Annotated in this window: 112 protein-coding genes, 4 tRNA genes and 2 pseudogenes (2 of these 118 cut by a window edge); 85 read left to right on the top strand and 33 right to left on the bottom strand. The window is 56.9% G+C overall.

The annotated features are described in order from the left end of the window. The 3 genes in view from msrB to QZR18_RS00845 are tightly spaced (at most 7 nt apart) and all read left to right on the top strand, a layout consistent with a single transcriptional unit that may run on beyond the window. Positions 1-207 carry the 3' end of a peptide-methionine (R)-S-oxide reductase MsrB gene (gene msrB / locus QZR18_RS00855; RefSeq protein ID WP_178705922.1) on the top strand. Its footprint begins 261 nt before the window's first position, so 207 of the gene's 468 nt are visible here — the last part of the coding sequence; its start codon lies off the left edge, out of view; it ends in the stop codon at positions 205-207. Positions 208-214: 7 nt separating this feature from the next. Next, positions 215-1,132: a DMT family transporter gene (locus QZR18_RS00850; RefSeq protein ID WP_178705924.1), complete on the top strand. Its 918-nt coding sequence runs from the start codon at positions 215-217 to the stop codon at positions 1,130-1,132. Beyond that, on the top strand, positions 1,129-2,043 hold the full coding sequence (locus QZR18_RS00845; protein WP_178705927.1) for a DMT family transporter: 915 nt from the start codon (positions 1,129-1,131) through the stop codon (positions 2,041-2,043). The genes QZR18_RS00850 and QZR18_RS00845 overlap by 4 nt, the downstream gene beginning before the upstream one ends. A gap of 40 nt (positions 2,044-2,083) precedes the next feature. Here QZR18_RS00845 and QZR18_RS00840 read toward each other — a convergent pair. Next, a tRNA-Lys gene (locus QZR18_RS00840) sits at positions 2,084-2,155 on the bottom strand. A 66-nt stretch (positions 2,156-2,221) separates the two neighbouring features. On the opposite strand from QZR18_RS00840, the gene QZR18_RS00835 reads away from it, so the two are divergent. The 3 genes from QZR18_RS00835 (at position 2,222) to QZR18_RS00825 (ending at position 4,215) form a co-directional block, all read left to right on the top strand. Further along, positions 2,222-2,860 carry a hypothetical protein gene (locus QZR18_RS00835; RefSeq protein WP_178705930.1) on the top strand — a complete coding sequence of 213 codons (639 nt, stop codon included), beginning with the start codon at positions 2,222-2,224 and terminating at the stop codon, positions 2,858-2,860. 59 nt (positions 2,861-2,919) lie between these two features. Next, on the top strand, positions 2,920-3,090 hold the full coding sequence (locus tag QZR18_RS00830) for a hypothetical protein (protein ID WP_295910030.1): 171 nt from the start codon (positions 2,920-2,922) through the stop codon (positions 3,088-3,090). Between the two features lie 96 nt (positions 3,091-3,186). Continuing rightward, positions 3,187-4,215 carry an NUDIX hydrolase gene (locus QZR18_RS00825; protein WP_295910029.1) on the top strand — a complete coding sequence of 343 codons (1,029 nt, stop codon included), beginning with the start codon at positions 3,187-3,189 and terminating at the stop codon, positions 4,213-4,215. Positions 4,216-4,228: 13 nt separating this feature from the next. Here the strand turns inward: QZR18_RS00825 and QZR18_RS00820 are convergent, their stop codons facing one another. Genes QZR18_RS00820 through QZR18_RS00810 form a run of 3 tightly spaced genes read right to left on the bottom strand, consistent with a single transcriptional unit; the run spans position 4,229 to position 6,375 of the window. Further along, positions 4,229-4,666, bottom strand: a complete 438-nt coding sequence (locus QZR18_RS00820; RefSeq protein ID WP_291458884.1) for a septum formation family protein — start codon at positions 4,664-4,666, stop codon at positions 4,229-4,231. 11 nt (positions 4,667-4,677) lie between these two features. Further along, positions 4,678-5,739: an inorganic phosphate transporter gene (locus QZR18_RS00815; protein WP_178705933.1), complete on the bottom strand. Its 1,062-nt coding sequence runs from the start codon at positions 5,737-5,739 to the stop codon at positions 4,678-4,680. A 3-nt stretch (positions 5,740-5,742) separates the two neighbouring features. Beyond that, the gene (locus tag QZR18_RS00810; protein ID WP_178705936.1) at positions 5,743-6,375 is read right to left on the bottom strand and encodes a DUF47 domain-containing protein; all 633 of its coding nucleotides are present in this window, start codon (positions 6,373-6,375) and stop codon (positions 5,743-5,745) included. 302 nt (positions 6,376-6,677) lie between these two features. On the opposite strand from QZR18_RS00810, the gene QZR18_RS00805 reads away from it, so the two are divergent. The 6 genes from QZR18_RS00805 to QZR18_RS00780 all read left to right on the top strand — a co-directional run bounded on the left by QZR18_RS00805 (position 6,678) and on the right by QZR18_RS00780 (position 14,130). Then, positions 6,678-8,516, top strand: a complete 1,839-nt coding sequence (locus tag QZR18_RS00805) for a phosphoenolpyruvate carboxykinase (GTP) (protein WP_178705939.1) — start codon at positions 6,678-6,680, stop codon at positions 8,514-8,516. Positions 8,517-8,647: 131 nt separating this feature from the next. Beyond that, the gene (locus QZR18_RS00800; RefSeq protein WP_295910025.1) at positions 8,648-10,600 is read left to right on the top strand and encodes a hypothetical protein; all 1,953 of its coding nucleotides are present in this window, start codon (positions 8,648-8,650) and stop codon (positions 10,598-10,600) included. 93 nt (positions 10,601-10,693) lie between these two features. Continuing rightward, positions 10,694-11,683 (top strand): MoxR family ATPase, encoded by a 990-nt coding sequence (locus QZR18_RS00795; protein WP_178704878.1) that lies wholly within the window; start codon positions 10,694-10,696, stop codon positions 11,681-11,683. Then, on the top strand, positions 11,680-12,648 hold the full coding sequence (locus QZR18_RS00790) for a DUF58 domain-containing protein (RefSeq protein WP_178704875.1): 969 nt from the start codon (positions 11,680-11,682) through the stop codon (positions 12,646-12,648). The genes QZR18_RS00795 and QZR18_RS00790 overlap by 4 nt, the downstream gene beginning before the upstream one ends. Further along, a complete protein-coding gene (locus QZR18_RS00785) occupies positions 12,638-13,120 on the top strand; it encodes a hypothetical protein (protein ID WP_178704872.1) in 483 nt (160 codons plus the stop codon). Before QZR18_RS00790 ends, QZR18_RS00785 begins: the two co-directional genes overlap by 11 nt. Further along, entirely contained in the window at positions 13,117-14,130 is a 1,014-nt protein-coding gene (locus tag QZR18_RS00780; protein ID WP_178704869.1) for a VWA domain-containing protein, read from the top strand. The genes QZR18_RS00785 and QZR18_RS00780 overlap by 4 nt, the downstream gene beginning before the upstream one ends. Positions 14,131-14,279: 149 nt before the next feature. Here the strand turns inward: QZR18_RS00780 and QZR18_RS00775 are convergent, their stop codons facing one another. Then, positions 14,280-15,716: an LPXTG cell wall anchor domain-containing protein gene (locus QZR18_RS00775; protein WP_178704866.1), complete on the bottom strand. Its 1,437-nt coding sequence runs from the start codon at positions 15,714-15,716 to the stop codon at positions 14,280-14,282. 158 nt (positions 15,717-15,874) lie between these two features. On the opposite strand from QZR18_RS00775, the gene QZR18_RS00770 reads away from it, so the two are divergent. From QZR18_RS00770 to QZR18_RS00755, 4 genes are all read left to right on the top strand, one after another. Beyond that, the gene (locus QZR18_RS00770) at positions 15,875-16,909 is read left to right on the top strand and encodes a VWA domain-containing protein (RefSeq protein ID WP_295910021.1); all 1,035 of its coding nucleotides are present in this window, start codon (positions 15,875-15,877) and stop codon (positions 16,907-16,909) included. Then, positions 16,899-17,915, top strand: a complete 1,017-nt coding sequence (locus QZR18_RS00765; protein WP_178704863.1) for a hypothetical protein — start codon at positions 16,899-16,901, stop codon at positions 17,913-17,915. The genes QZR18_RS00770 and QZR18_RS00765 overlap by 11 nt, the downstream gene beginning before the upstream one ends. Before the next feature lie 103 nt (positions 17,916-18,018). Then, on the top strand, positions 18,019-18,567 hold the full coding sequence (locus tag QZR18_RS00760; protein ID WP_178704860.1) for an NADPH-dependent FMN reductase: 549 nt from the start codon (positions 18,019-18,021) through the stop codon (positions 18,565-18,567). Positions 18,568-19,049: 482 nt separating this feature from the next. Further along, complete coding sequence (locus QZR18_RS00755) at positions 19,050-20,525, top strand: LssY C-terminal domain-containing protein (protein ID WP_178704857.1); 1,476 nt, start codon at positions 19,050-19,052, stop codon at positions 20,523-20,525. On the opposite strand, the gene QZR18_RS00750 is transcribed toward QZR18_RS00755, so the two are convergent. Continuing rightward, on the bottom strand, positions 20,506-21,534 hold the full coding sequence (locus tag QZR18_RS00750; RefSeq protein WP_178704855.1) for a hypothetical protein: 1,029 nt from the start codon (positions 21,532-21,534) through the stop codon (positions 20,506-20,508). The genes QZR18_RS00755 and QZR18_RS00750 overlap by 20 nt on opposite strands. 104 nt (positions 21,535-21,638) lie before the next feature. Here QZR18_RS00750 and QZR18_RS00745 point away from each other — a divergent pair, with 104 nt between their 5' ends. Next, on the top strand, positions 21,639-21,932 hold the full coding sequence (locus QZR18_RS00745; RefSeq protein ID WP_009408708.1) for a DUF4235 domain-containing protein: 294 nt from the start codon (positions 21,639-21,641) through the stop codon (positions 21,930-21,932). Here the strand turns inward: QZR18_RS00745 and QZR18_RS00740 are convergent. Beyond that, entirely contained in the window at positions 21,919-22,290 is a 372-nt protein-coding gene (locus QZR18_RS00740) for a sterol carrier family protein (RefSeq protein WP_178704852.1), read from the bottom strand. The genes QZR18_RS00745 and QZR18_RS00740 overlap by 14 nt on opposite strands. 78 nt (positions 22,291-22,368) lie before the next feature. Between QZR18_RS00740 and QZR18_RS00735 the strand changes: the two genes are divergently transcribed. Then, positions 22,369-22,455 (top strand) — tRNA-Ser (locus QZR18_RS00735). A 792-nt stretch (positions 22,456-23,247) separates the two neighbouring features. After that, positions 23,248-23,511: a hypothetical protein gene (locus QZR18_RS00730; protein ID WP_178704850.1), complete on the top strand. Its 264-nt coding sequence runs from the start codon at positions 23,248-23,250 to the stop codon at positions 23,509-23,511. Positions 23,512-23,883: 372 nt separating this feature from the next. Here the strand turns inward: QZR18_RS00730 and QZR18_RS00725 are convergent, their stop codons facing one another. From QZR18_RS00725 to QZR18_RS00715, 3 genes are all read right to left on the bottom strand, one after another. Next, positions 23,884-25,200: a DUF4921 family protein gene (locus QZR18_RS00725; protein ID WP_178704847.1), complete on the bottom strand. Its 1,317-nt coding sequence runs from the start codon at positions 25,198-25,200 to the stop codon at positions 23,884-23,886. A 50-nt stretch (positions 25,201-25,250) separates the two neighbouring features. Then, positions 25,251-25,664 (bottom strand): ACT domain-containing protein, encoded by a 414-nt coding sequence (locus QZR18_RS00720; RefSeq protein ID WP_178704844.1) that lies wholly within the window; start codon positions 25,662-25,664, stop codon positions 25,251-25,253. Between the two features lie 86 nt (positions 25,665-25,750). Next, positions 25,751-26,596: an aldo/keto reductase gene (locus QZR18_RS00715; RefSeq protein ID WP_178704841.1), complete on the bottom strand. Its 846-nt coding sequence runs from the start codon at positions 26,594-26,596 to the stop codon at positions 25,751-25,753. A 198-nt stretch (positions 26,597-26,794) separates the two neighbouring features. Here QZR18_RS00715 and QZR18_RS00710 point away from each other — a divergent pair, with 198 nt between their 5' ends. Beyond that, the gene (locus QZR18_RS00710; protein ID WP_178704838.1) at positions 26,795-27,529 is read left to right on the top strand and encodes a TetR/AcrR family transcriptional regulator; all 735 of its coding nucleotides are present in this window, start codon (positions 26,795-26,797) and stop codon (positions 27,527-27,529) included. Positions 27,530-27,623: 94 nt separating this feature from the next. Here the strand turns inward: QZR18_RS00710 and QZR18_RS00705 are convergent, their stop codons facing one another. Beyond that, positions 27,624-28,418, bottom strand: a complete 795-nt coding sequence (locus QZR18_RS00705) for a hypothetical protein (protein WP_178704835.1) — start codon at positions 28,416-28,418, stop codon at positions 27,624-27,626. Beyond that, positions 28,415-29,050 (bottom strand): DUF2510 domain-containing protein, encoded by a 636-nt coding sequence (locus tag QZR18_RS00700; RefSeq protein WP_178704832.1) that lies wholly within the window; start codon positions 29,048-29,050, stop codon positions 28,415-28,417. Before QZR18_RS00700 ends, QZR18_RS00705 begins: the two co-directional genes overlap by 4 nt. A gap of 159 nt (positions 29,051-29,209) precedes the next feature. Here QZR18_RS00700 and QZR18_RS00695 point away from each other — a divergent pair, with 159 nt between their 5' ends. Both QZR18_RS00695 and QZR18_RS00690 read left to right on the top strand, forming a co-directional pair. Next, on the top strand, positions 29,210-30,778 hold the full coding sequence (locus tag QZR18_RS00695) for an aspartate:alanine exchanger family transporter (RefSeq protein ID WP_178704831.1): 1,569 nt from the start codon (positions 29,210-29,212) through the stop codon (positions 30,776-30,778). 15 nt (positions 30,779-30,793) lie between these two features. Beyond that, complete coding sequence (locus QZR18_RS00690) at positions 30,794-31,309, top strand: NUDIX domain-containing protein (protein ID WP_178704829.1); 516 nt, start codon at positions 30,794-30,796, stop codon at positions 31,307-31,309. Positions 31,310-31,427: 118 nt separating this feature from the next. Here QZR18_RS00690 and QZR18_RS00685 read toward each other — a convergent pair whose 3' ends face one another. Beyond that, positions 31,428-32,738 carry a M18 family aminopeptidase gene (locus QZR18_RS00685; protein ID WP_178704827.1) on the bottom strand — a complete coding sequence of 437 codons (1,311 nt, stop codon included), beginning with the start codon at positions 32,736-32,738 and terminating at the stop codon, positions 31,428-31,430. A gap of 261 nt (positions 32,739-32,999) precedes the next feature. Between QZR18_RS00685 and QZR18_RS00680 the strand changes: the two genes are divergently transcribed. Continuing rightward, positions 33,000-33,458: a MarR family winged helix-turn-helix transcriptional regulator gene (locus QZR18_RS00680; protein WP_009408723.1), complete on the top strand. Its 459-nt coding sequence runs from the start codon at positions 33,000-33,002 to the stop codon at positions 33,456-33,458. A gap of 57 nt (positions 33,459-33,515) precedes the next feature. Here QZR18_RS00680 and QZR18_RS00675 read toward each other — a convergent pair. The 5 genes and pseudogenes from QZR18_RS00675 to QZR18_RS00655 form a co-directional block, all read right to left on the bottom strand. After that, a pseudogene (locus QZR18_RS00675) lies at positions 33,516-33,963 on the bottom strand (GNAT family N-acetyltransferase). Positions 33,964-34,030: 67 nt separating this feature from the next. After that, entirely contained in the window at positions 34,031-35,188 is a 1,158-nt protein-coding gene (locus tag QZR18_RS00670) for a bifunctional glycosyltransferase family 2/GtrA family protein (RefSeq protein WP_178705906.1), read from the bottom strand. Between the two features lie 3 nt (positions 35,189-35,191). Further along, complete coding sequence (locus QZR18_RS00665; RefSeq protein ID WP_291459353.1) at positions 35,192-36,205, bottom strand: phosphodiester glycosidase family protein; 1,014 nt, start codon at positions 36,203-36,205, stop codon at positions 35,192-35,194. Positions 36,206-36,318: 113 nt separating this feature from the next. After that, positions 36,319-38,178 carry a cell wall protein gene (locus QZR18_RS00660; RefSeq protein WP_178705903.1) on the bottom strand — a complete coding sequence of 620 codons (1,860 nt, stop codon included), beginning with the start codon at positions 38,176-38,178 and terminating at the stop codon, positions 36,319-36,321. A gap of 149 nt (positions 38,179-38,327) precedes the next feature. Continuing rightward, a complete protein-coding gene (locus tag QZR18_RS00655; protein WP_178705901.1) occupies positions 38,328-39,434 on the bottom strand; it encodes a methyltransferase domain-containing protein in 1,107 nt (368 codons plus the stop codon). Between the two features lie 179 nt (positions 39,435-39,613). Between QZR18_RS00655 and QZR18_RS00650 the strand changes: the two genes are divergently transcribed. The 5 genes from QZR18_RS00650 (at position 39,614) to QZR18_RS00630 (ending at position 44,439) form a co-directional block, all read left to right on the top strand. Further along, complete coding sequence (locus tag QZR18_RS00650) at positions 39,614-40,069, top strand: RNA-binding S4 domain-containing protein (RefSeq protein ID WP_178705898.1); 456 nt, start codon at positions 39,614-39,616, stop codon at positions 40,067-40,069. Between the two features lie 250 nt (positions 40,070-40,319). Continuing rightward, positions 40,320-42,176 (top strand): molecular chaperone DnaK, encoded by a 1,857-nt coding sequence (gene dnaK, locus QZR18_RS00645; RefSeq protein WP_178705895.1) that lies wholly within the window; start codon positions 40,320-40,322, stop codon positions 42,174-42,176. Further along, positions 42,173-42,826 carry a nucleotide exchange factor GrpE gene (gene grpE / locus QZR18_RS00640; RefSeq protein WP_178705892.1) on the top strand — a complete coding sequence of 218 codons (654 nt, stop codon included), beginning with the start codon at positions 42,173-42,175 and terminating at the stop codon, positions 42,824-42,826. The genes dnaK and grpE overlap by 4 nt, the downstream gene beginning before the upstream one ends. A 45-nt stretch (positions 42,827-42,871) precedes the next feature. Then, positions 42,872-43,915 carry a DnaJ C-terminal domain-containing protein gene (locus QZR18_RS00635; protein ID WP_178705889.1) on the top strand — a complete coding sequence of 348 codons (1,044 nt, stop codon included), beginning with the start codon at positions 42,872-42,874 and terminating at the stop codon, positions 43,913-43,915. Continuing rightward, positions 43,915-44,439 carry a heat shock protein transcriptional repressor HspR gene (locus tag QZR18_RS00630; protein WP_178705912.1) on the top strand — a complete coding sequence of 175 codons (525 nt, stop codon included), beginning with the start codon at positions 43,915-43,917 and terminating at the stop codon, positions 44,437-44,439. The genes QZR18_RS00635 and QZR18_RS00630 overlap by 1 nt, the downstream gene beginning before the upstream one ends. An 80-nt stretch (positions 44,440-44,519) precedes the next feature. On the opposite strand, the gene QZR18_RS00625 is transcribed toward QZR18_RS00630, so the two are convergent. Next, positions 44,520-45,098, bottom strand: coding sequence for a GtrA family protein (locus QZR18_RS00625; protein WP_178705885.1), 579 nt, complete (start codon positions 45,096-45,098; stop codon positions 44,520-44,522). 86 nt (positions 45,099-45,184) lie between these two features. Here QZR18_RS00625 and QZR18_RS00620 point away from each other — a divergent pair, with 86 nt between their 5' ends. The 6 genes from QZR18_RS00620 to QZR18_RS00595 all read left to right on the top strand — a co-directional run bounded on the left by QZR18_RS00620 (position 45,185) and on the right by QZR18_RS00595 (position 52,606). Further along, positions 45,185-46,498 (top strand): MurT ligase domain-containing protein, encoded by a 1,314-nt coding sequence (locus QZR18_RS00620; RefSeq protein ID WP_178705883.1) that lies wholly within the window; start codon positions 45,185-45,187, stop codon positions 46,496-46,498. Next, a complete protein-coding gene (locus tag QZR18_RS00615) occupies positions 46,495-47,301 on the top strand; it encodes a type 1 glutamine amidotransferase (protein WP_178705880.1) in 807 nt (268 codons plus the stop codon). Before QZR18_RS00620 ends, QZR18_RS00615 begins: the two co-directional genes overlap by 4 nt. Further along, on the top strand, positions 47,291-48,091 hold the full coding sequence (locus QZR18_RS00610; protein ID WP_178705877.1) for a hypothetical protein: 801 nt from the start codon (positions 47,291-47,293) through the stop codon (positions 48,089-48,091). Before QZR18_RS00615 ends, QZR18_RS00610 begins: the two co-directional genes overlap by 11 nt. A 195-nt stretch (positions 48,092-48,286) precedes the next feature. Then, positions 48,287-50,902 carry an ATP-dependent chaperone ClpB gene (gene clpB / locus QZR18_RS00605; RefSeq protein WP_295910012.1) on the top strand — a complete coding sequence of 872 codons (2,616 nt, stop codon included), beginning with the start codon at positions 48,287-48,289 and terminating at the stop codon, positions 50,900-50,902. Positions 50,903-51,015: 113 nt separating this feature from the next. Further along, a complete protein-coding gene (locus QZR18_RS00600) occupies positions 51,016-51,789 on the top strand; it encodes a TetR/AcrR family transcriptional regulator (protein ID WP_295910010.1) in 774 nt (257 codons plus the stop codon). Positions 51,790-51,799: 10 nt separating this feature from the next. After that, complete coding sequence (locus QZR18_RS00595; RefSeq protein WP_178706814.1) at positions 51,800-52,606, top strand: serine hydrolase; 807 nt, start codon at positions 51,800-51,802, stop codon at positions 52,604-52,606. On the opposite strand, the gene QZR18_RS00590 is transcribed toward QZR18_RS00595, so the two are convergent. Next, complete coding sequence (locus tag QZR18_RS00590) at positions 52,590-53,375, bottom strand: exodeoxyribonuclease III (protein ID WP_178706812.1); 786 nt, start codon at positions 53,373-53,375, stop codon at positions 52,590-52,592. The genes QZR18_RS00595 and QZR18_RS00590 overlap by 17 nt on opposite strands. Before the next feature lie 38 nt (positions 53,376-53,413). Here QZR18_RS00590 and QZR18_RS00585 point away from each other — a divergent pair, with 38 nt between their 5' ends. Together QZR18_RS00585 and QZR18_RS00580 are read left to right on the top strand one after the other, a co-directional pair. Beyond that, on the top strand, positions 53,414-54,175 hold the full coding sequence (locus QZR18_RS00585; RefSeq protein WP_178706809.1) for an SDR family oxidoreductase: 762 nt from the start codon (positions 53,414-53,416) through the stop codon (positions 54,173-54,175). 51 nt (positions 54,176-54,226) lie between these two features. After that, positions 54,227-57,010 carry a choice-of-anchor M domain-containing protein gene (locus QZR18_RS00580; protein ID WP_295910034.1) on the top strand — a complete coding sequence of 928 codons (2,784 nt, stop codon included), beginning with the start codon at positions 54,227-54,229 and terminating at the stop codon, positions 57,008-57,010. A 58-nt stretch (positions 57,011-57,068) separates the two neighbouring features. Here QZR18_RS00580 and QZR18_RS00575 read toward each other — a convergent pair whose 3' ends face one another. The 5 genes from QZR18_RS00575 to QZR18_RS00555 form a co-directional block, all read right to left on the bottom strand. Beyond that, positions 57,069-57,539: a response regulator gene (locus tag QZR18_RS00575; protein ID WP_178706806.1), complete on the bottom strand. Its 471-nt coding sequence runs from the start codon at positions 57,537-57,539 to the stop codon at positions 57,069-57,071. Continuing rightward, positions 57,536-59,638: a sensor histidine kinase gene (locus tag QZR18_RS00570; RefSeq protein ID WP_178706803.1), complete on the bottom strand. Its 2,103-nt coding sequence runs from the start codon at positions 59,636-59,638 to the stop codon at positions 57,536-57,538. The genes QZR18_RS00575 and QZR18_RS00570 overlap by 4 nt, the downstream gene beginning before the upstream one ends. Then, a complete protein-coding gene (locus QZR18_RS00565; protein ID WP_178706823.1) occupies positions 59,639-61,051 on the bottom strand; it encodes a DASS family sodium-coupled anion symporter in 1,413 nt (470 codons plus the stop codon). 139 nt (positions 61,052-61,190) lie between these two features. Further along, positions 61,191-61,697: a hypothetical protein gene (locus QZR18_RS00560; protein WP_295910005.1), complete on the bottom strand. Its 507-nt coding sequence runs from the start codon at positions 61,695-61,697 to the stop codon at positions 61,191-61,193. Between the two features lie 9 nt (positions 61,698-61,706). Continuing rightward, complete coding sequence (locus tag QZR18_RS00555) at positions 61,707-62,525, bottom strand: HAD-IIA family hydrolase (RefSeq protein WP_178706797.1); 819 nt, start codon at positions 62,523-62,525, stop codon at positions 61,707-61,709. A gap of 46 nt (positions 62,526-62,571) precedes the next feature. On the opposite strand from QZR18_RS00555, the gene QZR18_RS00550 reads away from it, so the two are divergent. Continuing rightward, on the top strand, positions 62,572-63,195 hold the full coding sequence (locus QZR18_RS00550) for an RNA methyltransferase (RefSeq protein WP_178706794.1): 624 nt from the start codon (positions 62,572-62,574) through the stop codon (positions 63,193-63,195). Here QZR18_RS00550 and QZR18_RS00545 read toward each other — a convergent pair. The 3 genes from QZR18_RS00545 to ugpC form a co-directional block, all read right to left on the bottom strand. Next, positions 63,192-63,941, bottom strand: a complete 750-nt coding sequence (locus tag QZR18_RS00545; protein ID WP_178706791.1) for a glycerophosphodiester phosphodiesterase family protein — start codon at positions 63,939-63,941, stop codon at positions 63,192-63,194. The two genes, QZR18_RS00550 and QZR18_RS00545, sit on opposite strands and share 4 nt — an antisense overlap. A 52-nt stretch (positions 63,942-63,993) precedes the next feature. Then, positions 63,994-65,412, bottom strand: a complete 1,419-nt coding sequence (locus tag QZR18_RS00540) for a DUF4032 domain-containing protein (RefSeq protein WP_178706788.1) — start codon at positions 65,410-65,412, stop codon at positions 63,994-63,996. A gap of 97 nt (positions 65,413-65,509) precedes the next feature. After that, positions 65,510-66,640 (bottom strand): ABC transporter ATP-binding protein, encoded by a 1,131-nt coding sequence (gene ugpC, locus QZR18_RS00535; RefSeq protein WP_048713871.1) that lies wholly within the window; start codon positions 66,638-66,640, stop codon positions 65,510-65,512. Positions 66,641-66,849: 209 nt separating this feature from the next. On the opposite strand from ugpC, the gene QZR18_RS00530 reads away from it, so the two are divergent. The 4 genes from QZR18_RS00530 to QZR18_RS00515 all read left to right on the top strand — a co-directional run bounded on the left by QZR18_RS00530 (position 66,850) and on the right by QZR18_RS00515 (position 72,061). Then, a complete protein-coding gene (locus QZR18_RS00530) occupies positions 66,850-68,730 on the top strand; it encodes a serine/threonine-protein kinase (RefSeq protein WP_178706785.1) in 1,881 nt (626 codons plus the stop codon). A gap of 141 nt (positions 68,731-68,871) precedes the next feature. Beyond that, positions 68,872-69,723, top strand: coding sequence for a thioredoxin domain-containing protein (locus tag QZR18_RS00525; protein WP_295910001.1), 852 nt, complete (start codon positions 68,872-68,874; stop codon positions 69,721-69,723). A gap of 227 nt (positions 69,724-69,950) precedes the next feature. Further along, positions 69,951-70,026, top strand: a tRNA-Thr gene (locus QZR18_RS00520). A 1,798-nt stretch (positions 70,027-71,824) separates the two neighbouring features. Beyond that, positions 71,825-72,061, top strand: coding sequence for a hypothetical protein (locus QZR18_RS00515; RefSeq protein WP_178706779.1), 237 nt, complete (start codon positions 71,825-71,827; stop codon positions 72,059-72,061). 113 nt (positions 72,062-72,174) lie between these two features. On the opposite strand, the gene QZR18_RS00510 is transcribed toward QZR18_RS00515, so the two are convergent. Together QZR18_RS00510 and QZR18_RS00505 are read right to left on the bottom strand one after the other, a co-directional pair. Beyond that, positions 72,175-72,870: a DUF3800 domain-containing protein gene (locus QZR18_RS00510; RefSeq protein ID WP_178706776.1), complete on the bottom strand. Its 696-nt coding sequence runs from the start codon at positions 72,868-72,870 to the stop codon at positions 72,175-72,177. A 160-nt stretch (positions 72,871-73,030) separates the two neighbouring features. Further along, positions 73,031-73,234 carry a hypothetical protein gene (locus tag QZR18_RS00505; protein ID WP_178706773.1) on the bottom strand — a complete coding sequence of 68 codons (204 nt, stop codon included), beginning with the start codon at positions 73,232-73,234 and terminating at the stop codon, positions 73,031-73,033. Positions 73,235-73,664: 430 nt separating this feature from the next. On the opposite strand from QZR18_RS00505, the gene QZR18_RS00500 reads away from it, so the two are divergent. Beyond that, a complete protein-coding gene (locus tag QZR18_RS00500) occupies positions 73,665-77,024 on the top strand; it encodes an RICIN domain-containing protein (RefSeq protein ID WP_295909997.1) in 3,360 nt (1,119 codons plus the stop codon). An 88-nt stretch (positions 77,025-77,112) separates the two neighbouring features. On the opposite strand, the gene QZR18_RS00495 is transcribed toward QZR18_RS00500, so the two are convergent. After that, positions 77,113-77,799, bottom strand: coding sequence for a uracil-DNA glycosylase (locus tag QZR18_RS00495; RefSeq protein ID WP_295909996.1), 687 nt, complete (start codon positions 77,797-77,799; stop codon positions 77,113-77,115). 121 nt (positions 77,800-77,920) lie between these two features. On the opposite strand from QZR18_RS00495, the gene QZR18_RS00490 reads away from it, so the two are divergent. The 4 genes from QZR18_RS00490 (at position 77,921) to rpoC (ending at position 86,290) form a co-directional block, all read left to right on the top strand. After that, positions 77,921-78,499, top strand: a complete 579-nt coding sequence (locus tag QZR18_RS00490; protein WP_178706765.1) for a LytR C-terminal domain-containing protein — start codon at positions 77,921-77,923, stop codon at positions 78,497-78,499. Positions 78,500-78,565: 66 nt separating this feature from the next. Continuing rightward, positions 78,566-78,639: transfer RNA gene (locus tag QZR18_RS00485), tRNA-Ile, on the top strand. Positions 78,640-78,889: 250 nt separating this feature from the next. Then, on the top strand, positions 78,890-82,375 hold the full coding sequence (gene rpoB / locus QZR18_RS00480) for a DNA-directed RNA polymerase subunit beta (protein WP_178706763.1): 3,486 nt from the start codon (positions 78,890-78,892) through the stop codon (positions 82,373-82,375). Positions 82,376-82,390: 15 nt separating this feature from the next. Then, entirely contained in the window at positions 82,391-86,290 is a 3,900-nt protein-coding gene (rpoC, locus tag QZR18_RS00475; RefSeq protein WP_178706820.1) for a DNA-directed RNA polymerase subunit beta', read from the top strand. Between the two features lie 257 nt (positions 86,291-86,547). Here rpoC and QZR18_RS00470 read toward each other — a convergent pair whose 3' ends face one another. Then, entirely contained in the window at positions 86,548-87,711 is a 1,164-nt protein-coding gene (locus tag QZR18_RS00470) for a hypothetical protein (protein WP_178706760.1), read from the bottom strand. 603 nt (positions 87,712-88,314) lie between these two features. Here QZR18_RS00470 and rpsL point away from each other — a divergent pair. The 39 genes and pseudogenes from rpsL (at position 88,315) to glmM (ending at position 113,903) form a co-directional block, all read left to right on the top strand. Further along, positions 88,315-88,689, top strand: coding sequence for a 30S ribosomal protein S12 (rpsL, locus tag QZR18_RS00465; RefSeq protein WP_009408771.1), 375 nt, complete (start codon positions 88,315-88,317; stop codon positions 88,687-88,689). Then, positions 88,689-89,159, top strand: a complete 471-nt coding sequence (gene rpsG, locus QZR18_RS00460; protein WP_009408772.1) for a 30S ribosomal protein S7 — start codon at positions 88,689-88,691, stop codon at positions 89,157-89,159. Before rpsL ends, rpsG begins: the two co-directional genes overlap by 1 nt. Positions 89,160-89,241: 82 nt before the next feature. Next, on the top strand, positions 89,242-91,365 hold the full coding sequence (fusA, locus tag QZR18_RS00455; RefSeq protein WP_178706757.1) for an elongation factor G: 2,124 nt from the start codon (positions 89,242-89,244) through the stop codon (positions 91,363-91,365). A 162-nt stretch (positions 91,366-91,527) separates the two neighbouring features. Beyond that, a complete protein-coding gene (gene tuf / locus QZR18_RS00450; protein ID WP_178706754.1) occupies positions 91,528-92,718 on the top strand; it encodes an elongation factor Tu in 1,191 nt (396 codons plus the stop codon). 447 nt (positions 92,719-93,165) lie between these two features. Next, positions 93,166-93,474: a 30S ribosomal protein S10 gene (rpsJ, locus tag QZR18_RS00445; RefSeq protein ID WP_009408775.1), complete on the top strand. Its 309-nt coding sequence runs from the start codon at positions 93,166-93,168 to the stop codon at positions 93,472-93,474. 11 nt (positions 93,475-93,485) lie between these two features. Then, on the top strand, positions 93,486-94,151 hold the full coding sequence (gene rplC / locus QZR18_RS00440; protein ID WP_178706751.1) for a 50S ribosomal protein L3: 666 nt from the start codon (positions 93,486-93,488) through the stop codon (positions 94,149-94,151). 2 nt (positions 94,152-94,153) lie between these two features. Then, positions 94,154-94,798, top strand: a complete 645-nt coding sequence (gene rplD, locus QZR18_RS00435) for a 50S ribosomal protein L4 (protein ID WP_026066606.1) — start codon at positions 94,154-94,156, stop codon at positions 94,796-94,798. Further along, positions 94,795-95,100, top strand: coding sequence for a 50S ribosomal protein L23 (rplW, locus tag QZR18_RS00430; protein WP_009408778.1), 306 nt, complete (start codon positions 94,795-94,797; stop codon positions 95,098-95,100). The genes rplD and rplW overlap by 4 nt, the downstream gene beginning before the upstream one ends. A 24-nt stretch (positions 95,101-95,124) precedes the next feature. Continuing rightward, on the top strand, positions 95,125-95,961 hold the full coding sequence (gene rplB, locus QZR18_RS00425) for a 50S ribosomal protein L2 (RefSeq protein WP_009408779.1): 837 nt from the start codon (positions 95,125-95,127) through the stop codon (positions 95,959-95,961). Between the two features lie 13 nt (positions 95,962-95,974). Beyond that, positions 95,975-96,256, top strand: a complete 282-nt coding sequence (gene rpsS / locus QZR18_RS00420) for a 30S ribosomal protein S19 (protein ID WP_009408780.1) — start codon at positions 95,975-95,977, stop codon at positions 96,254-96,256. Between the two features lie 35 nt (positions 96,257-96,291). Beyond that, positions 96,292-96,663: a 50S ribosomal protein L22 gene (rplV, locus tag QZR18_RS00415; RefSeq protein ID WP_009408781.1), complete on the top strand. Its 372-nt coding sequence runs from the start codon at positions 96,292-96,294 to the stop codon at positions 96,661-96,663. Continuing rightward, positions 96,664-97,473, top strand: a complete 810-nt coding sequence (rpsC, locus tag QZR18_RS00410) for a 30S ribosomal protein S3 (protein WP_009408782.1) — start codon at positions 96,664-96,666, stop codon at positions 97,471-97,473. It begins immediately after the preceding gene. 5 nt (positions 97,474-97,478) lie between these two features. Beyond that, complete coding sequence (gene rplP, locus QZR18_RS00405; protein ID WP_009408783.1) at positions 97,479-97,898, top strand: 50S ribosomal protein L16; 420 nt, start codon at positions 97,479-97,481, stop codon at positions 97,896-97,898. Continuing rightward, a complete protein-coding gene (gene rpmC, locus QZR18_RS00400) occupies positions 97,898-98,131 on the top strand; it encodes a 50S ribosomal protein L29 (protein WP_178706748.1) in 234 nt (77 codons plus the stop codon). The genes rplP and rpmC overlap by 1 nt, the downstream gene beginning before the upstream one ends. A gap of 5 nt (positions 98,132-98,136) precedes the next feature. Beyond that, on the top strand, positions 98,137-98,403 hold the full coding sequence (gene rpsQ / locus QZR18_RS00395) for a 30S ribosomal protein S17 (protein WP_009408785.1): 267 nt from the start codon (positions 98,137-98,139) through the stop codon (positions 98,401-98,403). Between the two features lie 95 nt (positions 98,404-98,498). Further along, complete coding sequence (gene rplN / locus QZR18_RS00390) at positions 98,499-98,867, top strand: 50S ribosomal protein L14 (RefSeq protein WP_009408786.1); 369 nt, start codon at positions 98,499-98,501, stop codon at positions 98,865-98,867. Next, the gene (gene rplX / locus QZR18_RS00385; protein WP_009408787.1) at positions 98,867-99,301 is read left to right on the top strand and encodes a 50S ribosomal protein L24; all 435 of its coding nucleotides are present in this window, start codon (positions 98,867-98,869) and stop codon (positions 99,299-99,301) included. Before rplN ends, rplX begins: the two co-directional genes overlap by 1 nt. A gap of 2 nt (positions 99,302-99,303) precedes the next feature. Beyond that, positions 99,304-99,849, top strand: coding sequence for a 50S ribosomal protein L5 (gene rplE, locus QZR18_RS00380; RefSeq protein WP_009408788.1), 546 nt, complete (start codon positions 99,304-99,306; stop codon positions 99,847-99,849). A gap of 2 nt (positions 99,850-99,851) precedes the next feature. Further along, positions 99,852-100,037, top strand: coding sequence for a type Z 30S ribosomal protein S14 (locus QZR18_RS00375; RefSeq protein WP_009408789.1), 186 nt, complete (start codon positions 99,852-99,854; stop codon positions 100,035-100,037). A 62-nt stretch (positions 100,038-100,099) separates the two neighbouring features. After that, positions 100,100-100,498, top strand: a complete 399-nt coding sequence (rpsH, locus tag QZR18_RS00370; protein ID WP_009408790.1) for a 30S ribosomal protein S8 — start codon at positions 100,100-100,102, stop codon at positions 100,496-100,498. Between the two features lie 15 nt (positions 100,499-100,513). Then, entirely contained in the window at positions 100,514-101,050 is a 537-nt protein-coding gene (gene rplF / locus QZR18_RS00365; RefSeq protein WP_178706745.1) for a 50S ribosomal protein L6, read from the top strand. After that, entirely contained in the window at positions 101,050-101,421 is a 372-nt protein-coding gene (rplR, locus tag QZR18_RS00360; RefSeq protein WP_048713915.1) for a 50S ribosomal protein L18, read from the top strand. Before rplF ends, rplR begins: the two co-directional genes overlap by 1 nt. Before the next feature lie 29 nt (positions 101,422-101,450). Further along, positions 101,451-102,143, top strand: coding sequence for a 30S ribosomal protein S5 (gene rpsE, locus QZR18_RS00355; protein WP_009408793.1), 693 nt, complete (start codon positions 101,451-101,453; stop codon positions 102,141-102,143). Beyond that, on the top strand, positions 102,143-102,325 hold the full coding sequence (gene rpmD / locus QZR18_RS00350) for a 50S ribosomal protein L30 (RefSeq protein ID WP_009408795.1): 183 nt from the start codon (positions 102,143-102,145) through the stop codon (positions 102,323-102,325). The genes rpsE and rpmD overlap by 1 nt, the downstream gene beginning before the upstream one ends. Positions 102,326-102,327: 2 nt before the next feature. Next, entirely contained in the window at positions 102,328-102,807 is a 480-nt protein-coding gene (gene rplO, locus QZR18_RS00345) for a 50S ribosomal protein L15 (protein ID WP_178706742.1), read from the top strand. A gap of 251 nt (positions 102,808-103,058) precedes the next feature. Beyond that, on the top strand, positions 103,059-104,351 hold the full coding sequence (secY, locus tag QZR18_RS00340) for a preprotein translocase subunit SecY (protein WP_178706739.1): 1,293 nt from the start codon (positions 103,059-103,061) through the stop codon (positions 104,349-104,351). Further along, the gene (locus tag QZR18_RS00335) at positions 104,348-104,923 is read left to right on the top strand and encodes an adenylate kinase (RefSeq protein WP_156335120.1); all 576 of its coding nucleotides are present in this window, start codon (positions 104,348-104,350) and stop codon (positions 104,921-104,923) included. Before secY ends, QZR18_RS00335 begins: the two co-directional genes overlap by 4 nt. Before the next feature lie 95 nt (positions 104,924-105,018). Continuing rightward, positions 105,019-106,011 carry a methionyl aminopeptidase gene (locus QZR18_RS00330; protein WP_178706736.1) on the top strand — a complete coding sequence of 331 codons (993 nt, stop codon included), beginning with the start codon at positions 105,019-105,021 and terminating at the stop codon, positions 106,009-106,011. A gap of 208 nt (positions 106,012-106,219) precedes the next feature. Next, positions 106,220-106,441 (top strand): translation initiation factor IF-1, encoded by a 222-nt coding sequence (gene infA, locus QZR18_RS00325; protein WP_009408800.1) that lies wholly within the window; start codon positions 106,220-106,222, stop codon positions 106,439-106,441. A gap of 43 nt (positions 106,442-106,484) precedes the next feature. After that, positions 106,485-106,598, top strand: a complete 114-nt coding sequence (rpmJ, locus tag QZR18_RS00320) for a 50S ribosomal protein L36 (RefSeq protein WP_003790577.1) — start codon at positions 106,485-106,487, stop codon at positions 106,596-106,598. Positions 106,599-106,739: 141 nt separating this feature from the next. Then, a complete protein-coding gene (rpsM, locus tag QZR18_RS00315) occupies positions 106,740-107,114 on the top strand; it encodes a 30S ribosomal protein S13 (protein WP_009408801.1) in 375 nt (124 codons plus the stop codon). A gap of 55 nt (positions 107,115-107,169) precedes the next feature. Continuing rightward, positions 107,170-107,577 carry a 30S ribosomal protein S11 gene (gene rpsK, locus QZR18_RS00310; RefSeq protein WP_009408802.1) on the top strand — a complete coding sequence of 136 codons (408 nt, stop codon included), beginning with the start codon at positions 107,170-107,172 and terminating at the stop codon, positions 107,575-107,577. A gap of 150 nt (positions 107,578-107,727) precedes the next feature. Beyond that, positions 107,728-108,726, top strand: a complete 999-nt coding sequence (locus tag QZR18_RS00305) for a DNA-directed RNA polymerase subunit alpha (protein WP_009408803.1) — start codon at positions 107,728-107,730, stop codon at positions 108,724-108,726. A gap of 41 nt (positions 108,727-108,767) precedes the next feature. After that, positions 108,768-109,349: a 50S ribosomal protein L17 gene (rplQ, locus tag QZR18_RS00300; RefSeq protein ID WP_178706733.1), complete on the top strand. Its 582-nt coding sequence runs from the start codon at positions 108,768-108,770 to the stop codon at positions 109,347-109,349. Between the two features lie 131 nt (positions 109,350-109,480). Next, positions 109,481-110,262 (top strand): annotated as a pseudogene (locus tag QZR18_RS00295) (ROK family protein). Then, entirely contained in the window at positions 110,250-111,236 is a 987-nt protein-coding gene (gene truA, locus QZR18_RS00290) for a tRNA pseudouridine(38-40) synthase TruA (RefSeq protein WP_178704409.1), read from the top strand. The pseudogene QZR18_RS00295 and the gene truA overlap by 13 nt, the downstream one beginning before the upstream one ends. 225 nt (positions 111,237-111,461) lie before the next feature. Then, positions 111,462-111,905 carry a 50S ribosomal protein L13 gene (gene rplM / locus QZR18_RS00285; RefSeq protein WP_019126481.1) on the top strand — a complete coding sequence of 148 codons (444 nt, stop codon included), beginning with the start codon at positions 111,462-111,464 and terminating at the stop codon, positions 111,903-111,905. Between the two features lie 44 nt (positions 111,906-111,949). Further along, on the top strand, positions 111,950-112,441 hold the full coding sequence (gene rpsI, locus QZR18_RS00280) for a 30S ribosomal protein S9 (RefSeq protein WP_009408809.1): 492 nt from the start codon (positions 111,950-111,952) through the stop codon (positions 112,439-112,441). Between the two features lie 112 nt (positions 112,442-112,553). After that, on the top strand, positions 112,554-113,903 hold the full coding sequence (gene glmM, locus QZR18_RS00275; protein ID WP_295909972.1) for a phosphoglucosamine mutase: 1,350 nt from the start codon (positions 112,554-112,556) through the stop codon (positions 113,901-113,903). A 146-nt stretch (positions 113,904-114,049) separates the two neighbouring features. On the opposite strand, the gene QZR18_RS00270 is transcribed toward glmM, so the two are convergent. Continuing rightward, a protein-coding gene (locus QZR18_RS00270) for a sialidase family protein (protein ID WP_291458514.1) crosses the window boundary here: on the bottom strand, positions 114,050-115,343 show its 3' portion. Its footprint extends 944 nt past the window's final position; the window shows 1,294 of its 2,238 coding nt (coding positions 945-2,238); its start codon lies beyond the right edge, outside the window; the stop codon is at positions 114,050-114,052.

The raw sequence follows: 115,343 nt of genomic DNA, 5'->3' as shown, positions 1-115,343 counted from the left end.
GGGTGGCCGAGTTTTTATGAAGCGCTGCCCGGTGCAGTTAACTATTTCGAGGATATTTCCCACGGAATGCGCCGCATCGAGGTGCGCTGTGCGAGCTGTGATTCTCACCTAGGGCATATTTTTGATGACGCACCGAATCAGCCGACGGGAAATCGTTTTTGTATGAATTCCGTGTGTCTACAGTTTGTCCCTGACCCTGTGGCATAGTGGGGGAGTGCTATCCCATCTTCGTGCGCTTCTTTCACGCGTTCCCGCGCCCATTCTGATTGTTGGTGCTGCGCTTAGCGCGTATAGCGGTGCGGCCGTTGCGGTCCTGATTTTTGGGTCTGTCCAGCCCGGTGCTGTGGCATGGATGCGTGTTTTCATCGCCGGGATCATTTTGTGTGCGTGGCGGCGACCCTGGCGTGTGGGCCTGAGCGTTAAGGATCTTGTTGAGTCCGCTTGCTTCGGCTTGGCGTTGATCACCATGAACATCACGTTCTTTGAATCGATCGCATATTTGCCCCTAGGTCCAGCCGTCTCCATGGAGTTCATTGGGCCGGTTGCAGTCGCAGTGATTCGTGGCCGAGGCTGGCTTCCGCGCCTTGCCGCATTCCTTGCCTTGGCGGGGGTCGTTGCTATTGGAGGGCTTGGCCTCGACACCAATGATCCAGGTTTTATTACCGGGCTGAAATGGGCGAGCTTGAGTGCTGTCGCGTGGGCGGTCTATATCCTTTTGGGGCAGCGTGTGGCATCGAAACGCTCGGGAATTACCAATGTTGCGGTCGGTTGTGCGCTCAGTGGGCTGATACTTTCACCTTTCATGGCTCAGCCAGCCTTACCTGCGCTCACTCAACCATGGTTGCTTGGGATTGTCGTGCTTGTTGCGGTCCTATCCAGCATCATTCCTTGCTCCTTTGAAGCCCTTGCCATGCACAGGATCTCGGCGGCAGATTTTTCGCTGTTCACTGCGCTTTCTCCGGCCTCGTCGCTGCTGATGGGTGTGATCATCCTTTGGCAGATTCCCACACCGTGGCAGATTCTGGGACTTGTTCTGATTTCGGTCGCTGTTGGAATTGCTTCAAAAGATTCCTCGAAGGAAGATGAGTTTCTTGCCGAAGAAGTACGTGAACTAATTGGAGGAGGGTCGTGAGCAGCCGAACACTCGCGGGAATAGCAAACCGCATTCCCGCACAGATATTGATCGTTACCTCGGCTCTCATTCAATACAGCGGAGCTGCCGTCGCAGTTTTTGCCTTCTCTGTCGTTGAACCGGCCTCGGTTGCTTGGTGGCGCGGTTTCGTTGGTGCATTGGTGCTGTGCGCGTGGGTTCGTCCTTGGCGAGGCCTTGACCGCGCAACCCTCAAGGGAGCCTTTTATTTCGGTATCGCTCTGGTCTGCATGAATTCGTGCTTTTACGAGGCTATCTCCCGCATTCCTTTGGGGGCGACAGTGTCCCTGGAATTTCTTGGTCCCGTGGCGGTTGCGGTGTTCCGAGGCCGCGGATGGGCACCGCGAATTGCCGCATTTTTTGCGTTGTGCGGAGTTTTCGCCATTGGTGGTCTTGGCCTGGATTTAAGCGATCCGCAAACGCTTCCGGGATTGGCCTGGGTGATGGGGGCTGCGGCCTCGTGGGCAGGATATATCGTTCTCGGGCAAAAGGCTGCGTCTTCAAGCTCCGCGATGACTAATCTTTCGCTGGGTTGTGCGTTCAGCGCCTTGATCTCTGCGCCAATTCTGGCCCCGGGGGCAATGGTTGCATTCAGTGATCGAAAGGTTTTAGTCGCGGTCATTGCCTTGGCATTCTTGTCAACGGTTTTCCCATACAGCCTTGAAGCCATGGCGATGAAGCGGGTTTCTGCAGCGACTTTTGCCTTGTTTACGGCACTTCTTCCCGCGACCTCGGCCTTGATCGGTGCAGTGCTTTTGCGTCAGATTCCTAGCCTGTGGCAATTGGTCGGTTTGGTGTGCATTTCAATTGCCGTGGGGATTGCCTCGATGGCGGGGCGTGCGCATCCCGATGTCAATGGGAAAGAAACATTCGTGGAATCTGCCGGTGTTTAGGGCACAGAAGAAATAGAAAACTAGAAAAGTGCAAAAGAAGTAGGCCCAGGGGGACTCGAACCCCCAACCCACGGATTAAAAGTCCGCTGCTCTACCATTGAGCTATAGGCCCGCGGGTACTCCCGCTGTGTGGCCCATCGGGTGGACCAACCCCACCATCTTACTGGTAGGAGAGCAAATGGGCGAACCGCAACGCATCCCAAGGCGTCCTGCGATTTTGGACTACGCGCAAACAGAGGCAATTGTTGGTGCGCCAGATGTTGCGGATTCTTCTGTTCTTGCTCACTCAACTGCGTGGGCGCTGCTGGGTGTGGGAGATGAAGATTTTGATGCCGAGGCCTTGCGTCGCCTTCGCGAGCTGCTCTCTACCGGTGGAGTTCCTCTAGTTGCCGAGTTGTGGTCGCTAAGCCCTGATTTCACTCTTCCAGGCGCGCTGTGGCGCGTGTACTTGTTCAGAGAGTGGTTCCACCGTGACCCGCTCACGGTTGCTGATCTGTACATCTTGGGATTGCATGCGGAGCAGATCCCCGGACTCGAAGAGCCTATTCATGCGCGTCCTTTGGAAGATGTTGTCCATGACGCGGACGCACTTCTGTCTGGAGAAAAACGTGATGATGATCTGGAAGACATCTTTACTGAGCTTGCACATGCGATGCGCATTGTTGCTGCGGGCGATCCCAGAGTAGGAAGACAGTGGATCGATGATCCGCATGATGCTTTGGCGTACGGAGTGACGACGCGTGCGCGAGCACTGGTCATGACCGCTCAAGAACTCGAAGGTGCTGCCTCCCGAGCGCGCATCGGAGAGTTGGACTGAGTTTTAGCGGCCCTCGGAGCCAATCGAAGGCGTGACCTACAACCACGGTGACCTTCTCAATGAGGAGGTCCTTCGCAGCGTTGTCGATGGTGCGGATGTGGTCGTTGGTGCGTTTCCGCCTCGGTGGTGATGTTCTGCTCACTGATGAGAATGGGGTTTCCGATATCTCTGGAGCGGACTTTGCCCAGGCCTTTGTCGATGAGATCGAAACGCCCACTCATACGGGATAGCGTTTCACTGTCGCCTACTAAATCACCAATCTGAGAAGAGCGCGGGCGCGGGTTTTAAGCCCGCACCCACGCTCACTCTAGGTTAGGGTTAATAACGTGACACCCAGCCCTCAGCCCATGCCCCCGATGCGCCTTATTCGTGCAGGCGGCGCCCTTGTATGGCGCTTACGCCACCCGGGTCGTGAGATTCTCCCAGGAGATGTGCTTGACGAGGCTGAGATCGAAGTTCTGCTAGTCCATCGCCCGCAGTATCACGATTGGTCGTGGCCGAAAGGCAAGATTGAGGGACGAGAGACCATTCCCGTCGCGGCTGTGCGTGAGGTCGAAGAAGAAACCGGTCACGTGATCAGCCTCGGTGCTCCACTAACGACTCAGCGCTACCGCCTCGGCTCAGGGCAGACCAAGGAGGTCCGCTACTGGGTGGGAACCCTCATGGAAGACAATCCTCATTCTGATTATGGCCTCGTCCACCTGCGTAAGCCGGTCCACCGTGCCCCTACGCGGGAAATTGACCAGGCGCGATGGATGTCTCCTTCGCGCGCCCAGGATCTTCTTACTCGTCGCGGAGATCGTCGTCTGCTCAATGAACTTCTCATGCGAGGCCGAAGTGGTGAGCTTGTGACTACTCCTTTGGCCATGTTGCCCCATGCGCGTGCGCTTCCACCCCAGCATTGGGAGGGCGATGACGATGCACGCCCTCTGTCGCGCACTGGGGTCCGCGAGGCACTTGAACTGGTAGATCTACTGTCTGCGTATGGGGTTCGTCGAGCGATGGCGACCTCTTCTGCGCGGACCCGACAAACGCTGGGGCCGTGGGCTGCGCTCGCGGGAGTTTCGATCGATACTCTTCCTTCGCGTGAGGGTACCGATTCTGCCTCTGATGAGGCTTTGGTGCATGCGCTTTTGGCGGACGGTCAGCCGCGAGTGCTGTGTACACCACGTACGATGCTTCCGGGACTTTTTGATGTCTTCCGTCAATTCACGCCTTCGGGCGTTCGGATGAATTTCCCGCTTGACGCCAGGGAGCTATCGGCATCTGAGATGGTTATTTTGCACACTCTTCCGGAGGGGAACCGGGTGCGTGTAGTCGACGTTGAACGTCACGCACCTAGAGTCGCAGAGTAGCCGCTAGCTAGCGCTAGTACGCCGAATCTCGAACAGAACCGCGAAGAGTTTGGTCGCCGTTCGCAGCGGCAAGACATACAATCTGTCGGTCGCCCCGCTCCCATGACTCTCGGCTAGGCGTCATCCAAATGAGGTCAAGGGCTGAATCTTCGACACCGCTTCCTACGTAGGGCGTGAAGTCTTTTTCGCACTCGCGCCGCGCTTCTGACTCAAGTTGCGCGGCCTCGGGGAATTCTGATCCCCCAACAGTGGGGAGGGCAAAAACCTCAGCCTGGTGAGGACGGGAGCAGGAAATAGTTTCTAAAGAATACGCGCTGGTTGAGGTTGGAATCTGAACGCAGGCCCCGACGGAAAGCCGCATAACAGAAGAAAAACCACACCCGCTGAGTGTGCTTGCCCCAAAGAAAAGGGCAAGCACCCCGCAGCAGGTGCGAATGAATGATGCTTTCACTGAATTGGGCCTCAGACTCCAACGATCAGTGCGCAGACCCAATAGACAACCGCAGAAACTGCTGCAGCTGCGGGTAGGGTCAAGAACCAAGCGGTCACGATCGATCCCGCGACACCCCAACGCACTGCTGAGAATCGTTTCGTACACCCAACGCCCATGATTGAGGTTGAAACAACCTGAGTTGTCGAGATTGGAGCGTGGACGACGTAGGAGCACAGGTAGAGGATCGAGGATGACACGGCCTCGGAAACGAAACCGCGAGCAGGATCGAGGTCGATGATCTTACGACCGATGGTTCGCATAATTCGGCCACCGCCGGCCATAGTGCCCAGGGAGATTGCAAGTGCTCCTGAGATCTTCACCCACATGGGGACGGTCATATCTCCGGTGATGGGGTCGTAGATCTGGTGGGCCTCGCCGTAGCCACCGGCTAGAAGAGCCATGACAATGATGCCCATGGTCTTCTGCGCATCTTGGATACCGTGGCCAAGAGCCATAGCGGCCGAAGAGAAGCGCTGCGCGGCACGGAAACGACGCATCGTGTGGTGATATTGCGCGTGACGAAGCAGAAAAAGCACAATGCGCATGACGATGTAGCCGACGAAGAAACCGATGATGGGGGAAGCGAACATCGGGATGATGACCGACTTGACGATTCCCCACCAGTAGACGGCGGTGCCGCTCATCAAACCGGCGCCGACCATACCGCCAATCAACGCGTGCGAAGAAGAAGAGGGAAGCCCAAACCACCATGTGATCAGGTTCCAGATGCAGGCACCGAGAAGCGCGGCAAGAATGATGACCAGGCCCTTTTGCTGCATTTCTGCCTGGGCAGATTCAGCATATGGAGAGATCGAAATAATCCCCTCGCCAATGGTCTTTGCAACCGCAGTTCCCATCATGGCACCGAGAATATTCATGCCTGCGGCCATCAAGAGAGCCGCGCGGGGAGTCCATGCCTTAGTGGAAACGGAGGTTGCAATCGCGTTCGCAGCGTCATGGAAGCCGTTGGTGTAGCTGAAGAACAGTGCAACGGCGATGACGACGCACACTAGGATCAGGTTAAGATCCACGGTTCAGGATTCCTTCAGTGCGAGGGCTTCGATGACATTGGCTAGATCTTCGAAGGCATCTGCGCATGATTCAAGGCTCTGAACGACGTCCTTGAGCTTGATGACCGTGATGGGGTCAAGACCGGAGTCGAAAAGTGTCGTGAGAGTGCGGCGGTACGCCAAGTCACCCTCATTTTCGAGGCGGTTGATCTCAATCCAGTAATCGCGCAGGTCCACGGGGGACTTGAGCGCCGGAATGTTCTTAGCCGTCAGCTCTGCACAATGAACGATGACTGCGATCTGCTCATCAAGCAGGTGTGCAATCTGCTCGGGGATGCCTGCAATGCCGTAGACGACCAGCATGTCGCCGGCTTCGTCAATGAAGTCCATGCAGTCATCCAAGTGGGATGCAAGGGACTGAAGGTCTTCGCGGTCGAAAGGAGTGATGAAGGATGAGTTAATCCGTTGGAAGATTTCGTGGTTGAGTTCGTCGCCCTGGTGTTCGACGCCATGAAGCTGGTCACGAAGTGCGATTCGCTCTTCGGGGGAAGCGGCGTAGATATGCGAAAGAATTTCGACTCCCTCGACAAGCTTGCTCGCTTGCTGGGTGAAGAATTCGAAGAAGTTTGGGCCCTGCGTTCTGTTCCGGATCCCCATAATGTTCCTCCGATTGTGTTGAGACTGCCTCAAGGCAATCGTCATCCATTACACACTGGATATTCAAGTTCACTTTAGGGTGAATCTCCTGTTGAAGAATGTGTCTATTGCCACACTCGCATGAATGGTTGAGATATTGCGGGAAACTGCAAGGAAACGTGGCCACAGTTGACGGAATTGTCTGATTCAAATGGAAAGAGGGACTTTGCGCCCGCGCAAATACCGGTGGGGTAGAGGATGATTAAGAACGTAGATCGGGGCGTAACCACGTCCCAGAATCACCGAGTGCCTCAGGAGGCAAAATGTCCGTGACTGAACAGGATGTGCGCGCAGCCGCTCCGGCAAACGCTCCCGAAGATGTCATCAAGTGGGTTGCTGAGATTGCAGCACTGACCACCCCTGATCGCGTGGAGTTCGCTGATGGCTCCCAGGAAGAGTGGGATCGCCTGACCTCTGAAATGGTCGAGAGTGGCATGCTCACCAAGCTGAACGAAGAGAAGCGCCCGAACTGCTTCCTCGCTCGCTCGAAGCCCTCCGATGTTGCGCGTGTTGAATCACGTACCTTCATCTGCTGTGAGAAGGAAGAGGACGCAGGTCCGACCAACCACTGGGCAGACCCCAAGGAAATGAAGGCAACCCTGCACGAGAAGTTCACGGGTGCCATGAAGGGCCGCACCATGTACGTGGTTCCCTTCTCCATGGGTCCCCTGGGTGGCCCCATCTCCCAGCTTGGCGTTGAGATCACCGACTCTCCTTACGTTGTTGTCTCCATGCGCATCATGACCCGCATGGGTGCAAAGGCAATGGACCTCATCAACGAGGGTCGCGTGTGGGTTCCCGCCGTTCACTCCGTCGGTGCTCCTCTGGAGCCCGGTCAGGAAGATTCCACCTGGCCCTGCAACGACGAGAAGTACATCACCCACTTCCCCGAGACCAATGAAATTTGGTCCTTCGGTTCCGGTTACGGCGGCAACGCACTGCTGGGCAAGAAGTGCTTCGCGCTCCGTATCGCTTCGACCATGGCAAAGCGCGATGGCTGGATGGCAGAGCACATGCTCGTCCTGCGCCTGACCCGCGAGTCCACTGGCAAGCAGTACCACGTGACCGCAGCATTCCCCAGCGCATGTGGCAAGACCAACCTGGCCATGCTCCAGCCCACCATCCCCGGCTACAAGGTCGAGACCGTGGGTGACGACATTGCGTGGATGCGTCCGGGAACCGATGGCCGCCTGCGCGCCATCAACCCCGAGGCAGGCTTCTTCGGTGTTGCACCGGGAACCTCCTACAAGACCAACCCCATGGCAATGGAGACCGCGAAGGCCAACTCCATCTTCACCAACGTTGCGCTGACCGATGATGGCGACGTGTGGTGGGAAGGCATCGACGGCGAGGTTCCGGCACACCTGATCGACTGGCGCGGTAACGACTGGACTCCCGAGTCCGGCGAGAAGGCTGCTCACCCGAACAGCCGATTCACCGTTCCCGCCTCGCAGTGCCCGATCATCTGCCCCGACTGGGAAGCACCCGAGGGTGTTCCGGTTGACGCGGTCCTCTTCGGTGGCCGCCGTGCAAGCAACGTCCCGCTGGTGGCTGAGCAGTATGAGCCCGCACACGGCGTGTTCATCGGCGCTTCCGTGGCCTCTGAGGTCACCGCTGCTGCAACCGACGTTAAGGCCGGTTCGCTGCGCCACGATCCCTTCGCCATGCTGCCCTTCTGCGGCTACAACATGGCTGACTACTGGGGCCACTGGCTGGAGATGCAGGACAAGCTGGGCGAAAAGTTCCCGAAGGTCTACCAGGTCAACTGGTTCCGCAAGGACGAAGACGGCAACTTCATGTGGCCCGGATACGGCGACAACGCTCGTGTTCTGGACTGGATCGTTCGCCGCGCAGCTGGCGAGGTCGAGGCAATCGACGGCGTCACCGGTCGCTACCCGCACTTCGAGGACTTCAACCTTGAAGGTCTGGACATCGACGAAGCCAAGTGGGCAAAGCTCTTCGAGATTGACCCCGATGCTTGGTCGGCAGAGATGGACGACACCGAAGAGTACTTCTCGCAGTTCGGCGACAAGCTCCCCGCAGCTATTACCGAGCAGCTCGCGAAGTTCCGTGCACGCATCGCTGCTGCAAAGCAGGCCTGATAGCTTCTAGCTAGCACACTCGATAGGCGGGCGGTTCCCATAGCGGGAGCCGCCCGCCTATGTTTGTCTTTCAGTGATGTTTTAGAGTAGAAGATACGTGCGCATTTTGGGCGCCCACGTGGGGAGGCGAATTGGCTGTTAAACGATGGACGACTGTTAACGGATACGAGTGGGCCGTACTCGAGCCATCATCGGGAAATCCGGATGATCTGTGGATGTGTTTGACACTCTCCTACGGAACATTCAATGTCGCTCCGGAAGAAATCGGTGCCCTTCACGTGCTCATGGAGTCCATTGGCACCGAGCTCAAACGTCCAGTTGAATATGCGCCCGGTCAGTTTGCTTCCGCGCAGGTTGAATTAGCAAGCTACCTTTCTGAAATTGATATCCGCGTACATGGGCCGCGCGAAATCGTCCGCCAAGCGTGGTTGCGCTTGCCGGCTTGCTTCGAAAACCCCGAGGGGATGCTTCCCTCCGCGGGACATGCAGCTGCCTCTGATATGTGGGCATCCGAAATGGCCAATCGCGCTGGTATTTCCGAGGCCCTGCTCGCTATTTTTCGTCCAGATACCGTTACTTTCGAGGCCGAAAAGTACTTTCCTGTGGCTTGTGAACTTGCGCGCCGGATCTCGCCTTTTGAAGCGCGCTACCCCTGTGTTTTTGTGACGACAGAGCCTGACTTCTTGGGACTGGGCTTTGATCGTGCGCCAGATTCTTTGGACCTGGATGACCTTCTAGCAGTAAATACCGCAACGCCGCGTGACCAGTATCAGCCGGGTAGTCAGTGGCAGGGGGGAACAAATTATCTATTCTCTTTTGCTGTCCCAATGACGCGCGCAGGCCTTGCGGCACGTTGGGCAATAGCCATTGACGCTACAAATGTTCTGAGAGCGATGAATTCGCGTTACTCGGATATCAAAGTATCAAGTGCTGCTTACTCAATTGCTCCAGAACTCATTGGAATGATCCGTTTCAAAGAGATGGACATGTACTGGGATGCGCGTCGTTTCCTTGATCAATTCTTTAAACCGGGGCGCAAGCTAACAGTCGATCTTTCGAAAATTATCGAGCGCGTTGCAGATGATGAGAATCTTGATGTTTCGCAGCACTTGCACCGGATCAATGACACCAGTGTGCCGACCCCAGCAGAGGTCCGCGATATCATCGACCGAGCAATCGCGAGTGCCCACATCGCGTACGATGTGGCATCGCCTCAGCTGCTGCAGCGTTATCCGCTTCTTACCGCACCGAAGTCTACTTACGACCACTTCCCACTCTATAAGGGATATCCCGAGCCGGCCCCTTCGATTCCATATCCCTCGACAGAGGGGACAGACCTTCTATCGAGCGTTCCTGAAAACCTCAGCGGATACTCGATGATTCTTCCTCATCACCTCATGGTCTCAAGTGACAGGCTCGTCGCGCAGTGGTTTGATCCATTGAAGGCTGGTAATCCGAACTTAGTTACCCGTCGTGTTGAAATTACCATTGCAAACATTGCGGTACTTCTTCGTACGGGGAAGGCCTATATCCTCATTGATCGCGATGGGACCTTCTTGCCCCTCTATCCCAAAGCTTTCATCAGCCCAGAGTCATTAGTCATCTTTGACTCATTGCTGGGGTATCTTCAAGAAAATGTTTCAACTCTGACTATTGATTCGCTGTTCGATCAGGAAATCGAGCTGGTTGATAGCTTTAACCAATACGGACCCCGGGGAGTTGAACAGGGCAGTGTGAAGCCGTTGCCCGACTACATCACGCACTTGGACACTGTAAGTCTGTGGCGCAAAAATGCTCCGGAAATGGAGGAGGCCTGGCGTAATCCCGGTGGAACTCCCGCAGACAATACTCTTTCCACGGAGGCCTACGGGTATGAATCGCAGGCTGTCGCGCGAAAAAAGAAGCGTGTGGGATGGATTCTTGCGGTCATCTTCATGTTGGTATTCGGGATTATTCGCGCATGCGCACACACGACGATCAAGAGTTCCAATACCCCAACGGTGACGCATATTCCGACCATTTCAGTCTCTATGCCCAGTTTTTCCGTACCTCCAATCACCTTGCCCACTCCCAGTAGCACGTAGTGATTGGGAAAGACCGGTGACTCACGAACCTGAATGCGCTTCTAAAAAACAGTAAGATATTCGTAATTATTCAATGAGCCAGGAGTTTCCTGAATGTCCACTTATCTCACCGATGATGAGCTCAAACGCAGCAAAGAGCTCCTGGACCGTATCCAGAAGATCTTCTCAGAGCGCGTTGTCGGCCAAGAAAACCTTCGTGAAACCCTGATTGTTGGCCTGTTGGCTCAGGGACACATCCTGATGGAATCCGTCCCCGGTTTGGCAAAGACTACGGCCGCTCAAACGATTGCGCAGGCAATTTCGGGTTCTTTCCACCGCATCCAGTGCACCCCAGACCTGATGCCGAACGATATTGTTGGTACGCGTATTTGGAACCAGGCCGAAAATGAGATGACAACGGAACTGGGTCCTGTCCACGCCAATATCGTGCTTCTGGATGAAATCAACCGTTCATCGGCAAAAACCCAATCTGCCATGCTCGAGGCGATGCAGGAAGGACAGACCACCATCGGTGGAATTGTTTATCCGCTGCCCAAGCCTTTCATGGTGATGGCCACTCAGAACCCCATTGAAGAAGAAGGAACCTACGTGCTTCCCGAAGCGCAGATGGACCGCTTCTTGATGAAAGAAATCATCACCTACCCCAAGCCCTTGGAGGAGCTTGAGGTTCTTAACCGCATCGAAGCGGGGACTATGGACAAGCCCATCGATGCGCAGCCCATCTCCCTGGAAGACCTGACTTTCCTCCAGCAGATGACCAGACGCGTCTTCCTGCACGATACTTTGAAGGCGTACATCGTCGACATCATCAATACCACTCGTGGTATGGGCCCCAACCCGCTTCCCGGTTTCTCGCAGCATGTGCGAGTGGGCGCATCGCCTCGTGGCGGTATTGCTCTCATGCGCGTGAGCCAGGCTGTGGCGCTGATGGCCGGCCGCAACTACGTGATGCCTGATGACATTAAGAAGCTTCGTCACGCAATTCTTCGCCACCGCATCATTCGCACCTTCGATGCGATGGCCGATGAGATTTCAGTTGATGGCTTGATCGATGCCGTCTTCAACGCGGTAGCAGTACCGTGAGCCCAATCCTGAAGAAGGGGGTCGTTGAGGGCACGTCTCAGACTCTCGGTGACGTCGACCAGCATCAAAAAGCGCACGCGAATAACGCACAGCTGCGTGCGCTGGGCGGTCGAACTCAGCTCCCGATCTTGCGCAAGCTGCTCTCCTTGATGGAGGGCCAGCACTATTCTGCGCGTGCCGGGCAGGGCTGGGAATTTATGGATATGGCCGAATACAAGCCCGGCGATGATGTCAAAGATATCGACTGGGCGGCAACCGCTCGTGCTGGAAAGCCCATCGTTAAGCGGTTTGAAGCCAGTGCGAATGTTCAGGTCATGCTGGTTGTTGATACTGGACGCTCGATGAGTGCGCTTGCCCCTTCGGGCGAAAGTAAAGAAGCGGTCGCGCTGACGATTTGCCAGGTCGTCGCATGGCTTGCCTCTAGCCGCGGTGACCAGGTGGGTTTGGTGTCGGGCTGTCAAGGACGTATGCGACACATGCCCGCGCGATCGGGAAATGCGCATATCGAACTGATTTTGCGACGCCTCGAGGAAGATATTGACCTGCGCTCGCCCTCTTCGGATCTTGAAACCCTTCTTGCTCGCGTGCAGGCGGCAACCTACCGTCGCTCTCTCATCGTTTTGGTCACGGATGAAACGCATCCCCAGCCCACGCCTCGTGTACGGGAATTGCTCAAGCGCCTGAGCGTCCGCCACCGTTTGCTCATCATGCAGGTTGCAGATGCGGATCCGACGCAACTCCCCGCGGGCACTCGGATCGTGGATGTCGACGCTGGCCCGCTTCCCGACTTCCTTTTGGGGGATAGTCAGATTGCTGCCGAGGCCGCCGCGCGAGCCGACCAAAGTCGAACTGCAGTGCGTCAATTCCTTGAGATCCCTGGGATTACCCGCGTGAGTGTTTCGTCCAGCGATCAGGTTGTTCGTACGCTTCTCTCCGCGTTGGAAAGGGAAAGTCGTGTCCGGTGAATTACGCGAGGTTCTCAACTACCCGAACTGGATGTGGATTATTGGAGTCTTGCTTCTGGCTCTTGTCCTGGTGTGGGTAGGAGTGTGGCTGATCCGCTGGCTGCGCTCGAACCGCTTGCAGGAACAGAATCAGATCGCACTTATTCCCTTGGATGAGAAGCGTCGTCTGCGCTACCTGGGCTTTATTGACGAGGTCGAGGGTCGCTTGAACACGGGCGACTTGGATGACCGCGGGGTGCACTTGGCAGTCGCGGGTATTTTGCGTGCGCTGGGCACTGAACGTACCGGTCGTGATCTTGAGACTGCAACCGTGTCTGAGATTCGAAAACTCATTCCCACATGGCCTGATCTTGCGGATGCTCTTTCTGCCTGCGAGGACAGCTTTAAATCAGATTCCGAGGCCAATGGCAAAGAAACTCAGTTCGATCCCGCATTCGTCATGGATTACGCGCGGGAGGTGGTGAGGAAATGAGGTATGGGTACCTCATCGCCGTCGTCCTGGGTGTTATTGCTGTCGCTGCAGCTTTTGGCTGGTGGCGTATCGGTCTGCGGCTTCATGCGAGGGAACGTCGAGGCTGGGTTGCCAATACCGGTTACGTACGTGACTTACCGCGTTACCGTGCACTGATGCGCCGCACGCGTATGGCGGTTGCTGGTTTGCTTGCTGTTTTTTGTGCTGCTGCCGTATCGCTTTCTGTCGTCGCTGCAAACCCCGTTGACCGTCGAGTGGATGACCGTCGTCTGGCCTCGCGAGATATCGTTCTATGCTTGGATGCATCAGGTTCGATGCTGGAATATGACAGCGAAATCGGTGATGCCTTCAAGAGCCTTGTTGAGCACTTCAACGGCGAGCGTGTGTCTTTGTACCTGTGGAGTGGTCGTTCAGTTCGGAAGTTCCCGCTGACTGATGATTACACGATGGTGAACGACAACCTCGATACCTTGAGTTCGCTACTGAGGAATGGCGTCATTTCGAAGACCTCGAACGGATATCGCATCACCAATGATCTTGCCCGTTATCTTGAGGGAACTGATGATCCCGATGGGCAAGCAGCATCCCTTATCGGTGACGGTCTAGCATCTTGCGTGCTGGGTTTTGATCACACAGATCAAGAGCGCTCGCGGACGATTATTTTGGCCTCGGATAATGAAGTCAATGGTGAAGGCTTGTATACCCTCAAGGAAGCAATTGACTTTGCAAAGCGTCAGAAGGTTGAGGTTATCGGCCTCTACCCGGGTTCGACGCTGACCACCGAGGGCGAAGATATGAAGAACCAGGTTGAGTCAACCGGTGGCGAGTTCTATACGATGTCCAGCTCCGGCACAGTGGATTCGATTATTCAAAATATCGAGGCCCAGCAGAAGCGCGAGGTTGAGGGCGATGCTCGCGTCACGGTTACTGACCGCGTCAATACGCCCGTGGCCTGGCTAGCACTTGCCATCGTGGCCTTCCTTGGGCTTGTTGGTTTTGCCAAGCTCTGATGCCTAGGAAAGAGCTGGAGGGAGATCTTTTAGTAGGGCCGTAGCGACGTCGACAGGATTCAGTGAGAGCCCGCCTCGATTGCTTGTGAATACATTTGTGGGGCCGCAGCTGTTGCTGCGGCCCCACAATGATTTATTGCCTGAAGCGCTTAGGCCTTGCGACGCTTAGCTGCAAGAAGACCGGCAATCAGGGTCAGTCCTGCTGCGCCAAGGACCATTCCGCTTGTGGCGCCGGTGTGTGCCAGAGGGCCTGCCTTCTTCGGGTTTGCAGCCTTGGGGCTTGCTGGCTTACTGGGCTCCTGAGGCTTGTCGGGAGTGGGCTCAGTAGTTGCCGGAGTTGAAGGTGAGACCTCGCATCCGGGGATAGAACCAACCAGGGTGTGGAAGAAGACCATGGGCTTCGAAGTCGGGGTATCGAATGCCTTTTCGCCGGTCAGCACTGCGGTGACCTCAACGCTCAGTGAGGAGTTTTCTGGCATGTGTGCAACCGTGAAGGTGAGGGTCTTCTTATCGGCGCTCACGGTCGGGTTGGAAATTCCTGTTACCGACTGCGAGAAGCCATTGCTGACAAGAGCACCACCACCGGGGGTCAATGCAGAGGCGATCGAGGCCTCGTCAAAGGTTGCACCCTGGGGAGCGCTTACGGTCATCGTCGCATTGGTCAACTCGCGCTTGGTTGCAGCGTAGAAGCGCATACGACGTGTTGCGCCGGCGGCATCTGAGTATTGACGCGAAGGATCCCAGCCGTCGGCTCCGGCCTCGCCCCAAAGGGCGCCGGTTCCCTGCCAGCGATCGGAGTACTTTTCACGAAGGTCAATATCCTTCGAGTAGGGCGAGAAAGTCGTGCGTCCAACGACTCCGGCTTGGCACTGTCCGACAGTGAGTTCAGGCTCAGGAGTCGTCAGGCATGCGTTGCCATTCTCATCTGTTTCGCGCAGGCCGCGGAAGTGAGAGGTTGCCTCGTAGTGCTTCGTACGGTCACCGTTTCCGACGAATTCAACGATCGCAGCGTGGCCTTCCGGCAGGCCATTCGGGAAGGTCAGAGTCCAGATATTACGCGCTGCATCGGTTTGGGTTGCGGTGGGGACAATATCCCAATTGAGCTTGCGTGCCAGTGCACCGAAGGTTTGACGCTCCATGAACTCATCAAGCGTCATGTCCTTGACCTCGGTTCGCAGGTCACTCATCAGATGGACATCGGTCATGTCGTCGGGAAGATCTACAGTCAGGGTTGCGCCGGGAAGGATCCCATATTCGGCACCGATCGGGATGCGCCAGTATTGGATATCACTCACAGGGTTGAACCAGTGGTGGTTCTCAAGCACGGCCTTGCTGCCATAGTCGGGGTGGACGCTCTCCATGAAGCCGGAAGTTGAGTAAGGGCCCTTTCGGAGTCCGACCGGAATATTGTTCATGTTCCGATCGAGCATGGCGCGAGCGGTCCAGTCGACGACGCAGCCGGAGCTGCGATCGCCGTTGATTTGCCCGGGAACGCGTTCAACAGCCTGAGCATCAATGGCGGTAAAAGAGGAAAAAACGAGCGCCAGTCCGAGTGAACCGGCGGCAATGTTTCGGAGGGTTTTCATCTTGCCTCGATTATTCTTTGTGGTTTGTATCAGGACACCATGATACACAAATGAATTTAACGATGGATCGCTTCAGATGTCAAATAGCTTCCCTGAGAGGATGAATTTGAGATGGGCACTATACTTGCCAGTGTTTGATCCGATCCGCAGGAGGAATATTGTCGCTCTCCTTCCGACCCCTTATGTCGGTTGCAATCATCATTGTGATCATTGCAGCGTGCGCTTTCTTTTCCTGGTGGAGTGCTCGGCGTCATCGCCCCTTTAGAACATCGGATCTGGTGCGCAGAGGTGCTATCACCTGCGCACTGCTCTCCATCTTGATCGGGCCTTCAGTTCCCGGTGAAGCGCAAAAAGTGACGACCAATGTCGAGGTCTGGCTTGCGATTGACCGGACCGGTTCGATGGCCGCCGAGGATTGGGAAAGCGGAAAGACTCGTCTTCAAGGCGTGAGCCACGATGTTGAGCAGATCCTTCAAGCTGCTCCGGGTGCTCGCTATCGCATTATCACCTGGGATTCCGAGGCCGATACTGGGCTTCCCCTGACCTCTGACCTCGGTGCGGTCCGTTCCTTTGTTTCGACGCTGACCCAGGAAGTGAGTTCCTCTTCACGAGGTTCATCCCCGGACCGTCCCGCGCAATATATTGCGGAAGAAATGCAGGAGGCCGCAAACAAGCATCCTGAAAATACCCGCCTGCTTTTCGTATTCACCGATGGCGAGACCTCGAACAATTCCGCGTGGAGAAGTGCCGGCGGAGGCGACTCTCGGCAATGGGACAAGATCAAGCCCCTCCTGACGGGAGGCTTGGTCATCGGCTATGGAACTGAAGAGGGCGGGAAGATGAAGGTTGCCGCTCTGGGGAAGCAGAATGATAGTTCGAATCCTGAATACATCAAAGATTTTTCCCAGCCCGGAAACCCCGATGCAATTTCGAAGATTGATGTCAAGAAGCTCAATGAGATCGCTCAAAAACTTGGTATCGATATGGCTCGTTCGCCCAATGATTCTGCCATTAGCTCCGCAGCTTCATCTTCGGTTCAGAATGCTCGAAATATTGCGGATGCAAATGATACTATCCAAACTTCACGCTACGTTTTGTGGCCATCGGCCCTTGTTTTAACTGTGTTATTAGCTTGGGAGGCCGCTATTTTTGCGGGTCGTATCCACGCACTGAGGAGGACCCGTGCGATTTAAGCGCCGCAGCGATAAGGAACAACGTCCTACTGCTTTCTATCAGCCGCCAGCAGATGGTCAGGCTGCAGCTGATGCCCAAACTGGAGATGGTGTCCCCACTGCAACCCCGGCCTCGGCAAAGAGGAACGAGGCGGAGAAGCCGCGACGCAATGGGAAACTATTGCGTCCACTGTGGTGGTCGCTTCCCATCGTTGTGGTTGCCCTTGCTGTTGGAATTTATATGACCGCCCTGCCGGTGTGGGCATGGAATACGGGTCGCAGTGTGCGCGCGGGGAATAACGAGGGTGCCCTGAACTCCTATTCAAAGCAGATTTACTGGGGAGATCTTGGCCCTGCCAGCTGGGTTGCGCATTACAACGCGGGGACACAACATGTGAAGCTTGATCATCCTGACGAGGCCGTCGCTGAGTTGCGCATTGCTTGGGACCGAGTTCCGAAGGCGAAGCAGATTGAGGATGGTCGAATTGAGACCTATTCCTATGAATGCACCGTCAGAATGAATTTGGCGCTTGCTTTGGAAAAACAGGGCGATGCGGCGATGAATACGGATCGCGCGCGTGCTGCTGAAATTTATAAAGAAATGGGCGAGGTTGTGGCCCCCTGTCAATCCGCTGCCTCGACACAGAATCAGCAGAACCAGAATCAGCAGGGCGGCGGTGGCGGTGCCGATGCTGACAAGGCTCATGATCGTGCTCAGCAAAAGCAACAGCAGGCTCAGAAACAGGAAAATCAGGACAAAGACAAGGATAAAGACAAACAGAACCAGGATAAAGATCAGCAAAACAAGGATAAGGATAAGCAGAACCAGGATAAAGATCAGCAGAATCAAGATAACAAGGATAAGGACAAGCAAAACCAAGATAAGTCCAAGGATCCTTATCAGGGAGAGACCAAAGAGCAACGCGCGAAGCGTGAGGAGATGCAAAAGCGTCAGGAACAAACCGATCGCGAGGAGCGTCAGAACAAAGATCGTAAACGTGGAACCGGTGGTACTGGCGCCTGGTAAATCTTCTGTGATCTAGATCTTAGGTCGGAATAAACCGGAATCTGGGTGACGTTCATGCCTGCAGTGCTGCTCGAAAGCGGCTCCTGGAAGAAAGGCTTATCCCATGACTTACAAGGTCGCTTACATCATAGGTTCGCTGTCCTTGAACTCCATTAACCGCAAGTTGGTTGGTGCGATGATTGCCGATGCTCCGGCTGATCTGGAGTTTGTTGAGGCTGATTTCTCGAAGCTGCCGCTGTACAGCCCTGATTACGATGCGAACTATCCGCAGATTGCTACTGATTTCAAGAAGATCCTTGAAGATGCGGATGCCGTTCTGATTGCAACCCCTGAGTATGGCCGCTCGATTCCCGGTGGTCTGAAGAATGCTATCGACTGGTTTGGCCGTCCGTGGGGATCCAACCCCATCGGTGGTAAGCCGGTTTATGTTGTGGGCGCATCTAGGGGAGCGGTCGGTGCTGCTATTGGGCAGATCTCAACCCGTCAGGCGCTTGAGTTCTTCAACCCCTTGTTGATGACACAGCCCGAGGTGTACATGAAGATGTCGCATGAGGATATCGGCGAAGATGGTCGCTTTATTGATGCGGCAACTCAGGGATTTGTGAAGTCAGCTATTGAAAAATTTGCGGACTACATTCGTTCGTACGCCTGAGCACAGAGTTTGCTGAGTTGAACAACCTCCCAGTAGAGAGTGGGACTAAAGTCCTTTTTAAGGCTGGGGGGTGTTTAATTTGCGTGTCTCTCGTGCTGGCACTTTAGGTTTACGTAAAACGCACTACGCCGTTTTATTGTGGTAGACAAGGTTGTCACTTCTGTTCAAAGCCTTCGTATTCAAGGGAAAATTTCCAGAAGAACACAGAAGTGAAAACATCTGAATGGTTTCTCATCGGCGCTAACGTGAGGAACGGAGACGTAAAACACCCCCTGACATTCTGCGTTTCCAAGAGGGCGCCTGTTGAGTCTCTTTCCGGGCGCCCTCAATCTCTTCTCTTGAAGTCTCACGGTGAGGTTATCAGGTCAATAAGCCAGTGCTGTCGAGGTGCGCACGATGAGAATACAGACTCTCAGAAAAGCGGAAGGATGAGTCTTCTCAGACTAGGCTTATGGCCATACATACACGCGTGAGGAAGGGACATGAGCGAGAACCGCGTACCGGCCACTGTGTCGAGCGATGAAGGTGAAAACGCCTCCGCTCATTCGCGCTCGCGTCCCCGGAAGCCCCCTGTTTACCAGCGCGCCTCTGACAAACTCTCGTTTGCGCAGGATCGCGACTGGGGTTTCGACGATGTTGTCGATGCCTTGTTCTTTATCTTCTCTGGTGTGGCAACGCTATGGCTCGCCTATGTTTTCTTGGCGGGGTCAATCAAACTCAAACCTACCGCTATCGCGTGGTTCCTGATCTGTTGGGCAGTTACCGCTTACCTCGCACTTCCCAGAATTCATCAGTTGCTCACGTGGCTGTATGTTCCCGACTACTTTATCGGTCGAACCAGGACTGCTGATGGTCTCCTCGGTGACCCAGTGAACCTTGCTCTTGTCGGTAGCGAGATCGATATTCATGCTGCCATGACTGCGGCCGGATGGGTGCGCGCTGACCCGATCACTCCCCATACAGTTTTTCGAGTGATACGGGCCTTTGTCAGTCGTAAAAGCTACGAAGCTGCGCCGGTTTCAAACCTTCTGCTCTTTGGGCGTAAGCAGGACTTCGCCTACCAAAAAGGCGTTCCCGGTCGTTCTTCAGAACGTCATCACGTACGTTTTTGGCGTACGCCCGATGGATGGGTTCTTCCGGGTGGTCGTCGCGTTGAATGGCTCGCAGCGGGAACCTTTGATCGTGCTGTCGGATTGAGTCTTTTGACCTTCCAAATCACCCATAAGATCGACGCCGATATCGACATCGAGCGCAACTTCATTGTTGATGATGTCCTCTTCGCTAACCCCGCGGCAGAGCTTGAGATTCTTCCCGATTTCTTCAGCTCCTACCACGATAAAAATGGTGGTGGGGATCGCGTCATCACCGATGGTGACCTATACCTATTGGACGTTCAAGACGTTGAGCCCAATGATGATGATGCCCATGAAATGGCAGATGCCCATGATGTCGATTCTCAAGCACATCGCCAACGTCCGGTCCAGCTGGTTGTCGGCATGGTCCTGGTTGCGCTTATGTTCGCAACCGAGCTGTTCCAGACTTACCTAGTCCTTCAAAATCCGTGGAAGTACATTGCACTTAATGTCATCGGCATTGATGATGTCGCCAATGCGCAATTCTATATTTTGTCGATGAGGCTGATTGTCGCTCTTGTAACCGTGATTCTTCTTGTCATGGAGATCATTACTGCTGTCATGACGTGGAATGGGCATCCTCGTGCCCGGATTATTCTTCTGACGGCCCTGAGCGCCGACATTATTTTCGCTGCCGCAGACATTGCTAGTTCGGGCGCGACACACATTGTGTTGACGACGCTGATCCGTTCGTCTTTGGGAGTGCTTGCTCTATTGGCTCTTTCAGCGCGCGCATGCCACCAATGGGTCAGAGAGCGTAAGAAAGAACGACTTCAGGCAAAAGCAAAGGTTGCAGGCGTCCTGCCTACTTCACCGGCTTCATGAACCACGCGGCCTGCGAATCCTCGGGTACTCCATCGTTGTAGGCAAGTCCCGCATAGGCCGCAGCATTCTTCCCCAGCTGGGATTCGAGGAATGCTTGGAAGGAATGGGCAGCCTCGGAATTCGAAGACGACTGCGGGACTGCGGCTGAAACGGTTAAATCCACGCACGTCCCCGGGATAGCCTCAGCGCGGCTTTCAGTGCCAGTGTTGGAGGCTGCGGCAACCGCTAGGCGCGCATCCCAGATGAGGATCGGACGTTGGTGGGAGCCCTGAGCACTCGTCGCACCCGAAATGAGCGAAAGACGATCATCCGCAGGGGTAGCGGTCCACTGCCCCAGGGCCTCCGCTGCGGAGGGAATGATCGAATGCGCGTCGTTCAGGTTTTCTTTCCAGCCCTCGTAGTCCTCGCCGAGGGCTGAGGTGGCTTTCGTAGCGAACGCGGCGCCGGCCTCGGAATCCTGGGAAGGAATCGCGGTCAGAGGGGCGAAGTTTGCCGAAGAAAGATCCTTGAGTGAAGAGGGGAGCGCCTTGCTATTTGCAGAGAACCATGAGCGATCAGCCCACGCACATACAGGGTCATTGCCGATGGAGATTGCTGTCCCCAAAGCTGTGGCTTGTTTTGAATCGACACCAAAGATGACGTCGGCATTTTGCGAAGAATTCGGAGCGTACTCGCTCTGCTCAATGGTGTAACCACTGGCGGCCTCGAAAGCAGAGATGTAATCAGTGGGGAGGCGCCAGCCGGGTGTGTAAGCGATGCGTAGGGTTCCGCTTCCTCGTGGGATTCCGTCAGTATTGCCTGTGGCTGCACGGTTCTTCGTTGCCGAGGCCGAGAGCCCCTGAGCTGAAGACGTTGAGTCTGTGCGGAAGGGGTCATCCGTCCATTGGGCTCCCTGTGGGATGGAGGGAGAGCACGCACTGAGGGCTAGCGCGCCCAGGAGCGTGCTGGTAAGACGGCGCAGATGCACTGAGCGTTGGAGGGACGGAGAGGCGGTCTTGGTCTTTCGCACCGTACCAGTCTAAGCAATAGCGCATGGAAGGAGAGATATTCCCGCGGTCATAGGGCAAAATGTTGGTATCGAGTGTTCGATGCGATCTGATGCAAGGAGTCATCATGGAAAGCAGTCTCAGTCAGAAACTCATTACCGCAGGGCTGTCTATGGCCGTAGGTTTCGTGGCCGGGAAGGTTGCGGAGCTGGGCTGGAAGGCTGTGACAGGTCAGGCCGCACCTCAGGATGATGATGGTACGGCATCCTTGGTTTCAGTGGTAACCTTCGCCGCGGTCTCTGCAGCTATTGCGGCGGTTGCTCAGCGTGGAGTGGTGAACAAGACGAATAAGTGGTTTGCGCCGGTTGAAGCCGTGTCGCAGATCCTGTCGGATCTTGATCAGCCGGCTATCGCAAATTAGAAAATAGCGGAAGATAGGTGGACAGATCGGTGCGCTGTCCCGAGGCCTGAAGATCCCCGTGGGAGAGCGCGTCTTTCCAGTCCAGCATTCCGCATGCGAGTTTGAGCCAGGTTTCTGGCGACATTTCGATCACCGCCGGGGGAGTCCCTCGGCGGTGAGTTGTTCCTGGGAGGATCTGAGTGGCACCGGCCGGGGGAACGCGGAGTTCGACGGCTCGACCGGGGTGAAGCTCGGCAATTTCTTCAAGCGTGTAGCGTACGGCGGTGAAGAGAGTCTGTCGCGTAGCGTCTTCGGGGGCGCGATACCACGTGAGGAGTGCGGTGTGGCCTTCTGCTGGATCGATACGCCGTTTTGCCATGTCGTCAGTCTAGGTCGCTTCGTCTATGTTGGCGTGGAATTGCCCCATCCTGCCAGATCCGCTATTGTGGTGTGCCGAGGTAGCGTGTCCGAGCGGCCGAAGGTGCAGCACTCGAAATGCTGTGTGGTGTAACAGCCACCCAGGGTTCAAATCCCTGCGCTACCGCGTTTAGGCTTGTGGCCCCAACTGATGTTGGGGCCACAAGTTTTTTATTCGGCAGAACGTCCGCAGTGTTGTGAGTGCATGCAAAGCCTAGCTTTCCTGATAAAACTCTGTTACGCTCGACCTGTCGGGTTGGTACCCCCGCGAGCCTGAAATAAATGGCCAAGAGAAAGTGGAGGCTGAAGGCCCGACATTTGCATAAGGCGAGGGAAGCCAGCCAGCCCACCATTTACCCCGGGCAGGCCTCGGGTCTCTCGCCTTTGTCATGCCCGGCGAATTGCAGTGACGCTGAATCGGCTGTATTTCGAATGCGCGAGGTTGCGATGGCGCGAAATGCACTAGCTACAGTGTTATCTTGGGTGAGTTCTCTGAGCACACGTGGCACTTGTGACGATTCTTGTTTTCCCCGCACGCACGGGGATGAGCCCAACGCAGGCGGTGATTGACCACAATCTATACGCGACAACAAAAGCAAACGGGAAGTGTACGGGCGGACACTCATACAGGCAAGCAGAACGCGAAATGAGGCCAGGACAAATCTCCTTCCCAAGAACCTGGAGCAACACCGACATTATCAGGGCCGCGTTTCTAACAATTACCAATCCGACGTCTCTTAGGATTACGCAACAAGGGTGCCGAATTTACGCATACAGCACAGTTAATGGAGCGGGCAAATAAGCGTGAGAGGTAAACACGCGACAAAGGGCGCAACAATCACTACACATCCCGTTGGAGGCGTAGGCGCACTTCGCGTATCAAATGGTAAATTGACACCAGTTGAGTGAGGGAGTGATCATGACTGAAGCAATGTATACGGTCGAAGACCTTATCAAATATGCAGACAGCATCCTTCCTATTCCCGTTCTCGAAGATGAGGAGAGTAAGTTTCTTCTTGAAATAGCCGAGGACGAATCGCTCACGATGAAAATTATCGGAGACCTCACTATTTACGGAGCAGACATTCCGGAAAATCTAATCGACGGCCTTGTAAGGGGGTACAACGAAGAATTGATCCGGGAGTACTGGGAGGACTGCCTGTACGACAGGCAGCACGCCTAATTCTCCCTCTTCATTTTCCCCGCACGCGCGGGGCTACAAATCAATGTTGCCTCACTGCTGCTTGCTACCCAAACAATTTCCACGCGGTTTCTTGAAGTGCGTACAGCGCAAGCCAAGTCTAGCTTTCCTGATAAATCCCTGTTAAGCTCGACCTGTCGGGTTGGTACCCTCCGCCAGGCTTGAAATAACAGCACGATTCAACGCGGGGGCTGAAGGCCCGACATTTGCATAAGGCGAGGGAAGCCAGCCAGCCCACCGTTTTTTCGGGCAGGCCTCGGGTCTCTCGCCTTTGTCATGCCCGAAAAGCCGGGAACTCGATCATCTTGCCCGCGCGCAAACAGTAAACGAACGACGGCAAACCGCCTAAAACCCTTACCTCAGCAACAGCGGTGTGACCTTGCATTCTTCACCCAGCTTCATCTGCGCGATTGAACATTCATCCCGCATAACAACCAAGCGTTCCAGCATCCGCTGGTGCACAGTCCAGGGATCAATCGTATTGAGGTAGATCCTTGTCCCGCCCTCAAAACCGGCGATCGTTGAAATCCTCCACTTGATCAAAATCCTCATGCGCATAGGAATCGATGAACTCGGAGGCCGGTAGTACCACTCTTCGTTACACGGAACCTCTGCACCCGTCGCCGCGTGCATGGCGTGCACAAGGTCACTGATGCCTCGCAATTGCTCGGGGGAGTACTCCCAAGGCTCAGCCGGCGCGTGAAGCGGCCAAATCGCCAAGGAAGGATAGCGATGCCCAAACCCAGCCATTGCCACGGCGTGATCGTTTTGTGCCAAAATCAGCCCACGGGTCACAGCAATCTTCAAGAGTTCGTCATAAATCCCCGGATAGGTGCGCACGCGCTCAATCTCATCATGCGTCTGCGTCGAGAACTCATCAATTGCCACAAGCTGCTTATGCAGGTGATCAAAAGACGCACCCGCAGGCTTGAGCCAGTTCTGGAAAGCCACCACGTACTTCACTGCCGGATCCAAGTCGTACAGATCCCGCATCGCCCGCACGGTCATCGACATGTACTGGAAGTGTTCCTCGGGCGTAAGCGTCCCAGCCGAAGCTAACTGGGATGTATCCTTCGCTCCATCAACGTAGTGACGTCGCCCGATAATCAGATCATGCCCGCCGGAAAAGAACCCATTCGCTTGGCTGAGTTTTTCAGAATCCGAAAGGGCGGCGAACTTTTCTTCGCTCCCGCCCGAGGCCATGAAGCGTGCGCGCACCACGCGCATCACGTGGTCGTACCCCTGTGGCGAGGCCAGGTATTCCGCCATCCTACGCCTCTCGGCCTCGGAAGGAACATGACCGTGGTTGAGGTGCCAATAGTTGTACGAAACGATCTCAAAAAGATTGGGAATTCGCCGAAACTCCGCAACCGTATCCCCAAGTTTCTCTGCGCCGAGGCCGTGGAGAGTTTCCCATTCCCCTGCGTGTGTGCGGATCACACGGGCCTTCTCCGGTGGAGTCTCAAGATAGCGCGCCGAGCAGAATGCACAATGATGCCCGTCGGCATCGTGATCAATCAGGGGCGGCGTGGAACCGGGACGAGTCAGGGGACGATGAGCTCGACCGGGAACCGTCCACACTTCAGTTCCGGTCAGAAGATTTCGCTGTTTCACCGTGCCGTCGGCTAGACGGAGGATTGCCTCATCGCTTCCCGTGGGTAGTACAGCCATGCTTCTACTTTATTCCGAATGCCCTTCCGCGTCTGATGAACAGGAAAATTTCAGGCGGGTAGCCAGCCCTTTGCTCGCCTTCCCAGATCTTCGAGAAGAGCCGTTGCCTCCTGAGCGCGATCAGGCTGGACAAAGAGGTGATCGTGGCGGCGACTGGCAATGAAATTCGCAGTAATTGAACGCGCAGCAAGGATCTGAGCGATCGATGCTGTGATTCCGATTGCAGCCAGTTCGGTCGATGAACCCAGGTCGATTCGCGTGTACAGCTCATCGGGGTTGATTCCTGCTTCACGAGCGGTGTCTTCCTCGACAACCACAGTGTAGGAATCTTCGTCGCGGATCAGTGCAAAAATGTCGACATTCTGGGGGATTTCGTCAACCAAGGAAAATACGTAAGTTCCGCTGGGTGTGGGATCAAGAGAAGCGAGGACGCGATCAAGATCCGTCGAAGATGCATGTGTCATAGCTTCACGATAGCCCAGCGGTACCCACAAAATACGGCCCTGTCTCACATCGAAAAACGATATAAGTTGCGCCTGAAGCGAAAGTTTTACATCCGGTCCATAACATCGGGGTGCTTACCGGTGCGCCCCGCTTCTCCGCGGTCCAATGCATCGATTCGAGCCATTTGCTCCGCACTCAACTCGAAGCCGGAAATATCAAGGTTTTCTGCCCGGCGCTCATGCGACGAAGCCTTGGGGAAGACAACGTCTCCTCGCTGAAGTGCCCATCGCAAAACCACCTGAGATTCACGTGCACCGACCTCGCGCGCAATCTCAGCAATGCTTGGTTCTCCTAGGACAGTGCCTCGGGCCAAGGGAGCCCAGGCCTCGGTAATAATTCCGTGCTCGGCGTTAAAACGGTGAAGCTCGCGGTTTGCGAAGTAGGGATGAGACTCGATTTGGTTAACGGCAGGCGCAATGCGTCCCTGCTCAAGGATTGGGGCAAGGTGATGGGCCTCGAAATTAGAGACCCCGATAGAGTGCACCAGGCCTTCATCGACAAAGCTTTCCATTGCGCGCCAGGTGGGCATGATGTCACCTCCGTAAAACATCGGAAGCGGCCAGTGGATCAAGAACAGATCCAGATAGTCCAGCTGCAAGTCCTCCAGTGAGCGCTGTAGGCTCTCGCGGGCAACATCAGGCTCGTGATTGGGGTTATTGAGCTTAGAAGTGACGAAGATCTCTTTGCGTGCGATAGGAGCATCGGCTAGGGCGCGGCCCACCTCGGCCTCGTTCCCATACATCTGTGCCGTATCGATATGGCGGTACCCCAACTCGAGTGCATTACGAACACCGTCATAGGCATCTTGGCCGGTCAGTTTGTAGGTCCCAAAGCCAAATTGAGGAATAGAAGCGCCCGAATTTAGAGGGAGGAGCGCAATTGAGTGACCCATAAAAACTCCGATACAAAAATGAATAAAATGCCAAAAAACTATGCCCTGAAACACATGATATGTCCCCGTGGCGGCGCTGGGACTTTCGTAGCTTCAAATTTGGGCCTTAAAGCGTGAAAATCCTTTATTTTCCGCGTGTGTCAGCAGGAAAAGCTCGTTAGACTTTTGGACGTAGTTAGATATACCGCGGAGGTGGCTGTGGTTAAGAAGCGTGCAGAAGGCGAAAGCAGAGCGCGAGCGAATACGCGTTCACGCCTAGTTGACGCCGCCATTGAAATTCTGGTGGAGCGAGGTTTCGCAGGGACCAAGATTGACGAGGTCGTGGCCCGCGCCGGATTCACCCGTGGTGCCTTCTATTCGAATTATTCGAATATGGATGAGCTGTTGGAAGATGCATTTATTGCATACTCAACGCGGCTATTAACAGAAATGACGCAGGCCTTTGATTCAATCGAAGGGCCGCTCACTCTAGAACGCATTGTTGATACCCTCGACAGTCTTTCCGCACAGGGGCGCACGGTGTATATCCTCCTGATGGAATACCGTCTATATCAAATGCGTCACCCTGATGCTGATGGAATTCCTGGAAATCAGCGCAATGAGCTTGCTGATTTCGTGACCCAGATGCTCGAATCCGCTTTGGATCGTATGGGACGCCGCGCACTATTGCCAACCAACATCATGGGAGAGATCCTCTCGATCTTCTACCTCGAGGCTCTAGGTAGCGTCAATGACTCTGCCGAAGCCAATCAAATGCCGATCCGAAAGATCATCGACGTGATCGTCTTTGGATTCTCAATCCCCAAGGACAGTGTGCAGCCAGTCGCTCAGGGACTTGAGGGTACTGACCGTGAGCAGTTCCTTGCCGAGGCCGTGGACCCTTCGCGTGAAAAGCTGATTCCCTTGGTTCGCCAAGCGCTTGCAAATAGCTGAGGAAGCAGCTCAAAAAAGCTGAGGTAATACAACTTGAGGGGGTACGCTACGGTTCGTACCCCCTCAAGCTATAACTGCCGAAGCATCAAGCGTTCTACTTCAGATCGCTTGGCCACCACTGCAGGTTTGTGACTCGGCAGGTGAGTGCTCGACCGGGAAGGTCTGCCTCGCTGTTCCAGTCTTTCGAACCGCCCGGAGTGACATCAGGGACCTTGACAATGCTCGTTGCAGTATCGGTTGTACCCTCAAGGGTGTAGGTGATCGTTAAAGTGAGATCGGCCTTCGTCTTTGTCTTTTGAGCAAATTCTGGGCCCTTGAATTGATCGATCTTTCCGCTGAGACGAACGTGGTTGCCATCCGTTTCGCACTTGATCGTCCCGTTTTCGGTGCGTGCGCTCACGCGTGAGTAATCCAGAGAAGCGGTCAGTGCTTTGTACTTTTCGCCGCAGACGTTTCGAACGCTCTTTTCATCGGGGTCGATCATCTTCAGCTGCTTGAGGAGCTGGTCGATCTTCTCTCGAGTGCCTGTTGAGTCAGCGTTCACGGAATCGCACCAGGGCTTAACCTGCTTCTGCGCGAGCTTCGTCTGTGCCTCGTCGACCTGTTCCTGGAGGGTCTGCGCCTGCTGTTCCAACTGCGCAGATTCATTCTCCAACGAGTGGTACCTGTTCAAAGCGACCATATTCTGCGTGAAAGTCACTAATGCAAAGATCAATGACGCGGCACAGATGATTGCGGTAATCAGGAATAAACGCTTCGACGAACCGGTCTTGGGTGCAGCTGCCTTCTGCTGTCCTGTTTCAGCGTGGCTTTCCTCTGTCGCGGCTTGGGCTTGGGTGGCGTCTGCTACCTGTCCCTGATTCGGAATTTGGGGTCCGTTCGTGCTCACTTGCCTGCCTCCCCGAGCTGCTTATTCAACGTATCGACTTGCTTTTGCAATTCGCTGATGGACTGACGTGCTGGCTGAAGTTCTACATTGACCGTGTTGGCACGCGCATTATTACGTGACGCTGCGCCAAGGAAAAGGAAGCCAAGCACTATGAAAAGAACGCTCAGGACAGTAAAGACGACGGCCCAGGTCTTCTGCTTATTGCGGGGTTTCTTCGGAGCTTTAGGCTTCTTCGGCATTGCGGGAGCCATTGGAGAAGCGGGGAAGGCTGATCCCGTCGTCGGAGCGCCCGTGTAACTTGCGGGACGCGGAGGGAATCCTGGCGTGGCAGCAGGTGCATTCTGTGTGGATTGCTGGCTTGGATATGTGCCTGGAGTTCCTCCCTGAACGGGGGGATAGCCACCCTGTTGTGCCTGGTAGTGCGCCTGAGCAGAGCCACTATTTGCTGCAAGAGGACTTTGGGGAACAGCGCTGTACGAGGACGAAGTTGTCGTTATCGGACGCTGGGGCGCTGATGCCTGTGTGGCGCCCTGAGCTACCTGGGTGTTATTCGTCCACTGCGTCCCATCCCACCACCGCAATTGTGAGGGATTTGAGGGATCGCTGTACCAACCCGCTTGGGGATTTGTCATGGAGGGATCCTTCCGTATACGTCCTTTTATTGAACGGTAACATGCTGGACGCTGTCTGTAAGGACTCTGGATGCAGTGTGATTGGATACGTGGGTGTATTCACAGTCCACGCCCATTGTGCGCCTCTCTTTTACGCATTTGACCACTACCCTTAGAGCTATGGCCCAATTCCTCGCACAGAACCATCTTTTGACGATTTTCCTGGTTGTCGGACTGGGCGCTGTTCTCGGCGCGATCCGCTTTGGGCCGCTGCGTTTCGGTGCAGCCGGTGCACTGTTTGTGGGCTTGCTTGTCTCGGCTTATTCGCCGCAAGCCGGTCAGGGAACTGCGATCATCCAACAGATCGGCCTGGCATTCTTCGTTTACACCGTTGGTATTGCCGCTGGTTCTACCTTCTTCTCCGATCTTCGTAAACAGACATCACTTTTAGGGTCGGCCACGATCATCTGTGTTGTCGGCGCAGTCGTGGCCACGATCGGAGGCCACTTCTTGGGACTGGGCAAAGGCCTCGTCACCGGGCTTTACACTGGTGCGCTGACCGCCGCACCTGCGTTGGATGCAGCGACGCGAGTCAGCGGTGACCCTCAGGCAGCAGTTGGCTATGCCTTTGGCTACCCCATCGGTGTGATTGTCGGAATCATTGTCGTCACCATGACGGTGACGCGAAAGTGGCTGGGGGAGAAGGACACGCCATCGCTTGCGGGCGCTGGCCTCGACGCCGTTACTGTTCGGGTGGACCGCCCGGTCTTCACGCGAAAGATTCTCGCTTGGCGCGAGGGACGCGTACGTATGTCCTACCTTCAGCGTGAAGGCCGCACCCGCGTCTTGATTCCCGGTGAAGAACTTCGCGCTGGCGACCTTGTTGTTCTTGTCGGTGGGACTTCCGCCATTGCCGAGGTCGTCGAGCAGTTGGGAACGCAGGTTTCCGACCACTTGGCTGATGACCGCTCCGATGTTGCCTTTGAGCGAATCGTTGTGTCGAGTCCCGATGTTGCGGGACGAGCGATCGTTGAGCTCAATCTGGCAACTCGTTTCGGTGCGACCATTACCCGAGTGCGTCGTGGTGATCTTGACCTGCTGGCACGTGATGATCTCAAGCTCAATCTGGGTGATCATGCGGCAGTCGTTGTTCCGCAGGAAGAGCTTGATAACGTTCAGAGCTTCTTGGGCGACTCGGAGCGTCGGGTCAGCGAAGTTGATGGAATGGCTTTTGGTATCGGTATGGTTTTGGGCATGGCCTTGGGCGCGATCCCCTTCCCGATGTTTGGTGGGGCAACCTTCCAACTGGGATCTGCGGCTGGACCCTTGATTGTCGGAATGCTGCTGGGGGCGCTTCGTCGAACCGGGCCTCTGGTATGGACGCTTCCCGCCTCAGCGAATATCACCATTCGCTCCGTAGGGCTGATGCTCTTCCTAGCGGCTTTGGGCTTAAACGCGGGACCGGCACTTGTTGATCTTCTGCTGCGTCCAGAGGGCTGGAAGGCTGCGATACTAGCGACGATTATCGTTGTGGTGTGCTGCGGTGCTCAGGCAATCGCCGGCCGATATCTGGGATTGTCTGCACCGCGAACCGCGGGTGCTGTTGCCGGCTTCTTGGGACAGCCAGCGGTCTTGCAAGCGGCAGATGCGCGTGTTGCTGATGAACGTATCGAGGCCGCGTACGCGACATTGTTCGCCTTTGCGATCATCGTCAAGATTTTCTTGGTGCCATTTATTTGGACACTGTGAGCACAGGAGTAACGTATGGCAACACCGGATTTTGTTCTGGAATTACGTCGACACGTGGGGCACTCTATGCTGTGGCTTTCGGGCTGCACCGCTGTCGTCTTACGAGGCCGTGGTGGGGCTGCGCTTAATTGGCGCTCTCCCATCGACCCGGCTTCTGTTGAGGTGCTGGTTGTTCAGCGCTCCGATAATCATGCGTGGACACCGGTAACGGGAATTATCGATCCGGGTGAAGAGCCGGCTCAGGCCGCATGTCGAGAGATCCTCGAAGAGACTGCATGTCAGGCGCGAGCCATGCGCTTGCTCAGTGTTGAGGTTGTTGGCCCGGTTACCTACGAAAATGGTGATCAGACGACTTACCTTGACGTTGCTTTTGCGTGTGAATGGCTCAGTGGGGATCCTTTCCCGGCAGATGGTGAGAACACTCAAGCGATGTTCGTTCCGGGGGATCAGATCCCGCAGATGAATGATCGATTCACTCGGACTATTGCACGGGCATTCAGCGGTGAGCAGGCGGCTGATTTTCAGCGCTAATCGCCACATGTCCTGTAACAAGCCTTAGGTGGAAGTCGGGGGGCCGGGGAGTTTGTGAACTCCCCGGCCCCCGACGGCCGTAAATACGTGCGGCCTTGTCTGTTCAGAGCGTATCCGCTCAGGCACCTAGCCAGTAGGCCGCCAGAACCTTACGCAGTCCCAGAAGGTCTGCAACATGGCTCATTTCGCGAGCCGAGTGCATAGAGAGCAGGCCAACGCCCACATCCACTGTTTCAATACCCAGTCGGGTTGCGGTGATCGGTCCAATTGTTGTTCCACATGGCGATGCATTATTCGACACGAAGTTCTGTGTTGGAACCCCTGCCGCATCACAGGCACGCTTCCATAGAGCCATTCCAACCCCATTGGTTGCGTAGCGTTGCTTGGCATTGATCTTGAGGATGGGGCCTCGGCCCATGACCGGGTGGTGTGAAGGGTCATGAACTTCGGGGTAGTTCGGGTGAATCGAGTGCGCAGCATCGGCACTCACGCAGGTTGAGGAGGCGATCATTCGTGCGTAACCATCTTCGTCGCGTCCCAAGGCGAAAGCGGTGCGACGCAGAACGTCTTCCAGAATTGGGCCAGCTGCACCCGTGCGAGACTCTGAACCGACCTCTTCGTGGTCGAAGCATGAGAAAACGAGGATGTCACCGTCTGAGGGGAGTCCCTGGCGAGCGAGGTCTTCAAGTGCGCAGAGTCCGGGGTGAACCGATGAGAGATTGTCCTGGCGTCCCGAAGCAACGAATTGCGAATCCTCGCCGAAGGTGACAGGTCCCTGCGAAGGGATGCAGATCAGATCGAAAGAGACCACGTCATCTGCGTTATCCAAGCCTGCGGCCTGTGCGATGGTATCCATGAGCGATGCATCGGGAGTGTCGACCGTCCATACCGGGTGCAGGTGTTTTTGGGGATCGAGGTGCAGAGAATCATTAACCCCGCGGTTGAGGTGGATTGCTAGCTGAGGGATGCGGGCCAGTGGAGCGGTACGAACCAGGATTTCTTCTCCCGAGGCCAAAATCAGTCGGCCTGCAATGCTCAGTTCGCGGTCCAGCCAGGAATTCATGATCATTCCGCCGTAGACCTCGACCTCGATTTGTCCCCAGCCATCAGCCGTTGTTGTCTGAGGTGAGGGCTTGAGGGTGAAAGCAGGAGAATCCGTGTGTGCCCCAACGATCCTGAAACCAGCGGTGTCGCTGATATTTTCGGGAACTACCCATGCCATGACGGCGCCTCCACGAACCAACATGTGTCCGCCGGGAGTCGCATCCCATGCTGCTGTTTCGTCTTGGCGACTGAAACCGAGGTTTTCCAAGCGCTGCGCAACGAGATGTGCAGCGTGGTAGGGGCTGGGAGAGTCTGCAAGGAAGTGGACATAGTCCAAAGTGTTTGCGTCGAGTTCGGGATGATCCGATTCAAGTCGTGGTGTCATGCATCCATCCTACGCTGCACGTTTCATTCACGAAGATGTGCTCATTTGTGCAGGACGTAAAAAGCGATCATCTTGATCATTTGACCCACTAGCTCACGAAGCGTGAGCTGACAGTCATTCAACTTTGAACAGCGTGGTGGATGATTTTGTTGTCAGATCGTATCAGTTCGTATTAATTCGGTGAAAATCTGTCCGGTTTATTTGGGCATTTACGCAGGTCAGAGGGTAGTTTTATTGTTGCTAAACTGATAAATTAAAAGGGTGATTACACAAAGCAATGAGACTCTCCTCGATGAGAGCGAATCTGAGCTTTGGCACGCGTGGAGTTCTGTTACACGTGCTGTTCAAAGCACGTTAGGTTCGGAAATTAGTAAAAGTGCACCTCTTGCTCTGATTGAGTTTGAGATGCTTGATGAGCTTGCCAACGGTGAGCAGCCCATGCGTTCTGGCGAGCTGGGTGCGCTGGTCTCCTTGACGCGTTCGGGAACTAGTCGTGCAATCTCTCGCCTTGCGGCGAAGGGATTCATTACCAAAGAAGGATCGTCAACGGATCGACGTTCTGTGCTTGTGTGCATTACCCCTGAAGGGCGTCAGGCCTATGAGGCCGCAAATGGCGTCTTCGCAAGCGCGGTGCGCAACGGACTTCTTGGCGCGGTAGAAGGCGATGATCGCGATACCCTGCTCAGAATCCTCAACGTCATCTCAGATACGCTTCTTTAAACAGAAAAGGTGGGACAGCGATTGCTGTCCCACCTCCCACATACGGGTCCTACGGGGTCAGAAAGACTTCCTGTAGACGTTGGTTTCGCGCTGAAGGAAACAAACCCCCCCCCCGACGGTAGAGGCGGTTCGCCGCCTCTCGCGTCGGCCGAGATGTGAGATCGACTGTTTTAGCTCCCAGCTCCCGAGCGCGCTCAACCGCGGTATCGAGAAGGCTCTGTCCCACGCCTTGACCGCGTGCGGCCTGATCGGTAACGACATCTTCGATCCATGCTCGGCGGCCAGTCGGAATATCAAAAACAACCAGTGAGAGCATCCCCAAAATCCGCTCATCCTCATCGAGCGCGCACACCAAGTGCAAGCAGTCCTGAGCCAGAAGCTGCTGGATTTGTTCGAGCGACAAAGGCTGTGCGGAAGAGGAAAGCTGCGGAAGAAGACGGTCAAAGGCCTCGTGAACCTTTTCGATCGTCGATGAGTCACATTCGCTGAGGATCTCGATACGCATGGGTGCTCCTTGTTAATGCGTTATACAGGCCATAAGTATGCCACTGAGGATAGTTATTATCCGATGCTCACGAGGCCCGACTCAAGGGGACACTAGAGTGCCGAGCGTTTAGGCCTCGTGGATTCAGTGAACGGATGGTAGAGATGGACGGTGCCGCGGGCGTGGGCAGTACTGGTTTAACCGGCGTATTTCCTGCTTGCTTGCTCAGCTGTGCGGGTGCGAAGACATAGCGGCTTTGCGCCGAGTAAGAAACCAGATACATGGTCGTGTCAGCAATGATCTTCGCGATCCACAGTGGCATCCCGATTCCCGTCAATACAGCAAGCATGGTGTACGACCCTGCAACCACTGCGACGGCAAGTGCGGCATAACGGAGGGCACTGCGACGCAACGGCACTCCCGTGGCCTCGAAAACGCGGCGGTTCATTGCGAAATTCACTGAAGCGCTCACCAGGCGAGCAGCAACAACCGGGAAGAAGAGAGCTCCAGTGAGGGAATTCAGGAGAAGGACCAGCACGTAGTCGATAACGGTTGCAACACCAGAAGAGGCAGCGAACTTCAACAGAGGTGCCCAAATTCGAGCTGAATCTTGCAAGGGACGGAAGTGAGAAGTCGGATTTCCGGCCTCGTAAATCGTCTCAATTGAGATTTGGGTGACCGGCTGACGGAACTTCGCCAAGTGCAAAAGGACGCGGAGCTCGTACTCGTAACGATCCCCCTGGACCTCGAGCAGCGCGGGAAGCAAGGCGAGCGGGAATGCGCGTAATCCGGTTTGCGTATCCTTGAGCTTCCAGCCCGTTGCTAGCCAGAACAGGGCTGAAGTCGCGGTGTTGCCGATCCGGGAACGAGCGGGGACATGCCCAACGAATTCGCGAACTCCCAGCACGCTTGTGCCGGTATCTGTGCAGGTCCGACCAACGCGGAAAATGTCAGTGAGCGTGTGCTGCCCATCCGCATCGGCGGTCACCACGCATTCCTGCGGGTTGCTTGCACTATCAAGGATCCAGGTGAAACCTTCTCGAAGCGCGTAGCCCTTACCGCGGTTGTTCTCATAGGAGATCACGTGCGCACCGGCGGTGGCTGCGGCCTCGAAAATATCACTGAACTTCTGGCCTGAACCTTCGTCAACGACAACGATCTTCGTTGCAGGATCTGCGCGATGCAGTTCAAGGATGAGACGCGGCAATCGTGCGTCCGGTTGGTAAGCGGGGATTAACACATACATCGCTCATGCTCCCTTCGTGATGTAGATGATGTCGGAGGTAGCGCGTTCGCCACCATTAGAGGGGCTATTGACAACCTGGCCGTTGAACCACATTTCAGATGAGCCGCCGCCGTCGAGGTTGTATGCGGTCTTTGCGCCCAGGCTCTGCATGATTTCGGCCAGGCCGCTCATGGTCACGCCGCTTGAAGTTCGAGAACGTCCATCAACAACGACGAAGACAAAGTGGTTGTCGTCGATAATGCCGATCGCGGTTCGCGGTTGTTTGCCCTGGATGGAGTGGTTACCGAAGTTGGTGTCAATCTCCAGGTTGTCGATTCCGCTGATGATCTGGCCGTCCTGCAAAAGAGCCGGACCGAAGGAGAGGGTTTGCCACACGCCCTCGTTGACCAGGGTCTGTGCGTTGGTCTGAGTTTCGTCGTAGACCTTCATCGTGCCGTCCTTGTAGATGGCCAGACCCTGACGAGCTCCGCTGTCGCGGTAGATTGTCCCGTTTCGGATCACAATTCCAGTCGAGCGGAAACCGTAGTAGTCGCCGTTAATGGCAAAGACGGCGTTGTTATCCGTAGCAATCGAGGAGACAAGGTCCGTGATGTTTGCGCCAAACTGATCGTTTGCGAAAGCGGAACGAAGTGCAGTCGCATCGGAGAGTTGGACATCGGCGACGTAATAGGTGACGCCGTTATCCTGGACCTGCTTGACGGAAATCTTGGTGTTTCCGTTCGTGTAGGTGTCCGAGGTCGTGGTCGCGGTATCGGTATTCAAGGAAGTGGTCTGCGCGTTGCCCTGCGAGGCCTCGTAAGAAGAAGCGCTGGTGACTTCAACGTGGTCGATCACGTAGCGGTTGAGAGCCCAAGCAGTGGTGCCACCCAAAGCCAGTGTGATCGCAGTTGCGCCCGCAATGATTCCGTTGCGCAGACCTTTGCGGCGGCGCTTTGTGGGGCGTGTGGGTGCAAGATCATCGGCCGAAGGAGCGGCCGGCTGGGGAAGGTTGTTCGTGTTCATGGCTACAGAATCCACTGGCGGATTCTGTAGGGATTAAGGACAAGCTGTGTGTGACCTGTGGAGGTTTGGCGTAAAAAGTGATCCCGCGGAAGGTTATTCCGCGGGATCACAGTGGTTAATGAGTCATGTTATGCGCGCGACCGGCGACGGAGCGCCATGCCGGTCGCTCCTGCCGCTGCAGTGCCCATGAAGAAGAGCACGCCTGCCGCACCGGTCTTCGCCAATTGAGGCCCAAAAGTTGGGGTTGAGGGAGTTGGCGTGGGAGCCGGCGGGGTAGGCTGCGGATCGCCCTTAAACGTCAAACGCGTGACGTAAGGGTGCGACTCGCTGCTTGTGTACGTCAAAGAATGCTCCATGAGCGGTGCCTCGGCCCAGCCAGCTGAGGGGCCGGTCATGGGCAAAGTCCATGCAGCGCTATATGCAGTCATTGGAGGGCATGCCGGCGTGGGCGGGTCAAACACTGTTCCTTGGACGGGAAGCGGCTCGGCAGGCTTGAGCTGGTCGTATCCGCCCATCGTTGGCGGGCAAGCGGGGGAGGGAGTGCCCGGGCGGACAATAACCCCAAGCTGCTTTTCAATATCGACTGAGACCAACCCCTGAGTCTGATGCTCGATTGTGTAGTCGGTGTCAGGGCGCGCCGAATCGGCAAATGCAATCTTCTTGATCGTGATGACAGCCTCGCCCTGAAGCCTTGCCATTACGTCCTTTAAAGCTTCGACCGTTGTAATGGACTCGGGATCATTGACATCGACTGTCACGCGTGCCGTCTGACCATCAATGGCCACAGTCTTTGCCGTGAAGCCTTCCGGGATCCCGGTGATGGAGATGGCAGAGGGATCAGCAAATTTCAGCTGATCTGGAAGAGTAATCTGTGTAGTGAAGCCCAGGTGTGCATTCTTCAGCGCCATCTCATCAAAAGTTGCGGGAGATTCCTCGTACTTTTTTAGGAGGGCGGCAATGCGCCCACCTTGAAGATTATTCAGGTGAACGACGTTCTCGATGGTCAGAAGTGACTTCTTATTTTCAGCCTGGATTCTTTCCTTTTCTGCTGGAGCAGCGCCGTCAGAGCTGATCGTGAAGTCGGTATCGACCGTTGGATCATCGCCGTTGACCGGAAGGTCGCCGAAAACCTTCTTGTACTTGTAGAAGCCGGTCATGCGGTCTGTCGACAGCTCTGAGGAAACAAACTCATAGTCGGGGATGCCGGCAGCCTGGAAGAAGTTCGGACCGGTCTGAGGGGCCTTGAGGTCGACTCCGGTCTCTGCATCCACCCAACGTGTCGTCCGCTGGGGTGCGTTCGAGAAACAGTCCGTGGGAGTGGATGCGATTGGAGTTGATACCACCGCAGAAGTGAAGACTTTGTTAGGGGTGTCGCCACCCGTATAGAACTTCGCAGTCGCGGTGCTGGTGACTTGCTCTTGAGCGATCCGTGCCGCGTCCGCTGCATTATTTGCACCGACAGCGTAGGGAATCTTGATCGTGACGGTGTGTCCAAGAGGATTGCTCTTCTCGGATGTGTAGGTGGTGTAGAGTCCCTGCCAATCAGTCTGTGTCAGATGAAGGTTAACTGTCATCTCGGTCTTCTCTGAATTGGGCGAGAACCACCAGCTTGAGAGAAGAGAGGAAGAATTTGTGACGGTTCCGGGACCAACCTGTGTTCCCTGAGGAACGGAAACCGTGAAGGAGATATCGGGGTTCTGAGCTCCCGCTGCGTGTGGGCTCTGGCCGGCTGCAGCTGCGGTCTGCATTTCATCTTGGAAATTGGCCAGAAGGGTGACAACGGGAATCGTCAGATTGACGGTCCCGTGGTAGGTCGTAATGACAGGACTGGTGTTGCAGACAGTGACTGCGTCAGCTGTGATGTTTTGAGAGATCGAGAATGCTTGATCCTGGGCTTGCGCGTCATTCGGACCCAATAGCGCCGTGCCACCGGTCATAAAAGCGGCAGTAGCAGCCGTGGCTAACACAGCATTTCGAGTTCGTATCATCCTTCTACCTTGTCGTTATCTCGAGGAAGTCTGCTCTTGTGTGAGATGGGGTCTCAATAGATTCAAATACGCATCTATTTCGAGTCTAGTTACGCAGTGAACTTTGAACAAGAATCCAGCGTATGTGAAGGTGTTGAAAAAGAGAAGAACTATACGACTTTCGTGAGCAAAACCGCGCATTCCATATGATTCGTATGGGGGAACATGTCGAAGAGGCGCGCTTCTTGGAGCCTGTAGGAATTCATGAGCTGAAGGTCGCTGACCAGCGACTTCGGATAGCAGGACGAGTAAATCACAGTGGAAATGTCGCTCTGGTTAATCCACCGAGCAAGCTCTGTTCCGATTCCGCGCCGCGGTGGGTTGACGACCAGGGCCTCGGGGTAATGATCCCTATCCTGTGCGAAAGCCCACTTTTGTGCATCGCTGGCCACCAGGTGTACGCGCTCACTCACACCGAGTTCTTCAGAGGTTTCCCGAGCGGAGGCAATGGCCTCGGGTGAAATCTCTACACCGCTGACGTGTTCAACCCCGCCAAGTGCCGCGTGCAGTGCGAAACCGCCCACTCCGCAGTAGAGATCCCACAGGGAAGACGCCCCGCTCTGTTGCGCCCAGCGCGCGACCTGGCGATAGAGCTGTGAGGCTACTCCCGTATTGGTTTGCGAAAACGAGCGTGGGCCCAGGTGAAGCTCGACATCGCCGACAAGCGTGGGCAGTGTGTGCTGCTGAGAAATGACGATCTCTTCATCGCCTTCTACCAGTGCGGCGTGTGCGGGCAGGATGTTAACGGTGACGACCTTGGCCGCGGGAATGAGTGAGTACAAGAGCGAAAGTTTTGAACGCAGCAGCGCTAAGTCGCGCTTTGAGCGCATGACGAAGCGGATTATCAGTGCGTCATCAGTACCCTGCGTGACTAGGATGTGCTTGAGTTCGCCACGCCTGCGCGCAATATCGTAGGGCTCCAAATGGAGCTCGCGGATGAACGCTTTTAAGGGGGCGATGGTATCTGCGATGACCGTTGTATGCGCAATGCAGTGGGGGAGGTCTACTCCTGCGTAGCTGGGTGCGCCTCCTGTGATCCCTAAAGTCGGCTGCTCGGCACTTCCCCCGACCGCAAATTTTGCTTTGCTTCGATAGTGCTCAGGCGCTGATGCGGCGGCGGGCAGCCATTTTATTTCCGAGGCCTGGGGCAGAGTTGCCAGTAGCTCGCTGGCTTCTTTTTGGCGCTGCGCAAGCTGAAGGTTATAGGGAGTGGGCATGAGTGGGCATGAATGGCATTCCCCGCTTGTTAAATGTACGCACTCCATCGCTTCATCTTGGCATCTTGAAAGTCTCTTCGCCACAACGAGGCCGGGCGTGCGCTGAGTGGTGGAGTGTCACTTGTGTGGGCGGCGGGGGAATAAGAAGGCTGCAAGCGCGTGGGCGTTAAGATGCTGCTATGAGCGAAAAGCCGGGCGTGAGCGCTGGTGATGAACCGCGTGAGGTCCCTCAGGGGGCGCTCGCGGCGGGTGAGACCATGCGTATTGATACGTGGTTGTGGGCAACGCGCCATGTGAAGTCGCGTTCGCAGGCAACCTCAGCTGCTCGTGCTGGTCACGTCAAAATTAACGGTGAATCGGTGAAGGCTGCGCAGAAAGTGCGCGTGGGTGATGAGGTTCGTCTGCGAGTAGAGGGCTTTGACCGTGTTCTGATCGTTCGCAAGCTCCTTGCGAAACGACTGGGTTATCCCTTCGCGAAACTTTGCTATGAGGATCTCAGTGAGCCGAGACCTCGGCTGGGCATTGCTTTTGCTCAGCGAGAACGTGGAAGTGGGCGTCCGACGAAGAAAGAGCGTCGCGATATGGAGAAATTCCGCGGAATGAACTCCGATTTTTCCGCGGAATTTCAATGGTAAATGGCAGAGTTGCCGATTCTTAGTAAATGTTTTGGGAAATTGGGGAATAAAACCCTGTGAAATAAGTTGAGTATGTCAGACTCAAGTTTTGATGTAGGGCTTGCGGGCCCGGTAGTCGATCCGTAAACTTGAGTGCAACAGACTCAAGGTGGTCTGAAGGTCGAAACCTCGGCCACCACAACAGAAGACGTACAAAGCGCGGCATCGCCTCGGCGACAATTTGCACCACGCTTTGATGAAAGGAAAAATTATGGGACGCGCAGTAGGTATTGACCTCGGCACCACGAACTCCGCAATCGCAGTACTTGAAGGCGGAGAACCCACAATCATTGCAAACGCAGAAGGCACACGTACGACCCCCTCGGTCGTTGCTTTCTCCAAGACCGGCGAGGTCCTGGTTGGCGAGATCGCCAAGCGTCAGGCGGTCACGAATGTTGATCGCACCATCTCTTCGGTCAAGCGTCACATGGGCACTGACTGGACCGTTAACATTGACGACAAGAAGTACACCGCACAGGAGATCTCGGCACGCATCCTCTCCAAGCTCAAGAGGGACGCGGAAGAGTACCTCGGTGAGCCCGTTACCGACGCGGTCATCACCGTTCCTGCGTACTTCAACGACGCAGAGCGCCAGGCAACCAAGGACGCCGGTCAGATCGCAGGCCTGAATGTCCTGCGTATCATCAATGAGCCGACCGCTGCGGCACTGGCCTACGGCCTCGAAAAGGGTAAGGAAGACGAGCTCATCCTGGTCTTCGACCTCGGTGGCGGTACCTTCGACGTTTCCCTGCTGGAAATCGGCAAGGATGACGACGGTTTCTCCACCATCCAGGTCCGCGCAACTGCAGGCGACAACCGCCTCGGTGGCGATGACTGGGATCAGCGCATCGTTGACTGGCTGATCGAGCAGGTGAAGGCAAAGAGCGGTGCTGATCTCTCCAAGGATCCGGTCGCACTTCAGCGTTTGCGCGCAGCAGCTGAGCAGGCAAAGAAGGAACTGTCCAGCGCGATGAGCACAAACATTTCGCTGCAGTACCTCTCGGTGACCGCTGATGGCCCCGTTCACTTGGACGAGACTCTCACCCGCGCAAAGTTTGAGGAAATGACCTCGGATCTGCTTGATCGCACGAAGGCTCCTTTCGAGAAGGTCATTAAGGACGCAGGAATCTCCGTGAGCGAGATCGACCATGTCGTCCTGGTTGGTGGCTCCACTCGTATGCCCGCCGTTGCCGAATTGGTCAAGAAGCTCACCGGTGGCCGCGAGCCCAACAAGGGCGTGAACCCCGATGAGGTCGTCGCAGTTGGCGCAGCCCTGCAGGCCGGCGTCATCCAGGGCGACCGCAAGGACGTTCTGCTGATCGACGTGACTCCCCTGTCCCTGGGCATCGAGACCATGGGCGGCGTCATGGACAAGGTCATTGAGCGCAACACCGCAATCCCGACCAAGGCTTCGCGTGTCTACTCGACCGCTGCCGACGGCCAGACCTCCGTTCTGGTCCAGGTCTTCCAGGGCGAGCGTCAGTTCACCGCTGATAACAAGCTCCTCGGTAACTTCGAGCTTTCCGGAATTGCTCCCGCACCGCGCGGAGTGCCCCAGATCGAAGTGACTTTCGATATCGACGCCAACGGTATCGTTCACGTTTCCGCGAAGGATCTTGGAACCGGCAAGGAAACCTCGGTGACCATCACCGGCGGTAGCGCCTTGAGTAAGGAAGAGATCGATCGCATGGTCAACGAGGCCGCTCAGCACGAAGAGGACGACAAGAAGCGCCGTGAGGAGCTGGAGATTCGTAACTCTGCCGAGCAGCTGGTTTACACCATCGAGAAGACCCTGAAGGAAGATGCCGACAAGGTCTCCGAAGCGACCCGCCAGGAAGTCCAGGGCGACCTCGACGCCGTGAAGGAAGCCCTCAAGGGCAGCGATCTCGAGGCTGTGAAGAGCTCCGTTGAGAAGCTCAACCAGTCCGCGATGAAGATCGGCCAGGAGGTCTACCAGAACGCTCAGGCCGCTCAGGCCGCTGCTGAAGCAGGTGCGTCACAGGAGCCGTCCACTTCCTCCGATGACGACGTCATCGACGCCGAAGTCGTGGATGAGGACGACAAGTGAGCACCGAGCCCACGAATCCTTCCGACGACGCCCAGGAACCGGTGGTCGGCTCTCAGCCGGCCACCCCGGGCGACGCCCAGCCCAATGCCCAAGAGGGCGCAGCTGCACACGCAACTGCGGCCTCGGCAAACAGTCAGGGCGAGGACATGGGTGAAGTCGATATGTCGGACTTCGAAGAGCAGCTGGAAGACAGTGAACTGTCCAAGGCTCTCGACCAAGTGGCGCAGGCTGAAGAAAAACTCGCTCGCGCCCACGCAGACCTGTACAACCTCAACCAGGAATACTCGAACTTCGTTCGTCGTTCCAAGGAATCCGTTGCCGGCCACGTCCAGTCCGGACGCGACCAGGTGCTGGAAGCAATGATCGGTGTCTTGGATGATATCGAGGCCGCGCGCAAGCACGGGGATCTCAATGATGGTCCCTTTGCCTCGATCGCGAACAAGCTGGAAGACACGCTTCGAACGCGCTTCGAGCTGGAACGTTTCGGAGACGAAGGGGACGATTTCGACCCCGTGCTTCATGAAGCACTGATGGCTCAGCCCAATCCCGATGTGGACCACCCGGTCCTGGGACAGGTCTTGCAATCTGGATATCGTCGCGGAGAGACCATTATCCGCGCGGCGAAAGTCCTGGTGTACAACCCTGAATAAGGAACATTCAACGAACTGCAGAGTCAAAAAAGGAGGTGACGCGCAGTGAGTGGAGAAGATTGGCTCCAAAAGGATTTCTACAAGGTCCTTGGCGTAAGCAAGGATGCTGATGAGGCCACAATCAAGAAGGCCTACCGCAAACTTGCGCGCACCTGGCACCCCGACCAGAACAAGGGGAACCCCGAAGCTGAAGAACGCTTTAAGGAAATTGGTGAGGCCTACACGGTCCTGTCCAATCCTGAGCAGCGCCAGCAATACGATGCGATTCGCTCGATGGGCGCCGGCGGTTTCCGAGGCGCTGCCGGTGGCGGAGCATCCGGCGTGAACTTCGAAGATCTCTTCGGAGCTTTCGGTGGGGGAAACGGCGGGAATGTTCGTTTCTCCACCAGCGGTGGCGGCGCAGGTATCAACCTGGACGACATCCTGGGTGCTTTCGGCGGTTTTGGTGGCGGCTCTTCGCGCGGGTCCTCTCCCTACGCTGGCGCATCTCAATTCGGCGGTTTTGGCGGAGCGCACGGTTCGCCTTACCAGCAAGCCCCCCAAAAGGGCGAAGACTTGCACGCATCGACACGCATTACGCTCAAGCAAAGCCTGAGTGGAGTCAACATCAAGTTGGCTGTCTCCGGTAAGCCTATGACCGTCAAGGTTCCCAAGGGAATTAAGGACGGACAGAGTGTGCGCCTGCGCGGCAAGGGGAAGGCCTCGATCAATGGCGGGAGCGCTGGCGATCTGATCGTCACGATCCATGTCGAGGAGGATCCGGTCTACAGCCGCGAAGGAAATGACCTTCGCATGACCCTACCCGTGACCTTTGCCGAGGCAACGCTGGGTGCCAAGGTTGAGCTTCCCTTGATCGATGGTTCGACCGTCACCGTCAAGGTTCCCGCCGGTTCTGATTCTGGTCGAACCCTGCGCCTGAAGGGGCGCGGTGTGGCCACGAAGAAGGGAACGGGCGATCTCTTGGCAACCATCAGTGTGGTGGTCCCCAAGGATCTCACACCTGAACAGCTTGATTCGATCAAGTCGCTGGCGGATTCTCTTGATCAGAGTGATCCGCGCGCAGATCTTGTAAAGAAGGTGAGTGCGTGATGGGACATCAGGATGAAGTAACTTTCGTGATTTCCGTTGCCGCACAGCTGGCGGGAATGCATCCGCAAACCTTGCGTCAATACGATCGGATTGGCTTGGTGACACCCCTTCGTGCGAAGGGACGCGGGCGGCGTTACACCCGACGCGATGTCGAGCGCCTGAAGGAGATTCAGCGCCTTAGCCAAGATGAAGGAATCAACTTGGCCGGTATCCAGCGGATCATGGAGCTGGAGGATAAGGTTGATCGCCTGCGAGAACAACGCGATGCCTTGGCTGAGCGGGTTGAAGAATTCGAACCCGTCTTTGATCGAGTATTCGTAGCAAGCCCAGATGGCCAGATTCGTCCCATGCGACGTGCACATGCACGCCGTGCTGAAGAATCTCGACGCGGTGGCATGATACCCGTCAGAGACCGAGGCCTCGTAGCGTGGCGACCTGCTGGTAACCAGCGCGTTCGCGCGCTTATTGAAGCATCGCCCGAAGGAGTCCGGGTTATCGAAGGGACCGTTGTGGTTTCTCGATAACACACCCCCTTGAGCGATGTCCTTGAGGTGGAGTGAGTGAGGGGAGGCATGAAAATGCCTCCCCTTTTTGCTCCCCATATTCAGGCAGCTAAGACCAGGTCCCGTCGAGTAATCCGTGCAAGCAACGACGAAAGGATGCCAGTGGCCCGCGTTGCTGTTCGCTGAAGCCCGGCCACGGCCTCGGAAATTGAGGAGTGAAGGTCAGCTAAGGTGCCGAAGACAAAGAAGTTCTGGCCCAGGTAATTGACGATGAAGAGCGAAGTATTTGCGGTTAAAGAGGCCATCCACAGAGCCATTCCGGCTGATACCAAAGCTTGGATCATCAGGTAGGACATGGTCATTACGCTTGCCGCCATAATCGCATAGCGGATTGCGGTCGCAACAATTCCACCGCGAGCGTTGAAAACCTTCCGGTTCAGAGCGAAGTTCAAGGAACACGAGGAGACCCTGGCCAGTGCGACCGGCAGGAAGACTCCGCCGATGGTTGCATTCAGGATGAGCAGCATTGTGTAGTCCAGCGCGGTTGAGGACAGCGACGAGGCCAGGTAGCGCAGGACGCGCACATTGGTGCGGATCAAGTCGACAAGCTTCGCGCTGAGAGTGGAAGCGAATGTTGTGGCGGCCTGCCCCTGCGACTGGAGTGCTGCGTTCGTGTTCATGACACTTACTTTGCCCACAGCTGATCTGTGAGAATTATGCCCAAGCTGTGGAGAAGCTATGAAGCAATCAATGTAGTGTAGGTTCCATGACTTCATTGACTTTACGTTCGCGCGTGGCCGTTGTAGCGGGGAAGGGTGCCAGTTGGGCCTCTCGCCGCCTCGGACGCGGTTCGGGTGGAATGATCGGTGGCAAAGTAGCGCTGAAGCTTGACCCGAATTTGCTCGCAGAATTGGCAAAGAACCGCCGAAGTGTTGTCGTTTCTGGCACCAACGGAAAGTCAACAACAACCCGCCTGCTTCGCGCTGCGCTCTTTTCGATTGGCCATGTTGCCTCCAATACAAATGGAGACAATATGACCCCGGGAATCACCACCGCGCTCATGCGTTCGGATGCCCCGCTTGCCGCGCTCGAAGTTGATGAGATGCACATGCCCACGGTGTCGCGTTTTGTGGATCCGCAGGCCATGGTTTTGCTGAACCTTTCACGAGATCAGCTGGATCGAGTGGGTGAGATCGGAGCTGTTGAACGTCGTCTCCGAAAGGCGGTCAATGAGCATCCCAATGCTGTTGTGATTGCGAACTGTGATGATCCCTTGGTCGCTTCGGCTGCCTGGGATAGCCCCAATGTTCAGTGGGTCGCTGCCGGACACGCATGGATGGGGGATTCGACTGCCTTCCCACGCGGCGGACGCGTCATCCACGCCGATGATTCCTGGCGGGTCGTTCCTTTGACGGCCTCTTCTTCGGATGAGGGTTTGGACCAGTATCGTCGCCCCGATCCTCTGTGGTGGCTTGAAGACGAGGACCTTTCCGATCCTTCCCACCCCAGTGCCATTGCCTGCCGTAAGGATGGTTTGCGAATTCCTCTGCGGCTCTCTCTGCCCGGTCGTGCCAATTTGTCCAATGCGCTCGAAGCGCTGGCTGCGGCCGTCGCGATGGGCGTTGACCCGCAGGCCGCGTGCCGCGCAATGTCCGAGGTCGTTGAGGTCGCAGGCCGCTATTCGACCTACGAAATCCACGGTCGACTGGCGCGACTCATGCTGGCAAAGAATCCCGCGGGCTGGCAGGAAGCCATGTACATGATTGACCCCAGTGTCGATCAGGTCATTGTCGCGATCAATGGCCAGGTTGCTGACGGGCAAGACCTGTCGTGGCTGTGGGATGTGGACTTTTCGGTTCTTGGCGCTCCACATCGCAAGGTTTATGCCTGTGGTGAGCGCGGTGCAGACCTCGCAGTTCGATTGGAATATGCGGGCGTCCACTGTGAACTTTTCCCGCTGCCAATGGATGCGCTGCAATCGTGCGTGCCGGGCAGGGTTGAAATTCTTCTCAACTACACGGCTTTGCGTGATTTTAAGCGGGTTTTGGATTCTCATCGTCAAGCGGAGGAAGCAGAATGAGTGCACTGCGAATTGGTGTTCTTCTCCCTGAAGTCTTGGGGACCTACGCGGATGGTGGCAATGCCCTGGTGCTCGCGGAACGCGCGCGTCGGCGTGGCTTTGACGCCCAGATTCAGTATGTCGGCGTTGGTGACGTGATACCCGATGATCTCGATATCTACACCCTTGGTGGTGGTGAAGACGCAGCCCAAGAACTTGCGGTTGAGACTTTCACCGCCGATCCCGGTTTGAAGAATGCTGTAGCAGCGGGCAGGCCTCTTCTGGCGATCTGCGCTTCACTTCAAATCTTGGGTCACTGGTACACAGATGCGCGTAATCGCAAGGTGGACGGCTTGGGGCTCTTGGACCTGACGACTCGTCCCCAGGGAAAGCGCTCAATCGGCGAACTTGTTGTCCAGCCCGAGATCGATGGACTATCGGAGCCGCTGACAGGGTTTGAAAACCACGGTGGTGGAAGCCAGCTAGGTCCTGATGCGCGTCCTCTAGGAAAGGTGCTTTTCGGTAAGGGGAACTCGATTCTTCCTCCCGAAGGCTTTGATGAACAGAGTGCTTCTGGCGATGATGCTGCCTTCAAAGCGCCGCGTGTCGACGGTGCTGTTCAAGGGTCAATCATTGCGACCTACCTGCATGGTCCGGTTCTTGCGCGTAACCCTCAGCTTGCGGACCTTTTGCTTGAGCGCGCTTTGGGACACAAACTTGACCCCCTTGATGTTCCCGGGGTCGAGGAACTTCGTCACGAACGTTTAGCTGCGACCATTTCGCGCCCAGAGCTCCGCGAGCGTTTGGAACGGCATGAGCGCTGAGGAATCGCGATCAGGGCGGGATGTGCCCTGGGATCAGTATGGTGAGCTGGTCCTGCCCTCGCGTGGCCCGCGTTTTGAACGTTATTCCGAGGCCGAGCCCCAGGTCACCTCGGCGCGGGCGCCCGAGCCCCGGCAGGCCTCGTCGATCGAGGCTGTACCTGGGAGGGAAGGGGACTCATCGCCGGCGGGAAGGACGCTGCCTCGCGAAGGGGAACAGGGACGGATCAAACTGCGCACTTCTGGCGGGAAACTCGGCTATGCGCCACCAGCCCAGCCGATGCGTGGTGAAGAAATCGGTGTGCCTACGCAGGTTCGTCAGTCGGCGAAGAAACGTCGTCGCGGAATTGGTGTGATCGTGTTGGGCATTGTCATGTCCGTACTTATTGCTCCTGCGACTTTCTTTGGAATTGCGATGTCTGGCGCGGATTTTTCTGCGATGCAGGCGAGTGCTCGTGAGGTTTCCAGCGGCCAGAGCGTGAGTGTGGACTCCAGCGGCGGCTATGTCGTTCAGGTGACCTCGGGACAGGCAACTTCGTGCCTCCTTCGTGGAAGTGATGGGGGAGAGCACCCAATGCAGTCCACCTTGAACCAGTGGACCGTTTCGGGACTGCAAGCTGGTGACTACACGCTTGCGTGCTCTCCTGATGGTCTGAAAATGGTCGGAATGACAGGCTTTAGCGAGTCCGTCGCACTGTCAAAGGCTCCCGATGCGATGACGTGGTCGAGCGTTGTGGGAATGCTGGGTTTGAGCGTGATTGGTCTGGGGATTTACCTGCGTCGTTCGCGCTAAAACTGCTCTGATATTGGTGAGTGCTGAGCTGGCGTGTTGCGCGTCCAGCTCGGCGTTCTTTTTCTTTTCTGTGAAATGTGTTTTCGAATGCTGATTCGTGCAGAAAAATAAAGTTGAGTGGAATAGACTCAAGTTTGTTGACGTTGTGTAAGTCAGAACGAAAAAAGCCGCCCGTAATGAGCGGCAGGAGGAATGATGACTGAACAATTTACAAGCAAAGCCCAAGAGGCAGTGAGTAGCGCGGTCCAGTCGGCACAGGCCGCTGGGAACCCGCAGGTGGATTCCCTGCATCTCTTGGAAGCACTTCTTGAACAGGGTGAGGGCATTGCCTACTCTCTGCTTCAAGCAATTGGGGCAAACCCGCAGCAAATCGGTGCGCGTACGCGCAATGCGCTGGTGGCGCTACCTTCGACGAGCGGATCGAGCGTCGCACAGCCGCAGACTTCACGTGGTCTGATCCAGGTGATTAACGATGCCCGCAAGCGTGCAGAAGCTAAGGGAGACGCCTACGTTTCTACCGAGCACCTGCTCATTGCGTTGGCCGCAAATGACGATAGCGCAGGCGAAATCCTGCGTGAAAACGGCGCAACCGCAGATCGCTTGCAGAAGGCTCTAGATGAGCTTCGCCCCGAACCTATCACCAGTGCCGATCCCGAAGGTTCCTTTGAGGCCCTCAAGAAGTACGGTCGTGACCTGACCGAGGTTGCGCGCCAGGGCAAGCTGGATCCCGTGATTGGTCGCGATAGCGAAATTCGCCGCGTGATCCAGGTGCTGTCTCGTCGAACCAAGAACAACCCTGTTCTCATCGGTGAGCCAGGCGTCGGTAAGACCGCTGTCGTCGAAGGTCTCGCCCAGCGAATCGTCGCAGGCGACGTCCCCGAATCTTTGAAGAACAAGAAGCTGATCGCTCTTGATCTGACCGGGATGGTTGCAGGTGCGAAGTATCGTGGCGAATTCGAGGAACGCCTCAAGGCTGTTCTGGGCGAGATCGAACGATCTGACGGCGAGATCATCACTTTTATCGATGAACTTCACACGGTCGTCGGTGCCGGTGGCGGCGCTGAAGGGGCAATGGATGCGGGCAATATGCTCAAGCCCATGCTTGCCCGTGGTGAGCTGCGTATGGTTGGCGCAACAACCCTGGATGAGTACCGCGAGAACATTGAAAAGGACCCCGCTCTTGAGCGTCGTTTCCAACAGGTGTTCGTTGGTGAGCCTTCGGTTGAGGACACCGTCGCGATCTTGCGCGGTATCGCGCCGAAGTACGAAGCGCACCACAAGATCACCATTTCTGACGGTGCTTTGGTTGCAGCGGCCCAACTGTCCGATCGCTACATCACCGGGCGTCAGCTTCCCGATAAGGCTATTGACCTGATCGATGAGGCCGCCTCTCGCCTGCGTATGGAACTTGACTCCTCGCCCGAGGAGATCGACGTTCTGCGTCGCCAGGTGGAGCGTCTCCGTATGGAGGAGTCCTACCTGACCGAGTCTGACCCCGACGGCCTAGACGAGGCCACTGCGGAGCGCCTCGAGAAGCTTCGTGAAGACCTCGCGAACAAGAACGAAGAGCTTTCCGCTCTCACCAGTCGTTGGGAAGCCGAAAAGGCTGGCCACAACCGGGTGGGTGAGCTCCGCGTCCAATTGGATGAGTTGCGTACCCAGTTGGAGCTGGCGATTCGCGCTGGTCGATTCGAAGAAGCTGGACGTCTCCAGAACGGCGATATTCCGCAGATTGAACGTCAGATTCGCGAAGAGGAAGAAAAGGTTGAGGCTGAAGAAAAGGCGAACGAGGCCAATGAGCCAATGATCGCTGAGAAGGTCGGCCCGACTGAGATCGCTGAGGTTGTCGAATCGTGGACCGGAATTCCCGTGGGTAAACTGCTCCAGACCGAAAGCGAGAAGCTCGTCCATATGGAGGACTTCATTGCTCATCGACTGATTGGTCAAAAGGATGCTGTCCGCGCGGTTTCCGATGCGGTCCGTCGTTCGCGTGCAGGCCTGTCTGATCCGAATCGACCCACCGGTTCCTTCCTCTTCCTTGGCCCCACGGGCGTTGGTAAGACCGAACTTGCCAAGTCCTTGGCAGAGTTCCTCTTCGATGATGAACGCGCCATGGTGCGAATCGACATGTCGGAGTACTCGGAGAAGCACTCTGTAGCCCGTTTGGTCGGTGCCCCTCCGGGATACGTCGGTTATGAACAGGGCGGTCAACTGACCGAGGCCGTGCGTCGTCGCCCCTACAGCGTCGTCCTCTTGGACGAAGTTGAAAAGGCAGACCCCGAGATCTTCAACATTCTCTTGCAGGTCTTGGATGATGGACGTTTGACCGATGGCCAGGGACGTACCGTGGACTTCAGGAACACAATCCTGATCCTGACCTCAAACTTGGGATCGATGTTCCTGACCGATCCTTCGCTCAGCGAAGAAGAAAAGCGTGAAGGCGTAATGAACGCCGTGCGCGCATCCTTCAAACCTGAGTTCATCAACCGTCTGGATGAGACCGTGATCTTTGATCCGCTCAGCCCCGAGGATCTGTCTGGAATCGTTGATCTCTTGGTTGAATCTATGGCTGATCGCCTGAAGGACCGCCGAATCAGCCTCAATGTCACCGAAGGTGCGCGAGGCTGGCTGACCAGGCGAGGATATGATCCGGCCTACGGTGCGCGTCCTCTACGCCGACTGATCCAGCGTGAGATCGGTGATCGACTGGCCAAACTGCTTCTGAGCGGCGAGGTTGAAGACGGCGATACTGTCACCGTCGACGTCACCGACGATCTTGAAGGACTCCGCGTTGAGGTGTCCAATCACTGATCGGTAGCGACTTGCGGGTGGTGCGAATAATTTCGCACCACCCGCATTTTCGCTTAGACTTTAAGAGTTATCCCCACCCAACAGAGCAGAACTGAAGAATGAAGGAGGTAGCCGTGAGCGAAGACGAAAATTCGCAAGCGGGTCCCGCCCGTAAGAAGCGAGGTAGCTACTCCGTTGGACGTTCCACCCGGACAACGATTATTCGCGGGGCAACGCAGTTGTTGTCCATGCGCGGCTACTACGGTTTTTCTCTGCGAGATCTTGCTGAAGAAATCGGCGTTTCCCATCCGACCGTGATGTATCACTTCCCGACGAAGGATGCTCTGGTCCTGAACGTTATCGAAGCTTTCGAAGAGGCTTTCGGTATTTTCGATGTTGAGGTTGTGACTGCCGAAATGGAAGATGGTACTCCCGGCGATCCGATCCTTGAAGAACGCGGCGCAAAAGTTGCGACGATGAATGAGTGGATCGCTGCGCACCTGCGCCTTGCTGCAGCCTCCGACAACCAGGTCATGACTGATCTGGATCGAGTTTTTACCGTTGAGTCTGTAAACGAGAGCCATCCGGCCCATGATCATTTCTCATATCGAGTTGATGCGATGCTTCAGCTCCTTGAGAAACTGGCCAAGGAGATGCCCGATTATGATCCCGAGAATCCGGTGGATACTCGCAGGCTTGTCGAGCGCTGGTACGGAATGGTGATCCTCGGTGGTTGGGACGGCGAGCGTCTTGATAGCCGTGAACTCATCATTAAGTACCTGGCCTTCGCGGTTCGGGAATTGCGTTATAGCGCTGAGCAGCTTCTCGCGCTTGGATCGATGATTCCACGTAAGGCAGCGGCGCCCTTCCAGCAGCTCCTGGTGGAGTACTCCAGCGCTCAGAACTGACGTACGAGCGATGTCTCCAGAGTTTTCCTCGATTCCCTTCCAGGCTGCGATTTGTGCTGAAAGTGACGGCGGTAGCTCGCTGAGCTGGGGGGATCCTCAGGAAGTTTTCCCTCTGGCCTCGGTCACCAAACTTTTCACCGCGTGGTCCGCGCTGGTTGCGATTTCTCGGGGTCTCATTACTTTGGATGCGCCCGCTCCCTTCCCGGGAGTGACGCTTGAGCACCTGCTCTCGCATGCCTCGGGAATGGCGATGAACGAGGCGCACCTGCAACGTGCACCAGGGGAGCGGCGAATCTACTCAAATGCGGGAATTGAAGTTGCCGGACAGATGCTTGAAGAAGCGACGGGAAGCCCGATTTCTCGCTGGATTGAAGAAAGCGTCAGTGAGCCTTTGGGGCTGGCGAGCGTAGAGATTGAAGGTTCGCCGGCCTATTCGGGCCGTGCGAATGCAGCTGACCTGATGGTGTTTGCTCGCGAACTTGCCCATCCGACTCTGGTATCAAGCGAGCTCGCGTCCAGTGCACGGAGTGTTCACTTCCCTGAACTGACTGGGATTGTCCCCGGGTATGGGAACTATCGTCCCTGTCCGTGGGGATTGGGGTGTGAAATTAAGGGAGAAAAGAATCCCCACTGGACTTCGCCCCAGTCGTCTGCGGCAACTTTCGGTCACTTTGGGCAGGCTGGATCATTCCTGTGGGTTGATCCGCTTTCAGGTGAACGCGCGGTTTTTCTTGGCGAAAAGCCTTTTGGGCCGTGGCACCACGACAATTGGAGCGCCCTGAACGAGGAAATCCTGCACGCTATGCGAGGTCAATGATCACGGGAACGTGATCAGAAGCGCCCTTTCCCTTGCGTTCGTCACGATCAATTTCTGCTGCGGTGACGCGTTGCGCAAGCTCGGGCGAGGCGTAGATAAAGTCGATGCGCATTCCCTCATTTTTGGGGAAGCGAAGTTTCTGGTAGTCCCAGTAGGTGTATTGATCGACGCGCTCGCGGGTAACCTCTTCCCAGCCGTGTTGAGCGAAAGCGAAAAAGGCATCTCGTTCGGCAGGGGAGACGTGTGTCTGACCTTCGAAAGCGGTTACATCCCAAACGTCATGATCGTAGGGTGCGATATTCCAGTCGCCAACCAGTGCAATTTGGCGTTTTTCTTCAAGCCAAGAATCTCCAACTGTGAGTAGGGCTTTGAGCCATTCGAGCTTGTAGGAGTAGTGCGGATGGTCGAGCTCGCGTCCGTTCGGAACGTAGAGGCTCCACGTTGTCACTTCTTGGTCGCCGTCACGTACTGTGACGCCCAGAGCGCGGGCCTCGACAACTGCGGGGTCACCGAAGGCAGGTTGTCCCGGGAAATTCACCTCGTGTGAAACGATCGGGAGGCGCGAGGCGATAGCGACGCCATTCCACTGGTTCAGGCCGTGCATGATCACCTGGTAACCGGCGGCCTCGAAGGCTTCAACTGGGAATTGCTCGGGCTTGCACTTAATTTCCTGCATTGCCAAGACGTCGATATTGGCGCGCTCAAGGAAAGCGATGACGCGGTCGACGCGTGTACGAATTGAGTTAACGTTCCAAGTTGCAAGCCTCATGCAATCCAGCATACGCAAAGGTCGTTAAGATGATGGCCATGGGTATCGCACTTGTGACCGGAGCAACCTCGGGTATTGGCGAAGAATTTTGCTGGCAGCTAGCAGCGGCTCATCACGACCTGGTCCTCGTGGCGCGGCGCGAAGAGAAGCTGCGTAAGCTCGCTGAGGATTTGCATCAGATCGCTGGAGTCAATGCGGAAGTGATCGTTGCTGATCTAGGCGTTGCTGGTGATGTTGAGCGTGTTGCTCAGCGTTTGTCAGATGAGCAATCGCCCGTTGGTTTGTTGGTGAATAACGCTGGTTTTGCACTGGGGTGCTCATTTATCGATAACGCCATTGAGGCCGAAGAAAACGCTCTGGATGTTATGGTTCGTGCGCCCATGGTTCTTTCCTATGCTGCATGCAAGGCCATGCGTGCGCGTGGACGGGGAGCCATCATCAATATTTCCTCGGTTGCATCAGAGACTGGCGCGGGGACGTATAGCGCGCATAAGGCGTGGATTCGTGCATTCAGTGAGGGGCTATCGGAGGAACTTCGGGGCAGTGGCGTCACCGTGACAGCAGTATGCCCTGGACCGGTGCACACGAACTTTTTCGAGGCCGCAGGCGTCGACATGTCCGCAGCGCCTCACTTGTTGTGGGCAACCTCAGAACAGGTCGTGACCGAGGCTTTGGCTGCGATGCGACGCGGTCAGGTATTGGTGACTCCCACGCCGGTCTACAAGGTGGCAATGGCTGCAATGCGAGTTGCGCCGCGTTGGGTCACGCGCCGCGTCATGCGCTTGCTTCCGCATATGTAGTGTTTTGTGTGCTCAGGGAGGAATTGACGCTCACATACTTCTTTTGTGATAATGATTCTCATTATGAGAGTAAAGAGGATCATTTCTACCGGAGCCCTAGCCCTGACCATTGCCCTTATGCCCCAGCTCGCATGGGCTGGGCCTGATCGCGATGCCGAATGGGTCGTTACCGGTCAACACGTCGATGCCCCCATTCCAATCTGGCATGCGGATACGCATAGTTTCACGATGAACACCATCAATATGCCGATGGAAAAGACCGTTCTCTGGCTTCCTAAAGCCTGGGCGGGCAGCGGAGCGCAAGAAGCGAAGTATCAATTAGAGATCCCTGAAAAGCGTCCTGACCTCGCCTTCCTTGGTCCTGAGCATTCAGTCCTCAACGCAGCCCCGCAAAACCCTGGTCCCAACAACACTCCAATTTGGGCGGGCCTCGGCGCAGACTCCTCTGTTGAATGGGCAGCGCCTGATGAATTTGATGGAAGCACCTATACCCTAGACCTGATTAATGTTGACGGTCCGGGCCGGATGGAGATGTTTATCGATCACGGAGACTCGGTGTCGCGTTTCCTGTCGAGCCACGATATCGCCTATCGATCGGTCTACAACCCGCGTCACACGCACCTTTTCACGACCTTCACACAACCGGGGCGCTACCAAGCGCGCTTCCGTGTGAATGCTCGTTCGATCGATGGGAAAACGATCTACACCTCGCCCATCCAGTCGCTGACCTGGCAGGTCGGTGGATCTAACCCCTCTTCCGGAAGCATCACAGATATTCACCAGGCATTTGCTGCTGCACAGGCACAGCGCAGCGATGGCGTTCAGGCGCAGCCCTCGTTGACGCTTGCTCCCAACTCGCAGCGTGAACACCCCGGAGACCAGCACCTGACTGAGATCACCTTCAATAGTGGTCACTCAACAGATCGCGGTCGCCTCTGGTTGACCGTCAACGGATACTTCCTCACCGAAGAACCCGTGGTTGACGGGAAAGCGCAGGTGCGTGAACTTCTGGGTGACGATGATGCGCTGGTTCAGGCGGTCTTTATTCCCGAGGCTGGAAGCGGTAGTGCGCGCTGGGCATCGACGCCTCAGGCCTTCTCTCAGCGCGACCGTGCGCAGGTGCGTGTCACCCGAGCGAGTTCGGTCATCATAGAGCCTTCTAATCCGGATCCGAGTCCCGTTTGGGATCCCGCGCAGATTTCAGTCTCGCGCCCGGGCGTTCATGTCTCCTATATCCGTAAGGAAGGAAGCGAAGACCAGTACACAGTTCAGGTCCAGGCTGACGACCCCGAATTGCGTGCTGCCTATAAGGTTGAGTTCTTCGAAAGCGAATATGACTTTTCCCCTTGGTGTGCCATTGAAGGCACTCTTGGAAAGGGGGGAATTGATATTCAGCAGCAAGATTTGGGTGCCTGCATGGGGCAGCCCATGTACATGAAATTTAGTGTTCGCCCGCACCCCAAGTCTTTGGCATCCATGACCACGAAGGCGCAGGAAGATGTGGAGCTATCCTCCTCATTCGGAATGGATCTGAAGTTGAAGATGTGGCCGGGTGGCAGCCCTGCTGAACCGGCTCCCGCACCAACCAGTGAACCGTTGCTTCCTTCTCCGGCGCCGACGCCTTCTCCCGCACCAAATATTCCTGATACCAGTAACGATCACGCGGCTGATGCCCTGAAGACCAATCCGGTCGAACTCGCACGCGGCCATATGGATCTGCGTCTTCGCGTGGATTCTGGCGCCCCCACGAACTACTCACTGGTGCTGAAGGATGATTCCCTAACGGGAGAGAAGACCTCAGTCATGCGTGCAATAGATTCAGTAACGTGGAAGGTCGGTGTCAACGCGCGCTTCACCCGTCCTCAGAGCCTCTCTGATCCCAGTTATGACGTTCTGGGCGCAATTGGCGAATCCAGCTATGTGCTTCCTGAAACTCAAAATCCCGACATCGTCTGGCCTGGGGTTAGCACGGAAGGTATCGACTATTCTCAATTCCCCAAGGGAATCGATTATGAGCTGAAGGTCGTGGAATCTCCGAAGGATTCGAGAGTTTCCTTCTTCCAGGGAGGAACCTTCGGTGGCCCGGCAAATATCATGGTCGACTCTGCAGACCCCGCAAAGTCGCTCATTCACACTGACTCGCCGACTCACATGCACGCAAACTGGGTGTTCTCGCGCCCCGGTCACTATCGACTACAGATTCGTGCGCTCGATGGAGACAAAGAGATCGCTGCACCGGTGAGCTGGAACGTATCCGTTCACGAGGCCGCGGTCCCCACGCCCGCGCCCTCAAGTGAACAGCCCTCTGAGCAGCCGATTCCTTCGCCCAGTCCCTCAGTAGACACTCCCTCAGTAGCACCGGCGCCAACGCCGGATCAAACAAGTGCTCCGACACCTGCCTCGACAGAATCTGCGCCCACTCCTGCGGCGAGTCCTTCGGCTGCAGATCCAAAGCTCTCGGAAACCCCAGCGGCTCAGCCAGACGCTCAAACGACTACGACCCCACCGAGCAATACTCTGGGGCAAGTGAGTGCGGGTGAACGCTTGCTCGGCTCGCGCTCTAACTCTTCGGGTTCCCGACGCGTTCTTGGGGGAGTAAGCGGTGGCGGCGGGGCTGTCCCATTGGCTGCCTCAGCAGAGCCAACGAGCACTCCGACGGTCAGTGAAAGTCCGGCTGCTGATTCAGATTCTGCAGCTCAAGCAGCTCAGCTGAGCAATGATGAGGCCGGCGAATCAACCGTGTCGCAAGTCCCACGCTGGTGGTGGATTCCTGCGGCGGCACTGGCAATTGTGCTGGGTGCTGGCGCTGCCCTGCTGATTCGTAGAAGACACTGACAACAAGCAAGTGCCCCGGTTGAACGCATCTCCAACCGGGGCACTTCAGTTTATTTCGCTACCGAATCGATTCCATGATTCGAACTGCGTCGAGTATGGGCATGTAGGGAAGAGGGTCGATTCCGGTCTCAAGCACATAGTCAGTGAGCTGCTCTCGGACAACGTTTCGAAGCGTTTGTGGATCCCAAGGCTTGGCAATGTAGTAATCCAAACCGGCTTGGTTCAGCGCCTTGATGGTGTCGCTTTGATCGGCCTGTCCCGTGACCAACACCGTGCGAGTCGAACTAAACCGTGGGTCTGCTGTCAGCTCAACAAGGAAATCGACACCCGACTTTCCCGGTAGGCGATGATCGGAGAGGACCAGGGCGAGCTCATCCCCGTCCGAGTTGATTTCGTCGATAACGCTCCACGCATCGGAGGCGTCTTCTGCCAATTCCAAACGGACGCGACCGTCGAATTCCTCAAGGTCACGTTCTAGCGCCTGACGAATATCGGCCTCGTCTTCGAGGGACAAAATGGTCAGCGTCATGATTCCTCCTCGTGTACATGGTGTGCTGGAATAAGGATCCGTATCGTAGTGGATCCCGGGTGAGAGTCAATGAGTAGTCGCCCATCCAAATCAGCGATGATCGAGTGGACGATGGACATGCCCATTCCCAAGCCGAAGCGCACGCGGCCAGCCTTCGTTGTGAAATGTGGTTCCATAATACGGTCCAAAACCTCGGGTGCAATACCGGGGCCGTTATCACTGATTTGGACCTCGACCTGATCTCCATCCATTGCTACTCGGATGGTAATTCGCGCTTCGTCATGGCCGCGCGCGGGAAGGTGAATTCCCGAGGCCGGACTGGCCTCTGCGCGCGCCTTGAGGTCTGCGGCCTCGTCCTCGATTGCTTCAGCCGCGTTCACAATGAGATTGGTCCAGACCTGCTGCAATTTGCTGGGGTGGGCGAGGACCGGCTCCACATCCTCGTATTCGCAGACGACATCAATCCCGTGAACCCGGTGCGAGGTTAATCGCAGTACATCATCGATCCCGCGCCGAACATCGACCTCTTTGCGCTCATCGGCATCAGGGCGCGCGTAGCCCTTTAATGACTGCGTGAGTGCGATGATGCGCTCACCAGATGCCAGGACTGATCGTAGGGAGCTTCCTAATCGAGCTCCTGTCTGGAAGGCAAGCAGCTGCTTGGGATCATCTGCGAGCTTTTGCGCCTGCTCGCGCTCGCTCAGCCCCGCGCGGATCAGCTGCCGAATAACGCTGCGATCGTGAAGGATTGGCAAGAATTCCTTTTGTAATTCCCTTTCGCGAGCGGTTGAAAGGGGCGGAAGGTCCATCGCAGAATTGAGCGCCTTGAGACATGCCTCCGGTTCGGGTGAACTAACCACGTCCTCGGTATCTTCGCGAAGATGCCCGGCCGCCCTCAAAAGGGCGGTGACGGGATTATTGAGTTCGTGGGCAATTCCAGCGCTGAGTTCGCCGAGCATGGCAAAACGCGCGCCTTCGACAAGCTTTGCGCGCGTTGCACGCAGGTCTTCCAAGGTAGCCGCCAGTTCTTCTTTTTGACGCTCCAAGTCTTCAGCCAACATCGCATTTTCAACATGAAGGTCCTCGGCTCGCATGAGACGTCGCGTCAGTGAACGAATTGCCAACGCAGTTAAAACCGTCGAAATTGATGGATCTTCCGTCAAGGCGATCTGAAGCTGTTCGGTGGTCAGACGCACCACCGTTGCTTCGCTTGTCGTCAAAGCGGTAAAAAAAGCATTCTCGCCTCGTGCAAGCGAAATAAGACCAATGAGCGGGCCCGAGGTCGCAAGGTGGGCAAGGACCTCGCCGTGGCGTGAGTCGCGGTGGAGCGAAACCGTCCCCTCGAGGACCAGGTGAACCGCTTCGACTCTGTGGCCCTGCGTCAGCAGGTGAGTTCCCCTTGGGAGAATGATCCGAGGCCGAGGCCCCAGGACCCTCTCGACACCTTCAAGTAACTCGCGAACAACCTGAGCCTCATTGAGATCTAGGCCTTCAAGGATAGGCCCTTGAACCGCGAAAGAAGGCGCGCCCTGGATGAGAGTGAGGATCTCTCCTCCGCAGTACCCACATTCCTCGAGGTAACGGCGCATGGTTGAATACGCCTGGCCGGACAGTAAGGGGACTGTCCACGGGGAGCGCACGACCGAGGCTAAATGTCCCGATTCCGTACATACCGCGAGGTCGGTATGAATTTCTTGGTCGCTCACGAGCATCCACTGTGTCGACGCCATGAGAGAGGAGGCGCGCGCAGATTCAATCAGGGCATCGACATTGGGGACCTCGCTGGTTGCAACTCCCAAGACCACATGGTCATCATCCCCTAGGTCCTCGAGGAAGACGCCCAGATCGTTGAGATCCTGGATGCGATCAAAGCAGAGGTTTGGGAAAGACTGCGTGAGATCGCGCGTGAGAGGAGCGGCAATTTGGCGGGAATTATCCCCAACTACTAGGACATGAATGTGATAGCCCACCCGGTGCCCACCACTGCGGACATCGGTTCGTTCAAGAATCTGAGCATCTCCTTGCGCAGGGCCTTGCGTCCACCCGTGCGCAAGCCCAGGTGCGCTCGCGGAAGAGGCCTCGGCTGGGGGGAAAGACACCTACATCACCCCTATCGCACCCCAAGTTAAAGGTGCGACGAAGGACAGAAGGATGATGCCGACAACGCCGACGATGATGCCAACGATGGCCATTTCCTTTGTCGGGGTGGTTCCTGTTGAGTAGGCAATCGCGTTCGGAGGGGTCGAAATCGGTAGGCACATGCCCAGCGAGCAGCCGAGGGCAATGACCATAGCGATCTCTGCGGCACCTGTCGATACCGTGGATGCTAGGCCCATACCCATGGGGACCAGAAGGTTCGCCGAAGCCGAGTGGGAGATGACGTTTGAGGTGACCCATCCGACCAGAGCCAGAACCAGAATGAGCAGCGCACCTGGGATCGAGGCCCACTGGATTGAACCGAGCATCCATTTGTCCAAGCCGGTCGCGCTGACACCGGAACCGAGCGCGATGCCTCCGGCAACGAGCCACAGAACAGGCCAATCCAATGCGCGCAGGTCATCACCGCTCATCACCTTGGTCATGAGCAGAATGACGACGGGGAGGAAGCCAACGATATTGGAGGAGATGTGATGCAGAGATTCGGTCATCCACAGAAGGATCGTCAGGCCTGCGACCGCGTAGAAAATGATGGCGCTCTTTGACTTCTCAAATTGTGCAGAGGTGTCAATGTCAAACTTTGCGTTGGACGGAATGTAGCGCCACGCGATGAATGCCCATGACAGTACCAGAAGAACCAACATGAGCGGGACGGCTGCCAGCATCCATTGGAAGAAGGTGACTTTAATACCCGCGTTTTCCAAGGCGCCCAGGGCGATGGCGTTCGGGGGAGTGCCAACAGGTGTTCCCATGCCTCCAACATTCGCAGCAACCGGGATCGATAAGGCGATACCTGTTCGTGCCTTACCTTCGGGAAGGGCCATGATGACCGGCATCATGACGGCAAACATGGTCGCCGTCGTTGCGGTGTTTGACATGAACATGCTCATGATTGCGGTGATGAGCATGACGCCCATGACGGTCAGTCGCGGCTTGCCAATGAATGGTTTCAGCAGCACTGCGGAGAGAGCGCGGTCGACCTTGTACTTCGCAGCTCCGTCGGCAACCATGAACCCGCCCAAGAAGAGGATGATGACTGGGTTGGCTAGAGCTCCAAAGAACTTTGTGTAGGCGGGGGCTTTTTCGGGGATGCTCAAAAGAGCATGGTCAGAGATGAAGAGGACCTCAAGGAAAATCACCAGGACCGCGGTACCCGCAAGCGGGACGGCCTCGGTGACCCACAAGAGAATTGCCGCCAAGAAGATCCCAAACATTCTGGTTCCCGAGGCATCGAGGCCCGGCAGCTGGATGAGCAGACAGGTGATGATCGATATCAGTGCGCCCACAGCTCCAAATACCTTGAAGGGGCTCAGGCGTTGCTTGGTCGCAGAAAAGTCAGCCGGTCGGGTCGACATGTTCTGCGCGGAGCGCGGGTTAATAGATACAGATGCAGTACTGCGGTTGCGGCGTACCATGGGCAGACCTCGTTGTCTTCACGGATTGAGTACGCATAATTATATGTCATACGTCACGTAATGATGACCATTTTGGTGATCAATCAGCAAGCGATGGCACGCAGTAGGTGAGTCCGGCTTCGCTTGCGAAATCCCGGGTCGAAGGGTCGGGGAGAAGGGAAACAACTCCGACCACCGTGGCGCCCGCGCCTTTAACAGCTTCATGAAGCACAGCGGTGTCGACCAAAGAAGAGTTCGCTAGAAGGACCGCCGGGCGCCCGTGGATGGGTGCGCCATTGAAAGGAGTGTCCGAGGCCGTCGCCTGAGCCGGACGGAGAAGTGCGGCATCCAGATCCAGCCCTCGCCCTCCTGCTGCGTGAATCATTGCGGCAGCAAGTGCGCCGTCACATTCGGGTGCGATCACCACTTCGTAGTCACCGATTGCGAGGTCGTTTTCCTCAAGAAGGTCAATGAGGACGTGACCGCACACGGCTGCACCTTGAGCGCTCAAAGAAATCTCATTGAGGTGCGTCAGTGGTTCTTCGGTGTCCAGTATCGGTGCAGTGAGCGTACGAAGGGCAAGGAGCTGAGGATCGTGAGTGATCATTGTTCCCATTCAGTTGGATGTGGGCTGGACGTAACGGATCAGGTCACCAATTCCGTTGTAGATACGGAAGGGACGGTAGGGGAAGTTCGCCACGTCATCTGAGTGCGTTGAACCCGAGAGCACCAAGAAGGTCCTCATGCCTGCCTCGACACCTGCGCGAACATCCGTATCCATGCGGTCGCCAACCATTGCAGCTTGTTCGGAGTGGGCACCGATCTTGTTGAGGCCGGCGCGAATCATAACGGGGTTCGGCTTACCGACGAAATAGGGAGCCTTGCCGGTCGCTGCCTGGATCATTGCTGCGATGGAGCCTGCTGCAGGTAGGGTTCCCTCATCGGAAGGGCCCGAAACATCCGGGTTGGTTGCAATAAACTTTGCACCGCGTTCGATCAGGCGGATTGCAGTGGTGAGTGCGTAAAAGTCATAGAAGCGAGTCTCTCCAAGAACGACGTATTCGGGGTCTTGGTCGGTCATCACGTAGCCCGCGGTGTGGAGGGCCGTCGTCAGCCCCGCCTCGCCGATGACATACGCCGTGGAGTTGGGGGACTGCTGAGAGAGGAACGAGGCAGTCGCATTGGCAGAGGTCCAAATGTGTTCCTCGGGGACCTTGAGGCCCGAGTTCGCAAGCCGAGCAGAAAGGTCACGGTTTGTGAAGATCGAATTGTTCGTGAGGACCAGGAAAGGGATCCCATTTTCTTCCAACGCTGAGATGAAGTCCTGAGCACCGGGAAGAGCGCGATTCTCTTTTACAAGAACACCGTCCATATCTGACAGCCATGCGCTAATTGGGGGCATATCCGACAGTGCGGTGGAAAGTGAATTCGTCATGCATCTAATGTATCTGTTTGCGGGTTCATTCGGTAGGAAGAAGGCGATGATGGACACAAACTCTCAGCCAGAAGTGGGCGTTGGCCCCTGGCCCGGCGGCCCCGAAAACTGGCCGAGCGATGATGTCTATGATCCTCAGCTCCTTGCCGATGGTGATCGGCGAAATGTCGAGGACCGCTACCGCTATTGGAAAATGGAGGCGATCATCGCCGATATCGCTGCCCACGCACTTCCCTTTGAGATCGCCATCGAAAATTTGGGACACGACTTCAATATCGGCTCAATCGTCCGTAGCGCGAATGCTCTGGGAGTTAGCCGCGTACATATTGTTGGAAGGCGACGATGGAATCGACGTGGTGCGATGGTCACGGACCGATACCTGGACGTTGTTCACCACAGTGATGTCACGGAATTCGCTGATTCGGTGCGTCAGCGGGGATTGTCGCTGGTCGGCATTGACAATGTGCCGGGCTCAATTCCGCTGGAAGGTTATCAGCTCCCCGCTCAGGCATGCCTGATATTCGGGGAAGAATCCAGTGGGTTGAGTGAAGAAATGCGCGCGCAGTGCGGTGAGATCCTCCACATCACGCAGCGGGGTTCGACTCGCTCAATGAACGTGGGCCACGCCGCGGCAATCGCCATGTGGGCGTGGGTGATTCAGCACTCTTAAGCGTGAGCTAGGGCCTCGGCGGGAAAATCTTGTACGCGGTCGGTAAAGATCCCGTTGACGCCCCATTTTGCGGCCGTGCGCGCATCCTCAAGGGAATTGACGGTCCAGGCATTCACTTCGAAGCCCGCGCTGAGCATCTCGCTGACCTCGGCCTCGGTCAGCCCTTCCCAAGCGGGATGGATGGCGCTGCACCCAAGATCGGCAGCCTGACGCCAGGAGCCACCAGTGACCTCATCGCGATGGCACAGCCAGGCCAGCGGCAGCTCGGGCATTGCCCGGCGGACAGCGCCGAGCAGCTCGTGGTCGAAGGAAGAAATCAGCAGGCCGCCCTCATTTTTGAAGGACTGCAGTGCGACCTGAAGGTTTTCAACCAATGTATCGCGGCGTTTTCCCTCGGCTCGCGGCTTCAGCTCAATATTGAAGGATGTCTGCGTCGCATTCGCAAAAGACACCACATCGGCCAGCTCAGGAATGCGTTCAAAACGGTAGGTCGGAGAAAACCACGCACCCGCATCAAGTCGGCGCAGTTCTCCGTAGCCCCAGGAATCCCAAGAGCCTGAAGAATTCGTTGTGCGGTCGACCGTGTCATCGTGGATCACCAGCAGCGTCCCATCAGCCATGACGCCCACATCGCATTCGCACCAGCGTGCGCCAATTTCCGAGGCCTTGGCGAAGGCTGCGATCGTATTCTCGGGTGCAAGGGTCGATGCGCCGCGATGGGCAATGATCTTTGGGAATTCGCTCATTGTGTATCCTTCATTTCTTCGCAACAGGTGCCGGTAGCCATCTCGGTCGGGTCTAGAAGTAATCGTCGACGGGAATTAATCCAATCCCCGGGACGAATTGCATCTTTGGACGACCGGGATTCTCGTCGGTCTCATCAGCTTTCCCATGCATTCCGTCAATTCCCGCGCGCTCTTCTTGGCGGCTAAAACCCTCTTCTTCGGTGAGCGTTTCCATCTCCGAGGCCGCGCCTCCGTCAGGTTGGGTCATCAGCGCCGGGTCCAGTAGCATCGCTTCGTCACGTTTGGTCGGAAGAATGCTCTTCACGTAAGACTCAATCGCCTCATCTTGAGGGATATCGCGCCCGGCTTCTTCGGCCAAATACCAGCGGTGTTCAAGGAATTCGTGGAAAATCTGTGCGGGTTCAAGCTTTGCAGCAAGTTCTGCGGGGACAGCGCTGATGACGGGTTCGAAGACTTCGTTCATCCATTCGTGCGCAACGATTTCCAGGGGGATCTTGTTCTTCCCGGTCATCGCACGGTAGGTTTCGATGTCGTTGAGCATTCGCTGTGACTGATTTTCGCCGACATCCATACCGGTCAAGCGCATGAGCTTTCGATGATGATGTCCTGCGTCGACAACCTTCGGAGTGATGATCATGTGGGTGCCATCAAGATCCGAGGACATCTGGAGTTCTCCGACTTCGAAGCCCAGGTCATTGAGGCGGCGGATGCGCTGAGCAACACGCCATTTTTGGTTGGTTTCAATGACTTCAGGGCCCGTGAGTTCATTCCAGAGCTCAAGGTAGCGTGAACGAATACGGTCGCCGACTGCGATGGGGTCTTCTTCGCTGGGGAAGAAAGAACCGGCCTGCAAGTCCATGAGCTCGCCGATGATGTTGGTGCGTGCAAGATCGACGTCGTATAGACGTTGCCCTTCGGTGAGTGAAGGGTGAATTTCACCGGTTTCTGCGTCGACGAGGTAGGCGGAAAATGATCCGGCATCACGCCTGAACAGGGTGTTTGACAGTGAAACATCGCCCCAATAGAAGCCCAGAAGATGGAGGCGAACAAGGAGGACGGCCAAAGCGTCAATTAAGCGTCCCGCGGTGTCGGGGGACATATGCTGCGAGAAGACTGCACGGTAGGGAAGGGAGAACTGCAGGTGTTCAGTCACCAATACGGCTGCGAGCTCCTCACCAAAGGCATCCCGTCGGCCGCTGACGACTGCTGTGGGGATCACCGAGGGAGCTCCCATTCGTGAGAGGTCGCGAAGGAGTTCGTACTCTTTGTACGCGATGTTTTCCCCGATCTCTTTGACTGCGATTACCCTGTCGGAAAGATTGACGAAGCGAACGACGTGGCGTGAAATGCCGCGGGGAAGTGCGGCAAGGATTTCCGTAGGCCAGTCTTCAAGGGGAAGGTCCCAAGGCAAATCCAGCAGTGCCGGGTCAACCGTTGCTGCCGTGATCTCAAGCGTTGAGGGAATGGGCATGGCTCTATTGTCTCATTCATTGCGCGATAGGGCACGGGGCCCGCAACCGTGTGGTTGCGGGCCCCGTATGAGCCGTATTAGTGATCAGAAACCTTGATCACTCGGGCAGACGATCGCCGGTGGATGCAGAGAAGTTGTGCTGCTGTCCAGCCTTGATGCGAGTGTGGATCACGCCGCCGGGCTTCGGAGCGGTACGCGGAGGAACGCGGACGATCAGCTGCTCGCCCTTTCCTTCGTTGCCCGAACCCAGGCCGTGGCCGGAGTCTGCGCCTGCAAGGTGACCGTAGATGTAGGCGTCCGAACCCAGTTCCTCAACGAATTCAACTTCGATCGGAATGGTGTTCTCGGTGTCCTCAGAAACAACCTCGAGGCCCTCTGGACGGAAGCCGATCGTGATCTTGCCTTCGTCTTCGGGAACCATGGCATCCAAGGTTGCCTGTGACAGCGGAACCTCTGCGGTGCCGAGCTTTGCAACGTTGCCCTCGACCTTGAACTTGCCCAGGTTCATGGCGGGGGAGCCGATGAAGCCCGCAACGAATTCGTTGGCCGGGTGCTCGTACATTTCCTGAGGAGTTCCAACCTGCTGGAGCAGGCCGTTGTTCAGAACCGCAATGCGGTCACCCATGGTCAGAGCTTCGGTCTGGTCGTGGGTCACGTACACGGTGGTGACGCCCAGCTCGCGCTGCAGCGAAGCAATCTGGGTACGGGTCTGGACACGCAGCTTGGCGTCCAAGTTAGACAGAGGCTCATCCATAAGGAAGACCTGAGGCTTACGGACGATTGCACGGCCCATGGCCACACGCTGACGCTGACCACCGGAAAGTGCCTTCGGCTTACGATCCAAGTAGGGCTCCAGGTCGAGGATGCGTGCTGCTTCCTCAACGCGCTGAGCAATCTCAGCCTTGGGGGTGCCTGCGATCTTCAGTGCGAAGCCCATGTTCTCGCGAACAGTCATGTGCGGGTACAGAGCGTAGTTCTGGAAGACCATTGCGATGTCGCGGTTCTTCGGCTGTACGTCGGTGACGTCCTTATCGCCAATGAAGATACGGCCGGAGTTCACGTCTTCAAGACCTGCGAGCATTCGCAGGGACGTGGACTTGCCACAACCGGAAGGACCGACGAGAACCAGGAATTCACCATCCTGGATCTCAAGATCGAGCTGATCGACTGCTGGCTTATCAGACCCGGGATAGATGCGGGTCGCCTTGTCGAAAGTTACAGTTGCCATATTGAACCTCCACCGGCGGTACGTGCCGGACGATCCTTTGTAGAGACCAGACGACAGCGTCTTCACTGCCGCCGCGCTTGCCCCACATCAGATGTGAAGTTCGCACTCGCTCACCATAGCACCGCTTGTCGCACAAATTCCAGCCCTATTTGTTGTCGACAGCGCACTTGAGCCCTGAAATCCGTCGACCATTCGCTAGGCTTGGGGTGATGCGTGAGCAAGACATGATTGGTGGGTACCGCCTTCTCAAGCGCCTGGGCGCGGGAGGCGCTGCCACCGTGTGGCTTGCCTGTGACGAGGCCGGAGAACGCGTTGCGTTAAAAATCCTTCACCCCGCCTTGGCTGCCGATGAGGACTATCGTGAGCGCCTCTTACGTGAAGCTCGGACGGTTAACTCGATTCGCGGTGGAGGGGTTGCGCACATCTTAGATATTGAGATCGATGCCACCCAACCCTTCGTCGTTAGTGAGTACATCCCCGGCCCGACTCTATCCGAACTTCTTGCCAGAGGGGCATTGAACATCGGTGGTGTAGCCGCGATCGGCGGCGCTCTTGCTCAAACCCTTGAAGATGTTCATGCGCGCCGGATTATTCATCGCGACGTCAAAGCCTCCAATGTTATTTGTTCACCCCGCGGTCCTGTACTCATTGACTTCGGTATCGCGATGGGACAGGACGAGGCTCGGCTCACCCAAACCGGCCTCGTTTCCGGTACCGCGGGCTATACCGCACCCGAATTGCTCAGGGGAGGACGGGCCTCGGCGGCTACGGACTGGTGGGGCTGGACGGCAACTCTGCTGACTGCGCTCACCGGACGCCCACCCTACGGAGAAGGCGCAACAGAAGGGATTTTGGACCGAGTCCTTAAAGGCGAACCTGATACGCGAGGACTTGATCCGCGAGTTGCTTCGCTCATGCGCATGGCGCTGCATCCAGACGCTCATGTGCGTCCAAGCCCAGATCAGGTTGTTCGAGAGCTGGCGCAGTGGGGTAGATTCCGCCTGAGCGATATGGCGGTCTATGGCGGCTCTATGGCGTGGGAAGGCCTCAATTGGGCGCGTCTTCTTGCACCTGCAACCTCCTCACAGGCTCCCACTGTGGTGGCCGGCTTGAATGAGCGCGATGAAGGCGAAGAGCGCTTTGTCTCTGACCAAGAGCATACTTCGCTCCTTGAGCCCGCAGACGCGGATGCAACTCGCGTAATGGAGAGTGGTTTTGCTGAGGATCCCTCCTATGTTGATCCCGAGGCCACGCAGGTTTATCCCCAGACCGCCACTGACCCTCGAGGCTGGGAAGGCAGAGGCGGGGGAGGGGAGACTGCTTATTTGTCTCCCGTTGCTCCAACGGCCTCGTCAATGGGAACAAGCTATCTTCCCGCAGAGGATGGATACCGTCAGGCGGCAATTCCTCCGAATGTCGAGTTCGTGACGGAACAACGTCATTACGAGTGGCAGCACCTGAAAACTGCGAATTTCATTGGACTTATCGCGCTGGCTGCGCTTGCTCTTGCACCTATATATATGGGGATGAGCGGGCTCATCTTTGTCGGCGTGATCACTGCTATTTTCGCGGCTCTGGGCGGTGCATACAGATGGCGAGAAAACCGCCGGATCCGAAATCAAGAGGTTCGTTCCAGTGACAACTGGGCAGCTCTGGGAATGCTTCCCTTTACGGGACTGGGAGCAATACTGTCGACGGCAATTGGCCTTTTCCCGGGGACGGCATTGGCGTGGGGGCAATGGGTTCTCTTCTCACGTGATTTCTACGCAGAGATTGGCTGGTCAATTCACTCGGGCTTTTTCGCAACTAGGTTGGGTAACCCCGGCATTTCGTGGTTCCCTCTGGTCCTGACAGGACAGACACCCATTCAGTCTGATTCCTGGCTAGCAATGAATCCATCCTGGGTTCTACTGACGTGGGTACTGACAACGATTTCCCTGTGGGGAATGTGGGTGATGCCAACGGGGCGGCCGCTTCGCACTGGCCTGAGCGTAGCGGTACGGGTCTGCACGCCGCGAGTGTGGATGCAGGTCATTCTCGGGCTGATTGGTGTACTTGCTATCGGTGTTATTCTCGCGGGGAATTTCTGACCGAGTGAACGCATACCCTCTGCGGTGGACGCTTGCGTCTGCGTCCCTGCGGAATGAAATGCGTAGCGTCAGTGTTGGTATTGTGCGTCGGCGGGTAATGCTCGCTAGGCTTGGATGCACATCAACAGAAAGGCCCAGATAATGGCAAAGCCGTCTCGCTCGCAGGAAGTGCGTGAGAAAGCTCAGCAACTGCGTGAGCAGCAGGCACGTGCGGATCGTCGAACCCGAAATATCATCATCGGATTGGTCGCACTGATTCTTGTTGTGATCATTGGAGCAATCGCTGCGGTGATCATTCAGTCGAACCACAAGAAGGCTCAGGACAGCCAAGCTGCGACCGCTACTATCGGTACCTACGGGGATGGCGCACCGATTGTGGTTTCTCACTTGGGTATTGGCAAGGTCGACGAATCTCTTCCGACGCTGACGGAATACTTTGATTACTCCTGCCACGTCTGCGCAGCCTATGACGTTGCTTTCGGTGAGCAAGCCACTCAAGATGCTCTCGATGGCAAGTTCAATATCAAGTACCAGCCAGTGAATACGGTGAAGGCGCCTTATCAGTACGCCGCAACCACCGCTTCTTTGATCGCGGCGCAAAAGGTCGATGCTCAGACCTGGGGCAAGTTCCACAATGCACTTCTTGCCTACTTCAACGAGGCCTACAACTCGGGTAACGGCTCCGTTGTTCAGGACCTGTCGAAGTCAGCCAAGCAGGTCAAGACCATTGCCTCGCAGGTTGGAATTCCCGAGGATGTGGTGAATTCCTTCCCCGAGAATGGTGTTGATGAATACCTGACTAAGACCACTCAGGCGTGGGCAAATGCCACCTACGAGGGGCGCAGTCCCAATTCCTTGGGTACTCCCGAGTTTGTCATCAATGACAAGACTGCTCTGGACTTCTCGAAGTTTGGCGTGACCACGGTTGATGGTGTGTACCCGGTAATTCAGCAGCAGCTTGCTACCGCGGGAACGGCATCCGCTTCGAAGTAAGGGCAATGTGATCCCCTAGGGTAATCGCGCTTTGGAACTCGAAGTGTGAGGGCGCGTGCGTGACGTGGTCGCGTGCGCGCCCTTTCTTTGTAGCTGTGGGGGCTGCTGGAGCGTAGCGTTTTTGCCGTGATGTGCAGCCTGTTTTGAGGGCCTAACAGTAGCGTGTGAGCCACATTGCGATTTTTAATTCGTCTTTGCGCCCTCAGTCATGGCACACTATGTGGGTTGCCACCTTAGCTCAGTTGGTAGAGCACCCGCCTTGTAAGCGGACGGTCGTCGGTTCGAGTCCGACAGGTGGCTCCATTTTTATCCGGAATCCCGACTTCTGGTTTTCCCTGTGTTTTCAAGCTTTTAAAACATTTTTGAATCTCATAGATTTAGGTTGTCGAAGCAATAAATACTCCGTCAGCTCGGTAAGCTCACAACTGTCCATCCAGCCTACGCTAAGGTGCGCCTAGTTGACAGGAGAGAGATGGATGGACTCATCTCATTTGGTCTAGACTCTTAACGTTTGTTGCCGCATCCTGCTTGGCTGGTCTAGCGCGAGCGATGCGAACTGACAAGTTGCCTCCGAATATGTGGGCGGGAATCAGGGCGAAGGCGGCATCAGAGTCGGAGTCGTCCTGGTATCAGGTTCAACGAGCAGGTTTAGTCCCACTCATTTGCTTAGCGGTTGCTTATGTAGATTCAAGTTTACTCTTCATTATTCAAGGAATCTATCGCGAGATCATTTCTCCGCTCATTCCGGTAGGTGTGTTTAGCGCGCAAAGTCTCGTCGGAATTATATGGATATACATGGCGAGCTGTAACTCTGATCCATCGCAAAAGCCGGAGTAGAAGCAGTGAGGTCTCCGAAAGAATTAAGGAAATAATGAATTCGGTCATCGTATCTGCATCTCGCAATCAATTGTTGGATTTGCGGAAGGCAGTACTTAATACGTGGGAGAGTTAAAGAGAGGTTTGAAGAATGTCCTGCAGATTTTCTTACTAAGAAGTGCGACCCCCGATCTTCAACAGTATGAAAGTTTGGTCAGAGCATTGAGTGATGCTCCGAAAGGTTTGCGATGCCTGAAGCGTGATTATGCAATCAACATGCGATTGAAAGATATTGATATCACGTCAGCTGGTGCGCCGGAGCCTAGTCCTCAAGTCTCGATTCCCATCCCTTTGTCGGTGTAAATCTCCTAGCTGTAAAGAATGCAGTCAGGATGATCCGTAACCCGCGTTCTGTTGAGACTCACTGAGATAAATTTATCGACCGATGATTTTCATCGAGTATGGATTCCTCTTGGAAATATCCGAAATGCGTGGGATGTCGCAACAGGAATGGGATTTACATCCGTCTTGGTGGAGGCCTGTAACGGCAAGAAAAATAAAATATCGCCTGAGTTATAGTATGTGGTCGACTATTTGGGTGGGGAGGCATCGATTATCGACGAATTGAGGAATCGTAGCGACTTACCTCCACAGCATGTGGATGGCACAAGGTATACGGTCTTAAGATCGCCTATCGGCAGGTTTGGGTGCAAGTCATTAGCTGTCAAGGGTAGAGCGCTGCTAAACGTTGGGATTCGATTGAGACCCGTGGACCGAAACCAGTGGAAAACGTCGCCCGGGCAACCGCGCGGGATTTGTTGGCCCATGCCATTCACGCTGTGGAGGCCAAAGGGGTGGCCGGCAGGCATGCATGTTCACAACGAGCTCATCATCGAAGTCCCCAAGAATTCAGTGACGGTTGAGCAAGTTACGACGGCCATGTGGGAGGCGCCGCGATGAGCATCTGGAGTGCCGTTGGGATGTGGACGGTTACCGAGTTACTGCTACATGAAGATGTGAGACGCAACCATTCAATTAGCTACCGATTCGGTTCTCCTGCTAGACTATAGGTAGCTCATCAACCAGGTGTTGAAGGAGTATCTGGAGCCGTTCACTAAGTGAGCGGCTCTTGCTTTCGCCAGTATTCGTCGTGCTCACGCCTCAGCTTTCGCCTTCGGTGTTCGTATTCTACATAGTAGGCCGTGACGAGGAGAGCATAGCCATTGCACTCTTCAATAACGACAATGTAGTCAAATTCTGACCTCGTAATGACATAGCGGTCACGGTGCGCACGCTTTTGGTCGATCCACCAGCAGATGTCAGTTTCGGCTGGGAAGTCGTTGTTGAACAATTCGATTATAATGCGGATCCAGCGGATCCTTCGGCATCGTTCGAAATCAATTTGGCGGTTTTCTTCAGTATTGCTGCCTCCAGAAATGACATGCCAAAACACTCGATGTCGGCCATCAACCTCGGGGTTTCTACGAAGACTTACGTGAGTATTTTTGTTTTTCCAACATAGGGGGCTTTTGATTAAGTCTTTCAAAAAGATTTGATAAATGTGGTCTATGTATTCGTCGCAAGAAGATGAATTTGGATCGTATTCAGATTCAATAGGGAAAGGCGGGCAAGATGTCATTCCTGTGCCTTCCAGTGAAAGAGGTTCATCTTCATTTCAGAAAGAAGGGTCGTGCAAGTCAGGCTTAAACCAGAACGCTCCCGAATCCTTTCAATAAGCCTCATTTTTGCAGGGTTTCCAACCTCGCCACGGTTCGCATAGTTAATTGCACCAATGATCAGATCAGCCAGCTGAAGCAATCCGACATGGTGGGACTCTACGATCTGCAAGCGTCGAATGTTACGTCGATCAAAGTCATACTCAGCGTTCGCTATGACGGTTCGAAGTTTGTCAATCTTCTGCTTACCGTTCGTATCCTTTTTGTCTAGGTATATGAACGCCTGTTCTTGTGGGGGAAGGACGTTGCGGAGAAGATAAAACATCATCTTGTAATACCAGTCATCATGAGTCTGGTTAAAACGACCATGATCAAGATTCTGTTTTGACGCAATTACCGCCCTAAAATTGAGGTCGTCGTCATCGAAAAAATAGTCAATAACATCTAGGTAGAAATCTACTTTCGCAGGAGAAACTTTAGTCCATTTGATCTCAAATTCACTTGGAATGTGGTGTTTGGCTCTTATCTTACGAAGTTGAACTGCCACTTCCCGTGAACGCTCAGTTGGACAGGTAATCGCACCTAAAACCATAAAAGGCTTCTGGTCGTTAGGCAGATGAGTGCTTTCGTCACAATAGATATTCAATGAAGACATATCTGCCTCCTTTCCTAGCCAATCCAATTTTTCATCCCAAGATTTTACCAGCAGTAGGTTGTTTTGGTCCGTTGGCATTCTCTTTCACCCGCACAGGCGTCAGTGGCAGGCTGATCGCAATGACTTCCTCCACTAGGTCACGGTTTTCGATATCGAGTACTCACCAGGGTTTCGTTCTTTGGGATGGTTCTTCCTTGGTGCTACCGACCAAAAGGTGCTGCATCTCAGAGTAGGCGTGCACGTACACCGTGTCACCACAGATCAACAGGATTGACTGGACAGCAATGTAGATGAAGTACTCGCTAAACATACGCCGCATCGTCACCTCCTTGAGGTCGTGGACTTGCTCGGTTTCGCTGCTCACTGCGTTGGCCCCCTCGTCCACGCGTGCCGCATGCGGAAGTATTTACCGCTCGAATAGCCTATCCGCGTGCGCGGTTAAGTCCTGTGGAGTGGTGTCATCGTATTGTTCGGCCAGGACAGCTCCCGTGAAGACGCCTGCCCTGACGTGATCGAGGTGATCACAGCCGACCGCCACACGGTTACACACTATGCAGGGCGCTACTGGTGTACCGATTGGATAGCGAGGTATCCATTTTTTATCCGGGAAACCGACCCCTGTTTTCCTGTGTTTTCAAGCTTTCAAAACATTTTTAAATCTCATAAATTTAGGTTGTCGCAGCAACAAATACTCCGCTCGCTCGGTAAACTCACAACTGTCCATCCAGCCTACGCAAAGGTGCGCCCCCCCCAATTCGCGCCTGAGCTTTTCACGACAGATGGGTTTACTTCTCATGCACCGTGTATATCCTTCGATGCGCCAGCGCACCCTCCGACGCATTTTCATTTCAACACTGTTGTCAACCGCGCTTGGAGTTGGAACCTCCGTACTTCCTGCACAGGCCGCTCCTACGGCTCCCTCCACTGAGGCAACACCAACGGCACCACATGCGACGCAGACGCCTTCAGTTCCCTCTGAAGCCTCGTCGGCTGCCACTCCTGAAGTCAGTGCTTCACCCTCACAAGAAGAAGGCACTGCGCCTTCCACCCAAAGCAGGCGCGTCGCTCGCTCAACTGCCGCCTCGGAAATCCTTCTTGAGCCGCAAAGGAACACCACCCAGGTGCGAGTGCGCCTCGGCGATGACGCCGCAGCCGATATCGCAGACACAATCGATACTGTTCACGTTCAGGCGACGATGAACTACCGCGGAAAAGTCACTCGCGAGATCGACAAGAAGATTCCCCTTGCGCAGGTGCAGGAGGGAAACTACTTTCTCGACTTTGGAACCTTCGGAAAATTCACTGTCGAACTTTCGACCGAGAAAAACGGTTCGCTTGTTCGACGATTCCCGAAGCAGACAGTTGGCGTAACTGCGGATAGCTACAATATTGCACCGGTCAGTGCGACACTTCCCGTCGCGATGTTCTCGCTGAACCTGTGGGGAGAAAACTCGGTTCGTAAAACGGGTCCCGTGATCGCGATGTTTGAGCGTCCCAACGCCTACGACTGGGGCGCCTTGCCCGGTCCAGCAGGTCCAGAGTATGGAGTCTACGCGCTTCCTTACCTGACCGAGCGTGAGAACGCGTTCCAGCCCGGTGGCTTTGACGAGGCCTCGCAGCAGTTCCGTAATTGCATCGATATCGTTGCCGACTATGTGCGCGACCTGCGTGAGTTGGATCCTTCTTCAGCATTCCATCTTTACTCGGTTGATATGTTCCCCAATATGGTCCAGAAGGTCATCTACGCGAACCGGATTCCTCAAGATCACTACACGATCAATCTCATCACTGATGGCGCGTATTCCTATGTGAAGTTTGCTGATCTCTATCAGGGATCAAATCCCAAGGGGACGCATGGTCGCTTGGTCCGTGAGTGGAAAGAAATGAAGGAACACGCCTATGCCAATGGGCGTGCTGATACGAAGGCATCCGATCAGGGGAGTACTGTTGACTATTTGTGGGCACTGGTTGATTCTGAGCCGAATGCGCACTGGTGGCTGGCTCGCCCGAAGCTTCTGAGTACTTCTGGAGATGGGAATGCCTTCGCGACCCAGGTTCAAAAGTCCCCTAAGGTTCGCGGAATTAATATCTCTCAACTGCTGAGTGCGAATATCAAGCCCTCGAAGGAAGCGACGGAGCAGTTTAAGGCTCTCTATAACTTCAACGATGGGTACTTCAGTGCCGCGGAACATGAGGGCAAGGATGTCCTTCTGCTTCTTGGAACGATTCATCCCAATGAGCAGGGCTTCGAGGACTACGCCCGCTTTACGAAGAGCTACTACGGGGATCGTTACGCCTACTACTACAAGGGGCACCCAGCGACGCCCACGGAAATGTCAATTCCCAAGCAAGAACAACTCAAGCGCCTAGGAATGGAAGATGTCGATGCCTCCATTGCGGCGGAATTGATTCTGTTCTTCAACCCGGGGATCGACATCGCAGGCTATCAGTCTTCAACTTTTGAGTCGACCCAGGCTGGGCGCTCGAAGGGAGTGTTTAACTACACCAAGGGTGAAGCCATGGCGAAGGCTGATTCCCCCTACCGTGACCTCGACTTCTGGATTGTCCCGATTGATCGGGCCTGGGACCAGCTCAAGCGCTTGTGCCCAGGTGGACACAGCTGCTATCAGGTGGAGTTCTCCGAGGAGATCACCGCGCGCGAAGGTTATACGCATGCGCTGTGGGATGCCACTGAATCGGTCATTGTCTACTACAAGAAGCAGGGGGATCGTTTCGAGAAACTCCGCAGTCAAGATGCGATTGGTGAAAAGTCCTCTGTAGAGCCGGGAGAGTACTTCATTAAGTCAGCACTCGCGGATCACCTGGTTCTGGACATTCCCGGCGCTAGCCGTGATGATGGTGCGAATGTCCAGCTGTGGGACGCTAATCGAAGCGATGCCCAGAAGTGGCGTGTTTCTTATGATTCGCAGGGCTTTGCGACCATCACCAATGTGGCCTCAGGTAAGGTGCTTGATGCCCAATGGGCGTCCTCGCGACCTGGGACAAACGTTGATCAGTGGAGTTCGAATGGCACGCTGGCCCAGAAGTGGCGCATCACTGCGGGCGATCAGGGCCGAGTGAAGATCGTCTCCGCTTTGGATTCCGCGATCGTTCTGGATGTTGCGGCGGCCAACGCCTCTGCAGGAGCGAATGTTGGCTTGTGGAATGCGAATGGCTCTGATGCTCAGGCATTTTCATTCATTCCGACGCAGCCCAAGGTTTCCTCTGCGGGGCAGGCAGATATCGTCCCCGGTTACTACGAGCTGGCAAGCGTCGTTGATGCCATGAAGGGAATTGATCTGAAGGATTTTGCGCTCAACAACGGAGCTCGACTTCAGCTGTGGGGCTCAAGCAAGACCGATAATCAGATCTGGAAAATTAGCCGTGAACCTGATGGCTTCTACCGATTGGTGAATACCTGGTCGAATAAGTCCTTGGATTCCACTGATGGCACTCCGATTCCCGGTACTGAGCTCCAACTGTGGGACACAGACACATCGAATATGAACCAGAAGTGGGTGATCTTCTCGGTGACGGGAGGGGCGTATATGCTCCGCAACGTCGGGACGGGTCTGGTTGTCAATCTCCGCTGGGGACAGGCGCGTGATGGTATGGCCATTGACGGTTACCTGCCTAATGGAACAACCGCTCAGCAGTGGCGTCTGAACCCGGTCCAAGGACCCCAAGAGATCCTGGACCAGTGGGCGAAGGAGTACCGCAACGAGGTTCCTGATGGTGAGTATCAGATCCGTCCAGTTGCTGCCCCGAATAATCGTGTCGAGGTCCAATGGGCATCTCGGGACGCGGGTGCTCGTGTGTGGTCTTACCAGTCCAATGGAAGTGCAGCGCAGAAGTGGCGTATCAGTCGCGATGACAAGGGCTACGTGACCTTGACCAACGTGGCTTCAGGGAAAGTCTTAGATGTCTTTGCGGCGTGGAAGAATTGGCCGGCTCGGGTGAATCAGCAGCCCTCGAACGCCTCCCTAGCTCAAAAGTGGGTCATCCAAGACAGGGGTGGCCATAAAGTTCTTATTTCGGCACTCTCACCCATGTTGGTCCTTGATCTTGAAGGTGGGCGTAGCCAGAACGAGACAACGGTTCACCTCTATCAGGACAATGGAAGTTCGGCCCAGCGCTTTGATTTCCTGAAGTAGCTTGTCGTTCAGCCAAAATATTGGGGGGGCGTTCGCGTCACTATGCGCGAGCGCCCCCCTATTTGTTGTACGTGCCCAGGCGACGAGCCTACGGCAATCTCCAGTCCACCGGCGCTGCTCCCTGCTGCTCAAGCATCGTGTTTGCGCGGCTAAATGGTCTCGAGCCAAAGAATCCGCGTCTGGCCGACAGGGGAGAGGGGTGCGCAGACTCGATGACTGGTGTGGATCCCAATTGCTCGCGTAGAGATTGCGCATCGCGCCCCCACAAAATTGCGACCAGGGGCAGTGGATTCCCGGATGCGTCCCTCCGGTTAACCAGAGCATCAATTGCGCAGGAAGTGACTTCCTCCCACCCCATCTTTCGATGCGAACCGGCTTGTCCGGCCCTAACTGTCAGCACCCTGTTGAGTAGGCACACACCCTGACGAGACCATGGCCGCAGATCACCACTGGTTGGCATGGGAATGCCAACGTCGGTGGTGAGCTCCTTGAAGATATTGCGCAACGAGGCCGGGAAAGGAATTCCGGGTGCGACCGAGAAACTTAGTCCAATGGCGTGTCCGGGAGTGGGGTAGGGATCCTGTCCCACAATGAGGACCTTCACCTGGTCAAGAGGATAGGTAAAGGCTTTCAAGACATCGCTACCGGCGGGAAGATAGCCGTGCCCGGCCTCGATCTCCCGACGCAACTGAGCTCCTAATTCATGGATTTTCCCCTCAACCGGTGCCAGTGCCCGCGCCCAAGAGGGATCGATAACCGTATCCAAAGATTCCACGCACCTACTGTAACCACAGGCGTGCCCAGCCACGGCCTCGACAGGGGGAAGCCTTCAGGGAAATCTAAGGCACGCGGGCAGGGACTATGCGGGGGCGGGGGTATTTCGCTACTCTGAAGCCGTGACTTCACAGTATCCAAAGGACGAATTTGACCGCGCCGGCGAAGACATGCCCCAGGGTATGCACCTTCAGCAGCCCTCGCGATGGAAGAGCGTGTGGCCCTTCCTTGCGGTGCTGGTGATCGTTCCCGCTGCCGCGTGGGGGATCAGCCACATCCTGACCTCGGGCGGTGCTCAGCAGAAGACGACCACAAGCGTCTCCACGACTGCTGCAACGACCCAGGCCCCCGCCGCCTCTGCGACTACCGAGGCCACTCAGACGCCTTCTGCAACCCCGACGACCAGTGAGACTCCCTCTCCTTCGCCGTCGATTCCCGTGCGCCACTCCGCAAAGATTTCCGTTCTGAACGGAACCGGAACAAAGGGCCTGGCAGCACAGAAGGTTTCCGCGCTTTCCTCCGCCGGATTTGATGGTGCCACTGCAGCGAACGCGCGCGGTTGGGATACCGAAGTGACGACCGTTTACTACGAGGATCCAAACCTCAAGGCCACTGCCGAAGAGGTCGCGAAGGTCCTTGGAATTAGCCGCGTGCAACAGACGCAGACCGGCGACCCGGATATCGTTGTCGTTCTGAAGTAACGTTTATTAGCCGCTGAGTAAGGTTCGTGTTGCGCTGAAGGTGAGAGTTCGCGTTACACTTTCAGAGCCCCAATAGCTCAGTCGGTCAGAGCAGCGGACTCATAATCCGTGGGTCGTCGGTTCAAGCCCGACTTGGGGCACGGACCACGTTCTGTGAAGAGCTTCAATGGCTGAAGTTGGACTGAGCGTCAGCTGAACGTGAGGTTGGACATATTCTTGTCCGTACATTGCACCGCTATATTCGTGTGCCTAAAATGAGTGTTTGCGCTTTATTGTGCCCGAGGTGGCCCGTATCCATTCGCTGTAATAGGCGCTGGGCGGATGTGGACGGTGCCAGTTAATGGGTCGAAAAGCGTGTGCGCGCAATGAGAACGCAGGGAAGGACCCCCGTTGGCTGCAAGTACCAACACTGCCAACCAGCCCAAGAACCGCATTTCTTTCGCTAAGCTCCGTGAGCCTCTGCAGGCACCGAATCTGCTCGGCCTGCAGACCGAAAGCTTTGACTGGTTGCTGGGAAACGATGCATGGAAAGCACGCGTAGATGCCGCAAAGGCTGCTGGACGCGTAGATGTTCCGGATGTCTCCGGTCTTGAAGAAATCTTCCAAGAGATCTCGCCGATTGAAGACGTGGCTCGCACCATGTCTCTGTCATTCCGCGATCACCGCTTGGAACGACCGAAGTACTCCGTTGAAGAAGCGAAGGCTAAGGATTACACCTACTCGGCACCCATGTATGTGACCGCCGAGTTCATGAACTACAACACGGGTGAAATTAAGTCTCAGACCGTGTTCATGGGCGATTTCCCGCTCATGACCCCCCGCGGCACCTTCATTATCAATGGCACCGAGCGTGTCGTTGTTTCTCAGCTGGTCCGTTCGCCCGGTGTCTACTTCGAACGTACCTCGGATCGTGGTTCGGACAAGGAAATCTTCAACGCGAAGATCATCCCCAGCCGCGGTGCATGGCTGGAGTTTGAGATCGATAAGCGCGACGCTGTTGGCGTGCGTATCGACCGTAAGCGTAAGCAGTCGGTGACCCACTTCCTCAAGGCAATTGGCCTGACGGAAGGTGAGATTCGCGAGCAGTTCGCCGCATACCCGATTCTTCTTGAGACTCTTGAGAAGGACACCGCGCGTACCCGCGAAGAGGCACTGACCGATATCTACCGCAAGCTGCGCCCGGGTGAGCCCGCAAACGTCGAGGCCGCTGAAGCGCTCCTGCACAACTTCTACTTCGATCCCAAGCGTTACGACCTGGCAAAGGTTGGCCGCTACAAGATCAACAAGAAGCTTGGTGTTGATTCTCCCGAAGGTACCTCTGAACTGGTGCTCTCGATCAACGACATCGTTGCAACGGTGAAGTACCTGCTTGCTCTGCACGCGGGTGAGAAGACCTTCGCAGGTGTTCGCCACGGCGAGCCCGTCGAGGTCCGCGTTGAGTCCGACGACATTGACCACTTTGGTAACCGTCGTATTCGCGCCGTTGGTGAGCTGATCCAGGCTCAGGTTCGCACCGGTCTTGCACGTATGGAGCGCACCGTCCGCGAACGTATGACCACTCAGGAAACGGACTCTATTACTCCGCAATCCCTGATCAACATTCGTCCCGTTGTTGCGGCAATCAAGGAGTTCTTCGGAACCTCTCAGCTGTCGCAGTTCATGGACCAGAACAACCCGCTGGCCGGTCTGACGCACAAGCGCCGTTTGTCGGCACTGGGTCCCGGTGGTCTGTCTCGTGATCGCGCCTCCATGGAGGTTCGTGACGTTCACCCCTCGCACTACGGCCGTATGTGCCCGATTGAAACCCCTGAAGGCCCGAACATTGGTCTGATCGGTTCGCTGGCAACCTTTGCCCGCATTAACCCCTTCGGTTTCATCGAGACCCCCTACCGCATCGTTCGCAACGGACAGGTGACCGACGAAGTCAAGTACCTGACCGCTGACGATGAAAAGGGACACTTCATCGCTCAGGCTTCTTCGCCTGTCGATGACGAGGGACACTTCATCGATGAGCAGGTTCTGTGCCGTGTTGCAGGTGAGGATCCGACGCTGATCGCCCGTGATCGCGTGGATTACATGGACGTTTCCGCACGCCAGATGGTGTCTGTGGCAACCGCGTTCATTCCCTTCCTCGAGCACGACGACGCAAACCGAGCCCTCATGGGTGCGAACATGCAGCGTCAGGCTGTTCCCTTGCTCACCACGGAAGCACCGCTGGTGGGTACCGGTATGGAACAGCGTGCCGCACATGACTCCGGTGAAATGGTCATCGCTCAGCACTCCGGTGTTGTCACCGAAGTTTCCGCCGACCTGGTCGTCGTGACCACGGACGAAGGCGGACGCGACACCTACCGCCTCGAAAAGTTCGAGCGCTCGAACCCCGGCAACTGCACCAACCAGCGCGTCATCGTTGATGAAGGCCAGCGCGTGGAGGTCGGCGATGTCCTCGCTGACGGCCCCGCTACCGACAACGGTGAAGTTGCACTGGGTAAGAACCTGCTGGTTGCTTACATGTCGTGGGAAGGCCTCAACTACGAGGACGCCGTTATCCTGAGCCGTCGCGTTGTCGAAGACGATGTTCTGACCTCGATTCACATCGAAGAATATGAAGTCGACGCCCGCGAAACCAAGCTCGGTGAAGAAGAGATCACCCGCGATATTCCTAACGTTTCGGAAGAGTCGCTGTCTGATCTTGACGAGCGCGGCATCATTCGTATTGGCGCCGAGGTCACCGCTGGCGACATCCTCGTCGGTAAGGTCACCCCGAAGGGTGAAACCGAGCTGACCTCCGAAGAGCGCCTGCTGCGCGCAATCTTCGGTGAGAAGGCCCGCGAGGTTCGCGATACTTCGCTGCGTGTTCCCCATGGTGAAGAGGGCATCGTTATTGGCGTTCGTGAATTCAACGACGACGAAGATGATCTCAACCCCGGCGTTCGTCAGACCGTTCGCGTCTACGTTGCGCAGCGCCGCAAGATCACCATTGGTGACAAGATGGCAGGCCGTCACGGTAACAAGGGCGTCGTTTCCAAGATCCTCCCGGTCGAAGACATGCCCTTCCTCGAGGACGGAACCCCGGTTGATATCATCCTCAACCCGCTGGGTGTCCCCGGCCGTATGAACGTCGGTCAGGTCCTTGAGTTCCACCTCGGCTGGCTTGCCCACCAGGGTTGGGACGCCTCGGCAGCTGTCAAGGCTGGCGAAGAGTGGACCAAGCACCTGCCTAAGGACGGCATTACCGTTGCCCCCGAGACCCCCGTTGCGACCCCGGTCTTCGACGGCCTCGAGGCCGAAGAGCTCGCAGGTCTGCTGCGCAACGTCAACCCCAACCGCGATGGTGACGTCCTCACCAACGCCGAGGGTAAGGCGCGTCTCTTCGACGGTCGTTCCGGCGAACCCTTCCCGTACCCGATCGCAGTGGGCTACGCCTACATGCTCAAGCTGCACCACCTGGTTGACGACAAGATTCACGCTCGCTCGACCGGTCCGTACTCGATGATTACGCAGCAGCCCCTGGGTGGTAAGGCTCAATTCGGTGGCCAGCGCTTCGGCGAAATGGAAGTGTGGGCCCTGGAGGCGTACGGCGCTGCCTACGCACTGCAGGAACTGCTCACCATCAAGTCCGATGACACCACCGGACGTGTCAAGGTTTACGAGGCAATTGTTAAGGGCGAGGACATCCCCGAACCTGGCATCCCCGAATCCTTCCGTGTTCTGATCCAGGAAATGCGTTCGCTGTGCCTGAACGTCGAAGCTCTCGACGCAGCCGGCAACGTGATTGACCTGCGTGAAGAAGATGACGACTTCAATGCGCGTGAGGAACTGGGCATCACTCTTGATGCGCGTCCGAACGCCGCGGCGACCATCGATGCGATCTGATAAGGAGCAATGACTTTGCTGGACGCCAAGACGTTCGACAGTTTGAAGATCACTCTGGCCACGGGCGAGGATATCGCCTCGTGGAGCCACGGTGAAGTAAAGAAGCCGGAGACCATCAACTACCGTACGCTCAAGCCCGAGCGTGACGGCCTGTTCGGTGAGCAGATCTTCGGCCCCACCCGCGACTGGGAATGCGCGTGTGGTAAGTACAAGCGCGTGCGCTACAAGGGCATCATCTGCGAAAAGTGTGGTGTTGAGGTGACGCGCTCCAAGGTGCGTCGTGAGCGTATGGGTCACATTGACCTTGCCGCCCCCGTCACCCACATCTGGTACTTCAAGGGTGTTCCCTCGCGCCTGGGCTACGTGCTGGATCTGGCTCCGAAGGACCTGGAAAAGGTCATTTACTTCGCTGCCTACATGATCACCGAGGTCGACGAAAAGGGCCGTGACGAAGATCTGATGGATCTGCGTTCTGAGCTCGAGGTCGAAAAGACCCACCTCGAGAACCAGCGCGATGCTGCGATCAACGAATTTGCAGAGCGCCTGGAAGCAGAGATCGCTGAACTCGAAGCAGGCGATGCATCCGCAACCGAGATCGAGCGCCGCCGCAAGGCAGGCGAACGCGATATGGCCAAGATCCGTCGTCGTTACGAGGGCGATATCGAAGGCCTGGAGACGGTGTGGGAGCGCTTCAAGTCCCTCAAGGTCGGTGACCTCGAAGGTGATGAGCGCCTCTACCGTGCGATGGTTGCCCGCTATGGCACCTACTTCAAGGGTGACATGGGTGCATCCGCCATCCAAAAGCGCCTGCAGACCTTCGATCTGGAGAGCGAAGTTGAACAGCTTCGTGCAACCATTCAGAACGAAAATGGCCCGCGTAAGACACGTGCCATCAAGCGTTTGAAGGTTATCAACGCCTTCGTTGCGACCGGCAACAAGCCCGAGTCCATGGTTCTGACGAAGATTCCGGTTATTCCGCCGGACCTGCGCCCCATGGTTCAGCTTGATGGTGGCCGTTTCGCGACCTCTGACCTGAACGACCTGTACCGTCGCGTGATCAACCGCAACACCCGACTCAAGCGTCTGCTTGAGCTGGGCGCGCCTGAGATCATCGTCAACAACGAGAAGCGCATGCTTCAGGAATCCGTTGACGCTCTCTTCGATAACGGACGTCGCGGCCGCCCCGTTGCAGGCCCCGGTAACCGTCCGCTCAAGTCGATCTCTGACATGCTCAAGGGTAAGCAGGGTCGTTTCCGTCAGAACCTTCTGGGTAAGCGCGTCGACTACTCGGGTCGTTCCGTTATCGTCGTCGGCCCGCAGCTGAAGCTCCACCAGTGTGGTCTGCCCAAGCAGATGGCTCTGGAACTCTTCAAGCCCTTCGTCATGAAGCGCCTGGTTGAGAAGAACTTCGCCCAGAATGTGAAGGCTGCAAAGCGCAAGGTTGAACGCCAGCGCCCCGAGGTGTGGGACGTCCTCGACGACGTGATCCGCGAGCACCCCGTGCTGCTCAACCGTGCACCTACGCTGCACCGCCTGGGTATTCAGGCATTTGAGCCCCAGCTCATTGAAGGTAAGGCAATCCAGCTGCACCCGCTGGCTTGTGGCGCCTTCAACGCAGACTTCGACGGCGACCAGATGGCAGTTCACCTGCCCCTTGGTGCAGAGGCACAGGCCGAGGCCCGTATCCTCATGCTGTCGACCAACAACATTCTGAAGCCCTCTGATGGACGCCCCGTTGCCATGCCTTCACAGGACATGATCATCGGTCTGTTCCACCTGACTTCGGATCCCGATCCGTCGCTTCCGGTTGCTCGTGATGAGAACGGCGAGGAAATCATCCCCGTCTACTCTACGGTCGCCGAAGCACGCATGGCCTTCGACAACGGTGATCTTCACCTGAACCAGCGCGCACGTATCCGCTTCGCGGGTATTGTTCCGCCGCTGGATTGGGAAGCACCCGAGGGCTGGAGCGAAGGCGACGACATCATTCTGGAAACTTCGCTGGGCCGCGCGATCTTCAACGAGCAGCTCCCTGTCGACTACCCCTTCGTCAACGAAGTTGTCGGCAAGAAGCAGCTGGGCCAGATCGTTAACACCCTGACCGAGCGTTACCCGAATGTTCTGGTCGCTGACTGCTTGGATGCACTCAAGTCCGCTGGTTTCCACTGGTCGACATGGTCGGGCATCACCATTGCCTTCTCGGATATTCAGGCATCGCCGAACAAGCGTGCAATCCTTGCTCGTTACGAGGCCAAGGCCGCTGAGATCCAGGATCAGTTCGAGACCGGTATCATCCTTGAGGAAACCCGCTACGAAGAGCTGGTTGACCTGTGGCTGAAGTGCACCGAAGAGGTCGCAGAAGATATGCGCGATCACTTCACCGCACGTAACACCGTGTACCGAATGGTTTCATCCGGTGCTCGTGGTAACTGGTCGCAGGTTCAGCAGCTGGCTGGTATGCGTGGTCTGGTGTCTGACCCGAAGCAGAAGCTCATCGAGCAGCCCATTAAGGCGAACTACCGCGAGGGCCTGACGGTTCTCGAGTACTTCATCGCTACCCACGGTGCTCGTAAGGGTCTGGCTGATACCGCACTTCGTACCGCGGAGTCTGGCTACCTGACCCGTCGTCTTGTCGACGTCTCACAGGACGTCATCGTCCGAGAGGCCGACTGTGGCACTCGTCAGGGCGTGCGCATCAAGATCGCGCAGAAGAACTCTGCGGGTGAATGGGAAGCTATGGACACCATCGAGACCACTGCTTACGCACGTACTCTGGCCCGCGATGCGGTTGCGGAAGACGGTACTGTTGTTGCCCACGCCGGCGATGACCTCGGCGATGCACAGCTCGCTGAGCTGGTTGCAGCCGGAGTTGAGGAAGTTGTCTGCCGCTCCGTCCTGACCTGTGAGTCTCAGGTTGGTACCTGTGCGACCTGCTACGGTCGTTCACTGGCCACTGGCAAGCAGGTGGATATCGGCGAGGCCGTCGGTATTATCGCCGCCCAGTCGATTGGTGAACCCGGTACTCAGCTGACGATGCGTACCTTCCACACCGGTGGGGCGGCCTCGGCAGCCGACATTACCCAGGGTCTGCCGCGTGTTCAGGAGCTCTTCGAGGCGCGTAGCCCGAAGGTCGAAGCCAAGATGAACGAGGCCGCTGGTCGCGTTCACATTGACGATGAAGATCCTTCGGTACGTCGCATCGTCATCATCCGTGATGACGGTAAGGAAGATTCGGTCGTCGAGGTTTCTCGTCGCCAGAAGCTTCTGGTCGAAGAGGGCCAGCACATCGATGCCGGTACCGCACTGACCGAAGGTCAGCTGGATCCCAAGGAAGTTCTGCGCATCATGGGCCGCAACGTCGCTCAGAAGCAGCTTGTGGACGAGGTTCAGAAGGTCTACCGCGATCAGGGCGTTGGTATCCACTCCAAGCACATCGAGGTTATTGTCCGCCAGATGCTCCGCAAGGTCACCATCCTGGAGCCCGGCGACACCTCCTTCATGCCCGGCGAACTTGTCGACCGCATGGCCTACTTGGCACAGAACCGCAAGGTTGCTGCTGAAGGTGGCCAGCCTGCATCCGGTCGTCAGATGCTCATGGGCATCACGAAGGCCTCGCTGGCAACCGACTCCTGGTTGTCCGCAGCGTCCTTCCAGGAGACCACGAAGGTTCTGACCGAGGCCGCCATGAACGGCAAGTCGGATCAGCTTCTTGGCCTCAAGGAGAACGTCATTCTCGGTAAACTCATCCCGGCAGGTACCGGCCTGTCCCGTTACAACAACGTCACGGTTGAGCCCACCCCCGAGGCAATGGCGAACTCGAACTACTCCGAGCTCGATTTCCAAGATGGCCAGGTGTCCGCGGACTTCCTGGATGCCCTTGGAGCGATCGACTTCGGAATGACCTTCAAGGAGTAATCCTGTTGGAGTTAATCCGGTGAGCATCGGACAGCTTCAGCCTTGACGGGCGTTAGGTTCTGACGGTCATGTGGCTTTGTGGTCATATGGTTCTGATCGCTGTAACGCTCTAGAGGTCGTAAGGCCCGGTCTGCTTGTGCAGACCGGGCCTTCACTATTACCACTAGGCAACCAGTGTCCGTCGCCTATCGCCGGTCGTATTCCGTCCTCTGCCGTCCCGCTCCGTCCTCTCCTGGTTTAGCTCACTGGTTCCGGGCCTATTGCTGTTCTAAGGCCGCAGGTGAGTGAGCTAAAACAGGAATGCGTGAGCCAAACCCGGGGTCCGGTTGGTCAACGGCGCCTACAAATCCGGTTGAGCGATGCCTATTTGTGTGGATGCGACGTTTTGGTCCGTCGCATTCGGCGCTGGGAATAGACCATATTCGTGCGCATTCCGAGCTCGGCGGAAGACGTTTCACCCCCAAATTTGATGCAATGGCACGACGTAAAGCTGGAAAGTCTTCAAGGTCTGCCCATGAAACTCTGAAGATTTTCCATCCGAGATTAATGAGATCCTGCTGGCGACGCATCCATGCGTGTTCTGCGGATAATCCGTCTGAACGTGGAAGAGAAAGTTTGCTCACTCCGTCTGTCTCGATGACCAACTGGAGAGCGGGAATAACAATGTCGCCGAAATAGCGACCATATCTGCCGTAAATCTCAAATTGTGTTACAACTTCACCGGAATAAAGAGTGCGAACTACCCAAAGAACCGCGGCCTCGAAAATGTTATCGCAGCCACCGTCGGCAAAAGCGAGAATCGAATGCGCTATCGCATAATTCCGGTGCGATAGTTGATCGTCTAAAACGGCGAATAGTCTTTCTCTTGCTATCTCAACGCGAGTTCTAGATATTTCCAGCGCAAAATGCGAAAAGTCTGAAAGCGAATGTAACGCCATGCACGCGGCTACAAAGGCCTCAAGAGGTTCTTCCTTGAGTGCAATTCGAACTACTGCGCTTTCAACAGACTCAACAGCGAGGCCGTCGGGAAGCCGCACCACCGTGTGGGGTTTGTGAGAACGAAGAGTAATCGCACACGGAGGAACGCACATATTCTGAAACTTCACACTGGCGAAGGGGATAGTTCGTCTACCCCCGTCTTCGCACCAATACTCAACATTCGGATTCGTCACCCATGTATGGATTGAATGAAGAAGCAGGGCGGATCTTCCGGTAAATATGCGTTCGCTCCGGGCGAGCGCAGCTGATGCGAATACGCGGGAGAGTGCAACGGCCTGCCACAAATCCCAGAGAGGAACTTTGTCTGACGAATGAAAACGCGCGTAGTAGCCGCGTCGAATTCGACAGACTGCTGAATCTTCGCGTAAATGACGGAATGTATTATGTCGAGTTTGAATGTTCTCAATGGTGACGGTACTCATTTCGTCAGTGTCTCTAAAGGAAAGGGCCTCGAAACCCAGAATCGTGTTGTTGTGGAAAACACCGATTCTTGGGTATTCCTGTGGAAAGAGGGATAGAGCGGTGCGATGGGGAGGTTTCGCCCGGTGCTGGTTCTGTTCTAGAGCGGTGTGCTCCTGGTTTAGCTCACTAATTCCGGGCATATTGCTGTTCTAAGGCTGCAGGTGAGCGAGCTAAATCAGGAATGGGCGAGCTAAGACAGAAGTGGTCAGTCCCACAAGCAATGTGAACAATCTGCCTTTGACTCTGCGGCGTGAGACTGAGTATCCTTGAACGCGGTACCCGTGACTGTACGGGTTTCCTATGTCCACATTATGTGTGACAGTTCCCGAGCGGTTCTTCTCCGTGAGTTTATCGCGGCGACTATGAGCCACATGTGGAACGCGCGGGCTCCCTCCGTCGGAGCTCCGGGTGTCATTCTCTGACGCGGCTCAAGCCTCGTTATCATGGCACACCGGCCCCTGGCGGATCGCTGTGCGCGCTGGGGGATTCAAGCAGTCGCGGAAGACTGAGACATGGGTTTAAGGAAATCCTTAAACCGTAGACGGAATTGAACTGGAGAACCAGTGCCTACCATTCAGCAGCTCGTCCGCAAGGGCCGCAGCTCCAAGCGTGCGAAGGTGAAGACCCCCGCGCTTAAGGGCTCGCCCCAGCGTCGCGGCGTGTGCACCCGTGTGTACACCACAACCCCTAAGAAGCCGAACTCGGCTCTGCGTAAGGTCGCTCGTGTGCGCCTTTCGTCTGGCATCGAGGTCACCGCGTACATTCCCGGTGAAGGCCACAACCTGCAGGAACACTCGATCGTCCTCGTTCGTGGCGGTCGTGTGAAGGACCTCCCCGGCGTGCGTTACCGCATCGTCCGTGGCGCTCTCGACACCCAGGGTGTCCGTGGTCGCCAGCAGGCCCGTTCCCGTTACGGCGCAAAGAAGGAGAAGAAGTAATGCCTCGTAAAGGCCCCGCTCCCAAGCGCCCCCTGGTCGACGACCCGGTATACGGCTCAAAGATTGTGACCCAGCTCGTGAACCGCGTGCTCCTCGACGGTAAGAAGACCGTTGCAGAGCGCATTGTTTACGGCGCACTCGAAATGGTTCGTGAGCGCACCGAGCAGGAACCTGTTTCCGTGCTCAAGCGCGCACTGGACAACATTCGCCCGGCCCTTGAAGTTCGCTCCCGCCGTGTTGGTGGCGCGACCTACCAGGTCCCGGTTGAGGTTCGCCCCGCACGTGCGACCACCCTCGCACTGCGTTGGCTCGTGGACTTCTCGCGTCAGCGTCGTGAGAAGACCATGACCGAGCGTCTCGCCAACGAGATTCTCGATGCCTCCAACGGTCTTGGCGCCGCTGTCAAGCGTCGTGAAGACATGCACAAGATGGCTGAGTCGAACCGCGCGTTCGCTCACTACCGCTGGTGATCACCCCTCCCGCTTCGCGATGACCCCATCCGGAGCGGGCAGGATGTTTTAACACCCTCACTTCAAACGAAGGACTGATGTAGTGGCACACGAGGTGCTTACTGACCTCAATAAGGTTCGCAACATCGGCATCATGGCTCACATCGATGCCGGCAAGACCACCGTGACCGAACGTATTCTGTTCTACACGGGCATCAACTACAAGATTGGCGAGACGCACGATGGCGCCTCGACCACCGACTGGATGGAGCAGGAAAAGGAGCGTGGTATTACCATCACCTCCGCAGCCGTGACCTCCTTCTGGAACGGTAACCAAATCAACATCATCGACACCCCCGGTCACGTTGACTTCACGGTTGAGGTTGAGCGCTCGCTGCGCGTCCTTGACGGTGCAGTTGCCGTGTTCGACGGTAAGGAAGGTGTCGAGCCCCAGTCTGAGACCGTGTGGCGTCAGGCTGACAAGTACGACGTCCCCCGTATCTGCTTCATCAACAAGATGGACAAGATGGGCGCAGACTTCTACTTCTCGGTCCAGACCATTCGCGACCGTCTTCACGCAACCCCGATCGTCATGCACCTGCCCATCGGCGCAGAGAATGACTTCGAGGGAACCGTTGACCTGCTCACCATGGAGTCCGTGCGTTATCCCGCCAAGGACGAGAACGGCCAGCCCACGCTTGGCGCCCTCGTCGTTCGCGGCGAGATCCCCGCAGAGCTCAAGGAGAAGGCAGAAGAGTACCGCGAGGCGCTCATGGAAGCTGCAGCGGAAGGCTCTGACGAGCTGACCGAGGCCTACCTTGAGAACGGCGAACTGACCGTTGAGCAGATCAAGCAGGGCGTTCGTGCGCTGACCATCTCCGGTCGCGCATTCCCCGTCTTCTGCGGTACCGCACTGCGCAACATGGGTATTCAGCCCGTGCTCGATGCGGTTATCGACTACCTGCCCTCGCCGCTGGATATCCCCGCGGTTCGCGGCTTCAAGCCCGGACACGACGAAGAAGAGCGCAATGAGGTCCGCGAGGCCTCGGAGAAGGAACCCTTCGCAGCGCTGGCCTTCAAGATCGCAGCTCACCCCTTCTACGGCAAGCTGACCTTCATCCGTGTCTACTCCGGCAAGCTGGAAGCTGGCTCGCAGGTCCTCAACTCGACCAAGGGCAAGAAGGAGCGCATCGGCAAGATCTTCCAGATGCACTCCAACAAGGAAAACCCGGTCGAAGAGGCACATGCAGGCCACATCTACGCCGTTATCGGCCTCAAGGACACCACCACTGGCGATACGCTCTGCGCGATCGACAAGCCGGTTGTTCTCGAGTCCATGACCTTCCCCAAGCCCGTGATCCACGTGGCCGTTGAGCCCAAGTCGAAGGCTGACCAGGAGAAGATGGGCGTCGCCATCCAGAAGCTGGCTGAAGAAGACCCGACCTTCACGGTCGAGCTCGATCCCGAAACCGGCCAGACCGTCATCGGCGGTATGGGTGAGCTTCACCTCGACATCATCGTTGACCGTATGCGTCGCGAATTTAAGGTCGAGGCAAACGTTGGTAAGCCCATGGTTGCTTACCGCGAAACCATTCGTAAGAACGTCGAAAAGTTCGAGTACACGCACAAGAAGCAGACCGGTGGTTCCGGTCAGTTCGCGCGTGTCATCATCGCGCTTGAGCCCATCCCGGCCGGATCCGAAAAAGAGTACATCTTCGAGGACAAGGTCACAGGTGGACGCGTTCCTCGCGAATACATCCCCTCGGTTGATGCTGGTATTCAGGACGCCATGCAGAATGGTGTTCTTGCCGGTTACCCGATGGTTGATGTCAAGGCAACTCTGCTTGATGGTGCATACCACGAAGTTGACTCTTCGGAAATGGCCTTCAAGATCGCAGGTTCGATGGCATTCCGCGAGGCCGCAAAGAAGGCTTCACCGGTTCTGCTCGAGCCGATCATGGCCGTCGAGGTCCGTACGCCCGAAGAATACATGGGCGACGTCATCGGCGACCTGAACTCTCGTCGTGGTGCAGTCCAGTCCATGGATGAGCAGCACGGTGTGCGCGTGGTCCGCGCACAGGTTCCGCTGTCAGAAATGTTTGGTTACATTGGTGATCTGCGTTCCAAGACGCAGGGTCGCGCGGTGTACTCCATGCAGTTCGATAGCTACGCCGAGGTCCCGCGTAACGTCGCGGATGACATCATCGGAAAGTCTCGGGGCGAGTGAGTCCCACAGGGTTGGATGCGGCTCAGGAACAGCCAAAATTGTTCCTGAGCTGTGACCGACCTGACAAGAATCAATAAACCTGTAGGTCTCATGCCCCATTGGGTGTTATGCTGACACCTAGCCATAGGCTGAGAATTTCTACCCGAGTCCAGGAGGACACAAGTGGCGAAGGCCAAGTTCGAGCGCACCAAGCCGCACGTCAACATCGGTACCATCGGTCACGTTGACCACGGCAAGACCACGCTGACTGCAGCAATCACCAAGGTTCTGCACGACAAGTACCCGGATCTGAACGAGTTCACCCCCTTCGATCAGGTCGATAACGCTCCTGAAGAGCGCGATCGCGGTATTACCATTAACGTCTCTCACGTTGAGTACCAGACCGAGAAGCGTCACTACGCACACGTTGACGCCCCCGGCCACGCTGACTACGTGAAGAACATGATCACCGGTGCGGCACAGATGGATGGCGCCATCCTCGTTGTCGCCGCCACCGACGGCCCCATGGCCCAGACTCGCGAGCACGTTCTGCTCGCCCGTCAGGTCGGCGTGCCCACCATCCTCGTCGCCCTGAACAAGGCCGACATGGTTGATGACGAAGAAATGCTGGAGCTCGTTGAGGAAGAGGTCCGTGACCTCCTGTCCTCGCAGGGCTTCGACGGCGAGAACGCTCCCGTCATCAAGGTTTCGGCTCTGAAGGCCCTCGAGGGTGACCCCGAGTGGACCGCCAAGGTCGAAGAGCTCATGGACGCTGTGGACGACTACGTTCCCACCCCCGAGCGCGACATGGACAAGCCCTTCCTCATGCCGATCGAAGACGTCTTCACGATCACCGGTCGTGGCACCGTCGTTACCGGTCGTGTCGAGCGTGGCAAGCTGCCGATCAACTCCGAAGTTGAGATCCTCGGTATCCGCGAGCCCCAGAAGACCACCGTCACCGGCATCGAAATGTTCCACAAGTCGATGGACGAAGCATGGGCAGGCGAGAACTGTGGTCTGCTTCTCCGTGGCACCAAGCGCGACGAGGTTGAGCGTGGCCAGGTTGTGGCCGTCCCCGGCTCCATCACGCCTCACACCGAGTTCGAGGGCCAGGTCTACATCCTGAAGAAGGAAGAAGGCGGACGTCACAACCCGTTCTTCTCCAACTACCGTCCTCAGTTCTACTTCCGTACCACCGACGTGACCGGCGTCATCACCCTTCCCGAGGGCACCGACATGGTCATGCCTGGCGACACCACTGAGATCACCGTTCAGCTGATCCAGCCCATCGCCATGGAGCCCGGCCTCGGCTTCGCAATCCGTGAAGGTGGCCGCACCGTTGGTTCCGGTCGTGTGACCAAGATCCTGAAGTGACTTTGTTGATCGCCTAGCGATCGCTGAATCTTCAGTAGAGCAGGTCCGTTCTTTTGAACGGGCCTGCTCTTTTGTTATCGATTGTGGGGGAGTGGCGTATCTAAAGGTGACCGATCTGACTTTGCGACACGCCCGAGTGCGGTGTAGTGTAGGTATCCGGTGCGCAACGTACCTCCATTGGAGCAATGCATGCGCACGTCTTCTATGTCAGTGGATTCACACGGGTTTCCTTGGCCTCGAGCTTGAGGAAGCCTGCGTATTTCTGCCAAAATAGAAGGGTTGCCCCGCTAGAGGTGGGGCGGTTAGGCAGTGCAATCACTGCTTAATCGGGCAAAATGCCCAAGATCTTTGGACAAGACGCCGGTCCGCACTGGGCGCTCTCGCTAAGAGCGACACGCCCGGATACGGGTACCGGCGCCGAATCTGTACGAGAAGAGGTAAGACGGCATGGCGGGACAAAAGATCCGCATCCGGCTCAAGTCGTATGACCACGAGGTCATCGACAGCTCCGCGCGCAAGATCGTGGACACCGTGCAGCGAGCAGGTGCCACTGTCGTGGGCCCGGTGCCGCTGCCGACCGAAAAGAACGTGTTTGTCGTGATTCGGTCGCCCCATAAGTACAAGGACAGCCGCGAACAGTTTGAAATGCGTACGCATAAGCGGCTCATCGACATCATCGACCCGACTCCGAAGGCCGTCGATTCGCTCATGCGCCTCGATCTGCCCGCGGACGTCAACATCGAGATCAAGCTCTGAGGACATCTGCAATGACAAAGAATAAGCAGCACGCTGCTGCGCCTGTTAAGGCGCTGCTCGGCCGCAAGCTCGGTATGACCCAGGTGTGGGACGCCGACGGCCGCCTCGTGCCCCTGACTGTCGTGCAGGTTGGCACCAACGTTGTTACTCAGCTCCGTACTGAGGAAACCGACGGATACACCGCTATTCAGCTTGGCTTCGGCGATATCGATGCACGCAAGGTGACCAAGCCCCTGGCTGCTCACTTCGCAAAGGCCGGGGTTGCTCCCCGCCGCCATCTCGCCGAGGTCCGCACCTCCGAGGCCGATAACTTTGAGCTCGGCCAGGAACTGGATGCCTCAATCTTTGAAGCTGGACAGAGCGTCGATGTTTCGGGTAACACCAAGGGCAAGGGATTTGCCGGTGTTATGAAGCGTCACGGTTTCGCTGGCGTGTCCGCATCTCACGGTTCTCACCGTAACCACCGTAAGCCCGGTTCGATCGGTGCTTGCGCAACCCCCGGTCGCATCTTCAAGGGTCAGCGTATGGCTGGCCGTATGGGTGGTGTCCGTCGTACCGTCCAGAACCTGCACGTTCAGGCCGTTGACGTGGAAAAGGGTCTGCTCCTGATTTCGGGTGCGATTCCCGGACCTAAGAACGGCATCGTGCTGGTTCGCTCCGCTGTGAAGGGTGCGTGATCATGTCTGAAATCCGTACCATCGATGTTCTTGACCTGAAGGGTAAGAAGGCCGGCACCGTCGACCTCCCCGCAGAGGTCTTTGACGTTGAGACCAACATCCCGCTGATGCACCAGGTCGTCGTCGCTCAGCTTGCTGCAGGCCGTCAGGGCACGCACGCAACCAAGACGCGCGGCATGGTTTCCGGTGGCGGTAAGAAGCCGTTCCGCCAGAAGGGCACCGGTAACGCTCGTCAGGGCTCCATCCGTGCACCTCACTTCACTGGCGGTGGCATTGTCCACGGTCCTCAGCCTCGCGATTACTCGCAGCGCACCCCCAAGAAGATGAAGGTCGGCGCACTGCGTTCGGCTCTTTCTGACCGTGCACGCAATGGTCGCATTCACGTCGTGACCGCTCTGTTCGAAGGCGAGAAGCCCTCGACCAAGCAGGCACTGGCCGCGGTCCGCGCACTCGTTGCTGACCGTCCGGCACTTGTCGTGCTCGAGCGCGGCGATGAGCTTTCGGCTCTGTCGCTCCGCAACGCTCGCGAGGTTCACGTGCTGTGGGCAGATCAGCTCAACACCTATGACGTCCTCGACAACGAAGATGTCATCTTCACCCAGGGCGCCCTCGAGGCATTCCTCGGCACCAAGGAGGAAACGAAGTGAGCTCGATCGAAGCCGCTAAGAACCCCCGCGATATCATTCTGCGTCCGGTTGTCACCGAAAAGTCCTCGATCCTGATGGATCAGGGCAAGTACACCTTCGAAGTTGATCCTCGTTCGAACAAGACAGAGATCAAGATGGCCGTCGAAGCGATCTTCGGCGTGAAGGTTGCCTCCGTGGCTACGCAGAACCGCAAGGGCAAGGTTTACCGCACTCGCAATGGAATCGGTACGCGCAAGGATGTCAAGCGCGCCATCGTGACCCTGCGTGAAGGCACCATCGACATCTTCGGCGAGCAGGCCTGAGCGTCGGAGAACTAGAGGAAAATCATGGGAATTCGCAAGTACAAGCCCACGACCCCGGGTCGTCGCGGTTCGAGCGTCTCCGACTTCGTCGAGATCACTCGTTCCGAGCCCGAAAAGTCGCTGGTGCGTCCGCTGCACAAGACTGGCGGCCGTAACAACAACGGCCGTGTGACTGCTCGCCACCGTGGCGGCGGCCACAAGCGCGCCTACCGCGTGATCGACTTCCGTCGTCACGACAAGGATGGCGTGCCCGCACGGGTCGCTCACATCGAGTACGACCCCAACCGCACCGCTCGTATCGCCCTCCTGCACTACGCAGATGGCGAGAAGCGTTACATCCTGGCACCTGCCAAGCTCAATCAGGGCGACCTTGTCGAGTCCGGCCCCGCGGCCGATATTAAGCCCGGCAATAACCTGCCCCTGCGCAACATCCCCTTGGGTACTGTTGTCCACGCTGTGGAGCTTTACCCCGGTGGCGGCGCAAAGATTGCACGCTCTGCTGGAACCTCGGTTCAGCTCGTCGCAAAGGAAGGCCGCTTCGCTCAGCTGCGTATGCCCTCCGGTGAAATTCGCAACGTCGAAATCACCTGCCGCGCCACCATTGGTGAGGTCGGCAACGCCGAGCAGTCCAACATCAACTGGGGCAAGGCCGGCCGTATGCGCTGGAAGGGCAAGCGCCCGCACGTCCGTGGTGTTGTTATGAACCCGGTTGACCACCCGCACGGTGGTGGTGAAGGCCGTACCTCTGGTGGTCGTCACCCCGTGTCGCCTTGGGGCAAGCCCGAGGGACGCACCCGTCGTCCGAACAAGGCCAGCGACCGCATGATCGTGCGTCGTCGCAAGACCGGCAAGAATCGCTGAGTAGGAGCTGGGAATGCCTCGTAGTTTGAAGAAGGGCCCCTTCGTCGACGATCACCTTATGAAGAAGGTTGACGCCGCGGTCGAATCCGGCTCTAAGAACGTTATCAAGACTTGGTCGCGCCGTTCGGTCATCACCCCGGATTTCCTGGGTCTGACCATTGCCGTGCACGACGGTCGTAAGCACGTGCCCGTTTTCGTCACTGAGTCGATGGTGGGCCACAAGCTCGGAGAGTTCGCTCCCACGCGTACTTTCCGTAGCCACGACAAGGACGATCGCAAGGGACGTCGGCGCTGAGCCGGCCTTGCGTAACGAAGAAAAGGCAGGATTTCATGGAAGCCAAGGCGCAGGCGCGTTTTGTCCGCGTCACGCCCCAGAAGGCACGCCGTGTCGTGAACGAGGTTCGCGGCAAGGCTGCTTTGGAGGCAGCCGACATTCTGCGGTTCGCCCCGCAGGCCGTCGCCACCGATGTCCGCAAGGTGCTCTTGAGCGCAGTCGCTAACGCGAAGGTTAAGGCTGAAGCCGCTAAGGAGACCTTCAATGAGGCGGATCTTTTGATCCTCGAAGCCTACGTTGATGAAGGTCCTACGATGAAGCGCTTCCGCCCCCGCGCTCAGGGCCGTGCAGGACGCATTCTTAAGCGCACCAGCCACATCACCGTTGTGGTTGGCACTAAGGAAGATCAGAAGAAGGGAGACCGGTAAATGGGCCAGAAGGTTAACCCCACCGGGTTCCGCCTGGGAATCACAACTGATCACCGGTCTCGCTGGTTCTCCGATTCGACGACTGCAGGTCAGCGCTACGCTGACTACGTTGCAGAGGACGTCGCAATCCGCAAGAACCTGACTGAGAACCTTGAGCGCGCAGGTATTGCAAAGGTCGATATCGAGCGTACGCGTGACCGCGTTCGCGTTGATCTGCACACCGCTCGCCCCGGTATCGTTATTGGTCGCCGCGGAGCAGAAGCAGATCGTCTTCGTCAGAACCTGGAGAAGCTCACCGGCAAGCAGGTTCAGCTGAACATCCTCGAGGTTAAGAACCCCGATCTGGATGCACAGCTGGTCGCACAGGGAATTGCTGAGCAGCTCGCTGCTCGTGTCTCTTTCCGTCGTGCAATGCGTAAGGGCATTCAGTCCGCACAGCGTGCGGGAGCCAAGGGCATCCGTGTCCAGGTCTCCGGCCGTCTGGGTGGCGCTGAAATGAGCCGTAGCGAGTTCTACCGCGAAGGCCGTGTCCCGCTGCAGACCCTGCGTGCAAACATCGACTTTGGATTCCACGAGGCCCGTACGACCTTTGGTCGCATTGGCGTCAAGGTGTGGATCTACAAGGGCGATATCACCGAGCGTGAGTTTGCCCGCCAGCAGGCTGAGCAGGCCAACCGTGGTGGACGTGGACGCGGCGATCGTCGCAACCCCCGTCGCGGACAGCGTGGCCAGCAGCAGCACGAGAACACTCAGCAGCAGGCAGCTCCGGCTGAAGCACCTGCCGCTACCGAGACCGGAACGGAGGCCTGAGCCCAATGCTCATTCCCCGTCGTACTAAGTGGCGCAAGCAGCACCGCCCGCACCGCACCGGTTTTGCTACCGGCGGCACGGAGCTCGCATTTGGCGATTACGGGATTCAGGCACTCGAGGGTGCCTACGTCACGAACCGTCAGATCGAAGCTGCTCGTATCGCAATGACCCGTCACGTCAAGCGTGGTGGCAAGGTGTGGATCAACATCTTCCCGGACCGCCCGCTGACCAAGAAGCCCGCCGAAACTCGTATGGGTTCCGGTAAGGGTGCCGTCGAGTGGTGGGTTGCTCCCGTTAAGCCGGGACGCATTATGTTCGAGCTGGCCGGTGTGCCCGAGAGCCTTGCTCGCGAGGCAATGCGCCGCGCCCAGCACAAGCTTCCGATGAAGACCCGTTTCGTGGTCCGCGAGGGTGGTGACAACTGATGGCAGATAAGGGTCTGACCACCGTCGATCTCGACGCCATGGACGATGCACAGCTGTCCAAGGAGCTTGAGAAGGCAAAGGCTGAGCTCTTCAACCTCCGCTTCGCGCAGGCAGTTGGCTCCCTTGAAGACAACGGTCGTATGAAGACTGTTCGTCGTAATATTGCCCGCATTTACACCATCGCGCGTGAACGGGAGCTCGGCTACCGCACCGCACCTGGCACTGAGGAGTGACTAACATGGCAGAAACCACTGTGCGCAACGAGCGCAAGGTCCGTCGTGGATACGTCACCAGTGACAAGATGGACAAGACCGTTGTCGTCGAGATCGAGGACCGTGTCAAGCACGCCCTCTACGGCAAGGTTATGCGCAAGAGCAAGAAGGTCAAGGTTCACGACGAGCACAACGAGTGCTCCGTTGGCGACCTCGTCCTGATTATGGAGACTCGTCCGCTCTCCGCCACCAAGCGGTGGCGCGTGGTCGAGATTCTCGAAAAGGCGAAGTGACCTTCGCCTAACAGACCGAAATCCGTTCGGCAAGGCTCGGCCCCGGAGGTAACTCCGGGGCAGAGAACCGGCTCGACGACAGGAGTCAGTAGAAAATGATCCAGCAGGAGTCGCGACTGAAGGTCGCCGACAACACAGGTGCCAAGGAAATCCTCACCATCCGTGTTCTCGGCGGATCTGGTCGGCGTTATGCCGGAATCGGCGACGTGATCGTCGCCACCGTCAAGGATGCAATCCCCGGCGGAAATGTTAAGAAGGGGGACGTCGTTAAGGCGGTCGTCGTGCGTACGCGCAAGGAGACCCGTCGCCCCGACGGTTCCTACATCCGTTTCGATGAAAACGCGGCAGTCATTCTGAAGAATGACGGTGAACCCCGCGGTACGCGTATCTTCGGCCCCGTGGGCCGCGAGCTGCGCGAAAAGAAGTTCATGCGAATCGTTTCTCTCGCACCGGAGGTGATCTGATGGCAGCGAAGATTCGTAAAGGTGACTTGGTCGAGGTCGTTCGCGGACGTACCTCGGACGAAAAGGAACTCGCAAAGCGCAACGCACGCCGTGCCGAGCAGGGCCTCGAGCCCCTCAAGCCCGGCGACAAGGGCAAGCAGGGTCGCGTTATTCGCGTTTTCCCCGCTCAGGAGAAGGTCCTCGTTGAGGGCATCAACCTGAAGACCCGCCACGTGCGTCAGGGACAGACCCAGGGCCAGGCCGGTGGCATCATCACCGTCGAGGCTCCGATCTCGCTGTCGAAGGTTGCTCTGGTTGATCCTGAGACGAAGCAGCGCGTTCGCGTTGGCTTCCGTGAGGACACCGTTGAGCGTGACGGCCGTACGCGCACCGTTCGCGTTCGCGTCACCCGTGGCGGAGCCCGTCGCGGCATCGAGCAGGGCAAGGAGATCTGATTATGGCCCCGCGTTTGAAGGAAAAGTACAACTCCGAAATTCGCGATGCTCTGCGCGCTGAATTCAAGCACGCAAACCCCATGGAGGTGGGCGGTCTGACCAAGATTGTCGTCAACATGGGCGTCGGCGAGGCTGCTCGTGACTCGAAGGCACTTGAGGGCGCGATCCGCGACCTCACCGCCATCACCGGTCAGAAGCCTCAGACGAGCAAGGCGAAGAAGTCCATCGCACAGTTCAAGCTGCGCGAAGGCCAGGTTATTGGCGCATACGTCACCCTCCGTGGCGACCGCATGTGGGAGTTCCTGGACCGCCTCCTCTCGACTGCGCTCCCGCGTATTCGTGACTTCCGCGGTCTGTCCTCGAAGCAGTTCGATGGACACGGCAACTACACCTTTGGCCTGACGGAGCAGTCCATGTTCCACGAGATCGATCAGGATTCCATCGACCGCGTTCGCGGTATGGACATCACGGTCGTTACCTCGGCCTCCACCGACGAAGAAGGCCGTGCTCTTCTGCGTCACCTCGGCTTCCCGTTTAAGGAGGACTGACCATGGCTAAGACGTCACTGAAGATCAAGGCTGCGCGTAAGCCCAAGTTCGGCGTGCGTGGCTACACCCGGTGCAACCGTTGCGGTCGTCCCCGCTCGGTGTACCGCAAGTTCGGACTGTGCCGTGTGTGCCTGCGTGAGCTCGCCCTTCGTGGCGATCTCCCGGGTGTCACCAAGAGCAGCTGGTAAAACTGACGTCGTAGGTCCCGGTTTTCCGGAGAAACCGCGACGAGGAAGGGGAGAATCCCCAAATGACAATGACTGATCCGATCGCAGATATGCTGACGCGTCTGCGTAACGCGAACCACGCGCGCCACGAGTCGGTTTCCATGCCGTACTCGAAGCTCAAGGCCGCGATCGCGAAGATTCTCGTCGAGGAAGGCTACATCGCTTCCATCGACGTCGAGGATGCCAAGGTCGGCCAGACGCTGGTTCTTACTCTCAAGTACGGCTCGCACCGCGAGGCCGCTATCGAGGGTCTGCAGCGCGTCTCCAAGCCCGGTCTGCGCGTCTATGCCAAGTCCACCAACCTGCCCAAGGTCCGCGGCGGCCTCGGCGTGGCAATTCTGTCCACGTCTTCCGGCCTGCTTACCGACCGTCAGGCAGCCGAGAAGGGTGTGGGTGGGGAAGTCCTCGCCTACATCTGGTGATGAGGAGGCTGAAGAATGTCGCGTATTGGTAAGAATCCGATCGAAATTCCCGCGGGCGTCGACGTCACCATCAACGGTGCAGACGTTACCGTTAAGGGCCCCAAGGGAACACTGAGCCACGTTGTGCCTGAACCCATCAGCGCCGCCATCGATGAAGGCAAGGTCGTTGTGACCCGTCCTTCCGATGATCGTGTTGCTCGTTCGCTCCACGGCCTGACCCGCACCCTGATCGCCAACATGATCGAAGGTGTGACGAAGGGCTTCTCGAAGCAGCTTGAAATTGCCGGTACCGGTTACCGCGTTGTTGCAAAGGGCAAGGACCTCGAGTTCTCCCTCGGCTTCTCGCACACCGTTTTCGTTCCGGCGCCCGAAGGCATCGAGTTCTCCGTCGAATCTCAGACGAAGTTCTCCGTGTCGGGCATCGACAAGCAGCTCGTTGGAGAGACCGCCGCTCGCATCCGTAAGCTCAAGAAGCCTGAACCCTACAAGGGCAAGGGTATCCACTACGTGGGCGAGACCATCCGTCGCAAGGTCGGAAAGGCTGGTAAGTGATGGCGTACACAGTCAAGGGCAAGGGCAAGTTCGTCGCTCGCAAGCGTCGTCACCTGCGCCTGCGCAAGAAGGTTCAGGGCACCCCTTCGCGTCCGCGTTTGGTTGTCACCCGTTCGAACCGCCACATGGTCGCACAGGTTGTGGACGATACCATCGGTCACACCCTGGTCTCCGCTTCGACCTTGGAAGCAGCACTTGTTGCCGCTGAAGGGACGAAGAAGGACAAGGCCTACCAGGTCGGCACTCTCATTGCAGAGCGCGCAAAGGCCGCAGGCATCACCGCTGTGGTCTTCGACCGCGGTGGCAATAAGTACCACGGCCGCGTTGCGGCAGTCGCAGAAGCCGCCCGTGAGGGCGGACTTGAGCTGTGACTGAGCCTCGAGGAAAGAGAGATCAACTGATGGCTGCATCGCAGCGAGGCAGGAACGGTCAGGAAGGCGCCGAGCGCTCTGGCGACGGCGAACGCCGTGACCGCCGCTCCGGTCGCGAGAACCGCGACACCCGTCGGGGCGAAAGTAAAGATCAGTACATCGAGCGTGTTGTCACCATCAACCGCGTTTCCAAGGTTGTGAAGGGTGGACGTCGTTTCTCCTTCACCGCTCTGGTTGTCGTCGGTGACGGTGAAGGCACCGTCGGTGTCGGCTACGGAAAGGCCAAGGAAGTTCCCCAGGCTATTTCCAAGGGTGTTGAGGAAGCGAAGAAGAACTTCTTCCGCGTCCCGATGATCCGCCGCACCATTACTCACGTTGTTCAGGGCCGCGACGCGGCAGGTGAAGTTCTGCTTCGCCCCGCCGCCCCCGGTACCGGCGTTATCGCCGGCGGCCCCGTCCGTGCAGTCCTCGAGGCTGCAGGCGTCCACGACGTGCTGACGAAGTCGCTCGGTTCTGACAACGCAATCAACATTGTTCACGCAACTGTTGCTGCACTGAAGCTTCTGGAACAGCCTGAAGCAGTCGCAGCTCGCCGCGGTCTTCCGCTCGAGCGCGTTGCTCCCGCTTCCATGCTCCGTGCACGCGCAGAAGGCGAAGCTGAAAAGCGCGCTGCCGCCGAGGCAAGCGAAGCTGATAAGGCTGCTGCGGGGGTGACTGAGTGATGGCAAAGCTGAAGATCACGCAGGTCAAGTCCAGCATTGGCGCCAAGCAGAACATGAAGGACACACTGCGCACCCTCGGGCTGCGCAAGATCGGCCAGAGCGTCGTTCGTGAGGATGCAGAAACCGTTCGCGGTGCCATCCACACCGTTCGTCACCTGGTTACAGTTGAGGAGGTCGACTGACCATGGCGGACTCCACGAAGAACACCGGTGAGGAGCAGGGTCGCGTCGTTCGACTGCACCACCTGCGTCCCGCCGCTGGTGCAACGACCGCGAAGACCCGCGTCGGTCGCGGTGAAGGTTCAAAGGGTAAGACCGCTGGACGTGGTACCAAGGGCACGAAGGCTCGTTACCAGGTTCCCGCAGGCTTCGAGGGTGGCCAGATGCCCATCCACATGCGCCTTCCCAAGCTGCGCGGCTTCAAGAACCCCTTCCGCGTTGAGTACCAGGTCGTCAACGTCGGTCGTCTGCAGGAGCTCTTCCCCGAAGGTGGAAAGGTAACTGTTGAGGATCTCGTTGCACGTTCCGCAGTGCGCGACGGTTGGGCAGTGAAGGTGCTTGGCACCGGTGAGCTCACCGTTAAGCTCGATATCGAGGTCGACTCTTGGTCGGCTTCGGCAGAAGTGAAGATTACTGCTGCCGGCGGTTCTATCAAGACCCGCTGAGTGGTGATTGCCACGGGGGTGGCTCGGTTTCCGGGCTGCCCCCGTTTCGCTTTCTTGCACGTCGAGGCCGTTTCCCCAGTCACTGAAGCCCCCGATTTCAGTGGCTATCCAAGCGGGAGATGGCCTTTACCCATATCACAGTTTCTCAAGTTCTCTACTTTTGATTCACAGTATCCCTGTCATTTCAGGTAGTCTTTTGAGAGTCGTGCGATCTAAATGGTCGCAATTATTTCATTACGTAGGAGGAAGCCTTGCTCAGTGCGTTCGCGCAGGCATTCCGTACCCCAGATCTCCGACGGAAACTTCTGTTCACGCTATTCATCATGGCGATGTTCCGTCTGGGCTCTTTCATCCCAACTCCGGGCGTTGATTCGCAGGCAGTAAACAAGTGTCTTGCTCAGCAGAGTGACGCTTCACTGCTGGACTTGGTGAACCTCTTTTCTGGTGGTGCGCTCCTCCAATTGTCGATCTTTGCGCTGGGTATCATGCCCTACATCACCGCATCGATCATCATTCAGCTTCTGCGCGTCGTGATTCCTCGTTTCGACGATTTGCACAAAGAAGGTCAGACCGGTCAAACGAAGCTCACTCAGTACACACGTTATCTGACAATTTTCTTGGGCGTACTTCAGTCCACAACCATGATTTCGCTGGCCCGTTCAGGAAATCTTTTCGCCGGATGCTCTGAGAGGGTTATCCCCTCGAATTCGGTGTGGACCTTCCTTCTCATGATGATCGTCATGACCGCCGGTACCGGTGTCATCATGTGGCTCGGCGAATTGATCACCGAACGCGGTATCGGTAACGGTATGTCGCTGTTGATCTTTACTTCTATTACCGCGCGTATGCCTTCCCAGCTTCTCACTATCGGACAAAGTGGTAAGTGGGGAGCAGTCTTCGCGATCATCGGCCTGATGCTTCTCGTCTCGATCGTCGTGGTTTATCTTGAGCAGGCTCAACGCCGAATCCCCGTTCAGTACGCAAAGCGCATGATCGGTCGCCGTCAGTATGGCGGTACAACGACTTACATTCCTCTGAAGATCAATATGTCGGGCGTTATCCCCGTCATCTTTGCTTCTTCACTTCTGGCATTCCCTCCGATGCTCGCACAGTTCGGCAGCCAGGACTCCAAGTGGGTCCAGTGGATTAGCGCGAACTTCCACCAGGACGCATGGCCCTACTTGACCACCTACGCCCTGCTCACACTCTTCTTCACCTTCTTCTACACCGCGATCACCTTCGATCCGGATGAGGTTGCGGATAACATGAAGCGCTACGGCGGCTTCATCCCCGGATACCGCGCAGGCCGTCCGACGGCTGAGTTCCTGCGTTACGTGATGAACCGAATCACCACCGCCGGTGCGCTCTACTTGGTCATCGTCGCGCTCATTCCTTCGTTGGCGATCATTCCGTTGCACATTTCCCAAGGACAGATGCCCTTCGGCGGCACGACCCTTCTGATTATCATCGGTGTCGGCCTACAGACGGTGAAGGAAATCAACACTCAGCTTCAACAGCATCACTACGAAGGATTCTTGCGATGACCGCTATCGTTCTCCTCGGCCCTCCCGGAGCTGGTAAGGGTACCCAGGCCGCGCGTATCGCCGAGCGCCTGAACATTCCCGCTATCTCCACCGGAGAGATCTTCCGCGCCAATATGTCTGAGGGCACGGAATTGGGCAAACGAGCCAAGGAATACATGGAACGCGGTGAGTTCGTTCCTGATTCGGTAACGAACCCCATGGTGAAGGTGCGTCTTTCGGCACCGGACACCGCCAACGGCTTCCTCCTTGACGGCTACCCCCGTACCCTGGAACAGGCGCATGTTCTGCGCGACATGCTTGCCGAACTTGGTGTGAGCTTGGATGTCGTCTTGGAGATTCAGGTTGACGAAGACGAGGTCGTGGCTCGCATGCTCAAGCGTGCAACCGAGCAGAACCGCTCGGATGATACTGAGCCCGTGATTCGTCACCGCCTTGAGATCTACCACGAGCTGACTGAGCCCATGGCAACCTACTACGCCGATCAAGACCTACTTCAGGTCGTTGACGGACGCGGTTCGATCGACGAAGTGAGCGAGCGCATCTTCGCGCTTCTCGACGGTCTCAACAAGTAAGCAACACGTACCCTGGCGCTGCTCAGCGCTGATACGGAACCGGGGCGCGGTGGTGAAAGCCATCGCGCCCCGGAGTTTCATCCAAAGGAAGCACAATGTCCCACATTGAATACAAGACCCTTGATCAGATCAAGTGGATGCGAGAAGCCGGGCTGGTTGTTGCAGAAATTCACCGAAGCCTGCGAGAGGCGGCTCGTCCCGGCGTAACAACCGGTGAGCTGGACGAGGTAAGCGCAGATGCGATCCGTCGTTGCGGTGCGCGCTCGAACTTCCTCAATTACTACGGCTATCCCGCAACGGTGTGTATTTCCCCCAATGACGTGATCGTTCACGGCATCCCCGGAAAGCGCAAGCTCGCTGTCGGTGACATTGTGACCTTCGACTGCGGGGCATGGCTTGAGCGCAGTGGTCAACAGTGGCACGGAGATGCAGCATTCTCAATGATCGTCGGAGATGAATTCACCTCTGATGAAGAGTTTGCGCGTTCTTGGGTTCGTCGTCACCAAGGACCGGGCGCGGGAAAACGCTGGGGGAGTGCGATCCCTTCAGCTCCTCAGACTGAGGTGGGCGAAACCAAGGCGGCCTCGGCAGGGGAAGTTTCGCAGCAGGGAAGCGTTGCACGCAGGCGCGAGCTCGACCTCGTTACTCGTGAGGCGCTGTGGGCGGCACTCGCCTCGGTTGCTCGTGGAAAGCGCGTGAGCGCAGTTGGCGAGGCCGTCGAGCGCGTCGTTGCCGAGCGTGCGGAGGACCTTGGCTGGGAAGCGGGAATTATCGAGGACTTCACCGGACACGGGATTGGTACCGCGATGCACCAGGACCCGGAAGTCCTGAACTATCGCGTGCGTGGCATGATGCCCAGGCTACGTCCCGGAATGGTTCTGGCTGTTGAACCGATGCTGACCAGCGGGGACATTGAGAATGTCACCGAGAACGATGACTGGACGGTTCGCACCGTTGATGGCTCAGATGCCGCTCAATGGGAGCACACCATCGCAATTTTGGATGATGGTGTCGCAATCTTGAGTGCCATTGACGGGGGAGTAGCAGGGCTTGCGCCTTTCGGCGTCACTCCTGTTTTGCTGGACTGATCCGCTTGCGCGCATGAATATGCCAACGCCTTGCTGGAATTAAGCGTGAGGTGATAGACACCGCATCCAGCTTTCCAAGAAGGGCCAAAATAGCGTAGGCTCGACCCTTGGACGTGTCTTTGGGGGCAGTATGCCTGTTTCCAAGGGCAATCCCGAGCGGCCTGAGGCCGTTCGAATCCGAAAAAGTAGTAGAGGATAGACGGAGGATATGGCGAAGAAGGACGGCGTCATCGAAATCGAAGGCACGGTTATCGAAGCCTTGCCGAATGCGATGTTCCGCGTGGAATTGAGCAATGGACACATCGTGCTTGGCCACATTGCCGGCAAGATGCGTCAGCACTACATTCGCATTCTGCCCGAGGACCGAGTGGTCGTCGAGCTGAGCCCCTACGACCTCTCTCGAGGCCGCATCGTCTACCGCTACAAGTGAACACACCGACACAAGCTACCTGCGGGTAGCGGAGGTACACACCATGAAGGTCAAGCCGAGTGTCAAGAAGATCTGTGACAAGTGCAAGGTGATTCGTCGCCACGGCAACGTCATGGTCATCTGTGACAACCCCAGGCACAAGCAGCGCCAGGGCTGAATCCTCGCTGCGATAACGCCGGAGTAATCCGGCAGCATCATTCCACACGCGCTTGCGCGACCCTCGGTTCGGAGGCCGGGGCCGGGTGGCTCACCCGGGAGGAGTGGTGACGACCTCCGATGAACAATTTGGAGCATAAACATGGCACGTATTGCCGGCGTCGACCTCCCTCGCGAAAAGCGTATGGAGATCGCGCTCACGTACATTTATGGAGTTGGACGCACCCGCGCCAAGGAGACCCTCGAGGCCACCGGCGTGAGCCCCGATCTTCGCGTGAAGGATGCCACCGAGGAAGACCTCGTCAAGCTTCGCGAATACATCGAGAACACCTTTAAGGTGGAAGGCGATCTGCGTCGTGAGGTCCAGGCAGACATCCGTCGCAAGATTGAGATCGGATCCTACCAGGGACTTCGTCACCGTCGTGGCCTGCCGGTCCACGGTCAGCGCACCAAGACCAATGCGCGTACCCGTAAGGGCCCCAAGCGCACCGTTGCAGGTAAGAAGAAGGCCAAGTAAGGCCGCTAAGTCCAGCGTGGACTTTTAACACACGACTTCGAAGGAACTGAAACACATGGCTGCAAAGACCACTCGTTCCGGCGCGGGACGCAAGCCGCGCCGCAGGATTTCAAAGAACGTCACTCACGGACACGCGTACATCAAGTCGACGTTCAACAACACTATCGTTTCCATTACCGACCCTACCGGTGCGGTGATCTCCTGGGCCTCCTCCGGCCAGGTGGGCTTCAAGGGTTCGCGTAAGTCGACCCCCTTCGCTGCTCAGCTTGCTGCCGAGGCCGCCGCGCGTCGCGCACAGGAACACGGCATGAAGAAGGTCGACGTCTTCGTGAAGGGTCCCGGCTCCGGCCGCGAGACCGCGATCCGTTCGCTTCAGGCTGCTGGCCTGGAGGTCGGCTCGATTCAGGACGTGACGCCCCAGGCATTCAACGGCGCTCGTCCCCCGAAGCGTCGTCGCGTCTGAGCCCCGGAGGGTGGAGATCCCACGGAAATCCACCCCCCACGTCTGGGCGGGATCACACAAGAATACGTGGCCTCGTCCTTACCTTTTCCCCGCAATGCGGGACCCCGATCCGGCGTCATATGGCGGGCGCCGGGAAGAAAGGACTAAGACGTGCTCATTGCAGAGCGACCCATCCTGACCGAAGAGAAGGTCAGCGAACTGCGCTCCCGTTTCATCCTGGAGCCCCTTGAGCCCGGTTTCGGCTACACGCTGGGTAACTCCCTGCGCCGAACCCTGCTCTCGTCGATCCCCGGCGCTGCCGTGACCTCCATCCGCATTGATGGTGTGCCTCACGAGTTCCGGACGATCGAGGGCGTGAAGGAAGACGTTGCCGAGATCATCCTGAACATCAAGCAGATCGTTCTCTCCTCCGAGAACGACGAGCCTGTTGTTATGTACCTGCGTAAGGCAGGCCCGGGAGAGGTCGTCGCAGGGGACATCACCCCTCCGGCCGGCGTCGAGATTCACAACCCCGATCTGCATCTGGCGACCCTCAATGAAAAGGGCAAGCTTGAGATCGAGCTGACCGTCGAGCGTGGCCGCGGCTACGTGTCGGCTGCTCAGAACAAGGATCCCCAGGCTGAAATTTCCCGCATCCCGATCGATTCGATCTACTCTCCCGTTGTCAAGGTGACCTACAAGGTTGAGGCAACTCGTGTTGAGCAGCGCACCGACTTCGATCGCCTGATCATTGATGTTGAGACCAAGCCGGCAATCACCCCGCGTGACGCCGTTGCCTCCGCTGGCAAGACCTTGGTTGAGCTCTTTGGTTTGATGCGTGAACTGAACGAGGAAGCCGAAGGCATCGAAGTTGGTCCCTCGACCACGGACGCCACCCTCGCTGCCGACCTCGCGCTGCCCATTGAGAACCTCGGCCTGCAGTCGCGTTCCTACAACGCACTGCGTCGCCGCGGAATCCTCACTGTTGGCGAGCTTGTGGCTCACTCCGAGGCGGATCTGCTTGACATTCGCAACTTCGGTACGAAGTCGATTGAAGAAATCAAGGAAGCTCTTGCAACCCTTGGGATGACCCTGAAGGATTCTGTGCTGCCCTCCGGCGAGGCTAGCGAATCCGGTTCCATCCACTTCAGCGACGATCAGTCCATCTGACATGCTGCGTCCGATGGACGCATAAATTCCTAGGAGACAAAATGCCCACCCCCAAGAAGGGTGCTCGTCTGGGCGGAAGCCCGGCACACCAGAAGCTGATCCTCAAGAACCTTGCGACTCAGCTCATCGAACACCGCTCGCTCACCACGACCGAGGCCAAGGCTAAGGCCCTGCGCCCCTTCGTTGAGAAGCTCGTGACCAAGGCAAAGCGTGGCGATATGCACGCTCGCCGTACCGTGGCTCGTGTCATCACCGACAAGAACGCCCTGTACACCCTGTTCGACGTTATCGCTCCCGCGCTTGATCCCGAGCGTCAGGGCGGCTACACCCGCCTGACCCGCGTGGGTAACCGCAAGGGCGACAACGCTCCTCTCATGCAGATTGAGTTCTGCATGGAGGCCGTCGAGAAGAAGGCAGTCGTGAAGTCTGCTGAGAAGACCGCCGAAAAGGCCGCTGCAGCCGAGGTTGCAGCAGAGGCTGAGGAAGCTGCGGAGGCTGCTTTTGAGCGCGCCGAAGAGGCTCGCGAAGAGGGCGATCTCGCCAAGGCTAACGAGGCTGAGGAAATCGCAGCCGAGGCCGGCGAAGAGGCTGACGCCGCTGAGCAGGTCGAAGAAGAGAAGTGATCTCTTTCGCGTAAGCGACTTCAAAGGGGCCGGTACCACGTGTGGTGCCGGCCCCTTTGTCGTGCCAATCAACGCCTTCGTTTTTCTTGCCATTTCGGGATGAAAGTCATCGGTGGCGGTAGCCTGTACCTATGACTCGCGAGATGACACTGGCAGTGGATTGTGGCGGGGGGGGGGATAAAACAGGCGGGTTCGGGAAGGTGGCGGAATTAAAGCGTCCGTCCTTGATGGGCAGGGGACAATGGTCGCCCCGCCACAACGGACACCCACGCCCTATCCGCTTCCCCCTGAATTGCTGGTTCAGACGATTGTCGATCTTGCGGCTCAGCTTCCAGAAGCCCATCGCGTGACCGTCGGTATGCCGGGAATGATTCGGCATGGGGTTGTGATTGCTACTCCGCACTACATCACGAAGGATGGTCCGCGCTCGCGTGTTCTTCCCGAACTCGTTGAGAAGTGGGATCACTTTGACATGGGACAGGCGGTCGAGAGCGCTCTTGGCATTCCGACCAAAGTTCTCAATGATGCTGAAGTTGCAGGAGCCGGTGTGATCACCGGACGTGGCCTTGAAATGATCATCACGCTGGGCACGGGACTTGGAAATGCGGTCTTCGACGGTGGGCAGCTTTCTCCACACGTCGAGGTTTCACAGGGGCCGATTCGTTGGGGCCTTACCTACGATGACTATATCGGCGAGCATGAGCGACTTCGCCTCGGTGACGTCCATTGGTCTCGCCGCGTTCGCCGAGTCGTGGATGGTCTGCGCCCCATGTACATGTGGGATCGCCTGTACCTGGGCGGTGGCAATTCAAAACGAATTGTCCCTACCTACCGCGACCGTCTTGGGGAGGATGTGATCATTGTCCCCAATGATGCCGGCATTATCGGAGGGGTGCGCTCATGGGAGCTCTAAATACTTCCCAGCTACGGATTCGTCTGGATCTTGCCTACGATGGCACTTTCTTCCACGGATGGGCTGCACAAGATGGCCTTCGCACTGTTCAGGGCGTTCTCACCCAAGCGCTTTCAACAATTTTGCGCCGTCCTGTAATCCTGACCGTGGCTGGGCGAACCGATGCCGGAGTCCACGCACGCCATCAGGTCGCTCATTTTGATTGCGCTTCTGACGCCTTCAAGTCTTTGATACGAGAATCCGACCGCCCCGAAACAGAAGAGGACCTCATCCAGGCCTGCTGTCGCGCCCTATTGCGACGGGTGAATTCGCTTCTCGGTCGTGAATACATCGAACATATGGTGACAACAGGCGTCAAAGTGCCCCGGGGGACTGCTGATGCCCGTCTCTCAAAAGTAAGCGTGGTATCCGCTGACTTTGATGCGCGTTTCGCTGCGCTTGAGCGTTCCTATACCTATCGCCTCGTCCCCGAGGGGCAACTGCCACTGGCGCGGCGCTGGGATGTGTACGAGGTTGCCCAGACTCTTGACGTCGAGGCGATGAATCGATCAGCGCAGCCTCTTCTGGGAGAGCACGAATTCCTTGCCTTCTGCCGCCCGCGTGAGGGGGCGACGACGATTCGCGAGCTACGTGAATTGTGCATTGTTCCCGAGGCCGGAGGGACCGGGGTCCTCGAGTGTCATGTGCGCGCTGATGCCTTTTGCCATTCCATGGTTCGTTCGCTTGTCGGCGCTTTAATTGAGGTGGGTAGGGGAGCGCGTGAGGAAAGTTGGCCCGCACAGCTGCTTGAGAAGGCCTCGCGCCAAGAGGCGGCCCCGATTGCCCCCGCGCATGGGCTGACCCTGGAATCCGTGAGTTATCCCGACGAGGCCGAGTGGAGCGATCAGGTCCACCGGGCACGCCGTATGCGTGGTTTTGCCTTTGATGGAAGCCTTGAAGAATGGGCCATGGGCGGCAATTGCTGCGCTGGTTGATTCAGAAACGATATGAGGAATAAGCCACACTCTGGTCTGTGCTTTGACCCCGCTGCCTTTTGGCGCATAGACTAACAGGTGCTGTGTGTCAGCTGGACCTTCGGTGCCTTCCCACTCGCCGGAGAAGAAATTCGGCTGACGCCTCGCGGAACCGTTTCATAGCGGGCCGGTGCGTCGAACACTCGATGCTAGGCCCCATGACAGAAAGAATTGAAGGTTACGCCCGTGCGCACCTATTCACCTAAGCCGGCGGATGCCGACAAGCAGTGGTACGTCATCGACGCCACTGACGTCGTCCTCGGCCGCCTGGCGGCTCAAGTTGCCGCTATCCTTCGTGGGAAGCACAAGCCGACGTTTGCCCCTCACCTCGATATGGGCGATTACGTCATCATCATCAATGCGGACAAGGTTGCCCTCACCGGTAAGAAGCTTGACCAGAAGATGGCCTACCGCCACTCCGGTCGCCCCGGTGGCTTGAGCGCAACACGCTATCGCGATCTCATGGCTGAGCGTCCTGAACGCGCAGTCGAGAAGGCAGTCCGCGGCATGCTTCCTCACACCAGCCTCGGCCGCGCGCAGTTCAAGAAGCTGCACGTCTACGCCGGAGCTGAGCACCCGCACATCGGCCAGCAGCCGATTCCCTACGAAATCACCCAGGTCGCCCAGTGAGCGCGTCGCGCTTCTGAGCCCAACGAACTGCACTGAGGAGAACTGTGGCTGAGACCACCGAGATTCTTGAGCTGGATGAGGAAGTTGTCCCCAGCTCCTACACCACAGAGACTGAGTCAGCGCCTGCTGGTGCTGGTCAGTCCATCACCGCGCCCGGCGCGGGCCTTGGCCGCCGTAAGGAAGCCGTTGCCCGTGTTCGCCTGGTTCCCGGCAACGGCCAGTGGACCATTAATGGACGCACTCTCGAAGATTACTTCCCGAACAAGCTGCACCAGCAGCTCGTGAAGTCCCCCTTCACTCTGCTTGATATCGACGGTCGCTTCGACGTGATCGCTCGTATCAATGGCGGCGGCATCTCCGGCCAGGCCGGTGCGCTGCGCCTGGGCATCTCTCGCGCACTGAACGAGATCGATCGTGACGCGAACCGTCCCGCACTGAAGAAGGCTGGCTTCCTGACCCGCGATGCCCGCGCTGTTGAGCGTAAGAAGGCAGGCCTCAAGAAGGCACGCAAGGCTTCGCAGTTCTCGAAGCGCTGATCTTCGCCTTTACTTCGACTCGTGGCTCCACCTTTTGGTTGGAGCCACGAGTCATTTTTATGCAAGCCGGGTAAACTTGGAGAGTTCGATATCGAATTTGGGAGGAACCCCGATGACCAGGTTGTTCGGAACTGACGGCGTACGCGGACTGGCAAATGTTGATTTGACCGCGCCCCTCGCACTGGAACTGGGTGAAGCGGCAGCTCGCCTGACAATTCAGGGTCGCCCGGCCTCGGGACACAAACCAAAAGCTATCATCGGTCGCGATACGCGAATTTCCGGCGAATTCCTCGACCACGCGCTGGCGGCAGGTCTTGCAAGTGCCGGAATGGACGTTGTCCGCGTTGGTGTCGTCACCACCCCGACCGTTGCTCACTTGACGGCCTCGTCCTCGGTTGATCTGGGCGTCATGATCTCCGCTTCGCACAACCCCATGCCTGACAACGGCATCAAGTTCTTTGCGCACGGCGGCTACAAGCTCCCTGACCAGGTCGAGGACCAGATCCAAGAGCTCCTCAATACTCCTTGGGATCGACCCACAGGCGCCGCTGTTGGTGAGGTTGAATACGACGATGACTGGGCAGAAAAATCCTACATTGAGCACCTCATGACCTCTTTGGGAACAGATCTGCACGGCTTGCGTATCGCGGTTGACTGCGCAAACGGTGGTGCTTCTTTCCTTGCCCCCGAAGCTTTCCGTCAGGCCGGTGCTGACGCCGTCGTGATCAATGCTGCTCCCGATGGCCGGAACATTAATGACAAGGCCGGTTCGACGCACCCCGAACAGCTTCAGGCGCTGACCGTTGCCTCCGAGGCCGATTTCGGTGTCGCTTACGATGGTGACGCGGACCGTTGCCTTGCGGTCGATCGCCACGGAAATCTTGTTGACGGTGACAAGATCATGGGCGCACTGGCTGTCCACATGCGCGATGAGGGCCAGCTTGCCAAGGACACGCTGGTTGTCACGGTGATGTCGAACCTCGGCTTGATTCTTGCCATGCAAGAGGCCGGTATTAAGACGATTCAGACCGGCGTCGGTGACCGCTACGTCCTCGAAGCCATGCTCGAGGGTGGATACTCTCTGGGCGGCGAACAGTCCGGACACATCATTGCGAAGAAGTACGCAACTACCGGTGATGGCATCCTTTCCTCGCTCCTGCTCGCACGCATGGTAAAGGAATCTGGACGCGATCTTGCAGACCTTACCGGCTTTATCAAGCGCCTCCCGCAGACCCTGATCAACGTTGGGGGAGTGGACCGTACTCGCGCAACGACCGATCCAACCGTGGCAGAGGCAGTTGCTGCTGCCGAGGCTGTGCTGGGCAATACCGGACGCGTCCTGCTCCGCCCCTCCGGTACCGAACCCCTGGTTCGCGTCATGGTCGAGGCAGCGACGCAGGCGCAAGCTGATGGCGTAGCCTCACGCCTGGCTGACGTCGTCAAGGAGAACCTAGCGCTGTGAACGTCTGAGAGACGTAGGCACGCAGGGTGGGCACCGGTGGGTCCCGCCCTGCGCCTTGTATATCTTCCCTCGACGTGCGAGGCCGTCTGCCGTCCTCCTGTGTGGGGAGTGTGGCAGGCGGCCTCGTGTCAGGGTAAGACGAATCGTCAGATCTTGGCGGCCTCGAGCCACTCTAGCGGGATGCGTGTGAAGTACAGTCCCTGCATCTCGCGCTCCCACAGTAGGCCGAGGGTTCCGTCGGGCAGGATCGTCATGCACTGGTAGACGTAGTGCGCCGGGTTGAAGGTGCGCGACGCGATCCACGTGCGGCCTCCGTCCTCCGACAGGCGAAGGACGCCGCGACCGCGGTAGGGACGCATCTGCGAGGCGTTCGCGAAGACGACGCGCTCGGGGCAGTCCTCCGTCGGCCAGGGAACCGCGTTCGGCTGGCAGAAGATTTCGGTAATCTCCTGCGCAAAGAACACGTCGCTCCAGGTCTCGCCTCCGTCGGTGCTGACGGACGCCGCGACCTTTCCGCTGGGGTGCTGATTACGCATGAGCATCAGGAGCGAACCGTCGGCGCGCTCGATGAGCGTGGCCTCGTGCGTTGCGGCCGCCTCGGTGTCGAGCGTGCGCGAATCGATCTCGCGGCCTTCGAAGATACGCCCGTCGTTGGGGGACTTGCCGCGCTTCCACGTTGCACCACCATCGTCGGAGTAGACAACAGATGCGGAGAAGTGACGTTTGTGGTCCCCGTTGTAGTAGATCGGGATGACGAGGCGCCCGCTGCGCAGCTGCACACCCGTGCCCGGCGAGGTACCGCAGAAGGACATCCATTCTTCCTTCACGTCCTGGTTGAGGTTGAAGGGGCCGGACCAGGTCTCGCCGTCGTCGTCGGAGTAGATCATCTGCAGGAAGCAGGTGCGGGCGGTGAGGAGTGTCTGGTGGGGGTCTTCCCCATCGGCGAGGAAGACGTTGCCCCCGGGGTTTTCCTGGCCGCCCGAGGTGACGGTGACATCGCCGCGCTCGGAGATTCTGAATGGGGCGGTGTTGCCGTCAGCGTCTGTGACGCTTCCATCCTCGTTCCAGGTGTAGGTGGCTCCGTTGGAATCGTGCAGGATGTAGCGGCCCTTCTCGTCAACGCCGAGGCCGGCTTCGGCGTTAGGCTGACCGATCCCGCCGGGGAAGTGGTCGATGAGGACGACGAGGCGTCCGTTTCGGCGATCCTGCACGACGCACGAATCGATGACCGATGCGCCCTTTGCCCCGTGGCCGGGGTAGGTGAGCACCGTCTGGAGGTCTCCCCAGGTATGTCCGCCGTCAAAGGAACGGCGGATCGTGAAGTTGATGGAGTTGGGGGAGTCGTTTGCGATGGTTTCGCGCTGGTCGGCACCGGCAACGACGACCCCGGACTTGAGGGTGATCAGCGAGGGAATCCGGTAGCTGATGGAGTCGTGAAAC

It is taken from the genome of uncultured Actinomyces sp. (genome assembly GCA_900541895.1).
GTDB lineage: Bacteria > Actinomycetota > Actinomycetes > Actinomycetales > Actinomycetaceae > Pauljensenia.
Note: the sequence above shows the minus strand (reverse complement) of the source record. Positions and strands in the feature narration are given on the sequence as shown.

Bases quoted from the DNA above. Each gene is read 5' to 3' on its own strand.
- QZR18_RS00690 (WP_178704829.1), top strand. From the start codon at position 30,794: ATGGCAACACCGGATTTTGTTCTGGAATTACGTCGACACGTGGGGCAC.
- rpsQ (WP_009408785.1), top strand. From the start codon at position 98,137: ATGGCAGAAACCACTGTGCGCAACGAGCGCAAGGTCCGTCGTGGATAC.
- rplC (WP_178706751.1), top strand. From the start codon at position 93,486: ATGACAAAGAATAAGCAGCACGCTGCTGCGCCTGTTAAGGCGCTGCTC.
- rplQ (WP_178706733.1), top strand. From the start codon at position 108,768: ATGCCCACCCCCAAGAAGGGTGCTCGTCTGGGCGGAAGCCCGGCACAC.
- QZR18_RS00835 (WP_178705930.1), top strand. From the start codon at position 2,222: ATGGGCGAACCGCAACGCATCCCAAGGCGTCCTGCGATTTTGGACTAC.
- rpsJ (WP_009408775.1), top strand. From the start codon at position 93,166: ATGGCGGGACAAAAGATCCGCATCCGGCTCAAGTCGTATGACCACGAG.
- QZR18_RS00545 (WP_178706791.1), bottom strand. From the start codon at position 63,941: ATGAGCGAATTCCCAAAGATCATTGCCCATCGCGGCGCATCGACCCTT.
- QZR18_RS00555 (WP_178706797.1), bottom strand. From the start codon at position 62,525: ATGACGAATTCACTTTCCACCGCACTGTCGGATATGCCCCCAATTAGC.
- QZR18_RS00470 (WP_178706760.1), bottom strand. From the start codon at position 87,711: ATGAGTACCGTCACCATTGAGAACATTCAAACTCGACATAATACATTC.
- QZR18_RS00375 (WP_009408789.1), top strand. From the start codon at position 99,852: ATGGCTAAGACGTCACTGAAGATCAAGGCTGCGCGTAAGCCCAAGTTC.
- glmM (WP_295909972.1), top strand. From the start codon at position 112,554: ATGACCAGGTTGTTCGGAACTGACGGCGTACGCGGACTGGCAAATGTT.
- QZR18_RS00805 (WP_178705939.1), top strand. From the start codon at position 6,678: ATGTCCGTGACTGAACAGGATGTGCGCGCAGCCGCTCCGGCAAACGCT.
- QZR18_RS00610 (WP_178705877.1), top strand. From the start codon at position 47,291: ATGAGCGCTGAGGAATCGCGATCAGGGCGGGATGTGCCCTGGGATCAG.
- rplR (WP_048713915.1), top strand. From the start codon at position 101,050: ATGGCGTACACAGTCAAGGGCAAGGGCAAGTTCGTCGCTCGCAAGCGT.
- rpsC (WP_009408782.1), top strand. From the start codon at position 96,664: ATGGGCCAGAAGGTTAACCCCACCGGGTTCCGCCTGGGAATCACAACT.
- QZR18_RS00330 (WP_178706736.1), top strand. From the start codon at position 105,019: ATGTCCCACATTGAATACAAGACCCTTGATCAGATCAAGTGGATGCGA.
- QZR18_RS00810 (WP_178705936.1), bottom strand. From the start codon at position 6,375: ATGGGGATCCGGAACAGAACGCAGGGCCCAAACTTCTTCGAATTCTTC.
- rplD (WP_026066606.1), top strand. From the start codon at position 94,154: ATGTCTGAAATCCGTACCATCGATGTTCTTGACCTGAAGGGTAAGAAG.
- QZR18_RS00715 (WP_178704841.1), bottom strand. From the start codon at position 26,596: ATGGGTCACTCAATTGCGCTCCTCCCTCTAAATTCGGGCGCTTCTATT.
- QZR18_RS00575 (WP_178706806.1), bottom strand. From the start codon at position 57,539: ATGACGCTGACCATTTTGTCCCTCGAAGACGAGGCCGATATTCGTCAG.
- QZR18_RS00510 (WP_178706776.1), bottom strand. From the start codon at position 72,870: ATGTCTTCATTGAATATCTATTGTGACGAAAGCACTCATCTGCCTAAC.
- QZR18_RS00580 (WP_295910034.1), top strand. From the start codon at position 54,227: ATGATTCTCATTATGAGAGTAAAGAGGATCATTTCTACCGGAGCCCTA.
- QZR18_RS00650 (WP_178705898.1), top strand. From the start codon at position 39,614: ATGAGCGAAAAGCCGGGCGTGAGCGCTGGTGATGAACCGCGTGAGGTC.
- QZR18_RS00540 (WP_178706788.1), bottom strand. From the start codon at position 65,412: ATGCCCATTCCCTCAACGCTTGAGATCACGGCAGCAACGGTTGACCCG.
- QZR18_RS00595 (WP_178706814.1), top strand. From the start codon at position 51,800: ATGTCTCCAGAGTTTTCCTCGATTCCCTTCCAGGCTGCGATTTGTGCT.
- QZR18_RS00685 (WP_178704827.1), bottom strand. From the start codon at position 32,738: ATGACACCACGACTTGAATCGGATCATCCCGAACTCGACGCAAACACT.
- QZR18_RS00740 (WP_178704852.1), bottom strand. From the start codon at position 22,290: ATGGCAAAACGGCGTATCGATCCAGCAGAAGGCCACACCGCACTCCTC.
- QZR18_RS00730 (WP_178704850.1), top strand. From the start codon at position 23,248: ATGACTGAAGCAATGTATACGGTCGAAGACCTTATCAAATATGCAGAC.
- truA (WP_178704409.1), top strand. From the start codon at position 110,250: ATGGGAGCTCTAAATACTTCCCAGCTACGGATTCGTCTGGATCTTGCC.
- QZR18_RS00500 (WP_295909997.1), top strand. From the start codon at position 73,665: ATGCACCGTGTATATCCTTCGATGCGCCAGCGCACCCTCCGACGCATT.
- QZR18_RS00670 (WP_178705906.1), bottom strand. From the start codon at position 35,188: ATGTATGTGTTAATCCCCGCTTACCAACCGGACGCACGATTGCCGCGT.
- QZR18_RS00585 (WP_178706809.1), top strand. From the start codon at position 53,414: ATGGGTATCGCACTTGTGACCGGAGCAACCTCGGGTATTGGCGAAGAA.
- rpmD (WP_009408795.1), top strand. From the start codon at position 102,143: ATGGCAAAGCTGAAGATCACGCAGGTCAAGTCCAGCATTGGCGCCAAG.
- QZR18_RS00530 (WP_178706785.1), top strand. From the start codon at position 66,850: ATGCGTGAGCAAGACATGATTGGTGGGTACCGCCTTCTCAAGCGCCTG.
- rplV (WP_009408781.1), top strand. From the start codon at position 96,292: ATGGAAGCCAAGGCGCAGGCGCGTTTTGTCCGCGTCACGCCCCAGAAG.
- rplP (WP_009408783.1), top strand. From the start codon at position 97,479: ATGCTCATTCCCCGTCGTACTAAGTGGCGCAAGCAGCACCGCCCGCAC.
- rpsG (WP_009408772.1), top strand. From the start codon at position 88,689: ATGCCTCGTAAAGGCCCCGCTCCCAAGCGCCCCCTGGTCGACGACCCG.
- rplE (WP_009408788.1), top strand. From the start codon at position 99,304: ATGGCCCCGCGTTTGAAGGAAAAGTACAACTCCGAAATTCGCGATGCT.
- rpmC (WP_178706748.1), top strand. From the start codon at position 97,898: ATGGCAGATAAGGGTCTGACCACCGTCGATCTCGACGCCATGGACGAT.
- rpsH (WP_009408790.1), top strand. From the start codon at position 100,100: ATGACAATGACTGATCCGATCGCAGATATGCTGACGCGTCTGCGTAAC.
- QZR18_RS00615 (WP_178705880.1), top strand. From the start codon at position 46,495: ATGAGTGCACTGCGAATTGGTGTTCTTCTCCCTGAAGTCTTGGGGACC.
- QZR18_RS00775 (WP_178704866.1), bottom strand. From the start codon at position 15,716: ATGAAAACCCTCCGAAACATTGCCGCCGGTTCACTCGGACTGGCGCTC.
- QZR18_RS00335 (WP_156335120.1), top strand. From the start codon at position 104,348: ATGACCGCTATCGTTCTCCTCGGCCCTCCCGGAGCTGGTAAGGGTACC.
- QZR18_RS00725 (WP_178704847.1), bottom strand. From the start codon at position 25,200: ATGGCTGTACTACCCACGGGAAGCGATGAGGCAATCCTCCGTCTAGCC.
- QZR18_RS00795 (WP_178704878.1), top strand. From the start codon at position 10,694: ATGTCCACTTATCTCACCGATGATGAGCTCAAACGCAGCAAAGAGCTC.
- rplO (WP_178706742.1), top strand. From the start codon at position 102,328: ATGGCGGACTCCACGAAGAACACCGGTGAGGAGCAGGGTCGCGTCGTT.
- infA (WP_009408800.1), top strand. From the start codon at position 106,220: ATGGCGAAGAAGGACGGCGTCATCGAAATCGAAGGCACGGTTATCGAA.
- QZR18_RS00695 (WP_178704831.1), top strand. From the start codon at position 29,210: ATGGCCCAATTCCTCGCACAGAACCATCTTTTGACGATTTTCCTGGTT.
- QZR18_RS00560 (WP_295910005.1), bottom strand. From the start codon at position 61,697: ATGATCACTCACGATCCTCAGCTCCTTGCCCTTCGTACGCTCACTGCA.
- QZR18_RS00830 (WP_295910030.1), top strand. From the start codon at position 2,920: ATGAGGAGGTCCTTCGCAGCGTTGTCGATGGTGCGGATGTGGTCGTTG.
- dnaK (WP_178705895.1), top strand. From the start codon at position 40,320: ATGGGACGCGCAGTAGGTATTGACCTCGGCACCACGAACTCCGCAATC.
- rpsS (WP_009408780.1), top strand. From the start codon at position 95,975: ATGCCTCGTAGTTTGAAGAAGGGCCCCTTCGTCGACGATCACCTTATG.
- QZR18_RS00755 (WP_178704857.1), top strand. From the start codon at position 19,050: ATGAGCGAGAACCGCGTACCGGCCACTGTGTCGAGCGATGAAGGTGAA.
- rplF (WP_178706745.1), top strand. From the start codon at position 100,514: ATGTCGCGTATTGGTAAGAATCCGATCGAAATTCCCGCGGGCGTCGAC.
- QZR18_RS00625 (WP_178705885.1), bottom strand. From the start codon at position 45,098: ATGAACACGAACGCAGCACTCCAGTCGCAGGGGCAGGCCGCCACAACA.
- rplX (WP_009408787.1), top strand. From the start codon at position 98,867: ATGGCAGCGAAGATTCGTAAAGGTGACTTGGTCGAGGTCGTTCGCGGA.
- QZR18_RS00780 (WP_178704869.1), top strand. From the start codon at position 13,117: ATGAGGTATGGGTACCTCATCGCCGTCGTCCTGGGTGTTATTGCTGTC.
- rpsK (WP_009408802.1), top strand. From the start codon at position 107,170: ATGGCTGCAAAGACCACTCGTTCCGGCGCGGGACGCAAGCCGCGCCGC.
- rplN (WP_009408786.1), top strand. From the start codon at position 98,499: ATGATCCAGCAGGAGTCGCGACTGAAGGTCGCCGACAACACAGGTGCC.
- ugpC (WP_048713871.1), bottom strand. From the start codon at position 66,640: ATGGCAACTGTAACTTTCGACAAGGCGACCCGCATCTATCCCGGGTCT.
- QZR18_RS00760 (WP_178704860.1), top strand. From the start codon at position 18,019: ATGACTTACAAGGTCGCTTACATCATAGGTTCGCTGTCCTTGAACTCC.
- QZR18_RS00620 (WP_178705883.1), top strand. From the start codon at position 45,185: ATGACTTCATTGACTTTACGTTCGCGCGTGGCCGTTGTAGCGGGGAAG.
- QZR18_RS00590 (WP_178706812.1), bottom strand. From the start codon at position 53,375: ATGAGGCTTGCAACTTGGAACGTTAACTCAATTCGTACACGCGTCGAC.
- rpmJ (WP_003790577.1), top strand. From the start codon at position 106,485: ATGAAGGTCAAGCCGAGTGTCAAGAAGATCTGTGACAAGTGCAAGGTG.
- rplB (WP_009408779.1), top strand. From the start codon at position 95,125: ATGGGAATTCGCAAGTACAAGCCCACGACCCCGGGTCGTCGCGGTTCG.
- rpsE (WP_009408793.1), top strand. From the start codon at position 101,451: ATGGCTGCATCGCAGCGAGGCAGGAACGGTCAGGAAGGCGCCGAGCGC.
- QZR18_RS00550 (WP_178706794.1), top strand. From the start codon at position 62,572: ATGATGGACACAAACTCTCAGCCAGAAGTGGGCGTTGGCCCCTGGCCC.
- rpsM (WP_009408801.1), top strand. From the start codon at position 106,740: ATGGCACGTATTGCCGGCGTCGACCTCCCTCGCGAAAAGCGTATGGAG.
- QZR18_RS00660 (WP_178705903.1), bottom strand. From the start codon at position 38,178: ATGATACGAACTCGAAATGCTGTGTTAGCCACGGCTGCTACTGCCGCT.
- QZR18_RS00525 (WP_295910001.1), top strand. From the start codon at position 68,872: ATGGCAAAGCCGTCTCGCTCGCAGGAAGTGCGTGAGAAAGCTCAGCAA.
- QZR18_RS00745 (WP_009408708.1), top strand. From the start codon at position 21,639: ATGGAAAGCAGTCTCAGTCAGAAACTCATTACCGCAGGGCTGTCTATG.
- clpB (WP_295910012.1), top strand. From the start codon at position 48,287: ATGACTGAACAATTTACAAGCAAAGCCCAAGAGGCAGTGAGTAGCGCG.
- QZR18_RS00720 (WP_178704844.1), bottom strand. From the start codon at position 25,664: ATGACACATGCATCTTCGACGGATCTTGATCGCGTCCTCGCTTCTCTT.
- QZR18_RS00700 (WP_178704832.1), bottom strand. From the start codon at position 29,050: ATGACAAATCCCCAAGCGGGTTGGTACAGCGATCCCTCAAATCCCTCA.
- QZR18_RS00565 (WP_178706823.1), bottom strand. From the start codon at position 61,051: ATGTCGACCCGACCGGCTGACTTTTCTGCGACCAAGCAACGCCTGAGC.
- QZR18_RS00630 (WP_178705912.1), top strand. From the start codon at position 43,915: ATGGGACATCAGGATGAAGTAACTTTCGTGATTTCCGTTGCCGCACAG.
- QZR18_RS00655 (WP_178705901.1), bottom strand. From the start codon at position 39,434: ATGCCCACTCCCTATAACCTTCAGCTTGCGCAGCGCCAAAAAGAAGCC.